This is a genomic window from Rhizobium leguminosarum (genome assembly GCF_010668065.1).
Taxonomy (GTDB): domain Bacteria; phylum Pseudomonadota; class Alphaproteobacteria; order Rhizobiales; family Rhizobiaceae; genus Rhizobium; species Rhizobium leguminosarum_S.
In genome coordinates, this window is the sequence record NZ_WUEN01000011.1 from 171,556 (window position 1) to 258,061 (window position 86,506).

The following is an 86,506-nucleotide window of genomic DNA, read 5'->3' on the forward strand; positions in this document are numbered from 1 at the left end:
CGCGCTTGATCCAAAAACCGCGTCTTCGATCGGAAACTTCCGAAGCCCCAGTCTCTGGAATGCCGTCAGTGAGATGAAGGTCGGTACGACGACCGCATAGCGCCGCCACAGCCGCCGCGGCTCGCATAAAAGACGAAACGCCCATTCGAAGCCGCTTCTTTGAATGATCCTTGGAGCCTGCCGCTTGAGACCGGCGTGGAAATCGAATGCAGCTCCGACACCGATGAGCATCGATGCTTCCAGACGATCGCGCATGTGCGCCATCCAGAGTTCCTGCTTGGGACTGCTCAGCCCGACCCAGATGATATCGGCGCCCGATCGATTGAGCTGGTCAGCAATCTCCGTTTCCTCCCGCGTCGACAGTTTGCGGAAAGGTGGCGCATAGGAGCCGACGATCTGTGCTTGCGGAAATTTCGCGAGAAGGCGCGCCTGCAGTTGTTCGAGCGTTTCGGCCGTTGCGCCATAAAGGAAGTGGCGCAAGCCCTTGGAGCGGCCGGCATCGAAAACGGATAACATCAGGTCAGGTCCATAGACCCTGTCGCTTTCGGCATGACCGGCACGTTTCAATGCCCATACCAACGGCATGCCATCGGGTGTTACGAGGAAAGCCCGGTTATGTATCGACCGGAGCTCGGGATCATCTTGACACCGGACCACGCCGTGCGCGTCGCGAACGCACACATATTCCTTCCTGCCGTCTTCGATCGCTTTTTGAATAAATCCAGTCGCGCTTTTGAGATTAACTGCCGAAATGCGAACACCAAGGACATTAATACATTCCAAAGAACTCGTTTGATTGAGAACTGAATCTTGGCTTCTGTCTGCTGATTGCTTTCTCATGACCTACGCTTTCGCGATCTAAACTGTCATCAGAATATGCTGCCAAGACGATTGCCTCCATACTTGCATCTCTAACTATTGGACGTAGAAGAGACTTCATGTTTCTACGTCTTACGCCGAGATCGGTTACATATTCGAAGTAAGGCGATGTACCCCCACTGCTTGCCAGGCTGCTCTTTTTGATGAGCGCTGTCCCGTAAGGGCGGTTTGACCTCGGCAAAGCCGAACGCAGCTCGTCATCGCGCCAAAGCGCAACCGAAAGTGCAGCGCGCCCACGACGCAGACCTTTACAAGGAGCGACGCGGCGAGAAAAACCAGGGACCCTGCGGGGCGGCCCGCTTATGAGATGAATATGGTGCATGCATCTTGCACACCGGATCGATGCAAGCCAAGTCAGCCGACGGAGCAAGCCGGATTCCATAGAGAGGGACTTCCCCGGCTACTGATCTAAGCGCCACCGATCCGAGGTCTCGCACCAGCGGTCGAACTTGGTCGCCCGCTCAGACACGGTCTGGAACGAGACATCGATACCACACTCGGCAAGCAGATTGTCGACATAAGGCAGGCCCAGCGGAAACGGAAAGTGTAGTCACACCCCATGCCCGATGATCTCGGCGGGAAAGCGGTGGCGCTTGAAATGCTGGGCAATGGGTTGGTCGAATCGATACCGTCGACCTCCCATTACCATCTCGATCAGCACCAATCGTAAGGCGATACTGCCCAAAATTGCCGAATTCAGAAAAAAATGTCGATTCCGCATTTGGCGGGAGCAATCCAGCCACGCCCATCAGGTTTTTCTAAAGTTTTCAATGGATGGGTGTCGCTCTGGTTGTAGAAAGAATAACTCGCGGCAAGCGAGATATTAATACTGCCACATTTTAGGCGACTCGAAATTCACCAAATATTTCAAAACGTAACTTTGGATCGATTGGGATATTGTGGCAGCAATAAGGCTATGCTTCTCAAGCACTTACTGTTGCGTTGCTGTTGCGCCCTCCAGAATGTCGCCCTATAACCTGCCGCCGTGATGCAGGATTAACCACAAATATTAACGGGCGGGGGTTGAGGAACAAGACCATGACAACATACTACGTAGCAACGACTGGCAGCAACGGCGGTAACGGCAGTACCTCCTCTCCCTTCCGCACGATCGGCGAGGCGATGTCGGCGAACCTTAGACCCGGCGACGAGGTCGTGGTGAAGGCGGGGACCTACAACGAAGCTATTAACATCGACAAAGACGGCTCGGCGGCAGCTGACATCACGCTGCGCTCGGAAGTGCCCGGCGGGGCGCTGATCCGGCCGCCCGCGGGCTCGTGGAACGCGATCAGTGTCAACGCTAACTACGTGACAATCGACGGCTTTGACATCGGCGGCGCCAAAGGCGACGGCATCGAAGCGAACAACGTCCACCACATCTCAGTTCTCAACAACAAGGTCCACGGCAGCGGGGAGTCGGGCATTCAGTTCAACTGGTCGGACTTCATCAGAATCGAAGGGAATGAGACCTACAATAACGCGTCGACGGGCTGGTTCTCGGGCATCTCGATCTACCAGAACCGGAACATCACCGGCGATACCTCGACCGACGGCTACCGGACGATCGTGCGGGACAACATCTCGCACGACAACGTCACCAAGTCGGGTGCGCACACCGACGGCAACGGCATCATCATCGACGATTTCCAGAGCACGCAGACGAGCGGTCATCCGAACTACACGTTCAAGACCCTGGTCGACAATAACCTCGTCTACGAGAACGGCGGCAAAGGCATCCAGGTTACCTGGAGCGACTCCGTCACGGTGAAAAACAACACCGCATACCACAACAATCAGGACCCACAGAACAGCGGCACCTGGCGCGGTGAGCTCAGCAACTCGGCGTCGAGCAACAACACCTGGGTCAACAACGTCGCCGTAGCGGACCCATCGCTGAACAAGAACAACACTGCGATCGATAACACGTCGACCGACGGCTACACCAACAACAACGTCGTCTGGGCCAACAACATCACCTACAACGGCACGGCCGGCCAGGCATCGGTCAAGACCGACGGCGGCAACGCGATGCCGAGCGCGGCGAACGGCAACAAGCTCGGCATTGACCCGAAATTCGCGGGGGCAGCGAGCGACAACTTCCACCTCGGCTCCGGCTCGGCGGCGATCGACAGCGGAACCGCCAAGTACGGCGTCGGGTCGGTCGATCTGGACGGCCACGCTCGCGTCGTTGGAACTGTCGACATGGGTGCCTACGAATCGGGCTCCAGCTCGACACCGGGAACGCCAACCACGCCGACGCAACCGGGAACGCCAACCACGCCAACCGCGCCGACGCAACCGGGGACGCCAACTGCGCCGACGAAGGTATTCACCGGCACTAACGGCAACGACATCCTGCCACACACCGGTCAGTCCAACGGCGGCAACGAAACCTTCAAGGGTCTCGGCGGTAGTGACGTGTTGAAGGGCGGCGCCGGCGCGGACGTGCTCGACGGCGGTAATGGTACCGACACGGCCAGCTATGCGGGCTCCGGGGCGGTCAGCGTCAATTTGGCGACCAAGGCCGCATCGGGCGGGCAAGCCACCGGTGACAAGATCGCCAGCATCGAAAACTTGACTGGCTCCAGCTACAACGACGTGCTGACCGGCGGGAATGGCGGCAGCAACGTTCTCAATGGCGGGGCTGGCGCGGACAAACTCAGCGGCGGCGCCGGCGGGGACGTCATCAATGGTGGTGCCGACAACGACACGGCCGGCTATGCGGGCTCCGGGGGGGTCAACGTCAACTTGGCGACTGGGGCCGCAACGGGCGGGCATGCCGCCGGTGACAAGTTAGTCAGCATCGAAAACTTGACTGGCTCCAGCTACAACGACGTGCTGACCGGAAATAGCGGCAGCAACGTTCTCGATGGCGGGGCCGGCGCGGACAAGCTGAATGGCGGACTCGGCAATGACAAGCTGTTCGGAAAAGCCGGCGCGGACATTCTGACCGGCGGCGGCGGCGGCGATACCTTCGTCTTCAATGTGAAGCCCGACAATATCAGCGTCGACCACATCCGGGATTTTTCCTCCGCGGCGGGCGACAAGCTGATGCTCGATCATTCGATTTTCACCACGCTCAGCCTATCCAAATTTTCGGACGAGAATTTCGTTCTGGGAACGAAGGCGCTCGAGGCCGATGACAAGCTGATCTACGATAAGGCCAGCGGCTATCTATCCTATGACGCGGATGGAAGCGCAGCGGGCGCGGCCGTCCATGTCGCGGATCTCGATAATTCCGCAGCACTTCACTTCAAAGATTTGCTGCTTGTCTAACCGGCTCGGCCCGTCGCCTTTCAGGCGGCGGGCCTACAGCGTCACGGGCAGTCGTGTCTCTCCTCTTACCGGCACGAAAACCCGGCCACATTCTCCGTTGACGCCACTCAGGCCGCAACGGAGAAGCCTTTACCCTCGATCGCCTAGATTGCCCATTTCATCGCCGCGGCATTTCTGACCAACGGCATTCCACATTTCGTCACCGGCGTCAGCGGCAGGAGTTCCGCATCCGCTTCGCGCAAGGGGCAAAGGTCGGCTCGCCGACGGCGACTGTCGTCTGAGCCTGGGCGAATTTTCATCACCTTCCCAAGCCGCTCGGGCAGATCTCGCCGGTGACCACCGGAACGCCGCGGGAACATCGCTCGTCGCGGCGCATGTTTGTTACTCGGGCCGCGCGACTACGCTTTCGGTGTCCGCCCCAGCCTTCTGAAGATCCTGTAAACTGCCAAATTCTCCCGAAGGCATGATCTCCGGATGTATTCGGAAGCTCTTGTCGTTCAAATTGCCGGTGTAGCGGTTATTCGCGAACTGCACATATCCAGGCCCATGGTCAGGAGCGTAGACATAGGCTGCAAGCCCGTTGTTACTGTCGATCGACACGATATTGCTCTCGATACGATTGGGACGTGCCCATGGCGGACGCCAACCCCTGCCCGTACCGTCATCAACGCGAAAAGCCGCACCCGATCCGTGCGTGATGACGTTTCCCGTCACCAAGTTGCTCCAGCCGCCGTTGATGCCGATCGCCGATATATTGTCCGACAGCGTATTTCCTTCGATGCGCACACCACTGGCCTTGCCATCGGTGTAGATCGCCCAACTGATAGGAGTCGGCCATTCGTTGATATTTTCATATCCGGGAGGCCAAAACGTCCCATCGGCCCTGTTCATGAGTTGACCTGTCCCGGTGACCAGATTGTAGCGGATGCTGCTGTTCAGGAGGTCTGCCTGCTCGCCCATCAGCTTGATGGCACCGCCATCTGCCGTCTGCTGATTGGCATTGCGGATTTCGTTATGTTCGATGACTGCGTCGTGGACGGCGTCTTGTGCTCCCCACAGTGAGCCGCCGGCGATACCGAACTGCGCAGTATTTTCGACCAGGTTATGAGCGATCCTGATACTGTCGGTCGCCTGGAACCATATCCCCGCGGTTTCAAAGTAGACGCTTCCGATGTCATGAATATGGTTCGACAGGATTCTGGCACCGTCGGATTTGCCGAAGCTGCCATAGGTCGTGCCAACGTAAATCCCGTTGCCAGCCACATCTCCAATCACGTTGCCGGCAATCAAGACATCTTTGCTCTCGGAAACATGGATGCCGACGCCGACATTGTCGATGGAGTTGCCGAGCAGCCGAACACCGTCCGAGTGATCGAGCCGTATGGCCCCAAAGCTTCTGGTGTCGGTACCGAACTTGCCGCTGCCCTGCGGATCCCCATCCCGAAACTGGAGCCCCGATACAACCATCCCGTCGGCCCCATCCAGCCTGAAGAAGGTCGGCAGGATGCCGGCGACAGCCGTAGAACTGGTTGGTAGTCCATCGGTCGGGATATAATCGAGTTGACTCTTGGCGCGGTCATACCACCACTCCCCGGGCGCATCGAGCAGCGCCGCCGCCCCGGTCAAAAAGTAGCGGCTGCCTTCTGCGGTGAAGAAATAGCCGGTGCCTTGGGTATTTATCGCCCGGTTCGCGGTGTCGATTGAAACCACTGGGAGGGTGTCACTGCCCCACTGGCTGCCGGGGTGAAAACCACCGACGATGTGGGCGACAAGGCCAGCTGCATTTTTTGAGATCGGAAGATCGCCGGCATGGAAACAAAAGCGCGTGTTACCATGCCATAGATCGTCGTCCTGCGTGCACTTAGCCGCGAAAAGCCATCCTTTGCGCGGGTCTCCATCGAGTGGAGCGTTGGGAAAGCGAGCCTGCGTCTGGCGCGCGCCGCTGACGAAAAGATCGCCCACATCCCGGCCCGCAGGCAGCTTCAGTGACGCCTTCCAGCGACCATCGGCCTGCGCCGTCCAATTGCGCACAATCGGGCCGCCGTGCAGAACTGGCGCCTCGTTGCATCTCGCCGCGATGATCAGGCCCGCATCGCGAGCATCGAAGACTATCGGTTCAGCGAGATAATAATCCCCATTGCCCATTGCGATCGTATTCTGGCCGCCCTTCTGGCGCGCAGCATCCCGCGCTCTTTCAATACTAGCAAAAGGACCGTCTGTACGCCGAGAATTTGCTTTAGGAAGGTGCCCGCTCCAGGTGTCTTTGCCATCGGGAGAGACATAGAATACTGCCCGGGCCGCGGGTGCTCCGGTCAATATGTTGCTCAGTGAAGTCCCCTTCAGCTTGTCCGAAAAGGTCGCCGGCGAGGCTTCCGCGCAGGTTGCCTCCCGGACCGCCGTCCGGAGCCTGTCGGGCGCATCTGCGTCCGGGCTCACCGAGGCCAGCTTGCCCGGCTGCGGAAAGAGCATCGCAAGCAAAATGCTCAAGATCGGTGCGAAGCGCAGCCTCATGAGATTTGCAGCTCCGCCGTTCTGCTGCGGGCCCGTACTCGCAATTGCCGGCCGGGGGCCGTCGAAGTAACAACAGGCTCATATAGAGAGAACATGATGATGGCTGTTGTGAACAGAATGAAAATCGCGTCATTCTGGATCAGGAATATTGTCTCGGTCAGGTTCATCACCAAAATCACAACCGTGAAGACGTTCAGCCAGAGCCAGCCATAATGCGGGTCCCCGCATTGGAGGGCCGCCCCTTGGCGGAGTGCCTGCAAAAGCATCAGAGCGAACAAAGTCATTCCGCTTATTCCGAAGCTCAGCAGCGTATCGCGGAATCCATTATGGGCGTGAGGAGCCATCCATTGGATCTTTGACCAGATAATCCAGGCTTCGGGATTCGCTTCTGTCCAAAACGCTTGGTAGCCGAAGCCGAGCAGCAGATGATCGGCGATCTGGCCATCGACCAGCTCCCACAAGGGCACTCGGCCCGTCAAAGTGGCATCCTTGCCAAGCGCCTCAAGGAATGGGACCAGGAATTCGTGAAGCAAAAGGAGGATCCCGACGAACATTTGAAAGAAAAACAGGATGAAGACGATGCGACCGATGCCACGGATTCGCTGCAACATGGAGTAGAACCCGATCAGGCAATATGCCGATACCGTCGCAATTGTCGCGGTCATCGATCCGGAAAGGAAGAGACAAGCCCCGCCCGCCGCCAACAAGATCAAAGCGGTTCGCCGCAATCCTAGGTCGCCGTCCATCGCGACGGCGGTCGACACCAGTATCATCATGCCGGCGTACCAACCAAGGCTGTTCTTGTGGATGAATATGCCGCGCATCGCGCTGTCCGTGGGCATGCGAGCGAGCCCCGGTGATACTAGAAAAATCAACAGGCTGAGGACGATACATGCTCCGAAGGTCGCAAATGCAATGAGAAGTAACTGCCTCGGTGTAAAGCGTATCGCCAACACATAAGCCAGAAGTACGGTGAAGAGCAGGCCGATGGCACGCCTGAGAGTCGTCGACGGGCCAACCGACCAGAAGACGGACACGAAGGGCATGGCGACCATCAGCGGGACAAGCCAATTTCGCTTGAGCGCGGTGAGAAATTGCGGAAAATTTCGTGCCAGCATCAGCAATGTAAACCCGTATACGGGTATACAAAGCAGACGCAACATAGACTTGGCATGATCGCTAAGGCCTCCGTCGGCATCCGCCAGCATGAGCGGGAAAAGCGCGCCTGTCTGAAGAAAAAGGCATAGGCCGGCGCCCCAGCACTCTATCGCTCGCCAACTGACAGTCGGCCCATTCGCTGTTCTAAGCGTATACGCTCTCATTACCGGTCCCGACCTGCTTGTACAGATGAGAGGCTGTTGATCGCGGCAATTTGGAAAGACATGGGTCCCCTTTCATAGCTGCGCTGCTTACCAACGAACAATCATCCCGCCACATCCCCGGTCAACCAACGCAAACGAAGGCGGGGCTAAGCCTAACGTCCATACCCACCATCCAAAGACGTTGTTTGGATTAAGCTTACGGTCTACCCCTCCCCCAAAAGTTGGTGCTGGGGCCTACGACATTGCCCATAAGAGGAGATGTCACCCGTGACCAATCACCGGTAGCTTGACGATCAAAGCATACCGCGAAGCACGTCGCGCTGAGCCGCAGTTTCCGGTGAAGTGAGGCAATAATTCTGGCGCAGCCGGCTGTTGGCAGGTGACGCTTAGAAGGGTTGGGATTGCAATGGTTCTGCGTCATGGTCCTGGTTTTGTACGTTATATAAAGGGAGCGTCACACGTTGCGGCGTTGTCGGCGGTGACCCTACCGGCTCAAGGCGAAATCCTGATCGAGCAGAACTCCTTCCATCAATTCGCGCTGCCAAACGCGCGAGCGTTCGCAACTCTGGCGCACCGACGTGTCGCCCAGCGACGCGCTTGAGGAGTGTCATGGAGCGGCCGACAATCAGCGTCCTTATCAATAACTACAACTACGGTCGCTTCGTTGCCCGGGCAATTGACAGCGCCTTGAGCCAACAGGCGTCCAATGTCGAGATAATCGTCGTCGACGACGGCTCGAGCGACCAGTCGCGCTCCGTTCTCGACGGCTATGACAAGCGGGTGAAGGTGCTCTTCCAGGAGAACCAGGGACAGGCCGCCGCCATAAATGCTGCTGTGAAGTTAAGCAGTGGCGACATCCTCTGTTTTCTCGATGCCGATGACTGGTGGGCGCCAGGCAAGCTGTCGGCAACCGCCGCTGCTTTCCACTCCAATCCTCAGGCATCGCTTGTTTATCACCGACTTCAGCCAACGCAGACCGATGGCTCACCAGCCTTCAAGCCAATTCCTCGGACCCTGTGTTCAGGAAATTTGCCGCCACGGCTCGCCAGATCGGCTGGTTGGTGGCCCTTCCCGATGACATCAGCCGTCGCTGTAAGACGTAGCGCGTGGGATGCTGCAGGGCATATTCCCGAGCAGTTCCGCATGTCTGCCGATGCCTGGCTCACAGGCATCTATCCATTTCTGGGGAGCGTTGTCGCCTTGTCGGATCCACTCGGGTTCTATCGGATTCACAACAATAATTGGTATCGGCCAGTCGATGACGCCGCCATGCTGCGAAAGCGGATGGCCCATTGGCAGGCTACCGTTGAAGCGACGAACCGGTTTCTTTCCGCACACGATCTGGCGGGAAGGCTGCGTCTGACTGATCACTATCCGTACCGGGTCGCCTCAGCCAAGCTGCAGGGCGCCGATACACGCACCCGGTTCAGCCTTGCTGTGGAAGGGCTCTTTTTCGTCGGCGAACCAAACTTGCTGAGGCGGACGCGTGATGCATTGCGCACAGCCTACGACTTGCCTCGACTTGGTCAGGATGTCGGCGTGTCGGAGTCAGCGGGATGAAGGCACTGCTGCTGGTTTCCGAACTGGAAGACTACACCATCTCCTTCGCTAGCGGCGTTGCGCGACATGCGCACGTCGTCCTAGCGGTTCCGCGCAGGCGCTACGCACACCTTGCTTCATGGATCGATCCGGCTGTCGATCTGCACCTCATGGACTGGCCAAGGCACCGCTCGCTCTCCAATCCCTGGTTCCTGCACCAACTCACACGTCTTATCCGGCAGGAGCGGCCGAACGTCATTCACCTTCTGAGCAACTCGACGCTCTGGTTGAACTTCGCCGCGCCGTTCTGGCGTCCGATCCCGATCGTGACCACCGTCCATGACGTGGAAGTGCATCCCGGCGATTCCGACACCCGCACGCTGCCCGCCTGGGCTCCCCAATTGATGGTGCGGCAATCGGGTCATGTCGTCGTCCATGGCGAAGGGCTGAAACAAATGGTCCTCGAGCGATATTCAAAATCGCCTGATTGTGTCCATGTCCTGTCGCATCCCGCCATTCATCGCTACGCGGAGCTCGCTCGGCGGCACAAGATGGCGCGGCGCGGCGCAGATGGAACTTTGCGCGTTCTGCTTTTCGGACGGATTTTTGCTTACAAGGGATTGGAGCATCTGATCCGTGCCGAGGCGATGCTCAAGGACCTGCTCCCCAATCTACGCATCACGGTGGCAGGCCGCGGCGATGATCCGTGGATCTTCCAGCCCCTTATGGGGGACGCCGTCCGCTATGATATTCGCAACCGCTTTATCGAGGATATGGAGGTCGCCCAGCTCTTTCTGGATGCCGACATCGTTGTCCTTCCCTATACGGAAGCCTCTCAAAGCGGCGTCCTCAATCTTGCCGCGGCATTTGGCAAACCGGTTATCGTGACTGATGTCGGCGAATTGCGAGCCACCGTTCTGCCAAACGGACTGGGAATGGTGGTTCCACCCGGGGATGTGGAACAGCTCGCGATAGCCATACGGACACTGGCGGAAAACAGCGAGCTCAGAAGCAGCTTCGGGATCAACGCGCTCGCATGGGCTACAGGTCCGAATTCGCCTCAACAGGTCGGAGCACAGGCTGCGGCCGTTTATCGTAAGGTGATCGGGGCATGCTGATGAACGCGCTCACGGATGGGAATCGGGTAGCGACGCGCAACGCAGCAGCAACCGTCCGCCACTACGTCCCGGGTGGTTGCGAAAACGGTGGCGGAATTGGCAGGCTCGTCGGATATATATCGAACACGGCGAAGGAGGCCGGCGAAACACACCTCGTCACCGACACCAGAGGGCCTCGGTGGTCCTCAGTTGCGTCGCCTGTGCGCCTGCTCGGCGCCGTCTTGATGATGGCAAAGGACCGGATAGTTGCTCCGGCACGCATTCACCATATTCATGTTGCGGGTCGCGGCAGCACCGCAAGAAAACTGATCCTGACCGAGGCTGCCCGTCTCCTCGGATGCTCTCACATATTGCACCTGCACGACTACGACTACGCGACCGACTTTGCCGCACGCTCGCCAAGTCAACAAATGCTTATACGCCGGATGTTCCAACATGCCGACCAGGTCGTGGCACTGGGCCAGCGCGACCGCATGACGCTAACGACGCTTCTCGGCGTGGAAGAGCGCCGCGTAGTCGTCATCGGCAATTGTGTTCCCGACCCCGGGCCGCGCAATGTTCATGTCGGCGAGATGCCGTTGATCATATTTCTCGGCCGGCTGAGCGAGCGCAAAGGCGTTCAGGAGCTTCTGCTTGCCCTCAGTCATCCGATCATGAAAGAGCTCCGGTGGCGAGCCGTGCTAGCAGGCGACGGACCTGTGGAAGACTACCGGCGCCAGGCTGCCGCCATGGGGCTTTCAGATCTGGTGAAAATGCCGGGCTGGCTTGGTGCCGACGAGGCCCAAGCGCTGTGTACACGGGCAGATATCCTGGTCTTACCTTCGCATGCCGAGGGCTTGGCAATGGCTGTGGTCGAAGGGCTTGCCCATGGGCTCGCCGTCGTCACCACGCGCGTCGGCGCGCATGGCGAAGTCATCTCCGACGGTGAAACAGGCGTCTTCGTACCTGTCGGAGACAAGGATGCCCTGGCTGCGGCGCTGGCTAAGCTCGTCACCGACCCGGAAGTCCGCAACTATCTGTCGGCCAAGGCCCGTGCTCATTATCTCAACAATTTCAGTATGAAGGCTTACATGCGATCGCTGGACAAACTCTACGACGCTATCTCCGCGCAACCTCAAACAACGGCTGGTGAACGATGACTATTTCGACTGTGCCGCCAGACCGCAACCCCTCGCTCTCGTCGATGCGCTACGATCCCCGGCTTCAGGTAGAGACTCGTTCGGACGAAATTGATCTGACTTCAGGCCTGCGCCTTATCCGGCGACGGATGGTCATGATAATGGCCATCATCATGGTATTTATGGCGGTTGCCGCAACCGTGATTTCTGGATTGAAGCCGACTTATCATGCCGAGTCCCGGCTGATCATCCACACGCCTCTGGCGACAAAGCTCGGCACCGACGAGTCCGGCCGCAACGATCCGCTGGACGCGACATCTGAGACCGAACGGCTTCTTTCCAGAAGCATCGCAGAGCGGGTAATCCGCGACCTGCGGCTCAATGAATGGCCGGAATTCAATCCGGCGCTGCAAGAAATCTCGCCTATCGACAAGATCCGATCAATGCTGCGCGGTTGGGTCGATAGTGAAAAACCGTCCTTGCCGATACGCGACAGCATCGAGCCGATAATCCCGAAGTACTACAAGGCCCTCCGCGTTTGGCGCGATGGCCAGGGTGACGTCATTCAGATCGGTTTCGATGCGAGCGACCCCGAACGGGCCGCTTCGGTCCCGAACCGGCTCATCAGCATCTACCTCGAAGAGCGCAAGGACAGCCTGCGTGGTCGAGTGGACGCAGCAGAAGAATGGCTTCTGCTGCGCATCGACGAACAGATGGGGCGCGCCAAGGCAGCACGCGATGCCGCCGACGTGTACCAGAAAACTACCGACGTTGCCTCAAATGACGACGATCAGGTTGAACAGATCAAGTCGATCATGGAGCTGGGCGATCGGCGGACAAAAATCGAACAAGGCCGCGCTGAAGCGAGAGCAACGATATCCGCACTCGAAGCGGCCGACGACCCCTCGCTCGTCCTGCAGAATATGGTCATTCCCGACAGCATTGTTGCAATGCAACGCGAGCTTCGTGCGAAGGAGCAAGATCTCGAGCGCCTTCTTGAGACATATGGCAACACCGCCGAAGCCGTGGTCGACGCGCGCGCCAAGATCCTCAAAACTCGCACCGATCTCAGCCTTGCAACCGATCGATATCTCCAATCGATACACGCCAAGCTTGCGGCGCTCGATCATGAGGACGACGCAATCCGGTCGGCATTGGCGACTGCTCATGAGAAACGCACTCGCTCTGCCTTGGAGCAAACCGAGTTGGCCCGACTCCAGCGCATGGCTGACAAAGAGCAAACGGCGCTGGACAAGCTCGAGGAGCAGCGCCGTGGCCTGGCTGCGCAAGCCATGTTGCCGGGCGCGGAACTGGAAGTCTTGTCACCGGCCGCGGTGCCGCTGGCGCCGCAGGGACGCGGGCGGCTTTTCTATTTGATCGGCGCCCTTTTGGCTTCGATATCGATCGCGGTGACGGCCGCTTTCGTGGTCGAGATGTTGGACAATTCAGTCCGCAGCTTCGACCAGATGGCCGGAATGTCGCGCATCGTACCCGCCGGATTCATCCCGCACCTAAAACGGAAAGACCGGAGAGATCCGTCGATGCTCTTCGGGAGCATGCAAGACGGGATGTTTGACGAAGCAATTCGCTCCGTCATGACTTCGCTCAAACAATCCAACGGCGGAAAGTTGCCCAACAGTATCGTTGTGACGTCGGCTCACAGCGGAGAGGGCAAGTCGCTTGTCGCCAGATCCCTGGCAATCGATCTCGCCGCCAACGGAATTCCGGTGCTGCTTGTCGATGGCGACCTCAGACTCGGAAATCTCGACTCGTTTTTCAATTCAGAGCTAAAGCAGGGGTTGAACGAATTCCTGTGTGGACAGGCCGGAATGCGGGACATCATACATCACCATCCAAGCGGCATCGACTTCATCCCGGCTGGCAATGCCGGTCTCCATCGGCGCGTTCGTTTGACTGATGCGGCTGACATCGTCGCGATGGCCGCCTCACTCGGCCAAGTCGTCATCTTCGACAGCGCGCCGGTGCTCGCCTCGGCTGATACGATGCATCTGACAGCGTTAGCAGAACGAACGCTGGTGGTCGTAAAATGGGGAAAGACGAGCCGTCGCGCCGTAGAGTTTTGCCTACATCAGCTGAAGACCGCGCGCAACGCAGACATTGCCGTTGCCATAAATAACGTCAATCCGAAACAACACGCCATGTACAACTTCAGCGATTCAGAACTGTTTGTGAGCTCACTGAGGAAGTACCACGAGTACACATGAGTTCGAACAGCATGTCCGCCTGATTCTCCGAAATCAATTATGGAGACCGCATTGAAAAACGAAAATAAGGTTGCGCTGGTTACGGGTATAACTGGCCAGGACGGTGCGTATTTGGCCGAATTGCTCCTGGAGAAGGGCTATATTGTTCACGGACTCAAGCGACGCTCATCGTCGTTCAACACCAGTCGCATCGAGCATCTATACGAGGATCCCCATGTCGAAAATCCTCGCTTTATTCTGCATTACGGGGACATGACCGATTCAACGAACCTCATCCGCGTCGTTCAGGAAACGCAGCCGGACGAAATCTATAATCTCGCCGCACAGAGCCACGTTCAAGTCTCTTTCGAGACGCCGGAATATACGGCTAACGCCGATGGAACCGGCACCCTTCGGCTCCTTGAAGCAATTCGCCTCCTGGGACTGACCAAGAAGACCCGCTTCTATCAAGCGTCCACTTCAGAGCTCTACGGCAAAGTTCAGGAAGTTCCGCAGAGCGAAACGACACCTTTCTACCCTCGATCACCTTACGCTGCGGCCAAGCTCTACGCCTATTGGATTGTGGTCAATTATCGCGAGGCATATGGCATGCACGCCTCGAACGGCATTTTGTTCAATCACGAAAGCCCGATCCGCGGCGAAACATTCGTGACGCGCAAAATCACCCGGGCGGCGGCGGCGATCCATCTTGGACTGCAGGAAAGGCTCTATCTCGGCAACTTGGACGCCAAGCGCGACTGGGGACATGCACGAGAATATGTCCGTGGCATGTGGCTGATGCTGCAACAAGACGAACCGGAGGACTATGTCCTTGCGACCGGCGAAACGCACTCGGTTCGTTCCTTTGTCGACAAAGCCTTTGCCCAGGTGGGCATGCCGATTGATTGGCGTGGGAACGGGGTTGAGGAAAAGGGATACGATAAGACATCCGGCAAGTGTGTGGTGGAGATCGATCCGGCTTATTTCCGTCCGACTGAAGTTGATCTTCTGATCGGCGATCCAACGAAGGCGCACACGAAGCTTGGCTGGAAACATGAGACCAATCTTGATCAGCTGGTTGCGGAGATGGTTCGCGAGGATCTGAAAATCATGGCACGCAATGTTCCGTCGGTCGATGTAACCAAAGGTTTTGCCTATGCCTGAGGTGATTTACAGCCTTGCCGGAAAAAGGGTCTATGTCGCCGGCCACCGCGGCATGGTGGGCTCTGCGATCGTGCGGCGTCTCGCTTCCGAGGGTTGCGAGATTTTGACGGCCACCCGCGCCGAGGTCGATCTCAGACGGCAGGAGCAGGTGGAGGCCTGGATGAGTAAGCATCGTCCCGATGCTGTCTTCCTGGCTGCTGCCAGGGTCGGCGGTATTCTCGCGAACGCTACCTATCCGGCCGACTTCCTTTACGACAACTTGATTCTCCAGGCGAACGTCATCCACGCCGCCCATAGAACTCACGTCGAAAAACTGATGTTTCTGGGCTCGTCCTGCATCTATCCGAAATTCGCCGATCAGCCGATCGTTGAGGACTCACTTCTGACCGGATCGCTTGAGCCCACGAATGAATGGTATGCGATCGCCAAAATTGCCGGATTAAAGCTCTGCCAAGCCTATCGCAAACAGCATGGTAGAGATTTCATCTCGGCCATGCCTACCAATCTTTACGGTCCAGGCGACAATTTTGACCTCGGGTCAAGCCATGTCATGCCGGCGCTCATACGCAAGACACATGAGGCCAAGGTCAACCAGCAACAAGACATATGCGTCTGGGGTACCGGCACGCCGCGGCGCGAATTCCTGCATGTTGACGATTGCGCCGACGCCTGCGTCCATCTCATGAAGACCTATTCCGCCGAAAGTCATGTGAACGTAGGTTGTGGCGAAGACATTACCATTCTCGAATTGGCATACCTCGTCGCCAAGATCGTTGGTTTCGAAGGCAAGATCACCCGCGACCTCACCAAGCCAGATGGCACGCCACGTAAACTCCTGAGCGTCGACAAGCTTCGCACTCTCGGCTGGTCTCCTAAGATAGGTCTGAAGGAGGGCATCTCCGATGCCTACCGCTCCTTCCTCGATGGCCATCATCTCGAACGCAGCGACAGAGCTACGTCCGGCGACTTGATCGGTCAAAGCGACATCAGTTTCGAGAAAGCCAAGAGTTCGGCGCCGCATGCGCCCACGCTCCCGACCGTTGCGCATCATCCCTCGCCATAGGGAATTTGCACGAGGGATAACAGGGTTTTGTCTCGGGGGGACGCATATGCTGGGACGGCGCAAATAATGCAGCCTGTAGAAATCAGGATTGCAGCTCTCATTTTCCTGATAGTCGTGTGGGTGATGATTATCGGTGCGGCAATGGATTTTTTCGCGGTCGAAATGCCGATATCGCTTGTCGCGCTATTGGGCAGATAGTCCACATCGGCTGGCTCCACGGGGCCTTACCTTCGGCTGGACTTTCGGACGACAATCGCTGCAGTAAAGTCGACAGGCGAAGAGAGGAGCCGGACGGAACCCGCCTCAGTTGATTGGCGATTCCGCCTCGATGTGACCGGGCGGCAAACTTGGCTGGCCGAGCCCGAAGAACGCGCGCGCGGTCAAGCAAGCGTCGTCCCCTGGGACGCAGGCGCGGCAGACGTCAGGCCGAAGATCGTACACTTGACAGGATGTCTCTGAACCGACGCGACCGACCAATGCGGAGCAGCGCGCACCGTCGCAACGCATTCCTTGCTCGTTTGCGGCGACGAATTGCGCCGGCAGCAAATCGAGAGCAGCGTCTGTTTCGGTGGAAAATCTGGGCCAGGTCGACGAAAAGGAGCAGCAGGCTCCGCAGCTTCGGCAATCGAAATCGATCAGTGATGTCATGACCCGCTCCTACCACACAGCCTGCCAAGAGCAAAGCCGTCGGCTATGCGCTTAACCTTGAGCGAGCGCATCCAACTTCATCAGGCTCCTACTGGCGTGCTCCTGCAAGCCAGCCGCCGCACTCGTCGACTTTCCTGACGAGACCGGGAATGCGGCGTGGCCATTTCCCACGCGAGGCTGCGACACTCTCAGGTTGCCTCGAGAACCATGTTGAGGGGCGTCTGGGCTGCACGCCGGATATGAGTGAAACCGCCTGAGCGGATCACCTCGGCCAACCGCCGCTCTCCCGCTTGCGCACCGAGTGCCAGCCCTGTCTCCTGCGCAAGCGAGGTCGGAACGCAGATCATCGTCGAGGCTGAGTAGTAGAGCCGCCCAACCGGATTGATGTTCTCCTCCAGCGTATCTCCGGCCATTGGTTCGACCACCATCCAGACGCCGCCCTCTTTTAACGCCTTTCGGATATGAGCCGCAGCGGCTTTCGGGTCGCCCATGTCGTGCAAGCAGTCGAAGCAGGTGATCAAATCGAAATCTCGGCCGTCGAAATCCTGCGCCCGGCCGACCTCGAAGCGCAGGTTCGTCAACCCATGTGCCTGGGCATGCGCGGACGCAGCGGCAATCGAGCCTGGATGGAAGTCGTAGCCCACAAAGCGGGAATTGGGAAACGCCTGCGCCATCAGGATCGTCGATAGCCCGTGCCCACATCCGACGTCAGCTACCTTCGCACCCGTTTTCAACCTATCGGTGACACCGTCGAGCGCCGGCAGCCAGTCCTGCACAAGGGCATTGACGTAACCTGGGCGGAATAGGCGTGCGACGGCGCAGAACATGCAGCCAGCCTGATCGCCCCAGGCAACGCCTCGGCCGGTTTTGAAGGCGGACTGCACCTTCGGCTGGTTTTCGACCATCGCAGCAGCGGTATCGAACGCGCCGATCAGATTGACCGGGCTGTCCGGCTCGGCAAATACGAAGGCCTGTTCGGGCGTCAGCGAGAACAATCCTCGCTCATGGTGCACATAACCTGAGGCAGCCTGTGCCGCCAGCCACTCGCGCACATAGCGAGGTGCGCATCCCGAAGCATCGGCAAGTTCGTCGGCCTTCACCGGCCCAACCTCCTTCAGCGTCCTGTATAGCCCGAGAGCATCTCCGATCCGGACCAGCGGTACGCTAACCGCTCCGCCAAGGTCGCCAAGGACGCGGCCCACGAGTTCATTGAGCGTTGTTTCGTTGATTTCCGTCATGTGAATTCCTCCCGGTCCTCGGACGGCGTCCTGCCATCCGTGACGCCAAGGATGAAGCTTGCCGCCTCGGCGGGCATGAGGCGGTTGTCCCGCGTCTGCGAAGAAATCCGCTCCTTGGAGGGACACATGTCCCTTCGGCATCGGAGGAGGTGTCTATCTACCTGTAGAAGCCGGACTATCGGGAGAGCGCGACGACGATCGCTTGCGAGCGGCTATGCACGCCGAGTTTGCTGAATATCACCGACAGCTGGTTTCGCACGGTCTTTGAACTCTTGCCAAGCCGTTCTGCGATCGCGCGGTTGTCCAGCCCCTCCGCGACGAGGTCGAGAAGGGCGGCCTCGGCGGGTGTCAGACCGGCCTCACTGACCGCACGCGGCCGCACCGACCGATCCTGCCCGAGAAAGGCAGCAAGTTCCGTTTGAAACACATTCCAAGCGGGCTCGTCCGGCAAGAGCACATGGTTCTTGCTCTCAAGCGGAAGGAAGCGCGCGCCCGGAATCGCGGCGGCGAGCTTGCAACCCTGGTCAAACGGCACGCGCATGTCACCGCGGCTGTGTGCGATCAGCGTCGGGACGCGCAGCATCGCCGCAAGGTCCAGCACGTCGATCCCCTGCATCTGCCAAAGCAGTTGTGCGGCGACGTCGGCCGTTGCCGTTTGCCGCTCGAGATCGCCCCACCAGCGATGCTGTTCAGGCGTGCCGTCGGGGATAAAGAGATTGGTGAAGAACCGGCAAAACGCCGGATTATCGCGTCCCCAGCCGACGCGGACGAAATTGACAAGGGTCTCGGCTTCCAGCCGCTCCGCCTCGGTCTGCGCTCTGGCACGGGCACCCTGACCGTAGGCGTTCAAAAGCACCAGATGCGATACTCGCTCGGGATACTTGAGGGCATATGCGATAGCGAGTGCGCCGCCCTGCGAAAGACCGAGGAGGACAAAGCGCGGCTCCTCGATCGACGCCGCCACGGCAGCAAGGTCGGCGTGCCACGCTTCGACCGAGAGGTCAAAGACATGCCGGTCCGACAGGCCGCAGCCGCGCGGATCGTAGCGCACAAACCGGTTGTGGGCGGACAGCGCCTGCAGCCACGGCCGCCACACCGGGCTTTCGAGATCGTAATCGACATGGCTCAGCCAGTGCGCCGCCCGCAGGATCACCTGACCCTGCCCGCAAGACGCCATGGCGATACGGGTGCCGTCCTCGGCTGTAGCGAACCGTATGGTCTGACTGAGTTTCATCGGTCGAGAATATCGCAGCCGAAGATCGCATAACAGACCTATCTCCTACAGGTTGATTCTCCTGGAACAGTTCAGCCTGGGATGCTCGCTACGAAGCCTTTCGATCAGTTTCGCCCGCTTCGAGCCATATACCCGGCCTGCGACCTGAGCCCTCCCGCTAGCGCTTGAGCACGAAGCGAAATCGCCGCAACTTGGACGCTGTACCTCCGTTGACTGCCGCTGAGCTCACGGTCTTGTGGCAAGAGCGAGGAGGCCATCGTAAAGCGCGGTGGCAAGCGGGTCGACATCCGGTGCCTCCTGGTGGAGGCGGAAGGTCGTCGCAACAAGCTTACCGCGGCCGAGCCGCTTTTCGATGATGAAGGCAGCGGGTTTGTGAACCCAGCCGATGACGACGCCGGCGTGCACGCGACCTTGGAATTCCCAAGGACGGAGGCCGGCCATCACCTGGAGCGGTGCGATAGCTTTTCAAGATCCTGCGGCGAGCAGTCATAGTGCCGCCACAGAATTCAGCCCAATCAAGCTTGTTCAACAAGCGGATGGCGACAAGATGAGATTGCTGGCTCTCGTGGCTGCGGCCTTTTTGCTGACGGTCTCTCAGACTCAAGCCCAGATCTATGAGCCGTATAATGGATATGACGACTTTGATGGATACGGTTACGACGATCCCTACAGCCCCTATCCGCCGCCACTCGATTACGATCCAGCGCCTCCCTATCAAGAGCCCCTGCATGATCGCAGGCAACCGCCGACAGGGCGTGCAAAAGGAACCATCGAAATCGTGACGAGCGAGCATACGCTCATTTACACCACCCCTTGGGGCGAGCAATTCGCTTACCCCATCGCGGTCGGCCGTGAGGGCAAGCAATGGTATGGATCTACGCGGGTCGTATCGAAGCGAGCGCATCCTGAATGGCGACCCACGGCCGGCATGCGGCAGAAGAACCCTCGGCTGCCAGCGGTCGTGAAGCCCGGTCCCGCCAATCCGCTTGGAACCCGCGCGATCTATCTCGCCGATGGCCTGCTGCGCATCCACGGCACCAACGACCCCTCGTCCATCGGCACCAACGCGTCGAGCGGGTGCTTTCGAATGTACCGTCAAGATGTCGAAGAGCTCTACGAGATCGTCCAGCCGGGAACGAAGGTCATCGTTCGGCGCTAGCTGTCAGCCGATCGATCGTTGATGGACATCGGCGGATTGTGTCGAGATATCTAACCGTCGATACGCAGCTTGCGCGCCAGAGCCTGAAGCTCCTTGAACCCTTCATAGCGCTTGTCATGAATATCAGGGATCGCCCCTTCTGATGGCAGGAATGTCGTTTCGACCGCCGAGAGTGTCGTCATCGCTTCGCGCACATCCACAAACAGCCCGCCGGCGACCGCGCCCAGGATGGCGGCCCCCAGGAGTACCGGTTCCTCAGCCTTTGTCGCGATGACCGGCTTGCCGCTCGCATCGGCGAGCAGTTGGCGAACGAAATCGTGCTGGCCGGCGCCACCGCTGATGACGATATTTTCGATGGTAACGCCCGCATCGGCCTGCGTCTCGATGATCTGCCTGAGGCCGTAGCCGATACCGCAAAGCCCTGCGACATAAAGAGAGGCCAGGCTGCCGATATCGTCCTCCATCCCGAGACCGGCAATGATTGCGCGGGCATGCGGATCGGCAAAGGGCGCCCGGTTGCCGAGGAACTCAGGAACGACGTGCAATCCGGTCGCAAGCGTCACGGCGTCGGAAGAACGGCCCGCCTTTCGGGCGGCCATATCTGCGAGCAGAACCGGCAGCGGAACACCCGCCCTCTTCGAAAGCTCCCTCGCTTCCGCGGCAGCCGGATGGAAGGAGAGCAACTGGTCGATCGCCGCGCCGGCGGCACTCTGGCCACCCTCGTTCAGCCATAGTCCCGGCACCATGGCCGAATAATAAGGCCCCCAGACGCCGGGCACGAACGACGGTTCAGCTGTCGATGTCATCGTGCAGGAGGAAGTGCCGAAAACATAAGCCAGATTGGCTTGTGGATCGGTACCGATGCCAACGGTTCCGATTCCCCCCGCATGGGCGTCGATCAGTCCGGCAGCGACGGGCGTTTCCGGCTTCAGGCCGAGCTCGCCGGCTGCAGCTGCGGTCAGTCCTCGACCAAGGGCCGAGCCGGGCTCGACGATAGCCTGACCGATGCGGGCAAACTCTTCTTCGGCGAGCGTGCCGAGGCCGATCTGGTGAAAATAATCGCCATCCCAGCGCTTTTCATGGGCGAGATAGGTCCACTTGCAGGTGACCGTGCAGGTCGAACGCGACAGATCGCCGGTCGCCCGCCAGGTCAGGAAATCTGCAAGGTCGAAGAATTGCCACGCGGCATCAAAAACCTCAGGGCGATTTTCCTTCAGCCAGAGAAGCTTGGGCGTTTCCATCTCAGGCGAGATACGGCCGCCGACGTAACGCAGGACGTCATGGCCGAGCGCATTGATGCGCTCCGCCTGCGGGACGGCGCGGTGGTCCATCCAGACGATGATGTCGCGGTTCGGATCTTCCGAAGGCCCGACGGGAAGCGGCTTGCCGCCTTCGCCGAGGACGACGAGCGAACAGGTGGCATCGAACCCAAGCCCCATGACGGACGCCGGATCGACCCCGGCCGAGGAAACCGCTTCGCGCACCGCCGCGCAAACGGCCGCCCAGATCTCGGTGCTCGATTGCTCAACCATGGAACCCGGTTCGTGAAACAGGGTGATATTCCGCTTGGCGGACGCAAGCATCCGGCCGGTCAGGTCGAACAGGCCGGCGCGGGCGCTGCCGGTGCCGACGTCGACGCCGATGACATGTTTGGCGTCCGCTTCTGGCATGCGAGATGTGTCGCTCATGGTCTCTCCTTTGAAATCGGCAAGGATCAGGCTAACTGCAGTCTGGGCCGGTTTACAGATCCACGTTATTTGGCAGAATCACCAGATCGGACGATCACATTACGCGGCCGCGACAGCATGAAAAGGACGGCGTCGGCCACTTCGGCTGCATCAGGCTGCCATTGACCAGCGCCTCCTCCATTTTCGCCTTTGGTCAGTCGTCTAGCAAGCTGCTCCGTTCCGCTGCCTGCGCATCTCAGGAACTCTCCGGTCGCCCATTTGTTTTACATTCTGCACCGCCCAGAAGTTTGCCGCAGATGCAAACGGCGATAGTGGAGCTGATCCATGGATATGACGCGCATCCGAGATCGCATGGTGGAGCACCACGTGACGCGTCGCGGCATTCGCGATCAAAAGGTCATCGGGGCGATGCGCATGGTGGCGCGCGAAAAATTCGTTCCACCAGACTCCGAAGAATTCGCCTATGAGGATGCGCCGCTGTCGATCGGCGAGGGCCAGACAATTTCGCAGCCGTTCATCGTGGCTCTGATGCTCGAAAAGGCCAATCTGAATGCCGGTGACAAAGTGCTCGAGGTCGGAACGGGCTCCGGCTATGCTTCGGCCCTCATCAGCCGGATAGCAAGGCATGTCCACTCCATCGAGCGCCATGAAAAGCTGGCGCTTCAGGCCAGGGAACGGTTCGAGAAGCTGGGATACCGCAACATTGACGTTCGCGTCGGCGATGGCAGCAAGGGCTTGGCAAATGCCGCTCCGTTCGATGCCATTATCGTTTCCGCGGGCGCACCCGAGGTGCCAACCGCCTTGAAAGAACAGCTGCACCTCGGAGGGCGGCTCATCATCCCGGTCGGCGGCGGTGAAGGGCAGCGCCTGAAACGGTTCACGCGCACCAGCGCCGCCGCATTCGAGGAAGAAGATCTCGGCGGGGTGCGCTTCGTTCCCTTGATCGGCGAAGACGCCTGGACAGCTACCCATCCGATGTATACGGCCACGGCCCCCTCATTGCCGAAAACGGTTGCCTCCGAGCCAAGCTCTCCGCAAGACGCACAGGGAGGGGGCATGGGAAAGATAGACAAATTGCCCGCGCTGCCGCATCAGCATCATCAAGAAGCAGAAATCCGGCTGACAATTGACGACGAAGGAGACACCTCGAGGGCATGAACTCGCTGCCATTTTTGAGTTGATAGCCGCCTGGGAATGGGCATCAGAAGGACAGATCGAGCACCCTGCCCTCGAACAGGCGGTCCCGGGAACCTTCGAGATGCGCCTTCATCAGTCTTTGTGCATCGTCAGGCCGGCCATCGGCGATCGCTTTGTAGATGGCGTTATGCTCTTCATAGACCTGTTCCAACCCTTGGCGAGGGCCGAGCAAAGAGAGGCCGTGGAGATGCATGCCAACGGCGATATGGGCCTTCAGCGCATCGATCGAGGCCGTGTAATAATGATTGTTGGCAGCCTCCGTCACCGCGCGGTGGAAGAGAAAATCAGCGTCGGTGCGGTGAAGCTGGTGGCTGGTCGCCTCGCGCAGATCCGCAAGCGCGCTGGCGATCTTCTGAATCGCCGATTCATTACGGCGTTTGGCGGCGAAATAGGCGGCCGCCGGCTCGATCGTCAGGCGGAATTCGTAGCAGCGCTGAATGTCGGCGATCGTCTTGACCGGCGAATAGGCAAGCTGCGTCGTCGGCGACCCATGCGCGCTGACGAAGGTGCCGGCGCCCTGCCGGGCATAGACCATGCCCTGATCGCGCAGGCGCGCCAGCGCATCGCGGACGATCGGCCGCGACACACCCAGCATCGAGGCAAGCTCGTGCTCGCCGGGAAGACGTGAATCCGGCGGATAGTTTCCGCCGCGGATACGCTCGAGCAACTGGTCGAAGACGCGATCAACCAGCTTGACGGCCTTGCCGCGTTCGGGCTTGCCCGGCGGGCCGGCTTCCGCGTTCAAAGATTCGCCATTCACTTCAGCCACGTCATTCTCCCCGGCGGTATCTTACTATGCCGCCCGATTCCAAAGAACCAGTCTTAACAAACTATCGGGCTTGCCGAAGCCCCCCGACTTCACGGCGCACCGAAAATGCCGTCCATCGGCTGCCGTGACATCGAACCACGGCACGCCGGCCTCGATTTCGCCCTGTGGCGCCAGCACTCTGACCCCGAGCGCCTGGAAAACGGCAAGCGCCGTATCGCCGCCGCCGACCATCAGCATGTCAGGCCTGGTATCGTCGATGACCGATCTGACGCCTGCCGCAAAACGGCGGGCGACCAATGCTGCATCGGCTGTCATATCGCCGGTGCAACGCAGCAGCGCCGGCAGCGCCATGCCCTCCCCGCCTTCAATTTCTCCGCTCGGCGCATCCATCACCATGCGCAGAACGCCCGAGGCTTCGAGCCGGTCCATCTGGGTAGCGGTAATCGGGTCGCGCGAGCCAAAGGCGAACAAGGTACGCCGGGTCGCCGCAAACTCCGGCACCGATTGCCGCCCCGTCTCGCCGAGCTGGCGGGCAAGTGCTGCACCCAGACCCCGTGCGCCAACCGCAAGTGCCAGCTGCCAGTCCTGATCGGCAACGATCTGGTCGAGATCACTGTCATTCTCCGCATCGGCAATGGTGACGCTGCCTGCGCGGCTCTCGAACAGATCGGCGATCGGCAGCGGTTTGTCGACGCCGCGGCCAACGACACAGCCTCGATAGGTCACGCGCTCCTGATCGGGAACAGCGGGCGCCACGAGGATAGTCTCCAGGCCGAGCGCATCTGCCAGCGCCAGGCTTTCCACTGCTACATTGCCCTTCAGCCGGGAGTCGATCTTCTTCATCACGACTGCGGGCTTCACGCCGCGAAGCGTCTCGGTCGCCAAGCGAACCCTTTCGGCAGCTTCGCGCTCGCCAAGCGCGCGCGAGGCGGTATTGATAACGACAACGTCACAGCCGGTGGCGATCGCATCCTCTGCGGCCTCGACATCGATGGCGACCGAAACCGAAAGGCCGGCTTCGACGAAGGGCGTGCCGGTATCGAGCGCGCCCGTCAGATCATCGGCAATGATGGCGGCCTTCAGCGTCATGCAGTCTGTCCAGTGTTGACGGCATGGCAGGCGACGAGATGGCCGGGTTTTGCTTCCTGCCACGCGGGGATGACCTTGCTGCAGACATCCATGGCAATCGGGCAGCGCGTGTGAAAGCGGCAGCCGGTCGGCGGGTTCAGCGGGCTCGGCACGTCACCCTGAAGAATCTGGCGCTGGCGGGTGCGCTCATGCTCCGGATCGGTCTCCGGAACGGCAGATAGCAGTGCCCTGGTATAGGGATGCAGCGGATTGTCGAAGAGTTCCTCGCGGGTGGCAAGTTCGGCGAGCCGCCCGAGATACATGACGCCGACGCGGGTGCTGATATGGCGCACGACCGCGAGATCATGGGCGATGAACAGATAGGTCAGCCCGTATTTTTCCTGCAGATCGAGCAGCAAGTTGATGATCTGTGCCTGGATCGACACGTCCAGCGCCGAAATCGCCTCGTCGCAAACAATGAATTTCGGCTGGCAGGCGAGCGCGCGGGCAATGACGACGCGCTGGCGCTGGCCGCCGGAAAGCTCATGCGGGTAACGCTGGGCAAACCGCGTGGGCAGGCCGACATCGGTGAGCAGCGTCGCGACCCTGTCCTTCAGTTCGGCCTTGGTGCAGAGCTTGTGGAAGAGGATCGGCTCGCCGATCGCCTCGCCCACCGTCATGCGCGGATTGAGTGTCGAATACGGATCCTGGAAGACGATCTGCAGGTCGCGGCGGAAGGGCCGCATCTGTTTTTCATCGAGCGTCGCGAGATCCTGGCCCTTGTAAACGACCTTGCCGCTGGTCGCCTTGTAGAGGTTGAGGATAGTGAAACCGGTCGTCGACTTGCCGCAGCCGGATTCGCCGACCAGGCTCAGCGTCTCGCCTTCCATGATGTCGAGATTGACATTGTCGAGTGCGTAGACGGTTGCCGAGCGTTCGCCGAAGGCGCCGAGCTTGACGTGGAAATGCTTGACCAGGTTTTCGATCTTGAGCAGCGGTTGAGCACCCATCACGCGGCCTCCTGCATTCTCTGGACGACGAAACAGGCGGCGCGGTGATTGGCGCTGCCGCTCAGCGGTTCGAGTTGCGGCACCTTCTCGTGGCAGATGTTTTCGGCAAGCGGGCAGCGCGGCGCAAACGGGCAACCCTTCGGCCGACGGCCAGGCTCCGGCGGCGTGCCGCCGATCGAGCTCAGCCGGCTTGCCGGCGGGTCCGAGAGCTTCGGGATCGAAGACAGCAGGCCGCACGTATAGGGATGGCTCGGGCGGGCATAGAGCTCGTCGACCGGCGCATCTTCGACCACCGTGCCGGCATAAAGCACGGCGACGCGATCGACGAGGCCGGCGATCAGCGCCAGATCATGGGTGATCCAGACGACCGACATGCCGAGCTTGGTCCTGAGATCCTTCACCAGATCGACGATCTGGGCCTGGATGGTGACGTCGAGCGCGGTCGTCGGCTCGTCGGCAATCAAAAGCTTCGGATTGCAGGCAAGGCCGATCGCGATCATCACGCGCTGGCGCATGCCGCCGGAAAGCTCGTGCGGATAGGCCTGCAGGCGTTCCTCCGGACCGGGAATGCCGACGAGACGCAAGAGTTCGACAGCACGGGCGCGAGCTTCGGCCTTGCGCATCTTCCGGTGATAGATCAACGGCTCGCATATCTGGTCGCCGACGCGCATGACCGGATTGAGCGAGGTCATCGGATCCTGGAAGACGAAGCCGATATCGCCGCCGCGCACCTTGCGCAGCTCCCTGTTCGACATCGTCTGCAGGTCGCGGCCGTCGAATGTGGCCGATCCCCTGGTGACCTTGATCTTGTTCGGCAGCAGCCGCATCAGGCTCAGCATGGTCAGGCTCTTGCCGCAGCCGGATTCACCGACCACACCAAGGGTCTCGCCCCTGTCGACATGAAGATCGATGCCGTCGACGACGATGGCGGGGCCGTTGCGGCCATCGATTTCGACGGTGAGGCCCCTGACATCGAGCAGGCGATCGGTGCTTTTCGTGTCCATCATTTGCTGCCCCGCGGATTGAGCGCGTCATTGAGACCGTCGCCAAGGAAGCTGAAGGCAACCGAGGCAAGGCCGAGCACGGCCGCCGGAGCGGCGAGAAGGTGCGGATAATGCTGCCAGACACGCAGGCCGTCCGAGATCATGTTGCCCCAGCTCGGCGTCGGCGGATTGACCCCGACGCCAAGGAAGCTGAAAGCACTTTCCAGCACCATCGCCGTGCCGAGACCGGCGCTGACCGAGACGATCAAAGGCCCCAGCGCATTCGGAATGACATAACGCTTGATGATGATCCAGTTCGACAGGCCGAGCGCCTGCGCCGCAGTGATATAGGGCCGGCTGCGGATCGACAGCACCTGGGCGCGGACGAGACGGGCGTAAGGCGGCCAGGAGATCAGCGCCATCGACCCGAAGACGAGAATGAAATCCACCCACATGGTTTGGCGATAGAAGGGATTGAGGGTCTCGAGGTAACGCGCCTCCATCCATTTGCTGATCGGCGATTTCAGCGAAGCGTTGATGACGACGACGAGCAGCAGGTTGGGAACCGACATCGTCACGTCGGTCAGCCACATGATGGCACGATCGAACGGATTGCCGAAGAAGCCGGCGACGGCGCCGAGCACGAGACCGATCAGCACGGCGAAGACGGTGACGATGACGGCGACGAGGAAGGCGGTGCGCGTGCCGAAGACCACGCGGCTGAAGACGTCGCGGCCGAGATCGTCGGTTCCGAAGAGGTGGCTCATCGACGGCAGGACGTTGCGGGCGTTGAGATCCTGGCTCAGATAATCATAGGGCGTGAGGTACGGCCCGAAGATCGCCGTGAAGGCAAGGATCAGGACGATGACGAGGCCGAAGATGGCGAGCCTGTTGCGCTTCAGCCGATACCAGGCGTCGCGCCACAGGCTGACCGGCTCTTCGACGGTTTCGACGGTGGAAAGAGGGATGGCGGACATGGTCAGCGGCTCCTTCTTGAATCATTGGCGCGCGGATCGAGCAGCGGATAGAGCACATCGACCAGGAGGTTCGACACCATCACCAGGAACGATCCGATCAGCGTGATCGCCAGAATGACGGGATAATCGGAATTGATCAGCGCCTGCACCGTCAACCGGCCGAGACCCGGCAGGCCGAAGACGAGTTCGACGAAGATCGCGCCGTTGACGATGGTGATCATGATCAGGCCGAGCTGCGTGACGACGGGCGTCAGCACCGGTCGCAGGATATGGCGCAGTGCCACGATGATCTCCGGCACGCCCTTGGCGCGGGCGGTTCGGACGAAATCCTCCGACAGGACCTCGATGACGGCGGCACGCGTCTGACGCACGATCAGCGCGATCGGCTGGAAGGAAAGGACGAGCAGCGGCAGCAGGATACGGACATCGAAGATGCCGCCCCAGCCATAGGGCACGCTCGCACCCGGCAGCAGCACGATGAGGCCGACCATCAGCAGCGGACCGGCGACATAGGCCGGGATCGCCCAGAGGAAGAGCGCGGAGCCCAGAATGGCATAGTCGATGCGCGAATTCTGGTTGAGCGCGGCGATCATGCCGAGCGGGATCGCGACGACGGCGGTCAGGATGATGGAACAGAGGGCAAGCTGGAAGGAGACGGGTGCGGCGGCCGAGACCATCGCCCAGACGGAGCGGCCCGATGTCAGCGAATTGCCGAACTGGCCGTGCAGCAGGTTCCAGATGTAAAGGCCGAACTGGACGATGAAGGGTTTGTTGAGGCCGGCACTTTCGCGAATGGCTTCGATACGCTGCGGATTATAGGCGACGTCGCCTGGCGCGCGCAGGAAGATCAGCTTGATCGGATCGCCGGCGCCATAGAAGGCCAGCGCGTAGACCGCCAGCATCACCACCAGAACGGACGGAATCCAGATGGCAAATCGGGTTAGCACGTAGCGCAGCATGGCCACCTCCCACCTGTTGTTCGATGCGTTCCCGCTTTTGGCTGCGATCGCATCTCTTCTTCTTGAAACTCGCGCGAAGACCTTGCGGCCTTCGCGCGTTTATTGCCAGGAACTATTGTTCCGGATCAACCGATGGAAATGTTCCACGGTTCGACGACTTGCCAGTCAAGGTTCTTTTCCAGGCCCTTGACCTCCTTGGTGGCCCAGCGCGACATCGCCTGAGAATACCATGGAATGAAGGCCCAATCCTCGCGGAACGCCTTCTGGGCTTCCTGCGCGAGAGCGATGCGCTGCGGATCATCTGCAGCCTTGGTCGTGGCCTCGGCAAGGGCACTGTCGACCTTGTCGTTCTTGTATCCGCCAAGCTTGTTTTGCGCGTTCGACGAGGTCGAGGCGATGCTGCCTGCCAGATAGGAGACGGCATCCGGCACGCGGGTGCCGACGTCGTCGCGGAAGATCTGGACCGAGTTCTGATCCGGACCCGCATAGGAATCCTGCTGCGGCTTCATGTCGACGGCAGTGATGCCGAGATTCTGGCGCCACTGCTCGGCGATGAACTGGGCGGCAGCCTGAATGGCTGGCCCCGAGATGCCGACGAAGAGGATCTTCGGCAGGCGCTCCGGACCGCCGTAGGTCGATTCCGCAAGCAACTTCTTGGCAGCCTCCGGATCATAGGGATAGGGCTCGAATCCGGAATTCTCCGCACCCGGGACCGCATTGAGGATCTGGTCCGCCTTCTTATGCGGCCCGTCGGGATAGGAAGCCTTGAACAGGCCATCGCGATCGACGGCCATGATCAGTGCCTGACGAACCTTGGGATCGTCCATCGGCGCACGGGAGATGTTGAACCAGAAGTGCTGGCTGGTCGGGATCAGCGGGCCGGCGGAAAATTCCGGGCCGAGATCCTGGATGATGGTCGAGGTGATCAGCTCGGTATGGGCGTTGAACTCGCCCGACTTGATCAGCGACGTCGCGGTGACATTGTCCTCGATCGAGGTGATGTCGATACGGGCAAGCTTCGGCTTCGGCCCGAAGAAGTTCTCATTCGGCTCGAAAGACAGTTTGCCGGCGTCGATGTCAATGCTCGTGAGTTTGAACGGACCGGAGAAGACCGGCTTGCTCTCGGGCTTATACCAATCGATGATCTCCTCACCGTCGCTGCCGCGCGACTGCGATGCCTTGGTGATCGGCGCGATGTGGTTTGCCAGGCGCATGAAGAAGATCGGGTCTGCGGCAGCCAGCGTCACGACGACCGTTCCCTCGTCGGGTGTAGCGACACCGGTCAACTCGTTGCCGGAGCCGGCGGCGATTTCGGCATAACCCTTGACCCTGCTCAGCACCTGATCGGCGCGCTGGTTCTTGGTGTTCGGCATCGAGGAGACTTCCCATGATCCCTTGACATCCGCCGAGGTGATCTTGCTGCCGTCGGAAAAGACCGCCTTCGGGTCGATCTTGAAGGTCCAGACTGTGTTGTCTGCCGATTCCCAGCTGGTGAAGACGTAGGGCTTGATATTGCCTTGGCTGTCGAAATACATCGGCGATGCCCACCAGATCGAATTCCAGCGGAACGTCCTGCCGCCGCCGCGTAGCGGCGACCAGTCCTGGTCGAAGGCCGGATTTGCGACCTTCAGGACTTGGCCTTCATCGGCCATCACAATGCGGGCATTCATTCCGAATACGGTGAGGCCGACGCCGGCTGCAAGGCCGAGCTTCAGCGCGTTACGACGTGATATATTGGTTTTATCCGATTGATCAGACATGGCATTCCTCCCAGAGTGAATTCGGCAGCGCTCTCCCTGCACCTGCCAGGCGCAGCACAATCCGTTCCGTATCGTTCTCTCGTTATTGTAAATATGTCAACAAAAAATCGCAATTTCCATTCGAACAAAATTTTCTACTGAAAATATATAAGCTATAACAAATAGATAACTTTTCGCGGCGACGTCACGGCATTTTGTCTTCTTGACAAAAGCGCGGCAATATAAAAGTTCTTTGCACTCCATCGCGACAGACGGATGACAAATTGCAATGCGCAGCGCCCCGGTTCGAATACGGATCGGCAAGACAGGACGCGCCGAGGAGGGCGGAATGAGCCATCACAGGATTACAGGCGTTTTCAGCGCCTCCGCAACGCCGCTGACGGCAGACAACAGGCCGGATTTCGCCCTTTTCACCGACCATTGCCGGCAGTTGTTGGCCGAGGGGTGCCATGGCGTGGCGCTGCTCGGCACCACAGGCGAGGCCAATTCCTTTTCCGGCGCCGAGCGCCGTGCCATTCTGGAAGCAGCCCTGAAGGCCGGCATTCCCGCCGACAGGCTTTTGCCGGGCACCGGCGTCGTCGCCATTCCCGAGACCGTGGAACTCACCCGGCACGCACTGTCGCTTGGCGTCACCAAGGTGGTGATGCTGCCGCCTTTCTACTACAAAGGCGTCTCCGACGATGGCCTCTTCGCCGCCTATTCGCAGGTGCTGGAGAAGGTCGCCGACACCCGCTTGCAGGTCATCCTCTATCATATTCCGCAGGTCTCGGGCGTTCCGCTATCCATTCCGCTGATCGGGCGGCTGATTGCGGCCTTCCCGGAAACGGTCGTCGGCATCAAGGAATCCGCCGGCGATTTCAACAACATGCAGGCGATCATCGCCGCCTATCCCGGCTTCTCGGTGCTCGCAGGCGCCGATCCGCTGTTGTTGCCGCTGCTGAAGGTGGGCGGCGCCGGCTGCATCACCGCCACCTCCAATCTCGTGGCGAATTCGCTGCGCACAGTCTACGACCATGTCCATGACGAGGCGCGCGCCGCCGATGTCGAGGCGGCGCAGGCCCGCATCAACGCCTATCGCACGCTTTCCAATTCCTATGTCCAGATCCCGACCATCAAGGCGATGGTGGGACTGAAGACCGGCAATCCCGCCTGGAAGCGCGCACGTGCGCCGCTGATGCCGCTCGGCGATGCCGACTATGCCGCACTCGCCGAAAGCTACGCCAAGCTGCCTTGAGGAGATCCGTCATGAGTTTTACCGGCCTGCCTCCGGAAGCCGTTCCGGCCCTGATGACCGGGGCCATCACCCCTCACCCCGCCCTCGAGGGTCGTGCGGATGCCTATCTGCCCTCCCCCTGCATCCAGAACCATGCCGCAAACCTCGCCTTTCTGCCCGACGGCACGCTGACCTGCGTCTGGTTCGGCGGCACGATGGAGGGCATGGGTGATATTTCGATTTACATGTCGCGGCTGACACCTGGCTCCGATCGCTGGTCCGTGCCGGAAAAGATGAGCGACGACCCGGAGAAATCCGAACAGAACCCGTTGATTTTCAAGGCTCCAAACGGAAAAGTATGGCTGCTCTATACCTCGCAGACTTCCGGAAATCAGGACGGTTCTGTTGTCAAATGCAGAATTTCAGGTGATGGCGGCCAAACCTTCGGCCCGGTCCAAATCCTCTGCGACAGTCCCGGCACCTTCGTTCGCCAGCAGATCGTCGTGAACGGCAGGGGCGACTGGCTGCTTCCGGTGTTCCGCTGCGTCGGCCTGAACGGCCAACGCTGGAGCGGCGATGCCGATACGGCTGCCGTGCTGGTGTCGCGTGACGGCGGCGCGAGATGGCAGATGCGCGATATTCCAGACAGTATCGGCGCGGTGCACATGAACGTCCTGCCGCTCGGCGGCGACGAGATGATCGCCTTCTACCGCAACCGTTTCGCCGAAGAGATCCTGTCCAGCCGATCATCCGACGGCGGCGAGACATGGAGCCCGCCCGAGCCCGCAGAATTGCCGAACAACAACTCCTCGATCCAGGCCACGATCCTCAATGATCGAGCAATCGCAATGGTTTACAACCATTCGAGTGCCGCCATGTCGGATGCACGGCGCCAATCTCTCTATGACGAAATAGAGGGTGGCGAGGCTGAAGAGACCGCCGTCATTGCCGATACCAGCGCACGCAAGGCCGTCTGGGGTGTTCCGCGTGCGCCGCTGAGCCTGGCGATATCACGAGATGGCGGCAAGAGCTTTCCGCATCGCATCGATCTCGATACCGGCGACGGCTTCTGTCTCAGCAACAATTCGAAGGAGTCGCTGAACCGCGAATTCTCCTATCCCTCGATCGTCCAGGGCGACGACGGCAGGCTCCATATCGCCTACACCTACTACCGGCGCGCCATCAAATATGTGCGCCTCGCCCCGCAATCCCTGCCGTGAGCAAAGCGGTAGCCGGAAAATCGTAAACCTGCATCCGACCGCATGCGGAAAGATGCAGAATAACAACGGCTGTGGGTTTACTGACGGGAGAAATTGACAACAGGGTCGGATTATTCGCCGCCGTGGCAAAGATCATGGCTAGCTGTGCCTGAAATGCCGTTTTCATCGATACAGTTCTTATAAAGTGTTGATATTATAATTGATATTTGTGCGTCAACGCCAACTATGAAGCGCGACAGATCGCACATCGAAAGATAAAAAATTCCGCCCTTTGGAATGCTGGCTTGACATTGATCTTACAACTTTACATTAAGGAGGGCGACTATAGTGCCGCAGGATCTTGCAGGGAGGACTGGTTCATGGCCAGCTTGGATTCGCCGATCACGATAGTTCGGCCGCATCTGATCGAATTCGGCGTCGGCACGGCGGGAAAGCTCGGCAAATGGGCGGCTGAAAAGGGCTATCGGCGCACGCTCGTCATCTCCGATGCCTTCAACGCCTCGCGCATCGACGTGCTGGAGCTGAAGGGCGAGGTTACCGTCTTTGCCGAAGTGACGCCTGAACCGGATACGGCCAATCTCGAAAAGGTGCTGGCGGCGGCAAATGCCGCCGATGCCGAGCTGATTGTCGGCTTCGGCGGCGGCAGCGCCATGGATCTGGCAAAACTTGCCGCCGTGCTTGCCGGCTCCGCGCAGACGCTGCAGGAGGTCGTCGGTCCGAACAAGGTGCATGGGCCGCGCAAGGTGGCGCTCGCCCAGGTGCCGACGACATCGGGCACCGGTAGCGAGGCCGGCATTCGCGCGCTGGTCACCGATCCGGCGACGATGGCAAAGCTCGCCGTCGAAAGCCTGCATATGCTGGCCGATATCGCCGTCATCGATCCTGCTTTGACCTTCAGTGTCCCGGCCCGCACGACGGCCGCCACCGGCGTCGATGCGATGGCCCATTGCGTCGAGGCCTTCACCAACCGCAAGGCCCATCCGATGGTCGACATCTATGCGATCGAGGGAACGCGCCTCGTCGGCAAATATCTCGCCCGCGCGGTCAAGGACGGCAATGACGCCGAGGCGCGCGCCGGCCTCTCACTCGCCTCGCTCTACGGCGGCTTTTGCCTCGGCCCGGTCAACACCGCCGGCGGCCATGCGCTCGCCTATCCCCTCGGCACGCGCTGGCATGTCGCCCATGGCGCGGCAAATGCGTTGATTTTTCCGCATGTTCTCGCCTTCAATACACCGTCTGCGCCTGAGAAAACCAAGGCGGTGATGGAAGCGCTTGGGCGTGAAACCTCCGGAAACGTCACCTCCGTCTTCGATGCGGCTTACGCTTTCTGCGCCGAACTCGGTATCGAGATGAAACTTTCCGGCCTCGGCGTGCCGGAAAGCGATCTCGACGCCATGGCCGACGACGCCTTTGCCATTCGCCGTCTGCTCGATAACAATCCGCGAGATCTCTCTCGGGCCGACATTCGCGCGATTTACGCGGCTGCCTTTTAAGCGGTAAGGTTTTTTAGAAGGAATTCGATCGATGGACAGGAATGCGAAAGTCGCGGTAACGCTCGGCGATCCGGCCGGCGTCGGCCCCGAGGTGATCGTCAAGGCGCTCGCAGCCCTTCCGAGGGAGGAGCGCCGCGATTTCGTCATCGTCGGCAATGTTGAAGCGCTGGAGCGCGCCGACCGCGTCACCGGCACCGGACTGCGGTTCGGGCCTGCCGATGCAGCCGGTGACGACAGGATCGCCGTCGACGAAGTCGCGCTCAGCGCAGCCCTACCCGAAATCGGCAAGGTCAGCCCCGTCGCCGGCGATGCCTCGGTGCGCTATATCACCCGCGCCGTCGATCTCGCCATGTCGGGACAAGCCGATGTCATCGTCACCGCGCCGATCAACAAGGAAGCGATGAACCTTGCTGGCCATCACCATGACGGGCACACCGGGCTTCTCGCGCATCTCACCGGCTCGAAGAGTTCCTTCATGCTGCTTGCCTCCGAGCGGCTGAACACCATCCACGTCTCCACCCATATCTCGCTGAAGGGCGCGATCGAGCGCGCCAAGACCGAGCGGGTGCTCGCCACCATCGAAGCCGGCCACAGGCACTTCCTGCGGCTCGGCAAAACGGCGCGCATCGCCGTTGCCGGCCTCAATCCGCATTGCGGCGAAAACGGCCTGTTCGGCACCGAGGACATGGAGTTTCTCGCTCCCGCCGTCGAGCAGGCGCAGGCAAAGGGCATCGACGTCGTCGGCCCGATCTCGGCCGATACGGTTTTTGCCCGCGCCTATAATGGCGCTTTCGATCTCGTCATCGCCCAGTATCACGACCAGGGCCATATCCCGATCAAGCTCGTCGCCTTCGACACGGCGGTCAACGTCTCGCTCGGCCTGCCGATCGACCGCGTCTCGGTCGATCACGGCACCGCCTTCGACATTGCCGGCACCGGCAAGGCCAACCACGTCAACATGCTCTCGGCCATCGCCTATGCCAGGCTGATGGCCCGCTCGCCGCGGCGGGAGGTGTGAACCCCTGCTCTATCATATGCCAAATAAGCGGCGATCCCAGAAGACGGGTTGGTGGAGGCTGGTGGTGATCGACGGGAATTCCGGGTGGGCCGGATTGATCAGCACGTTGCGGTCGACGCGGGCGACGACGCTTGGGACCAGCAGGATGGCGCTGCGTTTTTCCTGGCACCATTTTTCGCCGAAAGCCTTGCTGGCGTTTGCCGGCATGCTGTCCCAGCCGGGCAGCGCGGGCTCGGAGAATATCTCGTAACTTAGCCCCCGCGGTAGGGTGATCGTGACATAGTGCTGATTGGGCGGCAGCCGCCCGCTGCCGTGGACGAGCTTTTCGAGCAGTGCGGTCGAATAGTGCTCGCTCGTATAGATGATCGGGCTGCCCGATGTGTTCCACCGTCCCGGCGCGATGGTCGAGCCGGTGGCATCGAAGATCGGATAGGTTCCATGCGGATCTCCGATGCGAACGGATGTCAGTGTGCGGTCAAGATGCTGTGCGCTCACGCAGCGCTGCCGTATTTCAGGCTTCCGAGAATATCGAGCACGAGCTCGCCGCCGATCTCGCTCTGGATGACCACGTCGATCGGTCGCCTGTCTTCCAGCATTGCATGCGGGCGAAACAGGAAATCGCGGGCCTCGATCTCAGTCTGCCAAACATCGAGCGCCTGGCCCCAGACACGCGCCAGACGGGCAAGCTTTATGCCTTCATCTGAGGAGAGCCGATGCTTGGACTTGCGCCGTTCATAGGTGGCCTTCGGAACCAGCCGGTATTTGAACTGGGCGTCATCAGGCGCCAGAAGCAGCGCCATGCGGTCAAGCGCCTTGACCGGCAATCCTTCCTCGATGCTGGAGAGCAGGCCGAAGGCCGAACGCGATACCGGCTCCCTGGCGGGCAGCCCGAGAACATCGGCGATACCGGCAAATCCCATCATGGCAACGGCTCCTTTTCACTTGAGGCTATATTTAGTCTCAAGTGAGCCTGTTATCAAGTGCATCGTTCCGGTTTTTGATCCTCGCCAGCCAAGCAGCGGATTGCCGCAGGCGCACTAGATCGCTATCTTCCCCGAGGGCACACGAACAATGAAGGAGGTTGCCTATGTCACCGCGGGACGCCTGATCCAGCAATATCAAGACTTCTGCCTTTCCAAGGGCATCGATTTCATACGCATCGAATCCGTACGGCCGCATGATGATACCACGCTCTTCTGCAGCGCTGGAATGCAGCAGTACAAGCCCCTCTTCTCCGATCCCTCCCATAGTGGAACCGTCGCAAACAGCCAGGCTTGCCTGCGCATGGGCGACCTCGACGAGATCGGCGACGGAACTCACCTTCTCCACTTCACCATGATCGGTCTTTTCTCGTTTAGGGAAATGACCGTCGGCAACGCCATCGATTTCTGGCTCGAGTTTCTGGGAACGCTGGGGCTCGTGCTGGATCATGTGACGATCCATCCCGACCGCCTGGTGGAATGGACGCCGCTCTATGGTGGGCGCGTGCCCATCGTGCCGGATCCCGAATGCATATGGAGCGATGGCAGCATCAGCGGATACTGCACCGAGTTCTATAAGGATGGCGTCGAGATCGGAAACATCGTCAATCCGCTCGGAACCTGCATCGATGTCGGTTTTGGTTTGGAACGCCTCGACATGATCGTCAACGGCACGCCGCAAGACGATGCGCTCGGGACACTGTGCGAGACGGTCATGACAATCGTGGAAAGCGGCTACCGGCCGGGCAACAAGGAGCAGGGATACGTCTTGCGAAAACTGCTCCGTCGCATCCACAAGATGGGCGGCACGCTCGATCACCCCTTCTTCGCGGAAGAGGTCGAACGCCAGAAGCGGCTGCGCGCCAAATATCTGCGTCTGCGTGACCGCCATTCCGAGATGAGTCCTGACTGGTGGTTCGACACGCACGGCATCGATCTCTCCGACATCCGTGAGAGCATGGAGGAGTAGCAACGAGCAAGGCCTCCCGCAGAAAACATCGGGAGGCCTTGTCATATCCTGGAAAGCGTCAGCGTTGCGGTGCTCGCATTGAACGCTTTCAGCTCTGCCCCGGCTGCAGCCGGCGGAAAGTCCGCTCGATCTGGGCAATAGCGGCAAAAAAGACGATGCCGGAGAAAGAGGCGAGCACGACGGCGGCAAAAAGCCTTTCCGCCTGATAGTTGAATGTCGACTGGATGATGACAGCGCCCAGCCCCTGGTTCGAGCCGATCCACTCCCCGACGATCGCACCGATCACACAGGTGGTTGCCGAAATGCGCAGCGAAGCAAAGAGCAAGGGGGCGGAGCGTGGGGCGCGCAGGCGCCAGAACGTCTCCCACCCGCTCGCCGAAAGCACATGCATCAGGTCAAGCTCGCTCGCAGTCGCCAGATTGAGGCCCCGGGCGGTATTCACCAGGGTTGGGAAGAAGCAAATGAGAGCAGCGATGATGACCTTTGGCAGCATGCCGAGGCCGAAGATGAGGATGATGATCGGCGCAAGCGCCAGCACCGGGATGGTGTTGAAGAGCAGGACAACGGGAAAATAGGCGGCCTGGAGGCGCGGATTATAGACAAAGGCAATTGCCATGATCACGCCGAGACTGTTGCCCAGGAGGAAGCCGAGGCCCGCCTCACCCCATGTCGGGATCGCATTCGACAGAAGGAAGCGCCATTCCGTTCCGAGCGTGCGCAGGATCGCCAGCGGTGTTGGAACGATATAGGCCGGAATACCGAGCGCCGGCACCAGCCATTGCCAGGCGAAAAGCAGCGAGAGGGCGCCGATAACTGGAAGGCCGATTGCCTCGGTGAGGGATAGCCGACGATGCGTCATGCAGCCGAATTCCCCTCCTGCAGCAATCCGCGCAGACGGGCAGCGGTCTCCTGGACATCGAGGCTCTCGCGCCGACAGAGCCCACGCTCGTCTTTCAGCGGTGCAAGGTCGATCAGCGCCTGGACGCGGCCCGGATTGGCCGCCAGGACCAGCACGCGTCCGCCGAGATAGATCGCCTCGACGACGCTGTGGGTCACGAACAGGATGGTCGTGCCGGTCCGGCGCCAGACGTCCAGAAGCTCGTCGTTCAGTCGTTCGCGGGTGATCTCGTCGAGCGCACCGAAGGGCTCGTCCATGAGCAGGATATTCGGCTCGCATTGAAGCGCGCGCGCTATGGCGACGCGTTGGCGCTGGCCCCCGGACAGTTGATGTGGATAGCGGTCGGCCAAATGCGACAGGCCGACCAGTTCAATCCAATGGTCGGGCCGCGGATCGACCGATCGCGAGACGCTGTTCTTCCCCACCTGCAGCGGCAGCGCGACATTCTCCCTCACAGTCCGCCACGGCAGCAGCGTTGCGTCCTGAAAGACGAAGGCGACCTCGCGCCGCCGGCGCGCCTCCGACGCTGTCCTGCCGAGCACCGACAGCCGCCCGTCAAGCGGCGGGAGAAGATCCGCCACCGCACGCAGCAAGGTCGACTTGCCGCAGCCGGAAGGACCGAGAATGGTCAGAAACTCGCCCCTGCCGACGCTGAGATCGACGCCGGACAGAATGCGGGTCGTCTCGACAGCGCCGGCATAACCGACAGCCAGATCCTTGGTTTCGATGGCCGCTGCTTCAGGCAAATCCGCTCTCACGCAATCTTCGGACGGTCACCCGCCGTCATGTCCAAGATCTTGGTCGTATAGCAGTCCTCCAGCTTCGGCGCGCCGCTCTTGAACTGACCGATCTTGTCGTAGACGGAAATCTGCTCGGCAAGAGCGGCCGGATCGAAGCTGCCCCAGCCATCCTTGCCTGTCGTCGCGTCGAAGCTCAGTGACAATATACGCGGCACCGTCTTCAGCTCCACGGCAAGATCGAGCTGCGGATAGGCCTCCACCGCCAGTTTGACCGCCTCTTCAGGATGTTCATGCGTCCAGGCCCAGCCTTTGGCGACGGCGCGCAGCACCTTTGCCAATGTCTCGGCATGGCCGCTCACGGCATCGTCGGTGGCGAAATAGACGTTGGCATAGGAGGGCAGGCCCGTATCCTTCATCATCAGATCGATGCGGTCGGGGCCGATGATGGAAAGGGCCTGCGTATTGGTGATCCATCCGGTCACTGCATCGACCTGACCGGTCATCAGCGGCGTCATGTCGAAGCCGATATTGGTGATGGTCAGGCTCGAGGGATCGATATTGTTCTTCAGCAAAATGGCATCGAGCACATAACGGGCCGTCGGCTGGATGCCGATGCGCTTTCCGACCATGTCCTTGACGGTGCGGATCGGCGCCTTGGGCAGCGAATAGAAGGCGAAAGGCGCCATGCGGAAACCGCAGGCGAAGATCCGGATCGGCACCCCGGATGACCGGGCAAGAAGAAGCTGTGCCGAATCCGAAAATTGGCCGAGCTGCGCATCACCTGTGATCACGGGCGGCACCGTCGCCGAATTGGGACCGCCAGGGGAAAACTCGACGTCGAGACCCTCGGCCTGGAACAGGCCTTGCTTGACTGCGACGATATCGCCGATCTGTCCGTTGCTCATCAGCCAGTCATATTTGATGACGACCTTGGATGCTGCGGCTTTCGAGTGACGCGGCACGAACACGCTGATGCCTGCCGTCGCTGCAGCAAGGGCAAAGGCTCCGCCCTTCAGGACGGTACGCCTGCCGACCACGATGTGTTTGTCATCCCCGCTCATTTTGCTTGCCTTTCCCCTTGTTGGATTGTTGTACGACCGGCCGATTGCGCTCGCTATTGCGGGTCGATGTCGCCGGTCGGGCCGCCTGCGGACCACGCATAAATCTCCCAGAGATTGTCGTCAGGATCGGCGAAATAGACGCATCGCGCGTTCCAGACATAGTCCTGCGGCGGCGCGTGGAAGAGCACGCCCGCAGCTTTCAGCTCCGCATAGGCAGCATCGACCTGCTCTGGCGAGGCGAGCTCGATGGCCGCGCAGGCCTTGTGCGCACCTGGAGGGGCACGGCGGCTTGAGACACCGGTATTCTCGGCAATATGCTCGATCTCCCAGAGCGCCAGCGTCACGCCCGCCCCTTTGAAATCGGCAAAGCCGGGAGCCCGGCGGCGAGGTTTGAAGCCAAGACGCTCGACATAGAAAGCCGATGCTTTGTCGATATCCTCGACCAGGAAGCAAATGTCGGTAATCGGATTGGTTTGGGCAAAAGCGGTCATATGGGCCTCCTGATGGGAAAAGCCTCGCAGACCGCAGCCTCAAGAGATTTCAAATTCGTGCGGTTGTCTTTCGCAAAGCTGCTGATCTGTCATCGGCAAGAGCCTGCTCAAAGACGGACCGAACGCTGGTATTCCTTCGGGGTCGCCCCCACTAGACGGCGAAAGACGCTGGAGAAATGCGCCTGGCTGGAAAAGCCTGTGGCATAAGCGATGTTTGCGAGCGTCTCCTTGCCATCGGCGAGGTAAAGTCGCGCCCGCTCGATCCTGCGTTCGAGAACGAAGCGATGCGGCGCCAAGCCGGCCGCCCGTTTGAATTCCCGGCTGAAGTGAAAGGGGCTCATATGGGCCACCCCGGCCAGCTCCTCGACACTCAGATCGGATTTGCCAAGCAGGTTCTCGATGTAATCGATCACACGCCGGAGATTGTCCGATGTCAGCGGACGATCGCCGGCTTCAGGTTTGGCGCCCAGCAGTTTTACGACGCAGCAGGCGAGCGCCATCCCCAGATGCTGCATCAAAAGCAGGTCGTCGCACCCGGTCTTCTCGGCGGCAAATGCGAGGGAGAGCGCGACCTGCAGCGTTGTCGGATCAGTCGTCGCGCTGAGCGCGTCACTATCCCAATGCTCGGGATCGAAGCGAGAGCCGCCGATGCCGCTGTAAAGCGCAGGTGACTGGAAGATCGAGATATAATCCGCCGCATCGCCATCGACTTCAAGGACGGTGGCGGCCGGTTGAAATCCGAGGGTGAACGGCGGCCTCTCAACTTTGCGGAATGCCCCGCTTCCAAGCCGATAGGCATATTTGCCGTGCGCCGTGCGGTTGATCGAAATTCTATGAAGGGAGCCCCTCGAAACCATTTGCCCCGCGGCGCTGCGATAGGTCTCGACGATCATGTCGCGTTGAACAAAGGCCTTGTAGCCTCCGAGGGATGGTCGGCTTATTGAGAAAATCTGCGGGTCGATGTCGGGCATTGTTTCATTCTCCCTGGCAGGAGAGAGGCAAGTTGCGCGCCAAGTGGAGCGAAGCTTCGCGCTAGATATCAACCTCGCAGCATAAAACCCGACGGTGCCCATGAAATCGTGATTTTACGCCTGCTGTCGCGCCACACGGCACCGCGGCCCAGCAGGAGTTCGCCTTCGGCAAATTTGGTCGCATGCGCAAGAATTATGCAGTGCATGTTCTTCTTGATCGGTGAATGCAGACTCATCTGACCGCTCTGAAAATCGCCAGGCCTCCGAAATCATTCCCGGTCGCGGGAAACCGCGGCCAGGGATGAGCTTTCGTTCCGTCCACTCTTTCCCCCGGAGATCGTTCTTTTGGAAATTCGTTCCTATCCATCTGCATTAATCCATTTAATCTATAGACATAATTAATTGGAGAGAAATTGCGATGAGTATCGAAAAGTCCGAAAACGGTCTCGGAAGACGAGATCTGCTGAAACTGTCTGCCGCGGCCGGGGTCGCCGTCGCCGGTGCTTCGCTCATCGGGCAGAAGCCGGCTTTTGCCGCCGGCGAAGAACTGTCGCTGAAAGGCAAGCGCATCGCCATCAGCGCAACCGGCACCGATCACTTCTTCGATCTGCAGGCCTATAATGCCCAGATCGAAGAGGTAAAACGCCTCGGCGGCGAGCCGATCGCTGTCGATGCCGGACGCAACGACGGCAAGCTGGTCTCGCAGCTGCAGACGCTGATTGCCCAGAAGCCGGATGCGATCGTTCAAATCCTCGGCACGCTCAGCGTCATCGATCCCTGGCTGAAGAAGGCGCGCGATGCCGGGATCCCGGTTCTGACCGTCGACGTCGGCTCGACCAATTCGATCAACAACACCACGTCCGATAACTGGGGCATCGGCAAGGATCTGGCGCTGCAGCTCGTCTCCGATATCGGCGGCGAAGGCAATATCGTCGTCTTCAACGGCTTCTACGGCGTAACCCCCTGCGCGATCCGCTACGACCAGCTGGTCAATGTCGTCAAATATTTCCCGAAGGTCAAAATCCTCCAGCCGGAACTGCGCGACGTCATCCCGAATACCGTGCAGGACGCCTTCACGCAGATTACGGCGATCCTCAACAAATATCCGGAAAAGGGTTCGATCAAGGCGATCTGGTCGGCCTGGGACATTCCGCAGCTTGGCGCGACCCAGGCCCTGGCAGCCGCCGGACGGACCGAGATCCGCACCTACGGTGTCGACGGCAGCCCGGAAGTGCTGCAGCTTATCGCCGATCCGAATTCGCCGGCCGGCGCCGATGTCGCCCAGCAGCCGGCGGAAATTGGCCGCACCGCCATCCGCAACGTCGCCAAGCTGCTCGCCGGCCAGACCCTGCCGCGCGAAACCTATGTTCCGGCACTGCTCGCCAACAAGACCAATGTCGGCGAAGTCACCAAGAAACTCGGCATCGGCTGACACTGAATACGAGCGATCCGGCCATGCCGGATCGCTCGGAATCTCTGTGCCTGGAGAAATCGATATGACGGCCATTTCGTTGAAGCAGCCGGTGACGGCACGCGACGACATCATTCGCTTTGAAGGCATCGTCAAGCATTTCGGCGGCGCGCAGGCGCTTGCCGGTGCGTCGCTGATCGTCAGGCGCGGCACCATCCACGGTCTCGTCGGTCAGAACGGCGCCGGCAAGTCGACGCTGATCAAGCTGCTTGCCGGTCTTCACCAGCCGGATGGCGGCCGGATCGAGATCGAAGGGCAAACATTCGACAGGCTGACACCGCATCTTGCCGAAGAGCTCGGTATCCACTTCATTCACCAAGATCGGCTGCTGGTGCCGACCTTCACCGTCGGCGAAGCCCTGTTCCTCGGCCGGGAACCACGCATCGCGGGCACGCCGTTCCTCGACCGGCGACTGATGCAGCGCCGCGCATCTGACATTCTCAACGACTATTTCGGTATCCGGCTGCCGAACGCCGCCTTGATCGGCGAATTGTCGACTGCCGAAAAGCAGATCGTGCAAATCACCCGCGCCCTCCTCAATCAGCCGAAGGTGCTCGTCTTCGACGAGCCGACGGCCGCATTGGTGCGCCGCGAGGCCGATATCCTCTTCCGGTTGATCCGCCGTCTGCGCAACGAAGGCGTCACCATCATCTATATCTCGCATTACCTGAACGAAATCGAAGAGCTCTGCGACCACGTCACCGTGCTGCGCAATGGGCTCGACGTCGCCTCCCTGCCGATCGGGGAGACTTCGGCCGGTGCAATTGCGCGGCTGATGGTCGAACGTGATATCAAGGAGATGTTTCCAAAGCCGCAAGTGACGCCGGGCGAAGAAATCCTCAAGGTCGAGCAGCTGTCGGCGCCGGGGAAATATAGCGACGTGAGTTTCACACTTCGCCGCGGCGAGGTGCTGGGCCTCACCGGCCTGCTCGGCTCCGGCGCAAAGGAACTGGTCCGCACTCTCTTCGGTCTGGAGACCCCGGCTTCCGGCCATATCGAGATCAGCGGCAAGGCTGCCCGTTTCAGCAATCCCACCCAGGCGACCGGTCGCGAGATCGCGCTGGTGCCGGAAGATCGGCGTCGCCACGGCGTCGCGCTCGACCTCAGCGTTGCGGAAAATATCAGTCTTTCGAGCCTTGGCCGCTTCACCCGTTTCGGCTTTCTCGATCGCAGACGCGAACAGAGAGAAGTGGACGCCCTGATTACGCGGCTGCAGGTGAAGACCAATGGGCGCAATGCCCTGCTGCGCACGCTTTCGGGCGGCAACCAGCAGAAGATCGCCATCGCCAAGTGGCTGAGCCGCCGCTCCGAGGTCTATCTCCTCGACGAGCCGACGGTTGGAGTCGATATCGGCTCCAAGGTCGAGATCTATACGCTGATCGGCGAACTCGCGTCGCGCGGCGCCGGCGTCATCGTGCTGTCTTCGGATCTGCCCGAACTGATCGGCATCACCGATCGCATCCTGGTGCTCTTCCGCGGCCGCGTCGTGCGGGAATTCATCTCGTCGGAGACCACGGCGGATGCCGTGCTCGCTCAATCGACCGGATCATCCGAGGGACAACGCCATGTCGGCTGAAGTAGAATTCGCGCCTTCCGGTTTTTCCGCTGCGGAGCCGCCTCCCCGGCCGGCCGGCAATATTGCGGCTGCGGCATTGCGCTTCGGATCGCTGATCGCTTTCGCCGCCATCCTGATCATCTTCTCGCTGTCCGCACCCTATTTCCTCAGCATCGGCAATATCGGCAATGTGCTTGGTCAATCGGCCATCTCAGGCGTGCTTGCCATCGGTCTAACGATCGTGCTGATCGCCGGCGGCTCCAATGTCGTCACCGGCGGCATCGACCTGTCGCTCGCGGCCAATATGGGCCTCAGCGCCGCCGTCTATGCGAGCCTGACACAGCTCGGCTACGGCGATGCGATGGCGATCGCGGCGGCGATCCTCACCGGCGCCCTGATCGGCACGGTCAATGCCATTGCCGTCGTCTATGCCGGCATCGTGCCGCTGCTGGCTACGCTGGCCGTCATGAACGTCGTCGCCGGCCTGGAATTGGTGCTGACCGGCAATACCGTCCTGCCGGCCTCGACGCCATTCCTGTCGGCGCTTTCGGCCTCGGATGTTTTCGGCATACCGGTTCTTGCCTATGTGCTCCTTGGCTTCACGGCCATCACCACGGCGATCGTGCAATATACCCCGCTCGGCCTGCGTCTCTATGCCGTCGGTGAGTTTCCGGATGCGGCGCGTGCCGCCGGTCTGCCGCTTCGCCGGCTGCTTGCCGGCGCCTTCGTCGCCAGCGGCGTCTCCGGTGGCATCGCTGGTATCCTGTCGGTTTCCTATCTGAGCGGCAGCACGACCGGCGCCGGCGAGATGCTGTTGCCCGTCGTCGTGACGGCCCTGCTCGGCTCGGTCTTTTCGCGCCGGCTGGTTCCGACGATCACCGGGACGCTGCTTTCGGCCCTTTTGGTCGGCTTCCTGGTCAACGGCTTCCAGCTGCTGAACATTTCGAGCACGCTGGTCAGCGGCGTCCAGGGTGTGCTCATTCTCATCGTCGTTTCCGCGACCACGCTGCTGCGCCGGCAGGAGGCCTGACATGTCGCTCCAGACCCCCACCCCCGCCGCCATCAGCTTGCCGCGTCTTATCACCGGCGGCCTGGTGCGTTATGGGCTGATCCTCGCCCTTGTTGCGGTGTTCGCCGCCTTTTCCGTGGCAACGCCGACATTCCTGACGCCTGCCAATCTGCAGAGCATCCTGGTCAATAATTTCACGCTGCTTGCCATCGTCTCCGTCGCCATGACCTTCGCCGTCGCGTCGGGCGGCATCGATCTTTCGGTGGGAACGGCGATGGATTTCGCCAGCTTTGCCTTCGTCTCGCTCGTCCTCGCAGGGCAGCCGGTGGCAGTCGCCGCACTCGCGGGACTGGCCGCCGGGGCGTTCGTCGGCGCCTTCAACGCGCTCTTGATTTCAGGGATCGGCGTGTCGCCGTTCCTCGCCACGCTCGGCACGCTGTTCATCGGCCGCAGCGTTCAGCAACTGCTGACCAATGGCGGCAATCCGGTCTATCTGCCGCCGAACGGCGTGCCGGAAGCCTTCCGTTTCCTCGGCCACGGCACGGTCGCCGGCTTTCCGGTGCCGCTTGCCGCTGCCATAGTCGTCATCGCCGCTGCTGCCGTTGTTTTTGCCCGCACGCGTTTCGGCCGCGTCATCCTGTCGATCGGCATCCAACCGGGCGTCGTGCGCTATTCCGGCATCGCCGCGCCGGCCCATGTCGCGGTGACTTTCATCCTGGTCGGGTTGATCGCGGCAATCGCTGGCCTGATCCTGACCGCAACCGTCACCACCTACATCCCCTCCTCGGGCAATGCCTTCCTGCTGAATGCGATTGGCGCGACCTTCATCGGCACCACGCTCAGCCCGCTCGGGCGGCCGAATGTCAGCGGAACCGTTCTCGGCGCGCTGCTGCTCAGCATCGTCGCCAATGGCTTGCTGCTGACCGATCTGAACTTCTACTGGCAGCAGGTCGGCACGGGAACGCTGATCTTCGCCGTGCTCGCCCTGAGCTTCATCAACAGAAAGGCCGCCGGCGCCGCTTAAGAGAAGTCGCCACTACAGTGGTATCCTCGGAAGCGGTTCTATCCCGCTGAGGCGTCCGAAATCATTCTTGAGACGGCATTCTTCCAGCCGATGATCTTGCCCTGCCGCTCGGTCTCATCCATCGAAGGGCTGAAGCGGCGGTCGCAGGCCCAGGCCTGCGCAAAATCCCGCTTGCCGGGCCAGATGCCGGCTTTCGAGCCGGCAAGCCAGGCTGCGCCCAGCGCCGTCGTCTCGCGGATCGCCGAGCGATCGACAGGGTTTCCGGTCATGTCGGCCAGGCACTGCATTGTCCAATCCGAATCCGCCATGCCGCCATCGACGCGCAACACGGTTTCCAGCTGGTTGGCGCCCCAGTCCTTCTTCATCGCCACCAGCAGGTCGAGCGTCTGGTAGGCGACGGATTCAAGCACGGCGCGGGCAAATTCCGCCGGCCCGCTGTTTCGCGTCAGACCGAAGATCGCGCCGCGCGCCGCCGGATCCCAGTAGGGCGCACCGAGGCCGGTGAAGGCCGGAACGATATAGACCTGCTGTCCGGGATCGGCTTTGGCGGCAAGCACTCCTGCCTCGGATGCCTGGCCGATGATGCCGAGGCCGTCGCGCAGCCATTGCACGGCAGCGCCGGCGATGAAGATCGAGCCTTCGAGCGCATAGGTCGTCTCGCCGTCGAGCCGGCAGGCGATCGTCGTCAGCATGCGGTTAGAGGAGGAAACACGATCCCGGCCGGTGTTCAACAGAGCAAAGCAGCCGGTGCCGTAGGTGGACTTCATCATGCCGGGCTCGAAGCAGGCATTGCCCATCGCCGCTGCCTGCTGGTCGCCGGCGACCCCGAGGATCGGAAGTTCCGCGCCGAACAGCGTCTTGTCGACGCGGCCGAAATCATCGGCGCATTCCCTGACGTCAGGAAGAATGGCAGCCGGAATGCGGAGAATGCCGAGAAGCTCCTCGTCCCAGGCACCGTCGCCGATATTATAGAGCAGCGTTCTCGATGCATTGGTCGCATCGGTGGCATGCACGCGTCCATCAGTCAGATTGTAGATCAGCCAGCTGTCGATCGTGCCGAAGCAGACATCGCCGGCCTCGGCCTTCTCACGCAGGCCATCGACATTGTCGAGCAGCCAGCGCAGCTTCGTTCCGGAGAAATAGGGGTCGAGCAGCAGCCCCGTCTTGGCGCTGAACAGTTTCTCGTAGCCGTCTGCCTTCAGGCTTTCGCACATTTCTGCAGTGCGCCTGTCTTGCCAGACGATTGCGCGGTGAAGCGGCTTTCCCGACCCGCGGTCCCAGACGACCGCCGTCTCGCGCTGGTTGGTGATGCCGATCGCGGTGATATCGGCGGCGTCAATACCGGCGTCAGCGATCGCCTTGCGCACTGTGTCGACGACGGATCGCCAGATTTCGGCGGCGTCGTGCTCGACCCATCCGGGCTGCGGATAATATTGGGTGATCTCCGCCTGCGCCGAGCCGGCCATTTTCATGTCGCCATCGAAGATGATGGCGCGCGACGATGTCGTGCCCTGGTCGATTGAAAGAACATAGCCGCTCATATCCGTCTCCGGCTCGCACGAAACCGCTCCGCCTGCAGAGGACAGCAGGACGCGGACGGTTCATGAGAGAAAGATTGTGGGTGCCACCGGCTTTGCTGCCGGTGGCAGGAAGTGATGGCCGGAAGCCTCGTCGCCTCCGGCCGGGTCCGCCTTACTTCTTCTGCCAGCTCTTGACGAGTTCGTCGTAGTTGACAGTGACCGGCTTGTCCTTCTCGTTCTCGATCTTCAGCTGCGGGGCAAGGTTGCCGTTCTTCACCGCATCCGCGTTCCAATAGGCGAGATCATGCTCCTCGGCGAGTTTCGGGCCGATGTCGCCCTGGACCTTGGCGCGTTCCAGGCGCTGCAGCACCTTTTCCTGCTCGGAGCAAAGCGAGTCCATCGCTTCCTGTGCCGTCTTGGCGCCGGAAGAAGCGTCACCAATCGCCTGCCACCAAAGCTGAGCGAGCTTCGGATAGTCAGGAACGTTCGTACCGGTCGGCGACCACTGCAGGCGGGCCGGCGAACGATAGAATTCGATCAGGCCGCCGAGTTTCGGCGCACGATCGGTGAAGGACTTGTGATCCAGCGTCGACTGGCGAATGAAGGTCAGACCCATATGGCTCTTCTTCACGTCGACAGTCTTCGAGGTGACGAACTGGGCATAGAGCCAGGCCGCCTTGGCGCGGTCGTCAGGCGTGGACTTCATCAGCGTCCACGAACCGGCGTCCTGATAGCCGAGCTTCATGCCGTCCTTCCAGTAGACGCCATGCGGGCTCGGTGCGAAACGCCATTTCGGCGTGCCGTCCGCATTGACGACCGGCAGGCCTTCCTTGACGAAGTCGGCGGTGAAGGCCGTGTAGGTGAACATCTGCTGGGCGACTTCGCCCTGCGACGGGACCGGGCCGGATTCGGAGAAAGTCATGCCCTGGGCGGCAGCCGGTGCATAGGCCTTCATCCAGTCCAGATATTTCTGGATGGAATAGACCGCAGCAGGGCCGTTGGTATCGCCGCCGCGCGCGACGCAGGAGCCGACCGGACGGGAGTTCTCGTCGACCTTGATGCCCCATTCATCGACAGGCTTGCCGTTCGGGATGCCCTTGTCGCCGTTGCCGGCCATCGACAGCCAGGCATCGGTGAAGCGCCATCCGAGCGATGGGTCCTTCTTGCCGTAGTCCATATGACCGAAGACCTTCTTGCCGTCGATCTCGCGGCCGGTGAAGAACTCGGCAATATCCTCATAGGCCGACCAGTTGACCGGCACGCCGAGATCGTAGCCGTACTTCGCCTTGAAGTCCGCCTTGTTCTTCTCGTCGTTGAACCAGTCGTAACGGAACCAGTAGAGGTTCGCGAACTGTTGGTCAGGCAGCTGGTAGAGCTTTCCGTCAGGCGCCGTAGTGAAGGACTTGCCGATGAAGTCGTCGATGTCGAGGCCGGGATTGGTGACATCCTTGCCTTCGTTGGCCATCCAGTCGGTCAGCGAGCGGGCCTGCTGATAGCGCCAATGGGTGCCGATCAGGTCGCTATCGTTGATATAGGCGTCATAGATGTTTTCGCCGGACTGCATCTGCGTCTGCAGCTTCTCGACCACGTCGCCTTCGCCGATGAGGTCGTGAGTGATTTTGATGCCGGTGATCGCCGTGAAGGCGGGCGCCAGCACCTTCGATTCGTATTCATGGGTCGTGATCGTTTCGGACACGACCTTGATGTCCATGCCGGCGAAAGGCTTCGCAGCATCAACGAACCACTGCATTTCCTTTTCCTGGTCGGCGCGCGGAAGCGTCGAGAGGTCGCCGACTTCCTTGTCGAGGAACGTCTTGGCCTCGTCCATGCCGGCATAGGCCGAAGCTGTCATTGCCAGCAGCAAGCCTGCTGTCGTCGTCAATAAGTGCCTTCGCATAATATCCTCCCAAGGGTTTGCGATTGCAGTTACGTCTCAGGCGGCCAGTACCCCCGGCCATCTGTCTTCTCCTTGCCGTCACACGTAGCGGAAGACGCCGATGGCGTAGACCACGGAGATGGCAAGAGCCCACCACAGGTTGGGCCCACCGAGCCCAAGCCATGCAAGATGAATGAAAGCGCTACCCAGCAGCGAAATGAAGAGCCGGTCGCCGCGCGTCGTCTCGAAACGCAGCACGCCCGTGCGCGGCGAGCCGCCCGGCGAAAAAAATTCCCAGACACTCATGGCGATCAGAAGCGCCAGGATCGTCAGGAAGAACAGCGTCGTCGGCAGCGTCCAGGCCATCCAGGAAAAATTCATGACCGTCTCCTCCTCAAACGCGCCCGAGCGCGAAGCCCTTGGCGATGTAGTTGCGGACGAAATAGATGACGAGTGCGCCCGGAATGATGGTGAGCACGCCGGCAGCCGCCAGCACGCCCCAGTCCATGCCCGAGGCGGAGACCGTTCGCGTCATGATCGCCGAGATCGGCTTTGCCGCCGTCGTCGTCAGCGTGCGGGCCAGCAGCAGCTCGACCCACGAAAACATGAAGCAGAAGAAGCCCGCGACACCGACGCCGCTGGCAATCAGCGGAATGAAGATCTTGATGAAGAAACGCGGGAAGGAATAACCGTCGATATAGGCGGTTTCGTCGATTTCCTTCGGCACACCGGACATGAAGCCTTCGAGGATCCAGACGGCGAGCGGCACGTTGAACAGGCAGTGGGCAAGCGCCACGGCGATATGCGTGTCGATCAGGCCGAAGGCCGAATAGAGCTGGAAGAACGGCAGCGCGAAGACCGCCGGCGGCGCCATCCGGTTGGTCAGCAGCCAGAAGAACAGGTGCTTATCGCCGAGGAAGCGGTAGCGCGAGAAGGCGTAGGCTGCCGGCAGCGCCGCAGCCACCGAGATTACCGTGTTCATCACCACATAGATGATCGAGTTGATATAGCCATTATACCAGGACGGATCGGTGAAGATGACCGTGTAGTTGCGCAGCGTCGGGTTCGTCGGCCAGAGCGAGAAGGCGCCGGTGATCTCGGAATTTTCCTTGAAGCTCATATTGATGAGCCAGTAGATCGGCAGGATCAGGAAGACGATATAGATCGTCGGAACGAGCCAGGAAAGGCTGCCTGCAGGCTTGTATTTGTTGCTCATATCTCGCCCTCCCTTTCAGCTCGCGTCGTCGCTGCTGGTCATCACGGTGTAGAACACCCATGAGAGCAGCAGGATGATGAGGAAGTAGATGATCGACATTGCCGCCGCCGGGCCGAGATCGAACTGGCCGACCGCCATCTTCACGAGGTCGATGGAGAGGAAGGTCGTTGAGTTGCCGGGGCCGCCGCCGGTGACGACGAAGGGTTCGGTATAGATCATGAAGCTATCCATGAAGCGCAGCAGCACTGCGATCAGAAGCACCCGCTTCATCTTCGGCAGCTGGATGTAGCGGAAGACGGACCAGCGCGAGGCACCGTCGATCTTGGCGGCCTGATAATAGGCGTCGGGGATCGAGACGAGGCCGGCATAGCAGAGCAGCACGACGAGGCTCGTCCAATGCCAGACGTCCATGACGATGACGGTCACCCAGGCATCGATCGGATCGCGGACATAATTGTAGTCGAGGCCAATCGCTTCGAGCGTGTGGCCGAGCAGGCCGATATCGACGCGTCCGAAGACTTGCCAGATGGTGCCGACGACGTTCCACGGAATGAGCAGCGGCAGCGCCATCAACACCAGGCAGACGGGAACGCCCGGTCCTGATTTCGGCATGTTGAGGGCGATGAAGATGCCGAGCGGAATCTCCAGCGCCAGGATGATGAAGGAGAACAGCAGATTGCGCTGTAGCGATTCCCAGAAGCGGTCGGAATGCAGGGTCTGGACGAACCAGTCGGTACCTGCCCAGAAGAACTCGTTGTTGCCGAACGTATCCTGCACCGAATAGTTGACGACGGTCATCAGCGGGATGACGGCCGAAAACGCCACGAGCAGCAGCACCGGCAGGACCAGAAACCAGGCTTTGTTATTCCACGTCTTCTGCATGGCTCAGGCCTCCCTGCCGACACGCCAACTGTCGGCGTAGATGCTGATGGCGGACGGATCGAAGGTGACGCAGGCGTCCGCGGGAATGTCGGCGTCTTCAGGCACGACGATGGCGATCGGCTGGCCGGCAAAGCGGGCGCGCACGATCTTCTGCCGGCCGATATCTTCGACCTTGCTGATCGTGACCGGCATGCCCTCCCGTCCGAGGCGAATGAATTCGGGACGGATTCCGAGCTCGGTTTTGGCCGTGCCTGCCGTCTTCGGCGCGTAATCCAGCGTCAGGGTTTCGTCTCCAACCGCCACAGTGCTGCCCTCGATCCTGGCCGGCATGAAATTCATGCCCGGCGAACCGATGAAATAGCCGACGAAGGTATGGCTCGGCCGCTCGAAAAGCTCGGCCGGCGTGCCGATCTGGACGATCTGGCCGTCATACATGACGACGACCTTCTCGGCGAAGGTCAACGCCTCGGTCTGGTCGTGGGTGACATAGACCATGGTGAAGCCGAACTGCTTGTGCAGCCGCTTCAGCTGCGAACGCAGCACCCATTTCATATGCGGATCGATGACGGTCAGCGGCTCGTCGAACAGGATGGCGTTGACGTCGTTGCGCACCAGTCCGCGGCCGAGCGAGATCTTCTGCTTCTGGTCGGCGGTCAGGCCCTGCGCCTTGCGCCTGGCCCAGCCGGCGAGATCGATCATTTCGAGGATATCGCGGACGCGCCGATCGACATCCGCCTCGGCCACGCCGCGGTTGCGCAGCGGAAAGGCGAGATTGTCGTAAACGGTCATCGTGTCGTAGATGACGGGAAACTGGAACACCTGGGCGATGTTGCGGCTCTGCGTCGAAAGGTTCGTGACATCGTTGCCGTCGAACAGGATGCGGCCATGCGAGGGCTGCAGCAGGCCGGAGATGATGTTGAGCAGCGTGGTCTTGCCGCAGCCGGAGGGGCCGAGCAGCGCATAGGCGCCGCCATCGTTCCATTCGTGGTCGACTTCCTTCAGCGAATAGTCCTTGTCGGACTTCGGATTGGCGCCGTAGGCGTGGCGGATATGGTCGAGCGTGATGCGTGCCATTGTGCTCTCCTATACCTTTCCGGCCGCGGCGATGGCGCGGCCGTCGCTGCCGAAGGCCATCAGGTGGCGGGTGTCGAGAAAGGCTTCGACCTCCATGTCGGGATCGATGTCGTGAATGCCATGCGCCAGCATCACCCAGCGCACACCGTCATATTCCAGGTGAACGAAGCTCTCCGAGCCGGTGATCTCGGATACCAGCGTGCGCGCCTGCAGGCGGGCCGCATCGCCGGTCTGCGGCGCAAGGCCGAGATGATGCGGGTGAAAGGCGATACTGACGGGACCATCCGGCACGACGGCCAGATGCGAGGGAACCGAGATCGTGACCCCGCTCGGACGCGTGAAGACATTGCCTGACTTCGTGACGTCGAGGGTGTTCAGCGGCGGATCGGCAAAAATGCCGGCGGTAGCGAGATTGACGGGTCGGCGATAGACCTCGATCGTCGGCCCGAACTGGGTCACCCTGCCCTGGTTCAGGGTTGCCGTGTTGCCGCCAAGCAGAAGCGCCTCGGAAGGCTCGGTCGTCGCATAGACGAAGATCGCGCCGGATTGGGCAAAGATCTTCGGCAGTTCCTCGCGCAGTTCCTCGCGCAGCTTGTAATCGAGATTGGCGAGCGGCTCGTCCATCAGCACGAGACTGGCATTCTTGACGAGCGCGCGCGCAAGCGCCGTGCGCTGCTGCTGGCCGCCGGACAGATTGAGCGGGGTGCGATCGAGATAGGGCGTGAGCTTCAGCAGCTCGGCCGCCTTGCGCACCTCACGGTCGATCGTGGCGGCATCCTTGCCCGATATGCGCATCGGCGAGGCGATGTTGTCGTAGACGGTCAGCGCCGGATAGTTGATGAACTGCTGGTAGACCATGGCAACGTTGCGCTTCTGCACCGGCATGCCGGTGACGTCAGTGCCGTCGAAATGGATCGAGCCACCGGTCGGCCGGTCAAGCCCCGCCATCAGCCGCATTAGTGACGTTTTACCCGCGAGCGTCGGCCCGAGCAGGACGTTCAGCGTGCCTCGCTCGAGAACCAGATCGGTCGGATAGATATGATAGTCCGCGCCCACCATCTTGGCGGCGTTTCGCAGTTCCAGCATTCCGATTCCCGTGCCTCCACGCATCGGGGACCACATGGTTCCTACCCGGCCATCGCCGGCATGGCAGCCATGTACTCCTCCAGTGACTGGGCCTGCTCCTTCGAAAGGCGCAGACCATCCTTTGTTCTCCTCCACAGCACGTCTTCGGCGTGCCGGGCCCATTCCTGTTCGACGAGGTAGGTAACCTCTGCCTCGTAGAGATCGCCGCCGAACAGCCGTCCGAGATCGTCGATGCCGCTGGCATCGCCAAGCAGCGCCTCGGCCCTGGTGCCATAGCGGCGCACCAGCCGGCGGGCATGCCGATCGGCGAGGAACGAATAACGCCGCTTCAGCTTGGCGACCTCCGCCTCGTAACCCTTGACCGCGAAGTCGCCACCCGGCAGATGGCTTTTGGCCGTCCACGGGGCGCCTTTGGCGCCGATCGCAGCGCCGATCTTCTCCAGCGCATGTTCGGAAAGCCGGCGATAGGTGGTGAGCTTGCCGCCGAAGACGTTGAGCAGCGGCGCCGCGGCACCTTCGCCTTCCAGCTTCAGCACATAGTCGCGCGTCGCCTCCTGCGCCTTCGAGGCGCCGTCATCATAAAGTGGCCTGACCGCAGAATAGGTCCAGACGATATCCTCCGGCCTGACCGGCTCCTTGAAATATTCCGACGCCGCATTGCAAAGGTAGACGGTCTCCTCCTCGGAGATCCGGACATCCCGGGGATCGGCGGTGTAGTCGCGATCCGTGGTGCCGATCAGGGTGAAGTCGCCCTCGTAGGGGATGGCGAAGATGATCCGGTTGTCGGGGTTCTGGAAGAAATAGGCTCTCACATCGTCGAACTTCTTCTTCACGACGATATGGCTGCCCTGGACGAGGCGGACATGGTGGGCTTCGTTCTGGCCGAAGGCGGAACGAATGACATGGTCGACCCAGGGACCGGCGGCATTGACCAGCATCCGAGCCTGATGGCTGTCATTGCGACCGGTGATGGTATCGGTGGTCTCGATATGCCATAGGCCATTCTCGCGCTTTGCCGACACCACCTTGGTGCGCGGCATGATCAGCGCCCCCTTGTCGGCGGCATCGCGGGCGTTCAACACCACCATGCGGGCATCGTCGACCCAGCCGTCGGAATATTCGAAAGCCTTGGAAAACAGCGCCTTCAGCGGCTTGCCGGCCGGATCGCGGCGCATGTCGAGAACGGATGTCGGCGGTAGCAGCTTGCGGCCGCCAAGATGGTCGTAGAGGAAGAGGCCGAGCCGGATCAGCCAGGCTGGACGGATGCCGCCCTTGTGGTAGGGCAATACGAAACGCAGCGGCCAGATGATGTGCGGCGCCATCGCCCAGAGGATCTCGCGCTCCATCAGCGATTCCCGCACCAGGCGGAATTCATAATGCTCGAGGTAACGCAGGCCGCCATGGATCAGCTTGGTGGCGCCCGACGAGGTACCCGAGGCGAAATCGTTCATCTCCGCCAGCGCCACCGAATAACCGCGCCCGACGGCATCGCGCGCAATGCCGCAGCCGTTGATGCCGCCACCGATGACGAATATGTCGTGAATATTTCGGCCCAATTCCCCCTCCGAGCCCGCCGTCGATTTCGCATCGCACAAAACTTGCGCAATTGCGAAAGTAACAACAGTTAAAACGAAAGGAATACGAATGTCAAACGAATGTTTGCGAGGGTCGTTGTCTAGCGAAATCTGCCGTTCGTTTCGATCAGTTTCACATTGTTTTCGAGGCAGAGATTGCGGATCGACGGCACCGGACAGTGATCGGTGATGAAGGTATGAACCTGGGAAAGCTGGCCGATCCTGACCGGTGCGGTGCGTTCGAACTTCGTCGAATCGGCAACGAGAATGACATGTCTGGCATTGGCGATGATGGCCTGGGCGACCTTCACTTCGCGAAAATCATAGTCGAGAAGCGCGCCGTCGATATCGATCGCCGACGCGCCGATCACGGCGTAATCGACCTTGAACTGGCGGATGAAATCGACGGCCGCCTCGCCGACGATCCCGCCATCCGAACCGCGCACAACCCCGCCGGCAATGACGACTTCGATCGCCGGGAAAAGACGCAACCTATTGGCAACATTGATATTGTTGGTGATCACCATCAGCTCGTGATGGTCGGCGAGCGCCTCGCCCACCGCCTCGGTCGTCGTTCCGATATTGATGAAGAGCGAGGCCCCGCTCGGGATCAGCTCGACCGCGGCAATGCCGATCGCCTGCTTCTCGGAAGCGGCGATCTGGCGGCGCGCTTCGTATTTGACGTTCTCCGTCCCGCTCGGGAATGTGGCGCCGCCATGGATGCGCGTCAGCACCTGCGCATCGCAGAGATCGTTCAGGTCCTTGCGGATCGTCTGCGGCGTCACCGAAAAGCGGGAGGCGAGCTCCTCGACCAGCACCCTGCCGCTCGATTTCGCAATCGCCACGATTTCAGTTTGCCGGTCGGTCAAGAACATGAGCGTGCGCCTTTCGATCTGCTTTCGTTTTAAAGAAAGCGAACGGCGGCGCAATGCCTAACTGTTACCAGGCCGCCTTCACGGCCTGAATTCGACGCTACCGCTTCCGCATCACGTTGACGACGAGCACGCCGAGGATTGCCATGACGCCACCGACCGCGCCGAGCACCGTCGGCGTTTCGCCCAGCCAGACGAACCCGATCAGCGTGGCGACCGGAGGAACGCCGTAGAGGAAATTCGAGGCACGGGCGGCCGTCAGCCGCTTCAGGGCGATTGCCCAGGTAAGGTAGCCGATCGCGGTCGGGAAGATAACGAGATAGGCAACGCCCCAGTTGACCTCCGCCGGTGCGGCGGCCAGCGCCTGAATCGTCGCCGGGACGGCCGGAAGCAGTGGCACGGAACCGATGAGCAGTATCCAGGCAGTGACGGCAAGCGCCGGCAGCCGCCCGAGCAGCGGCTTCTGCAGCACGCTGGCGATCGCCGAGCAGAGCGCTGCGCCAAGGATGAGGACGGCATTCGGATCGAGCTTGAAGCCGCTGTCGGAGGCGACCGCAATCAGCGCCACGCCGCCGAAGGAAACCGCGGTGCCCGCCCAGCCCCAGCGGCCGAAGCGCTCGCCAAGCGCGAATGTGGCTATGAGGGCGGTGAAGACGGGCATGGTGTTGATGATGAAGCTCGCCGGCCCTGCCGCAACGGTCTGCTCGCCGGTGTTCAGCAGAACCGCATAGGCGGCGATGAAGAGCACGGCGGCAACGGAGAGGCGGAAAAAATCGCGTTTTTCCGGCATCGGCCGATAGATGACGAGATAGACGAGGGCGATGACGCCGGCTGCCACATAGCGCGCCGTCGCCAGTTCGATCGGCGTCAGCGGTCCGAGACAGATGCGGATCACCACGAAGGAGGAAGCCCAGGAGAGGATGGTGACGACGATCGCCGCAAAGGCCACCAAATCGAACCCGCCTTGCTGTTTCGTCGAAGCCGATACACTTGCCGCCATGCTCATTTTCGCCTCCATATGTTCCTGCGACAGTGATTAGGCCTTCGATGCGTGCTTGAAAAGCATCGCAATCGATGATCAAATGTGCGTATGGTTCACAGCTCGCTAGTGCTTCCGCCGCTCGATACGCTCGAGACCTTTGCCCGCGCCGCCCGGCTCGGATCGTTTTCGGCTGCAGCCGAGGAAAGCGGCATCACCCACGGCGCAGTGTCGCGCCAGGTCTCGCGCCTGGAGCGCTGGATGGGCGTTCGCCTGTTTGCGCGCGAAGCCCGAGGCGTGCGCCTGACGCCGGAAGGCATGCGGTTTTTCGCCCGGGCGGAAGAAGCACTTACGCTGCTCGGCAATAGCGGCGAACGCTGGCTGCCTCGCCGCAACAAGGCGGTGGTGCGCCTTTCGGTGACGCCCTCTGTCGCCTCTCTATGGCTGTTTCAACGCCTGCCGAAGCTCGAAGGAAACGAGCTGCATGTCGAGCTGACGCTCGAACACCGGCTGGCGGATTTCGGCGAAGGCACGGATCTTGCCATTCGCTGCGGCAAGGGACCATGGGCCGGCGTGCGCGCCCTGCCGCTCTGGCAGGAGAAATCGTTTCCGATCGCCGCCCCGGCGCTGGCGGACCGGCTCGGGCAGCGCTCCGATGCCTCGGCGCTGCTCGATCTGCCGATCCTGCACGATTCGAATATTGAAGGCTGGCGGCGCTGGCTCTCTCGTGAGGGCGTCGACTATATACCGCGCGGCCATGATCGGCGCTTCGAGGACTATAATCTGGTGATCGATGCCTGCGCGCAGGGCCTCGGGATCGCGCTCGCGCGGCCGCCGCTGTCGGATGCCGCGCTGGCCACCGGGCGCGTCGTCACTGTCTCCGAGCGGACGCTCGATTACCATGTGGCCTTTCACCTGATTAGACCGGACGAGGCCCTTAGAAGCCCGGCCATCGAATTCGCCAGCCGCTTCCTGCGCGAGGCCGGCCATGACGAGGCGACGATCGCCGCGTTCACCGCGCCAGGCCGGGCCAAAACGTAGGCGGATCGGACGGCCGGCGCTAGATCGAGCCAGTTGATCATAGAGCAGACAAACGACGACATTACCGCTGCGCGGGCCAGGGGGAAAGAAACCGCGGCGCCAGCCACTCGATGGCAAGAAAGTCGAGGCCGCTCAACTGTTTATCGCGAATGCACCAGCTAGGTGTCAGACGCTCCGAGCAACAGGATTTCTTATGATACGCAACCCCTCGCGAAGCAATATCCTGAAACACACGGTACGATCCGATGCAGAAAAAGCGCGCATTTGTGCCGCTAACAATGCAGACCTGTATCAGGCGATGTTCCGTGCCCATGGACTGCCCGATCAGCGAACCAGTGCGTTTTGGTCAAGCGATGCAATCGCACCGCCCTACTATTCCAACATGACGACACTCGACCCGGATGCAACAGAGGAACAGCTGATTGAAATCGGTCGACTGACAGATCGGCTAGGACGGCGACCTGGTTTCAAAGACGGGTTTTCCAGGCTCGATCTCGTCAACAAAGGGTTCCAGTTGTTGTTTTCCGCATCATGGATTTGGGCTGAACCTCACAGAATTTCAGCGCGTGCGCCTCAAGATTGGGCACGCATTCGCGATGCGGCGGCACTGGATCGCTGGGAACATTCCTGGAAAGAGTCTGGTAGCCAGACCGATGCCAACGTCTTCACACCGGCCCTGCTTTCCGATCCCAACATACATATCTATGGCCGATGGGCCGGCGATAGTTTTGATGCGGGCTGCATCGTAAATCGATCAACCGAGGCTGTAGGGATCTCCAATATCTTTAACTTAACTGGTACGCTGCAGGCCTTCCGGGATGCCATGTCGTTGGCCACTATCGCCTTTTCACCCGATGTGCCGCTAGTCGGGTATGACAGTGGCGCAACGCTAAACGAAATGACAAAGCTGGGCTTCAGGTCAGTCGGCAAACTGAGGATTTGGCTAACTGACGACGCTTCCTAAGCGTCTTTCTCTATTTGTTCTCCAATAGCGTAGTTTGATGGGAAACCAACGCTACGCCCTCTATAGTGCTCCGGCGGCGTGCCGTAGCTGTCCCAGATCTTCAGATAGTGCTCAGCCAGGATCTCGTCCTCGCCGGGCGTTGCCATTCGAATATCCATCATGTCGTGATCCGGCTTGGGCATGCGAGGGTGCGGAATCGCGCCTCAGATGAGATGACGTCCCTGCCGCGATGCGGCAGGGACGTCAAAAAGGCCATATCAATTCGCTGATGTGAGCGTCATCGAGGCGCTGCCGGCCGCAACGTTGAGGCCGAGCTGACCGGTCAGGCTGACCGTCTGCAGATGGATCGAGCCGGAAGTGCCGCCAACCAGGAGATTGGCGCCGACACCGGCGCCGAGCGTGGCTTCAGCGGTAGCACCGACATAGAGGCCGGCGAGCGATCCGCGGTGATAGCCGGCGGTCGGCGCAAACACGGCCCAGATCAGGCGGCTGCGCGTGGTGAAGCCAAGGTCGATGCCGAGCTTTCTCATTTCACCCGTATAACGATCCGAAAGTTCGTTGCCGACGGTCGATTGGAAGATGCAGTCGGCCTCTTTGGAGGAACCGAGCACGTAACCCGTGCCGCCGCCGATATCGCAGGTGAGGTAACCGATCTTCACGCCATTGCGCAGGTCCGGCTCTTCATATGTCCTGGTGCCGAGATCGGCGGCATTGACCGCCCCAGCGCCGACAAACGTCAACGATACCGCGGCAAACGCCGTCGCAAGAATTTTGTTCATAAGTCTCTCCTTCTCAAATCGTGACGGGAGCATACCCGGCTACTCGCCACCAGATTCGGCAACAGATAACGGACGGAACCGCAAAACGATCCCGAACCGGCATCATTTACGCATCGCATGTCAGAGCGCCTGGGAGGGCGCAAGCGACAAACACGCTTACGGTTCAGCTCCCATTGGGACATTTCGAAGGCACCTTTTCGCGTCATCCGGTTATTTCACGATCTTGTCAGGGATGGTTGCCGGAAAGGCACGATCCTGATCGCCGTCAACTCTGAACGAACGTATCTATTTGGATAGGCGATCGATAATCGCGCAGGTTGCCATGCCGTATAGATAGCTGTACTATTTGAAGATACTCTTCATGCAGCACTGCAACTGGAGAGGAAACGGCATGATTGCTTGGCATTGCCGCAGAATTTTCGCTTGTTTTCCGGAACTCTGCTTCTGTTCGAACAGAAACTAAGTCTGAATTTGAGAAATATAATCAGGCGATATTTTCGCGGGGGCCGGACAATCGTACGCCCGCTGATCTCTATTGGAGATAACGGGTAATTTATCGGGAGGGAAAGATGCGCATACGCAGGACAAACATCATACTGGCGGGATGCCTTGCCATCTCCGCCTGCCAGTCCGGCCCGACGTCGCAGGCCGTCTCGGATCGTAATTCCGAATTCGGCTGCATCGCGGGAACCGTCGGCGGCGCGATTGTCGGTGGCTTGATCGGCAGCACAATCGGCGCCGGGACCGGGCAGGTGCTTGCAGTCGGCGCCGGCATCGGCGGCGGCGGTTACGTCGGCAACCGTCTGGCTTGCCGCTAATTGGGGAGGGATATCAAGCGATGAAGACCTTGGCTTTGGTGACCACATTCATACTGTGCCAATGCGTCGGGGCAGTGGCGCAACAACAGCAACAGCCCGGATCGATGTATCAGGGCCAGATGGATCGGCTTGACACAAATACCAGCAAGACCGTCGACCGATCGGAATACGAGACCTTCATGGGCACGGCTTTCGGAAGTCTCGACAAGAACAAGGACGGCAGCCTGCAGTCCGACGAGACGGTGCAGACCCTGACGGTCGAGCAATTCACTTTGACCGACGCGAACCACAATGGCCGCATCAGCCGAAGCGAATTCATGGAGCGGGTGATGGCGGATTTTGCGACAGCCGACCACGACCGGGACGGAAACCTTCAGTGACGGAGACGTCAAACCGAATGTGGCAATAAAGAAAAACCCGGCGAGATGTTTCGCCGGGTTTTTATACTTTAATCTGTCCGCGTTATACTTTTCGCATCAGTCGCATGACGAGCGATACGACGAACAGCACCAGGAAAATGAAGAACAGAACCTGGGCAATGGAAGCTGACGCCCCTGCGATGCCGCCAAATCCGAGGACGCCGGCAATCAAGGCCACGACGAGAAACACCAGAGCGTAGTAAAGCATCGCAATCTCCTTGTACGTTGCTGCGGAGATAACGGAGACGGCCGCATTTGGTTCCCGTCCGTCTGATGGCCGGGACATGCATCGGCTCCCTTCAGCCGAAATGAAAGGCGCCGCTGTACGTCCGGTCGCCTTCATTCGGCTCGGGAGGTTCGGCCGCATCGAGATAGGCCTTGAGCGGCCCGGTCAGGACGAACCAGATGCTGGCTCCCAACATGAAACAGGCTCCCACCGGATCGTCGATGCGGGCGATGAACGGAAGGCAGGCCGATGCAAAGAGGACGATGATCCGCACCGACCACTCCGCCTCACGTTTGGCGATGGCGCGCGCTCTCAGCGACTTGTATTCCCGAGCGCCGTAACCGCCTTGCCCTGCCTTCACAGCCGAAAGCAGCTTTCGCGCAGACGGCAGCGCCAGCATGACCAGTGCGGCGACACTGAGCGTGAAAGTCTCGCCGGCCATGACCTGCCCGCTCGCGATCAGGAGAAAGGAGAGCACGACGAGATTCCACGTCGGCTCCAGCAGCTCCGGCGGTTGCCGCGTGCGGAGATGCCAACTCCGCAGCAAACCCGCCGCGCCGTGCAGTAGCGGCTGATCGATATAACGATTGATCCAGTCCATGCCGATGCGCCCGTCCCCGATTGCATGAAGAGGCCTCCGAACACCACGGAATTTGGTCATCATCGTGGCAATAACCGCCGAATCCATTCCTCGCGTGGAAGAAGCGGCATGTCCCTACGGCCAATGACGGCAAGCAACAGCCGTCTAGCGCAATTCCTGCGCGACCTCCCAGACATGGCCCGACGGATCGGCAAAGGCTGCAGTGCGGCGGCCCCATGGACGATCGATCGGAGCGTTGAGCAGTGTGACCCCGAGTTTGCGCAGTTCTGCACAAACCGCATCGACGTCATCGGCCTTGATCGTCAGCAGCACGCGTGCGCCAGAACCGGGCGCTGACACTGCGACCGGCTCGATCAGTTGGGGCGCCTGCGCTGCATCGAGCAGGTTGATCATCGTTCCCGAGAATTTCAGGACCGCCGTTACCGAGTCTTGATAGACGACGTCGGGCGCAAAGACCTTTTGGTAGAACGCTTTGGCCGCGTCGATATCATCGACGAACAGGGTGACCACCTCGATCCGATCCAACAGCATGGGCATTTTCTCCTCCGTTGCTTCGACCAGCCAACCGAAATCGCTGGCCGGCTCTCCGCTGGTCGCTTCGACGCTGACGGTTTCGACATGCCGCACAAAGATAATCGTCAGCTTCTCAGGCCAGGCGCCTCCTGGCCGGTGCGCGCCACATATTCGGTATAGCCGCCGCCATATTGATGAATGCCGTCGGGCGTCAGCTCCAGCACCCGGTTGGAGAGTGCGGCCAGGAAATGCCGATCGTGCGAAACGAACAGCATGGTGCCCTCATATTGCGACAGCGCCTTGATCAGCATTTCCTTGGTGTCGAGGTCGAGATGGTTCGTCGGCTCGTCGAGCACGAGCAGGTTCGGCGGGTCGAACAGCATCATTGCCATGACCAGCCGCGCCTTCTCACCGCCTGACAGCACCCGGCACCGCTTCTCGATATCGTCGCCGGAGAAGCCGAAACATCCGGCCAACGCACGCAAAGGCCCCTGCCCTGCCTGGGGAAAACGGTGTTCCAACGATTGGAAGACGGTGTGCTCGCCGTCGAGAATATCCATGGCGTGCTGGGCGAAATAGCCCATCTTGACGCTGGCGCCGAGAGCGACGCTGCCTTCGTCAGGCTCGGCAGTGCCCGTCACCAATTTCAACAGCGTCGATTTGCCGGCGCCGTTGATGCCCATGATGCACCAGCGTTCCCGGCGCCGCACCATGAAATCCAGCCCGTCATAGATGCTTCGACTGCCGTATTTCTTGTGAACGTTCTTCAGGCTGACTACGTCCTCGCCGGAACGCGGCGCCGGCTGAAAGTCGAAGGAGACTGCCTGACGGCGCTTGGGCGGCTCCACCCGGTCGATCTTCTCCAGCTTCTTCACCCGGCTCTGCACCTGCGAAGCATGCGAGGCGCGCGCCTTGAAGCGCTCGATGAACTTGATCTCCTTGGCGAGCATCGCCTGCTGGCGTTCGAACTGGGCCTGCTGCTGCTTCTCGTTCTGCGCCCGCTGCTGCTCGTAGAATTCATAGTCGCCGGAATAGGCCGTCAAGGTGCCGCCGTCGATCTCGATGATCTTGGTGACGATGCGGTTCATGAACTCGCGGTCGTGCGAGGTCATCAGCAGCGCGCCCTCGTAACCTTTCAGGAATTCCTCCAGCCAGATCAGGCTTTCGAGATCCAGATGGTTGCTCGGTTCGTCGAGCAGCATGACATCGGGGCGCATCAGCAGAATGCGGGCGAGCGCCACGCGCATCTTCCAGCCGCCCGACAGTGCGCCGACATCGCCGTCCATCATCTCCTGGCTGAAGCTTAAGCCCGCGAGCACTTCGCGCGCCCGTCCTTCGAGCGCATAGCCGTCCAGCTCCTCGTAACGCGCCTGCACCTCGCCGTAACGCTCGATGATTTCCTCCATATTGTCGGCTTGTTCGGGATCAGCCATGGCCGCTTCGAGATCGCGCAATTCGCCGGCAACGATGCTGACCGGGCCGGCGCCATTCATCACCTCGGCGACGGCGCTGTGGCCCGCCATCTCGCCGACGTCCTGATTGAAGTAGCCGATGGTGACGCCCTTCTCGCAGGAGACCTGGCCTTCATCGGGCTGCTCCTCGCCATTGATCATCCGGAAGACCGTCGTCTTGCCGGCGCCGTTCGGGCCGACGAGACCGATCTTCTCGCCTCTGTTAAGAGCCGCGGACGCCTCGATGAAGAGGATGCGGTGGCTGAGCTGCTTGCTGATGTTTTCGATACGGATCATGATGTGCGCGGGAGCCTGGAAAGAGATTTTGGCGCCCTTATGCCATGCGTCGACACGGCAGGATAGGCCTGTTTCCCTCTCTTCTCGATCTCCGGAGAATGATGCCGAAAGCGCGAGCGGTTTTCGGACGGCATCATCCTCACCTTCTTTAACTTTGGGCCGGATTGGCTAATATTGTGGCTCGCGCCAACGGGAACCTGTGCCAATGAGCGTTCGTCCGCCACAGTCCTTCAGACAATCCGAGCAGGATAGAAACGGCTTCAACGTCCTCGAATACGAGCTGATGTCGGAACGCGCGGATTCTCTCGGACGTCACGGGCTGAAGGTGGAGGCGGCCCTTGCCGCCTTGAAGGCATGGACTCCCGACCGCCAAAGCGCCGAAGACCGCGAAAGGCTTCTCAACGAAGCGTCCGATGCTGTCTGGGCGTTCTTCATCCAGCGTGAGATATGCGGGTTGCGGAACAACCGCGACGCCATTCAGCGCTACGGCATCCCGAACGAAGTGATCGCGAGATTGGGCGCAATGCGGAAATAACGAGGGCGGTGGCGCCCTCTATTGGGTGGAAATCCCCGGTTCGGAACGGTATTGCTGGCTGCCGAACCAATGCGAAAGGAAACGCGATGCCAATCTCCATCCGGATCGGGAATCAGGATCTCACCGTCGATGTCTCCTCCCTCGGCGCCGAGATGCAGGCGCTCACGTCAAGCGACGGGCGCTCCTGGTTATGGACCGGCGATGCAGCCTTCTGGACCGGGCGGTCGCCGATCCTGTTTCCGATTGTCGGCAAGGCGCCGGACGACAAGGTAACGATCGACGGCACGGTCTATTCGATGGCCCAGCATGGCTTTGCCCGCCGCGGCGAATTCGTGCTTGCGGCCTCCACTGAGACGATGTGCCGGTTCGAACTGGCCGCCTCGGATGCGACGCGGGCGGTCTATCCCTTCGAATTTCAGCTGGCCGTGGTGCATGCGGTCGAGGGCCGCGCGTTGACTGTCACGGCGGAGGTCACCAATCGCGACCGGAAGCCGATGCCCTTCGGTCTGGGCTTCCATTCGGCCTTCGCCTGGCCATTGCCAGATGCTTCCGGGCGCGACCATATCGTCACGCTCGACAATAAAGGCGAGCCGGGTCTTGTGCGGCTGGAAGGCGGCCTCATCAACCCCGCGGCCCTGCCCTCCCCATTCAAAGCCGGCCGGCTGGTGCTCGATCATTCGATGTTCGAACAGGATGCAATGATTTTCCCTGATGGTGCGGGCGAAGGCCTGACTTATGGCGCCGAAGGCGGGCCGGTCATGCAGTTCCATTTCGAAAACCTGCCCAATCTTGCGCTGTGGACCAAGCCGGGTGCGCCCTTCCTTTGCGTCGAGCCCTGGCATGGAACGGCTGCGGAAGCCGGAGGCTCGAGCGAGCTGTCGGCGAGGCCGTCCACCACGATCCTGGCGCCGGGCGCTGTGGCCCGCTTCGCCTTTACGGTCGAAATTCCGCAATAGGCTTTTCGCATTTAGGCCCTCCTTCCCGAGAAAGAGGGCTTTTCGTTAGCCGGGTCTTTTAGATAGCGCCGTTTCAATGGGCGCCGGCACCGCCGCCGGCCTGCGGCCTCTTGGTGAAAAGCAGAGCAATCGCCGCCAGCACCAGCACGACGCCGATCACTGCAAATGTATCGCTGAAGCCCATGATCAGGGCCTGGCGCTTGACGATCTGGCCAAGGGCAACGGCCGCCTTCTGGGAGGCGACGGCCGGATCGGTCACTCCATGCTGGGTAAAGTAGCCGGTTAGCTGGGTCAGGCGGTCACGGACCTCGTCACGGGTCAGCGTGATCGACTGGCCGATGATATTAGAATGGAACTGCTCGCGCTTGGTCAGGATCGTGCCGAGCGAAGCCGTGCCAACCGCGCCGCCGAGATTGCGCAGCATGTTGGTCAGGCCCGAGGCAGCGGCGGCATCTGATGGAGCGATGCCGGCAGTTGTGATGGCGGTGATCGGTGTCAGCACCAGGGCTTGGCCGATGGCGCGCACGATATTCGGGATCAGGAACTGGTCGCCGGCATTATTGGCCGAGAGCGTGATGTTCATGAAACAGCTGATCGCGAAGATCGATATGCCGAGGAAGCCGATGTAACGCGCATCGAAGCGCTTCATCATCATCGGCACGAGCGGAATCAAAAGCAGCTGCGGCAGGCCGGTCCAGGCCAGCACGTTGCCGATCTGCTCGGCATTATATCGCTGCACCTGGCCGAGATATTGCGGCAGGATGTAGACGGTGCCGAAGAGCGCCACGCCGACCAGAACATTGACCAGCACGCCGATGCCGAAATTGCGCTGGGTCAGCAGCCGCAGTTTGACGAGCGGCTTCTTGACCGTCAGCTCGATCCAGATGAAGGCCGCCAGGAAGACGAAGGCGAGGATGCTCAGCTTGACGATGAAGGGCGAGGAGAACCAGTCCTCCTTGTTGCCTTCTTCGAGCACCGTCTGCAGCGCCGAGAGGCCGATCGCCATGCTAATGATCCCCGCCCAGTCACCTTCCCTCAGCAGGCCGAGCTGCATCGGCTGCTTGTCGAGCGTCAGGGCAAGGGCGACCGCCATGATGGCGCTCGGGATGGCGTTGATGAAGAAGATCGTCTGCCAGCCATAGTTTTCGGTGAGATAACCGCCGATGGTCGGGCCGATCGCCGGCGCGAAGGTGACCGAGAGCGCGAAGGCCGCAAGGCCGAGCGGCTGCTGGTGCTTCGGCAGCTTGGTCAGCACCATGGTGAAGGCCATGGGGATCAGCACGCCGCCGGCAAAACCCTGCAGGCCGCGCAGCACGATCATCGTGCCGAGGTCATGGGCGAAGGCGCAGGCGATCGAAAACAGCGGAAAGAGGACGGAATTGACGAGGATATAGCGGCGGAACGAGAAGACGTTGCTGAAATAGGCAGTCAGCGGAATGACGACGATCTCGCCGATCAGGTAGGAGGTAGAGATCCAGGCGCCGTTGTCGACGCCTGTTCCGATGCCGCCCTCGATGTCGAGAAGCGAGGCATTGGTGATCTGGATGTTGAGGATCGCCATGAAGGCGCCGATCATGCCGGCGAGAACGGCGATCCATTCCCTGGTGCTGGCGCCGGTCTTCGGCTGCGGAACGGCGATTGATGTTGCTGTGATGGTGGACATGACACGAACTCCTTGTCCCCCCGGCCCTAGCTGCGGTCGTTCTTGGTATTGATATCAGGCTGGACGGACATGCCGGGGCGAAGGTCGCCGTTTGCGGCGGCGTCACCGTCGAGCACGATCTTCACAGGAATGCGCTGGACGACCTTGGTGAAGTTGCCGGTGGCGTTGTCAGGCGGCAGCAGCGCGAATTCCTGGCCGCTTGCCGGAGCGAGGCTGTCGACATGGCCGTGATAGGTGCGGCCAGGGAACATATCGACCTCGATATCGACAGGCTGGCCGGCCTTGACGTCGGTGAGCTGGGTTTCCTTGTAGTTGGCGATGACATAGGCAGCTGTTGTCGGCACGACCGACATCAGCTGGGTGCCGGCCTGGACATATTGGCCGACGCGCAGCGTCCGGTTGCCGACGGTGCCGTCGACGGGGGCTGTGATCGTTGCATAGGAAAGGTTGAGCTCCGCCTGGTGCTGGACAGCTTGGCTGCGGGCAAGGGCGGCCTTTGCCTGGGCCAGCTCGGCGTTCAGCAGATCGACCTGCTTGACGGCGGCATCGAGCGAGGCGCTGTCGCGGACGATCGAGGCCTGGGCGGCAGCGATCTGCGAGGCGGCCTGCTGTGCCGTCTGGACCGGGGCATAACCGCTGGTGGCGAGGTTCGAATAACGCTTGTTGTTCTGCTCGGCAAAGGTCTCATTGGCGCGGTCGACATCGACGGTCGCGCGGGCGGCGGCAATCGTCGACTGCTGGATATCGAGAGAAGCCTGCTTGGCGTTGACGGTGGCTTCGGCGGCAGCGACATCGGCGCTGGCCTGATCGAGGGCTGCCTTGAAGTCGCGATCGTCGATACGGGCGAGCGGCTGACCGGCCTTGACGGTCTCGTTATCCATGACGAGGACCTCGGAGAGATAGCCTGATACCTTGGGGGCGATGGTACTGTTGTCGGCCTTCACATAGGCATCGTCGGTCGAGATATGGAAGCGACCGACCGTCCAGTAATCATGGCCGTAATAGGCGCCGGCGGCGATCAGCACCAGCGCGGTGGCGCCGAGAAGCAGGGATCGGCCGCCGCGCCTGCGGGCGGGCTTTTCCTCGGCAACGGTGGCGGCAGCTTCTGCGACGCGCGGCGGCTGGCCGGCGTCCAGGCTTGCCGGTGCGGCTTCGGCGGTGTTTTCAACGGCAGTATTGTTGTTCAAGGCATGCAGCTTCTTGATGGTCATTGTCTCTCTCCTGATGACGGTCGCTGTCACGAGGGCTGCGGCCTCTAATGGGGTGAATTCGATTTAGGAAACTTGCTATTTTCTAAAATATGCACTATAAAATGGATGTCAACATGAATTTGGAAAATCGTTATGGTCCAAAATCAACAAATTGAGAAGAGGCCGAGAGGCCGGCCGCAGATACGCTGTGACGACGACACCAGAAACCTGATCGTCGAAGCGGCAGACACCCAGTTTCACGATAACGGCTACGCGGCGGCAAGCATCGCCACGATCGCCCAGGAGGCTGGTGTTTCCACAAAGACCCTCTACCGGCTGTTTCCGACCAAGGCCGATCTCTTCGCCAGCGTGGTCTCCGAGCGTATCAGCCGCTTCCTGCTGGCGCTCGATCCCCCGATGCTTGCCGCCGCCGATCTGAGAGACGGGCTGGAGCGTATGCTGATGGCCTACGGCATGCTGACGCTTTCTGAAGATACGGTCACCATCATGCGCCTCGTCATCGCCGAGTCGGACCGTTTTCCGGAGATCGCCACATCCTTCTACGAACAGGCGATCCTGCGCACCAACGCGCTGATGGAAAACTGGCTGCGCCTACAGGTCGACCGCGGCCTCATTGCACTCGACGATCCGCATCTGGCCTGCGGCATGCTGCGTGGCATGATGGCCATGGAGCCGCAGCGCGCGGCGATCCTGCGCCAGGAGCCGCCGCCGAAGATCGAGGCGATCCAGGCGCGGGCGAAGATGTGCGCCGATCTTTTCCTGAAAGGTTGCGCGCTCTGAAGCATCGCTCGGGCTTCAGAGCGCAATGATTTTTGTTTACGGGCGAGCACTTGCTCTCCCTTCTCCCCAGCGGTGAGAAGATGCCCGAAGGGCAGATGAGGGGGCGAGCGACGATAGGAGCGAGTGCACTGAGCGCAAGCGAAGGGCAATATTGAGCGGTGTGCCGTGAAGCCCCCTCATCGCCTCGCTATCGCTCGGGCACTTCTCCCCGCTGGGGAGAAGAGACAAGTGGCAACGTCTTGCCCCTCCTCGGCCAGAGACAACGCCTCAGCTCGGCGGCGCGCCCAGCGCATGCAGAATACCGCGCAGTTCGGCGAGGCCGCGCATGCGGCCGATCGCCGGGTAGCCTGGTGTGACGACCTTGTCGAGGTCGTCGAGCATGCGATGGCCATGGTCCGATCGGAAGACGATGGTGTCTTCGGGACTGCGGCGGCGGTCTTCCGCGACCAATTCGCTGAGAACGGCGACCATATCGACGTCGCCTTCCAGATGCGCGCTTTCATGGAATGTCCGGCCGTCACCCTCGCGTGTCGTGGCGCGCAGATGGGCGAAATGGATGCGCGAGGCAAAGCGCCGGGCGATCGCCGGCAGATCGTTTTCGGCGCGCACGCCGAGGCTGCCGGTGCAATAACACATGCCGTTCGCCGCCGACGGCACTGCATCGAAGAGAGCGGCATAGTCGTCCGCCGTCGAGGCGATGCGCGGCAGGCCGAACAGCGAACGCGGCGGATCATCGGGATGCAGCGTCAGCTTGACACCCCGGGCTTCGGCAGCCGGCGTCACCGCCTCCAGGAATTCAATCAGGTGCCGGCGCAGTCTTGCGGCATCGATGCCACTATAGGCGACGAGCTTTTCGCGGAAAGCCGGAATGGTCAGAGGTTCGGTGGTCGACCCCGGCAGAGCCGAGGTGATGATGCGGGTGATATCGGCGATCTCGTCGTCCGTCATCGCTTCGAAGACGATACGCGCCCGTTCGCGGTCTTCGCTGGAATAGTGCTGCGCCGCATCCGGCCGTTCCAGGATGAAGAGATCGAAAGCTGCAAAACGCTCGTGGTCGAAGCGCATGGCGGTGGCGCCGGTCGGCGTCACGAAATCGAGTTCGGTGCGGGTCCAGTCCACCACCGGCATGAAATTATAGCAGACGATCGGAATACCGCAGGCGGCGACCGCTTCGAGGCTGGCGATCCACGCCTCGATTTCGGCCTTCGCCTCCCCGCCCTTGCGCTTGACGGCATCGGGAATCGGGATGCTCTCGACGACCGACCAGACGAGCGGCGACCGGTCGCCGGGCGTCTTCTCGATCAGAGCCTGGCGTTCGCGCACTTCCTTCTCCGTCCAGGCCCTGCCGATCGGCACCTGATGCAGCGAAGAGACGATATTCGTCGCGCCCGTCTGGCGGACATCATCCAGCGTCACCGGCGCTTCCGGTCCGAACCATCTCCAACCCTGTCGCATCCTTCTTCCTTCCCTTTCGCTTTTCGTTTCGTGTTGGCGTGCCGTCAGCAGAAATAATCGGGGTAACGCGCGCGCAACTCGTCGACATCGGGAATGACGGCACTCAGATGATGGGTCATGGCGCTGCGCGCCGCCGCTGCATCATGGGCGGCGAGCGCATCGCGAATGATCATGTGTTCCTGCACCACATTATCCATGCGCCCAAGCACCGGCAACGTCAGGCGCCGTGCCCGGTCGATCTGCACCTTGACCGTTTTCAGGATTGCCCAGATGCCGGGATAACCCGACATCTGCGTGATCGCCTCATGGAAGGCCTCGTCCTCCTCATGGAAGCTCGAGGCATTGCCGGTCGCGGCATAGGCCTGCTGGCGGGCAATGATGGCGTCGAGACGGGCGATATCGGTGGCCGTCGCGGTCAGAGCCGCAGCCTCGACGGTCGCGCCTTCGAGCGCCTTGCGCACGACGACCGCCTCAGGGATCGCCGAGACCGGCACCCGCGACACGACGGTGCCCGACTGCGGGTAGATATCGACCAGTCCGCCTTCGGAAAGCCGGAGCAGCGCCTCGCGCACCGGCGTGCGGCTGACGCCGAAATCATCGGCGATCCGTTTTTCCTGCAGTAGCATGCCGGGCGGCATCCGCAGCGACACGATGTCTGCATAGAGGCGATCGTAGATGGCGCCGGCCGTGGTGATACGGCGCAGCCTGCCCCCGGCCTCCCGCGATGCCGGGACGACCAAACCTTCAGTTTCTGATGCTTGCCGCATGGATATACCGGAACGCTGAAACTCTGTGGCATACTAGTATATCAGTTTTATCGCCGTGCCAAGATATGCTGCTCAAGGTTCGACGCTTCGTGAAGCAAGTCGGCCCGCGGACCACGGGCTCGAGGCAAAAACATGAAACGGCAATTACGGTGCGAAAGCGCGGGTGAACGGCATAGACCTCGCCGAAATGGAAAGCCGATCTCTGCGCCGAGACACTCTTTGTTTGGAACTTAGATCGGCCAAGTTGGTTGAGATCCGCAAGGAGACCTTCATGAAAAAGCCAGCACCACGCAAGACAAGCGAAAATACGACTGACGGCGGCCGGCCGAAAACTCCACCTGCCGCGGACGCAGGCAGACGGAAGATGGTTCGGCAAGCCGCAAACCAAATCGACAGGCTTAGCAGCGGATCGGCGGCAGCCAGCCGCGAGGAGGAGATCCGAAGAAGGGCATATTCCCTGTGGGAGAAAGAAGGGAGGCCGGAAGGCAAGCACGGGCATCACTGGACCCTGGCCGAACATGAACTCGATGCGCAGCAGGGCGAAGCCGACAATCCTCCAAACCTCGCAGCATTGCGAGAGGCCTCGCGCGAACATACCGATGCATTCCTCGTCAAGACCGATCTCGAGGACGCCGATCAACGCGAAGCCTCCCCCGGCACACGCGAGCAGGATTGAACTTTCCGCCTCGCGCCAATCTCAGACCTCTTGCCATTCAGAAAGGTCCCCGACATGACCGACAAACAGAACTTGAACGCCGGATTCACCGGAACGCCCACTGAGCAGCCGGAGGGATTGACCAAGGTCGCGAAGTCGGCAGCCAAAGAGATGAAACGTGAGGCTTATGCCGTCGCCTTCGGTGCCAGACAGCACCCGCGCACAGCAAGCGCATTGCTGCTCACCACCGGCATCGTCGCATTCGGGCTTGGCTATCTCCTTGGTCGATCATCGGCGGAAGATTCGACACGCCCATATTGGCGATAGCGGCGGCCGCTTCACTTCAACGGGGCGCATGCATCGGTTCTTCGCCGATCCCGATGATGCCGCCTTCTTTCCCTCGGTACGCTCGTCGGCGGCTGGCTATCAAACCTTCACATCACGCCCGCACCTCAGACGTGTTTTCTGTTGAAGTCGGCCTTGCCGTCGCACCCATTTGCCCCCCATCATCGAATAGAACCAGGTCTGTCCGGACGCCTGTTGCCGGAATACCACGTCGAATAAAGCCATAGATTGCACCGTGATCACAGCTTGACAGCTGTGATGACGATCCTTAGCGAGGCAGCATCGACACGGTCAGGACCGGCAAAGTGAATTATTTTAGACAACTCAAGATGGCAGTGCTTTATCCGGGGGACGAGGCCGGAAGCGCGCTCGACCGAAACAACCGCATTGCCGTCTTTCTCTTTGCAATCCTTCCAGGGCTTTCGCCGAACTTTAACTCCTTCATCCTCCTCGCATCGATGGTATGGGGCGTCTACTGTCTGGCGACGGGCCGCCTCGTCTTGAACCTGTCGAAATCCGACCGGCTGGTTGCCATTTTCATGTCGATCTACCCGCTGGTGATGATCGCCAGCATCTTCATCAATCCGCCCTACTCCGAAGTACCGGACTGGATATTCCGGCTGCTGCCTTTCTTTTCCATCTGGCTGATATTGCCGCGGATGCGCCAATCTCCCGATGGCCGTCTCGTGCCGCTCTTTATCCTCGGCGCAGGCATCGGCATGATCGTCACCTTTCTTTTCAGTCTTTTGCAGATCATGTTTTTGATGGACAGAGCAGAGGCTGGAACGTCAAACGCTGCACTCCTCGGCGTGATAGGTATTCTGTTCGGCGGCATTGCGCTTCTCAACATTCAATCTCCCAGAAGCGTGGAGCAAAGAATTGCAATATTGGGATATGCCGCGGGTCTAGGCTGTGTTCTGCTTTCCGGAACGCGCTCGGCTTGGCTGGTCATTCCCATCCATATCGTCATCTTCCTCTGGTATTTTCGCAAACACAGCTTCCATCTGAGTTTGCGCAGCCTGGCTATTACCAGTTCCTTGCTGTTGGCGGGACTTATCACCCTGGGCAGCGGCCAGATCCTCCATCGCATCCAGGCGCTTCAGGAAAATCTGACATCGCTCGAACGCACCGACGGCGAGATCACGTCGCTGAGTGCCCGGTTCGCCTTGTACAAAGGCGCACTATCAGCAATCAGTAAGGACCCGTTGACGGGTTATGGCCCGCAGAACCGGATGGCTTCGGTTTTGGCAGAGCTGCCCGATAATATAAGGCCGCAGCTGCCCTACTCGCATGTCCACAACGGCTTTCTGACCGCGGGAATCGACGCCGGTGTTTTCGGTATTGCGGCACTTTCGCTGATGCTGCTGACGCCCGTGATAGGCGCGTGGAGAAAAGAAGCGGGACCGGGTCGGGATTTAGCGATTGCGCTCGCTCTTCTGCTCGTCAGCAGCTACGTCATAACGGGCAGCTTTGGCATCATGTTCAATCAGAAAGCTTTGGATCCGATCTTCGCCTACATGGTCGCCCTTATTTGTGCGGATCGCGGCGGCACGGGCTTTGCGCCCGTCGTTCGGAGCTGACGTCCGGCACCCCTTGAGCCTGCAAGACCCTACAGCGTGCCTTGAATTGTCTGAGGTAGACGCATTGGCTCGGCGCCGGTGAAAGCCAGATCCGAGACCTCACCCGTTGACGAATAGCCGGAAACAAGCTCCGCCAATGTCGCACGTGCAGCGATCATATCGTTCCGGTCCAACACCGCGTTGAGCGCGTTGAGCCTTCGCGACAGCTCGGGCCAGGACAGGAAATCCTCGCGCGCCTTCATAATCCGAGGATGTTCGGTTGTTTCAGGATTATCCCCGATCAACAGTTCTTCGAAGAGCTTCTCGCCGGGCCGAAGACCGGTAACGGACAACTCGATATCGCCTTCGGGATTGTCTTCGTCGCGGACCGCCAGCCCGGAAAGCTCCACCATCTTGCGGGCGAGATCGGCGATGCGAACCGGCTCTCCCATGTCGAGCAGGAAGACATCTCCGCCCTCCGCCATCGCGCCGGCCTGTATGACGAGTTGGGAAGCCTCGGAAATGGTCATGAAATAGCGGGTTATATCAGGATGTGTCAGCGTCACCGGGCCGCCTTCCTTGATCTGCTGCCGGAAAAGCGGCACGACGGATCCGGAGGAGCCGAGGACGTTTCCGAAACGGACCATGGAGAAATTCGTTCGCATTCCGTCGGTCGCCGCTTCCGCCGCAAGCGCCTGCAGAACCATCTCCGCCAGCCTCTTGCTGGCGCCCATCACATTTGTCGGACGCACGGCTTTGTCTGTGCTGATCAGCACGAAATTCGAGACGCCGCATTTATTGGCCGCACGTGCCGCGACCAGCGTACCCATCACATTGTTCTTGATACCTTCCACGGCATTATGTTCGACAAGGGGAACATGCTTGTAAGCGGCTGCATGATAGAGCGTCTGAGGTCGCCAGCTCTGCATGACATGTTCCATGCGATCCTGGTCGCGAACAGAACAGAGGATCGGGACGATCTGCATGTTTTCGTGTTTGTACAGTTCGGCCAGCTTCTGCAATTCGGCATGAATATTATAAAGCGCAAACTCGTTTTGATCGATGAGGATGAGGCTGGAAGGCCCGGTGCGCAGAATCTGACGGCATAACTCGCCGCCGATCGAGCCGCCAGCACCGGTGACCATCACCACCTTGTTGCGCATCGACTTGTCGAGTAGCTCCTGGCGCGGCGCGACCGCTTCTCTTCCCAGCAGATCTTCGATCTCCAGCTCTCGGATGTCGGAGACGGCGATGCGTCCCTGAGCCAGGGCAGTGAGATCCGGCAACGTGCGAACATTGACCCTTGCTTTACGGATGTGCTCCAGGATTTCGTTGCGACGCTGCCGCGATGCGGAGGGAAGAGCAAGAAGCACGTTGTGCACGCCGAGAGATTCGGCAAGCACCGGAAGATCCGAGGGGTCGTAGATCGGCAAACCACCCATGACACCGCCCTTGAGACGCGGATCATCATCCAGATAGCCGACGACATTGAGTTCGGCACTGTTGATCAAGGCACCGGCCAGTTGCCGCCCGGCCGTCCCTGCCCCATAGATCAGCACCTTGGCGAGCATATTCTTGTGAAGGATGCGCTGGTAGGCATCCCCGAGCCAGTAGCGGATACTCAACCTCGACAGCCCGATCGCAATCAACAGAAGGAAGGGCTGGAGGATGCCGACGGTTCTCGGAACACCGGGGACGCTGAGTGCTGTAAATATCGTCATGAAGGCGACGCCGTAGATCGCAATCGCCTTCAGAACAGTAATGAAAGCAGCCATATTGGCATAACGGAAGATCGCCCGATACATGCCCATGACGATGAAGATGGGAAGGGCCATGCACAGTGAAACGAAGACCGGCAGCCACTGCACACCTGTCAGCACCGTCCATTCGTTCAGGCGGAAGCAATAGGCCAGCCAAATCGTCAGAACACAAAAGCTGGAGTCCAGCAGCAAGGCCAGAGCGCGTTTGGCAACCCGCGGCATCGCCAGCAGAGGGGCGACGAGCGCTTGCATCGGCATTAAGAACCATCCTGAGCGCGGCGTCTCAGTGGGGGTATTTTCGGGCATTGCTTACCAGCGTCTCGCGGATCAATCAGACAACCACCTTCTTGTCATTTTCTGCAACGAGCGCAACTGAAATAATCGGAAAGTAAGGTCCCCCGCCCCGCTTATCTATCAGAAGTAGGTAGCTTAATGCCTTATTCCCTTACGGCGGATGACCTTCTCGGCCGTCATAAACAGGATGCTTATGTCGAAGCCGAACGAGCGGCGTTCGAGATATTCGACATCGAATTTTACCTTCTCCGGAATCGGCAATTCGTCCCGGCCATTGATCTGCGCCCATCCCGTCAGTCCGGGCAGGAGCTTGTCGACACCATGGGCCGTCCGCAACTCTATCAGATCATATTGATTGTAGAGTGCCGGCCGCGGGCCGACAAAACTCATCTTCCCCTCGAGAATGCACCAGAGCTGCGGCAGCTCGTCGAGGCTGGATTTGCGCAGAAACGAACCGATCGGTGTCAGAAAGCGATCCGGATCTTCGAGAAGATGCGTGGCAACCGTCGGTGTGTCGACGCGCATGCTGCGAAATTTCGGCATCAGGAAGATCTGATTGAAACGGCCGACACGTTTTGACCAATAGAGGATTGGTCCCGGCGAGGTAAGGCGAACACAAAGAGCGACGACAAGGCTTGGAACGAGCAGGATCGCCGCCGCAATCAAAGCCAAGAAAAAATCCACCGCCCGTTTCAAACCCATGCTCCGCAGTTCTTCCGGCTTACCGACCGTCCGCCATTCGCGCTATCGCGCTGCCGTATCGTCAAAAAGCGTTTCGCGTCAACTGCTGGGATGTGGTGTTCTCCATCGACCGACGTGCCCGCCCACCCACTTGCAGGTGACGCATCGCCTCGTAGGTTTTCGTCAAGAGCCCTAACCATCTGATCCAAAAGCAAGAAGACACCAGTCAGAAGTTATCTCGGCCTTCATTTCCGTTACACTCCGTTAACCATAATAGCTCGCGTCAGGCAGACCACGAAGTGAATTTCATCCTGTCTTCGCTCTCATCGGCGAATTGCTGCGGGCAAGGGCCATCAACATCGGTCCGATGGCGAATTCCCCTTTCTCGGCGCGTCGTGTCAGGTCGCGCAGGTAACCGCCGGCGGAGTTGATGTGCCCTGCCCTTTCGAGAACGCAGGCCATAACGGTGGCCGCATTTTCAGGTCCCATGATTTCGCAGGCCTGCTCATAGGCCGATGGGCTGACGCCGAGCATCGAGCGAACGACCACAGCCGCGGCCATCAGCTCGCGCCATGTACCGACCGAGCCCTGCGGTCCATAGGCTGCGATTTCCGGGCAGGCCTGCAGCACCAGCCCTAGTGGGAAGGATTTGAGCGCGGCGTTGGCAGCGGGGGCAGAACTTGTGGCCGGCACACGCCCGTTCTTCTCTTCATCTTTCTGTATTCGGACTGTCGGTTCGGCCCGACCCGCCGATCGATCCTCCGCCGTTGCGCCCTGCTTCATTTCGGAAGCTGGTTCAAGTTCAGTAGTGGATTGTGGATTTGAATTCTGTATGTGCCGCTCATAATGTTGGGCATTGCCGCTATGATTTTGAGTTTTAATCTGCATTTCCAACTGATTGGTGATTTCTTCACGCAGCAGTTCCAATTCGTCGAGTGCGGTGGCGACCTGCTCGGCGGAAGGCGACCGTGGCAGCCGCTCGACGACATCGCGAAAATGCAGGTGAATCCGGCTCCAATCGCCGGCGGCGCCCTCCTCCAATGCCATCTCGATGAGCTTGGCGACGTCGCGCCGGCAAAGCGTCAGGCGTTCTCTCAGCCGCTGCAGGTGCAACCGTTCCGCAACCACCTCCGCCGCCAACCGCTCGATCTCCTCAGCACGCACCAGCAGCGGGGCCAGCGAAAACCCGAATGCCTCGCGGATCTCTCCACCCTGCTCCTTGCGGGCGTAGCGCTTGCCGTTCGGGCTGTCCTTGCGGATCAGCAGCCCGGCCTCGATCAGGCTCGCCAGGTGGCGACGGATCGTCTGCTCCGCCATTCCATGTGCGCGCAGCGAGAGCTGTGCATTGGAAGGGAACACCACGAGCCCGTTTTCCTCAGAGAGCTCCCCCTTGGGGTAAAAGCTCAGCAAGGCGTTCAGGATAGCGAGCGCCCGGTCAGTGATGCCGAGCAGCGGCTTGGCCTCGCACAGGGCACGATAGAGTTTCCACTTGTCGATAGATTGGCCGGGCTCGATTTCTCGAGCAGCCGCCTGGCTTGCTAACATGCCAAGCGTCATCGGCCGCCGCCCGAAGGGCGTCGTCACATGTCCGCTTTCCATTTTCTTCGCCTTCTTCAAGGCAAAAGATCGCGGCTCACCAAATTCGGTGCCAAAGACTCTTGACTATGATTCGCGGAAATGTGATTCTCTGGGTGTCTAGATCAGAGAGGGCTTCCGCGACGGCAACGTTCGGGGGCCTTTTCTTTTGCTTATTGATCTCCGTTCTTGGTCAAATCCTGTGTCTTCTCGAACGCCTCGTAGAGACGATCCAGATTGCTGGCGATGTAGGCTCCAAAGGCAGACGCCTTCTCCGCCTTCAACGCGATGGTGAACTGTTTCCCGTCATCCTTGATCTTCGCCTTGACCGCGCCGTCCTTGCGCTGCCAGGCGTGAGCGGCGGGCTGAAGCGCCGCTATGGATGAGGCCTGTTGTTGCCTCCTGCTGATGAAGGCAACCAGCATATCGAAGCGGGCATCCGGCTCCGCCGTCCCGAATTCCACCGATCTGGTGAACTCGATCGCTCGTGCTGCGATGTTTTCGGCCTCGAATTTCACGGACAGATCGTGCCACCGATCACGGCCGGTGGTCTTGGCCGCACCGATCGCGGCAAGGACTTCGGCTGGGATCCGCTTGGTGACGGACAGCATCTTGGAAACCGTCGTCTTATCGGCGCTGAGCGCGGACATGATCGTTTCCCTGTCGAAGCCCAACGTGTCGAGTTTGTCGGCAAACATCGTCCTCTCGATGAAGGAGAGATCGGCGCGTGCCGAATTCTCCTGGCCCTGCGCAATGACATGGTCGCGATCGTCGAGTTTCTTGACCACAGCGCGGACAGGTCGGCCGAGTTCCTTGGCGGCCCGGGCGCGGCGGTGGCCGAAGGCGATCTGATATCGGCCGTCCTTCTCAGGATGCGGGCGGACGAGGATCGGCGAATCCTGGCCACGCAGGCGGATCGCCTCGACCAATTCGCGAAACTGTTCGTCGGTATGCGCCAGCCGGTCGGTCACGAAGGAATCTTCGATCAGGGCAGGGTCGAGATCAATCACCGTCTCACCGGTCGCCAGCTTCTCCTCAATGACTTTGGCGGCATCGGCCTTGGCAGCCAGCGCATCGATACTGCGCGTCACGGCACCGAGAGCGCCGATCCCCTTATAGGTGAGCTGCTGCTTCTCGTCCCTGTGGAGCGGTTCGTCCTCATTGTTTACCGCAGTAAACTTCTTGGAATCGTCCATCAGACCGGAGAGGAGATTCTTACGCGCCATCAGCCAGCTCCTCGTCCCTGTTTACCGCAGTAAACTTCTGGATCATTTCCGCCCCCAAGCCTTGTGGATGAGATCGGCGATCTCGGTGTTGACGGAATCCATCGCCTCCATGGCGCGGTCATAGGTCGCGCGGGTAAACTGGTTCCGCTCGACTTCGTAAAGCGTCTGATTGGTCATCGCCGCATCGGAGATCGCGACGCTGCGCAACATCGGATTGGTAAGCACATGGTTCTTGAACATCGAACGCATGAAGGCGACCATTTGCGTCTGCGGCCCGTCCTGCGGATCGTAGCGAGTGACGAGATAACGCAGCCAGTCGAGGTTCATGTTGCCGCCGGCACCTTTCAGTGTGTTCAGCACCTCGCCGAGCATCTGCAGGAATTGGCACATCGACATCACGTCGAGCATCTGAGGATGAACGGTGATCAGAACTGCCGTTGCGCCGCAAATGGCGCTCATGGTCAAGAAGCCGAGCTGGGGAGGGCAGTCGATGATGACGACGTCGTAATCGTCGGCGACGGAGGACAGCGCCTCGTCCAGCCGCGCGAAGAAGACGCGTCCATAGTCCCCCGCCTTGCCCTGAGCAAGGACGCGCGGCGTATCGTGCTCGAATTCCATCAGTTCGAGATTGCCCGGCACCAGATGAAGGTTCGGGAAATTCGTCGGACGGATGATCTCTCTCAACGGACGCCGCTGATCGTCATAACGAATGGCGGCGTAGAGCGTCTCATTTTCGTTGACGTCGAACTCCGGCTGAAATCCGTGAATGGCGGAGAGAGAGGCCTGCGGATCGAGGTCGACGGCAAGGACACGGTGACCCGTCAGGGCAAGATGCTGGGCAAGGTGTGCCGCACTCGTCGTCTTGCCGCTGCCACCTTTGAAGTTGACGACGGCAACGACCTGCAGATGTTCGTTGCCGCGGCGATGACGCATATAATGCGTTCCGGCGCGGGCATTGTGCTCCAGGAAGCTGCGCATCTCTTCCATTTGCTCCGCCGTATAGGATCGACGTCCCGACGGCGTGACCTGGGGAAGGGCGCCTTTGCCTTCCAGCGACAGGTTGCGAAGATAGCCGCTGGTGACACCGAGGAAACGCGCGGCCTCGGCAAGCTGAAATTCCCTCAAACCCTTCAATGCACGCGGCGGAAACATCTCGAGCCGATGCTGCTTCAGCTTATCGGACAGTTCCTGCGCCTGACCAATTATCAGCTGGTCGACATCAGAAATTGCTTTTTCTATCTGCGGTGCCATATTCATGGAAATCTCGAAAATGCGATTTAAAAGCCCTAGGCGCTGTGAAACCGCATTTAGCGCCGATTCTGGAGGGGTGGCAAGGCAAATAGGGTTAACAAGACCCTACCGCGAGGTTGTCCAATCTTTTTCAAAGGCTTGAACATGCCGCCCGGTGCCGCTGTCCAGCGTGGCAATCGCGCATTCACTGACCGAATCGCAAGAGCAAGGCTGCACGACCGGCATCATAGCCGATCGGATACTTCGGAAGCGAGATATCGAGCGTGCACGGCTCTTTGAAGTATGTCTGCAATGGGCAAGCACCTGGACAATCAATGGCTGTTCAGTGCCGTGTGGCAGAGAACCGTCCTGATATCTGCTTGGGGGAGGGGACACGGCGATTCTGTCGAGGTCCCGCAGCAGAGTGCCCAGCGCAAGATCCCGGCGATAGGCGGAGAATTCAGCGCCCAGCTCGGCGCCGTCCCTCAGATAGCGATCCGGCAAATGCCAAATCGCAAGCAGGCCCTTTCGGGAAATGCCACTCATTGTCCGGTCGGCCCGCCAGGCGCAACGCTGCGATACCCGCCTATTCTCCCAGCGGAAGGGTGATATCCGCTACGGAAGCTCCCGATGTCAGACCGCGACTTTCCGCCTGCGCCATCGCCTTCACCAGCGCGATGACCGTTTCGCGGATATTGCTGTCGGCGATCTTTAGAAAGGCGCGATTGAGCACCAATCCCTCTTTCGTTCGCAGGAATTCGGCGACCGGGTCCATATTCGCGGATAGATCCAGCCCTTGCAGCGTCAACGGCTCGGAATTCTCCTGTTCGAAGAAGAAGCTCGGCGACGTGTGTAGCACCTCGGCGATCCGCTGCAGCCGGCTCGCGCCGATGCGGTTGATGCCCTTCTCGTATTTCTGAACCTGCTGAAAGGTCACGCCGATCTGCTCGGCAAGCCGTTCCTGGCTCATCCCGAGCAACTGCCGGCGCAATCTAATGCGCGCTCCGACATAGCTGTCTATCGCATTCGCTGTCTTGACATTCATCGTGTGTTTTCAGCCTCGATCGCATTTTCAATCGGTGCAGCTGTAGTATCCCCTGCATGGCTTTTCCATGGTTGTTTTCACATAGCCCACTGGATATGTGATCATCGCGGCTGACTGTGATATGAAAGCCCTCGCCCGGAAAGACGTGAAATCACGCAGAAATCACTCGGCGGAAGCGCAAATCGAACAAAAGCCGTACCAATACGGATAAAACTGGGCTGTAATTGCGTCCCGGCTTACGCTAAATGCAGTTCAGCGACCGTCGCACGAGAGTCTTCCCAGCCCCGATCGCCCGAAAATCCATCGAACAAAAGCGACGTGGCAATGGCACCGGCCGTGCCTGTGCAGGAGAAGTATTGATGGCAACAGTTGCCGAGAGCCCGCCTCGTTTCGAAAAGACGACGATGTCTATCCTCATGGCGGTCAGCTTCTGCCACATGCTGAACGACATCATGCAGTCGCTGCTCGCCTCACTTTATCCGCTGTTCAAGGCGAACTACGATCTCGATTTCGTGCAGATCGGTCTCCTCACTATGACTTTCCAGGTCACGGCTTCGCTGCTGCAGCCGCTCGTCGGCATCGTCACCGACCGCTGGCCGATGCCCTATTCGCTGCCGGTCGGCATGGCGAGCACCTTTTGCGGCCTCATTCTGCTCGGCAATGCCGGCAGTTTCACCCTGCTGCTGGTTGCCGCAAGCCTGATCGGCTTCGGCTCGGCGGTCTTCCACCCGGAATCTTCGCGCGTTGCCCGTCTTGCCTCCGGCGGTCGCCACGGTTTCGCGCAATCCTTCTTCCAGGTCGGTGGCAATGCCGGCCAGGCGATCGGTCCGCTGCTTGCCGCCTTCATCGTGCTGCCGCTCGGTCAGCACAGTGTCTCATGGTTCGCCGCCATCGCCATGGTCGGCATGGTCGTGCTGAGCTGGGTCGGCAACTGGTACATCAGCCACAGGCGCCAGAATGCCAGCAAGCCGGCGGTAAGCCGGACTCTGCCGCTGCCGCAGAACAGGGTCGTCTGGGCGCTGCTCATCCTCGTGCTGCTGACGGCAACGAAGAATGTCTACATGGCCAGCGTGTCGAGCTATTTCACTTTCTATGTCATCGACAAGTTCGAGCTCAGCGTGCAGCAGGCACAGCTGATGCTCTTCCTGTTCCTCGGTTCGGTCGCCGTCGGCACCTTCCTAGGCGGGCCGATCGGTGACCGCTTCGGTGCCCGTTTCGTCATCTGGTTCTCGATCCTCGGCGTGATTCCCTTCGCGCTCCTGCTTCCCTATGCCAACCTCTTCTGGACGGGTGTGCTCAGCGTCGTCATCGGCCTGATCTTCGCTTCAGCCTTCTCTGCAATCGTCGTCTTCGCGCAGGAACTGGTGCCCGGGCGCGTCGGGCTGATTGCCGGGGTCTTCTTCGGCTTCGCATTCGGGGCAGGGGGGCTTGGTGCAGCCCTGCTCGGCAGTTTCGCCGACACCCATGGCATCGATTTCGTCTACCGCATCTGCTCCTACCTGCCGCTGCTCGGTCTTCTCACAGTCTTCCTGCCGCGTATTCCCAAGCAGAAACCAGCCTGAGGCGACATCGCTTACGGACAATCGATCGAGCCGGAATGTCACCACACTCCGGCTCGATTTCGTACATCGCCTTCGCCCATAGGCCCGAACGTATTTTTCTCCTCCTATGGGGAAGAGGGATCACCATTCCTTTAATCCACTATTTTTATAGATAATATTCGTCCAATAATGACGTCGGTCTCGGCACGATATTGGAAGGAAATGGCATGTCTGCTCACAAACTGGTCGGCCTTGCGGGTAGCTTCAACCGCCCCTCGAAGACCTTTGCGCTTGTCGAAAACATTGCCGGTCTCGCCGGCGAGAAATACGGCTTCGACAACACCATCTACGATCTGACCGATGTCGGCCCCTCGCTTGGCCAGGCGCTGCGCCGTGACGATCTCGACAGTCGCGCCAGGGAAGTCATCGACGACATCGTCAATGCCGATGTGCTGATCATCGGAGCGCCGACTTACAAGGGCAGCTATCCTGGCCTCTTCAAGCATCTGATCGACCTGATCGACCCGCATGAGCTGCGCGCCAAGCCGATCATCATCACGGCGACCGGCGGCGGCGACCGCCATGCGCTGATGGTCGAGCACCAGCTCCGCCCGCTCTTCGGTTTTTTCATGTCTTACACGCTGCCGACCGCGGTTTACGCGTCCGACCGCGACTTCACCGATTACCGCGTCTCATCCGATCCACTTTCCAAGCGGATCGGCGAAGTCATCGACGAGCTCGAGGCGTTCTTTCCTGCGCGAAATCAAGCGCTGATTGCTGCAGAATGAGCAATGCCGGAATGGGCTTGAGACGGCGCCGAAGAGGCGCCGTTTTCATTTTTGGAGCATGCTCTCAAGCCGCAATTAATCCATAAATTTGGTGGAAATTTATCCTGCCGATATCGACAGCAGGGCAAGAGTTTTTCAGGCCCTTCCTCCACATCAGACATTCGTGCTTCGCTCCCGATCCGCGCATTTGCCATGATCGGCCTGCTCGGGGCGTTCGGCCTCATTCAGTCAGACGGGATATAAAATGACCAAGAACAAAAATCTTCACGGCTTCCACCTTACGCGCCGCGCGGCTCTTGCCGCCATCGCCGTTTCCGCGGCCGCAGTCTTTTCCTTTGCAGCACCCGCTCCTTCCCACGCCGAGGACAAGTCCATCAAGGTCGGCATCATGGCCGGCGAGGAGGAGGATATCTGGCGCGTGGTCGCGAGCGAGGCGGGCAAGAAGGGTCTCAAGATCGAAACCGTCATCTTCAACGACTACACCCAGCCGAATGAAGCGCTGGAGCGCGGCGAAATCGATGCCAACGCCTTCCAGCACCAGCCCTATCTCGACAACCAGATCCAGCAGCACGGCTATCACATCGTTCGCGTCGGTTATACCGGGGTCTGGCCGATCGGCCTTTACACCAAGAAATACAAGTCCGTCGCAGAGATCCCGGAAGGTGCCGTCATCGGCGTGCCGAACGACCCCTCGAACGAAGGCCGTGCGCTGCGCGTTCTCCAGAGCGAAGGCCTGATCAAACTGAAGGAGGGCACCGGTATTCTCGCGACCGTCGCCGACGTCACCGACAATCCGAAGAAGATCGAGATCAAGGAACTCGACGCCGGCATCGTCGGCCGTTCGATCGACGATCTGGATGCCGGTATCGTCAACACCGACTGGGCGCTGAAAAGCGGTCTTTCGCCGGCCGAACGCATTGCCCAGGAGCCGATCGCTGATAATCCATACCGCAACTTCATCGCCGTCAAGGACGACAGCAAGGATGCCGAATGGGTCAAGACGCTTGTGTCTTCTTATCAGAACGACACCGTCAAGGCCGAATTCGAGAAGGTCTATAAGGGCACCGGTCTCAGCGCCTATTGATCAGAGGCTGGGCTGGGGTTAGAGCCTTTCCGGGTTAGATTGCAGCATTCTGTTGGCTCAAACGGAGTCGGATGGTCGACCGGCCGGCGCGCGTCGTAGCCCAGTTCTACGGCCAAGCCGGCCGGTCGATCAGCCGGCCCGTTTCAGCCAACCCGAAGGGCCGGGCATCT

General features: G+C 60.3%; 77 protein-coding genes and 4 pseudogenes (1 of these 81 cut by a window edge). 32 read left to right on the plus strand and 49 right to left on the minus strand.

Annotated elements, in window-relative coordinates; all coding sequences use genetic code 11:
- A protein-coding gene (locus GR198_RS26090) for a WecB/TagA/CpsF family glycosyltransferase (RefSeq protein WP_029875032.1) crosses the window boundary here: on the minus strand, window positions 1-840 show its 5' portion. The gene continues 27 nt to the left of window position 1, outside the view; 840 of the gene's 867 nt are visible here — the first part of the coding sequence; its start codon is at window positions 838-840; the stop codon falls past the left edge of the window.
- Window positions 841-1,917: 1,077 nt separating this feature from the next.
- Here GR198_RS26090 and GR198_RS26095 point away from each other — a divergent pair.
- On the plus strand, window positions 1,918-4,155 hold the full coding sequence (locus GR198_RS26095) for a choice-of-anchor Q domain-containing protein (protein ID WP_032984712.1): 2,238 nt from the start codon (window positions 1,918-1,920) through the stop codon (window positions 4,153-4,155).
- A 147-nt stretch (window positions 4,156-4,302) separates the two neighbouring features.
- A pseudogene (locus GR198_RS36380) lies at window positions 4,303-4,505 on the plus strand (hypothetical protein); the annotation flags it as partial.
- A 31-nt stretch (window positions 4,506-4,536) separates the two neighbouring features.
- Here the strand turns inward: GR198_RS36380 and GR198_RS26100 are convergent.
- Entirely contained in the window at window positions 4,537-6,666 is a 2,130-nt protein-coding gene (locus tag GR198_RS26100) for a right-handed parallel beta-helix repeat-containing protein (protein ID WP_029875030.1), read from the minus strand.
- A complete protein-coding gene (locus GR198_RS26105) occupies window positions 6,663-7,988 on the minus strand; it encodes an O-antigen ligase family protein (protein ID WP_029875029.1) in 1,326 nt (441 codons plus the stop codon). The genes GR198_RS26100 and GR198_RS26105 overlap by 4 nt, the downstream gene beginning before the upstream one ends.
- Before the next feature lie 609 nt (window positions 7,989-8,597).
- Here GR198_RS26105 and GR198_RS26110 point away from each other — a divergent pair.
- Genes GR198_RS26110 through fcl form a run of 6 tightly spaced genes read left to right on the plus strand, consistent with a single transcriptional unit; the run spans window position 8,598 to window position 16,194 of the window.
- Window positions 8,598-9,548, plus strand: a complete 951-nt coding sequence (locus tag GR198_RS26110) for a glycosyltransferase family 2 protein (protein WP_029875028.1) — start codon at window positions 8,598-8,600, stop codon at window positions 9,546-9,548.
- Window positions 9,545-10,645 (plus strand): glycosyltransferase family 4 protein, encoded by a 1,101-nt coding sequence (locus GR198_RS26115; protein ID WP_029875027.1) that lies wholly within the window; start codon window positions 9,545-9,547, stop codon window positions 10,643-10,645. Before GR198_RS26110 ends, GR198_RS26115 begins: the two co-directional genes overlap by 4 nt.
- Window positions 10,639-11,784 (plus strand): glycosyltransferase family 4 protein, encoded by a 1,146-nt coding sequence (locus tag GR198_RS26120; protein WP_164069761.1) that lies wholly within the window; start codon window positions 10,639-10,641, stop codon window positions 11,782-11,784. The genes GR198_RS26115 and GR198_RS26120 overlap by 7 nt, the downstream gene beginning before the upstream one ends.
- The gene (locus tag GR198_RS26125) at window positions 11,781-13,988 is read left to right on the plus strand and encodes a GumC family protein (protein ID WP_029875025.1); all 2,208 of its coding nucleotides are present in this window, start codon (window positions 11,781-11,783) and stop codon (window positions 13,986-13,988) included. The genes GR198_RS26120 and GR198_RS26125 overlap by 4 nt, the downstream gene beginning before the upstream one ends.
- Window positions 13,989-14,027: 39 nt before the next feature.
- Window positions 14,028-15,131, plus strand: a complete 1,104-nt coding sequence (gene gmd, locus GR198_RS26130; RefSeq protein WP_029875024.1) for a GDP-mannose 4,6-dehydratase — start codon at window positions 14,028-14,030, stop codon at window positions 15,129-15,131.
- A complete protein-coding gene (gene fcl, locus GR198_RS26135) occupies window positions 15,124-16,194 on the plus strand; it encodes a GDP-L-fucose synthase (RefSeq protein ID WP_029875023.1) in 1,071 nt (356 codons plus the stop codon). Before gmd ends, fcl begins: the two co-directional genes overlap by 8 nt.
- 303 nt (window positions 16,195-16,497) lie before the next feature.
- Here the strand turns inward: fcl and GR198_RS26140 are convergent, their stop codons facing one another.
- The 4 genes from GR198_RS26140 to GR198_RS26155 all read right to left on the minus strand — a co-directional run bounded on the left by GR198_RS26140 (window position 16,498) and on the right by GR198_RS26155 (window position 19,719).
- Complete coding sequence (locus tag GR198_RS26140; protein ID WP_029875022.1) at window positions 16,498-16,842, minus strand: YkgJ family cysteine cluster protein; 345 nt, start codon at window positions 16,840-16,842, stop codon at window positions 16,498-16,500.
- A 188-nt stretch (window positions 16,843-17,030) separates the two neighbouring features.
- Window positions 17,031-18,080 (minus strand): class I SAM-dependent methyltransferase, encoded by a 1,050-nt coding sequence (locus GR198_RS26145; protein ID WP_164054285.1) that lies wholly within the window; start codon window positions 18,078-18,080, stop codon window positions 17,031-17,033.
- Between the two features lie 175 nt (window positions 18,081-18,255).
- Entirely contained in the window at window positions 18,256-19,314 is a 1,059-nt protein-coding gene (locus GR198_RS26150) for an alpha/beta fold hydrolase (RefSeq protein WP_029875020.1), read from the minus strand.
- A gap of 225 nt (window positions 19,315-19,539) precedes the next feature.
- Window positions 19,540-19,719, minus strand: coding sequence for a hypothetical protein (locus GR198_RS26155; RefSeq protein ID WP_246705915.1), 180 nt, complete (start codon window positions 19,717-19,719; stop codon window positions 19,540-19,542).
- A gap of 142 nt (window positions 19,720-19,861) precedes the next feature.
- Here GR198_RS26155 and GR198_RS26160 point away from each other — a divergent pair, with 142 nt between their 5' ends.
- On the plus strand, window positions 19,862-20,473 hold the full coding sequence (locus tag GR198_RS26160; RefSeq protein ID WP_164069762.1) for a L,D-transpeptidase: 612 nt from the start codon (window positions 19,862-19,864) through the stop codon (window positions 20,471-20,473).
- A gap of 50 nt (window positions 20,474-20,523) precedes the next feature.
- Here GR198_RS26160 and GR198_RS26165 read toward each other — a convergent pair whose 3' ends face one another.
- Both GR198_RS26165 and GR198_RS36385 read right to left on the minus strand, forming a co-directional pair.
- Window positions 20,524-22,161: an FGGY-family carbohydrate kinase gene (locus GR198_RS26165; protein ID WP_029875017.1), complete on the minus strand. Its 1,638-nt coding sequence runs from the start codon at window positions 22,159-22,161 to the stop codon at window positions 20,524-20,526.
- Window positions 22,162-22,213: 52 nt separating this feature from the next.
- A pseudogene (locus GR198_RS36385) lies at window positions 22,214-22,354 on the minus strand (glucose dehydrogenase); the annotation flags it as partial.
- 131 nt (window positions 22,355-22,485) lie between these two features.
- Between GR198_RS36385 and GR198_RS26170 the strand changes: the two are divergent.
- Window positions 22,486-23,250 (plus strand): annotated as a pseudogene (locus tag GR198_RS26170) (protein-L-isoaspartate(D-aspartate) O-methyltransferase); the annotation flags it as partial.
- A 112-nt stretch (window positions 23,251-23,362) separates the two neighbouring features.
- Here the strand turns inward: GR198_RS26170 and GR198_RS26175 are convergent.
- The 7 genes from GR198_RS26175 to GR198_RS26205 all read right to left on the minus strand — a co-directional run bounded on the left by GR198_RS26175 (window position 23,363) and on the right by GR198_RS26205 (window position 30,884).
- Window positions 23,363-24,127 carry a FadR/GntR family transcriptional regulator gene (locus GR198_RS26175; RefSeq protein WP_027687225.1) on the minus strand — a complete coding sequence of 255 codons (765 nt, stop codon included), beginning with the start codon at window positions 24,125-24,127 and terminating at the stop codon, window positions 23,363-23,365.
- 24 nt (window positions 24,128-24,151) lie between these two features.
- Entirely contained in the window at window positions 24,152-25,216 is a 1,065-nt protein-coding gene (locus GR198_RS26180; RefSeq protein WP_029875015.1) for a four-carbon acid sugar kinase family protein, read from the minus strand.
- Complete coding sequence (locus GR198_RS26185) at window positions 25,213-26,205, minus strand: ABC transporter ATP-binding protein (protein WP_025398453.1); 993 nt, start codon at window positions 26,203-26,205, stop codon at window positions 25,213-25,215. Before GR198_RS26185 ends, GR198_RS26180 begins: the two co-directional genes overlap by 4 nt.
- Window positions 26,205-27,212 (minus strand): ABC transporter ATP-binding protein, encoded by a 1,008-nt coding sequence (locus GR198_RS26190; RefSeq protein ID WP_029875014.1) that lies wholly within the window; start codon window positions 27,210-27,212, stop codon window positions 26,205-26,207. The genes GR198_RS26185 and GR198_RS26190 overlap by 1 nt, the downstream gene beginning before the upstream one ends.
- Complete coding sequence (locus tag GR198_RS26195; protein ID WP_025398455.1) at window positions 27,209-28,165, minus strand: ABC transporter permease; 957 nt, start codon at window positions 28,163-28,165, stop codon at window positions 27,209-27,211. Before GR198_RS26195 ends, GR198_RS26190 begins: the two co-directional genes overlap by 4 nt.
- A gap of 2 nt (window positions 28,166-28,167) precedes the next feature.
- Window positions 28,168-29,124 carry an ABC transporter permease gene (locus GR198_RS26200; RefSeq protein WP_029875013.1) on the minus strand — a complete coding sequence of 319 codons (957 nt, stop codon included), beginning with the start codon at window positions 29,122-29,124 and terminating at the stop codon, window positions 28,168-28,170.
- 125 nt (window positions 29,125-29,249) lie between these two features.
- Entirely contained in the window at window positions 29,250-30,884 is a 1,635-nt protein-coding gene (locus GR198_RS26205) for an ABC transporter substrate-binding protein (protein WP_029875012.1), read from the minus strand.
- Window positions 30,885-31,212: 328 nt separating this feature from the next.
- Here GR198_RS26205 and GR198_RS26210 point away from each other — a divergent pair, with 328 nt between their 5' ends.
- The 4 genes from GR198_RS26210 to pdxA all read left to right on the plus strand — a co-directional run bounded on the left by GR198_RS26210 (window position 31,213) and on the right by pdxA (window position 35,828).
- Window positions 31,213-32,118, plus strand: coding sequence for a dihydrodipicolinate synthase family protein (locus GR198_RS26210; protein WP_164069764.1), 906 nt, complete (start codon window positions 31,213-31,215; stop codon window positions 32,116-32,118).
- Between the two features lie 11 nt (window positions 32,119-32,129).
- The gene (locus tag GR198_RS26215) at window positions 32,130-33,317 is read left to right on the plus strand and encodes a sialidase family protein (RefSeq protein WP_164069765.1); all 1,188 of its coding nucleotides are present in this window, start codon (window positions 32,130-32,132) and stop codon (window positions 33,315-33,317) included.
- A 359-nt stretch (window positions 33,318-33,676) separates the two neighbouring features.
- Window positions 33,677-34,810 carry an iron-containing alcohol dehydrogenase gene (locus GR198_RS26220; RefSeq protein WP_164069766.1) on the plus strand — a complete coding sequence of 378 codons (1,134 nt, stop codon included), beginning with the start codon at window positions 33,677-33,679 and terminating at the stop codon, window positions 34,808-34,810.
- Window positions 34,811-34,841: 31 nt separating this feature from the next.
- Complete coding sequence (gene pdxA / locus GR198_RS26225) at window positions 34,842-35,828, plus strand: 4-hydroxythreonine-4-phosphate dehydrogenase PdxA (protein ID WP_029875008.1); 987 nt, start codon at window positions 34,842-34,844, stop codon at window positions 35,826-35,828.
- A 12-nt stretch (window positions 35,829-35,840) separates the two neighbouring features.
- Here the strand turns inward: pdxA and GR198_RS26230 are convergent, their stop codons facing one another.
- Window positions 35,841-36,323 (minus strand): RES family NAD+ phosphorylase, encoded by a 483-nt coding sequence (locus GR198_RS26230; RefSeq protein ID WP_164069767.1) that lies wholly within the window; start codon window positions 36,321-36,323, stop codon window positions 35,841-35,843.
- A complete protein-coding gene (locus tag GR198_RS26235) occupies window positions 36,320-36,751 on the minus strand; it encodes an antitoxin Xre-like helix-turn-helix domain-containing protein (RefSeq protein ID WP_003552236.1) in 432 nt (143 codons plus the stop codon). The genes GR198_RS26230 and GR198_RS26235 overlap by 4 nt, the downstream gene beginning before the upstream one ends.
- Window positions 36,752-36,899: 148 nt before the next feature.
- Here GR198_RS26235 and GR198_RS26240 point away from each other — a divergent pair, with 148 nt between their 5' ends.
- The gene (locus GR198_RS26240) at window positions 36,900-37,778 is read left to right on the plus strand and encodes an alanine--tRNA ligase-related protein (RefSeq protein WP_029875006.1); all 879 of its coding nucleotides are present in this window, start codon (window positions 36,900-36,902) and stop codon (window positions 37,776-37,778) included.
- Between the two features lie 88 nt (window positions 37,779-37,866).
- Here GR198_RS26240 and GR198_RS26245 read toward each other — a convergent pair whose 3' ends face one another.
- The 5 genes from GR198_RS26245 to GR198_RS26265 form a co-directional block, all read right to left on the minus strand.
- Complete coding sequence (locus tag GR198_RS26245; protein ID WP_029875005.1) at window positions 37,867-38,637, minus strand: ABC transporter permease; 771 nt, start codon at window positions 38,635-38,637, stop codon at window positions 37,867-37,869.
- Complete coding sequence (locus GR198_RS26250; RefSeq protein WP_029875004.1) at window positions 38,634-39,422, minus strand: ABC transporter ATP-binding protein; 789 nt, start codon at window positions 39,420-39,422, stop codon at window positions 38,634-38,636. Before GR198_RS26250 ends, GR198_RS26245 begins: the two co-directional genes overlap by 4 nt.
- Window positions 39,423-39,430: 8 nt before the next feature.
- Complete coding sequence (locus GR198_RS26255; RefSeq protein ID WP_029875003.1) at window positions 39,431-40,477, minus strand: ABC transporter substrate-binding protein; 1,047 nt, start codon at window positions 40,475-40,477, stop codon at window positions 39,431-39,433.
- 53 nt (window positions 40,478-40,530) lie between these two features.
- Complete coding sequence (locus GR198_RS26260; protein ID WP_011649619.1) at window positions 40,531-40,968, minus strand: VOC family protein; 438 nt, start codon at window positions 40,966-40,968, stop codon at window positions 40,531-40,533.
- Between the two features lie 107 nt (window positions 40,969-41,075).
- Window positions 41,076-41,939, minus strand: coding sequence for an AraC family transcriptional regulator (locus GR198_RS26265; RefSeq protein ID WP_029875002.1), 864 nt, complete (start codon window positions 41,937-41,939; stop codon window positions 41,076-41,078).
- 418 nt (window positions 41,940-42,357) lie between these two features.
- On the opposite strand from GR198_RS26265, the gene GR198_RS26270 reads away from it, so the two are divergent.
- From GR198_RS26270 to GR198_RS26285, 4 genes are all read left to right on the plus strand, one after another.
- Window positions 42,358-43,371, plus strand: coding sequence for a sugar ABC transporter substrate-binding protein (locus GR198_RS26270; protein WP_027667038.1), 1,014 nt, complete (start codon window positions 42,358-42,360; stop codon window positions 43,369-43,371).
- Window positions 43,372-43,435: 64 nt separating this feature from the next.
- Window positions 43,436-44,986 carry a sugar ABC transporter ATP-binding protein gene (locus tag GR198_RS26275; RefSeq protein WP_029875001.1) on the plus strand — a complete coding sequence of 517 codons (1,551 nt, stop codon included), beginning with the start codon at window positions 43,436-43,438 and terminating at the stop codon, window positions 44,984-44,986.
- Complete coding sequence (locus GR198_RS26280; RefSeq protein ID WP_164069768.1) at window positions 44,976-45,995, plus strand: ABC transporter permease; 1,020 nt, start codon at window positions 44,976-44,978, stop codon at window positions 45,993-45,995. Before GR198_RS26275 ends, GR198_RS26280 begins: the two co-directional genes overlap by 11 nt.
- A gap of 1 nt (window position 45,996) precedes the next feature.
- Window positions 45,997-46,998: an ABC transporter permease gene (locus GR198_RS26285; protein ID WP_029874999.1), complete on the plus strand. Its 1,002-nt coding sequence runs from the start codon at window positions 45,997-45,999 to the stop codon at window positions 46,996-46,998.
- Between the two features lie 38 nt (window positions 46,999-47,036).
- On the opposite strand, the gene glpK is transcribed toward GR198_RS26285, so the two are convergent.
- The 10 genes from glpK to GR198_RS26335 form a co-directional block, all read right to left on the minus strand.
- Window positions 47,037-48,539, minus strand: a complete 1,503-nt coding sequence (gene glpK / locus GR198_RS26290; RefSeq protein WP_029874998.1) for a glycerol kinase GlpK — start codon at window positions 48,537-48,539, stop codon at window positions 47,037-47,039.
- Window positions 48,540-48,690: 151 nt separating this feature from the next.
- Window positions 48,691-50,415: an ABC transporter substrate-binding protein gene (locus tag GR198_RS26295; protein WP_011649612.1), complete on the minus strand. Its 1,725-nt coding sequence runs from the start codon at window positions 50,413-50,415 to the stop codon at window positions 48,691-48,693.
- Between the two features lie 78 nt (window positions 50,416-50,493).
- A complete protein-coding gene (locus tag GR198_RS26300) occupies window positions 50,494-50,775 on the minus strand; it encodes a DUF2160 domain-containing protein (protein WP_164069769.1) in 282 nt (93 codons plus the stop codon).
- Between the two features lie 13 nt (window positions 50,776-50,788).
- Complete coding sequence (locus tag GR198_RS26305) at window positions 50,789-51,610, minus strand: carbohydrate ABC transporter permease (protein WP_029874996.1); 822 nt, start codon at window positions 51,608-51,610, stop codon at window positions 50,789-50,791.
- 15 nt (window positions 51,611-51,625) lie between these two features.
- Window positions 51,626-52,492, minus strand: a complete 867-nt coding sequence (locus tag GR198_RS26310; protein WP_003549532.1) for a carbohydrate ABC transporter permease — start codon at window positions 52,490-52,492, stop codon at window positions 51,626-51,628.
- A 3-nt stretch (window positions 52,493-52,495) separates the two neighbouring features.
- Window positions 52,496-53,566, minus strand: coding sequence for an ABC transporter ATP-binding protein (locus tag GR198_RS26315; RefSeq protein WP_029874995.1), 1,071 nt, complete (start codon window positions 53,564-53,566; stop codon window positions 52,496-52,498).
- A 9-nt stretch (window positions 53,567-53,575) separates the two neighbouring features.
- Window positions 53,576-54,652, minus strand: a complete 1,077-nt coding sequence (locus tag GR198_RS26320) for an ABC transporter ATP-binding protein (protein ID WP_029874994.1) — start codon at window positions 54,650-54,652, stop codon at window positions 53,576-53,578.
- Window positions 54,653-54,693: 41 nt separating this feature from the next.
- Window positions 54,694-56,208, minus strand: coding sequence for a glycerol-3-phosphate dehydrogenase (gene glpD, locus GR198_RS26325; RefSeq protein ID WP_029874993.1), 1,515 nt, complete (start codon window positions 56,206-56,208; stop codon window positions 54,694-54,696).
- A gap of 119 nt (window positions 56,209-56,327) precedes the next feature.
- Window positions 56,328-57,101 carry a DeoR/GlpR family DNA-binding transcription regulator gene (locus GR198_RS26330; protein WP_003549541.1) on the minus strand — a complete coding sequence of 258 codons (774 nt, stop codon included), beginning with the start codon at window positions 57,099-57,101 and terminating at the stop codon, window positions 56,328-56,330.
- Between the two features lie 97 nt (window positions 57,102-57,198).
- Window positions 57,199-58,116 carry a DMT family transporter gene (locus GR198_RS26335; RefSeq protein ID WP_164069770.1) on the minus strand — a complete coding sequence of 306 codons (918 nt, stop codon included), beginning with the start codon at window positions 58,114-58,116 and terminating at the stop codon, window positions 57,199-57,201.
- Window positions 58,117-58,188: 72 nt separating this feature from the next.
- Here GR198_RS26335 and GR198_RS26340 point away from each other — a divergent pair, with 72 nt between their 5' ends.
- Window positions 58,189-59,118: a LysR substrate-binding domain-containing protein gene (locus GR198_RS26340; protein ID WP_029874991.1), complete on the plus strand. Its 930-nt coding sequence runs from the start codon at window positions 58,189-58,191 to the stop codon at window positions 59,116-59,118.
- A gap of 193 nt (window positions 59,119-59,311) precedes the next feature.
- Entirely contained in the window at window positions 59,312-60,082 is a 771-nt protein-coding gene (locus tag GR198_RS26345; RefSeq protein WP_029874990.1) for a hypothetical protein, read from the plus strand.
- A gap of 59 nt (window positions 60,083-60,141) precedes the next feature.
- Here the strand turns inward: GR198_RS26345 and GR198_RS26350 are convergent.
- Together GR198_RS26350 and GR198_RS26355 are read right to left on the minus strand one after the other, a co-directional pair.
- Window positions 60,142-60,264: pseudogene (locus GR198_RS26350) on the minus strand (GNAT family N-acetyltransferase); the annotation flags it as partial.
- A gap of 75 nt (window positions 60,265-60,339) precedes the next feature.
- A complete protein-coding gene (locus GR198_RS26355; RefSeq protein ID WP_029874988.1) occupies window positions 60,340-60,861 on the minus strand; it encodes a DUF992 domain-containing protein in 522 nt (173 codons plus the stop codon).
- 569 nt (window positions 60,862-61,430) lie between these two features.
- Here GR198_RS26355 and GR198_RS26360 point away from each other — a divergent pair.
- Both GR198_RS26360 and GR198_RS26365 read left to right on the plus strand, forming a co-directional pair.
- On the plus strand, window positions 61,431-61,679 hold the full coding sequence (locus GR198_RS26360) for a membrane protein (protein ID WP_017957595.1): 249 nt from the start codon (window positions 61,431-61,433) through the stop codon (window positions 61,677-61,679).
- Between the two features lie 20 nt (window positions 61,680-61,699).
- Entirely contained in the window at window positions 61,700-62,059 is a 360-nt protein-coding gene (locus tag GR198_RS26365) for a hypothetical protein (protein WP_029874987.1), read from the plus strand.
- A gap of 82 nt (window positions 62,060-62,141) precedes the next feature.
- Here GR198_RS26365 and GR198_RS26370 read toward each other — a convergent pair whose 3' ends face one another.
- From GR198_RS26370 to GR198_RS26385, 4 genes are all read right to left on the minus strand, one after another.
- Complete coding sequence (locus tag GR198_RS26370; RefSeq protein WP_003549551.1) at window positions 62,142-62,306, minus strand: DUF1328 domain-containing protein; 165 nt, start codon at window positions 62,304-62,306, stop codon at window positions 62,142-62,144.
- A 91-nt stretch (window positions 62,307-62,397) separates the two neighbouring features.
- Complete coding sequence (locus tag GR198_RS26375; RefSeq protein WP_029874986.1) at window positions 62,398-62,988, minus strand: hypothetical protein; 591 nt, start codon at window positions 62,986-62,988, stop codon at window positions 62,398-62,400.
- An 81-nt stretch (window positions 62,989-63,069) separates the two neighbouring features.
- Entirely contained in the window at window positions 63,070-63,462 is a 393-nt protein-coding gene (locus tag GR198_RS26380; RefSeq protein WP_029874985.1) for a VOC family protein, read from the minus strand.
- 101 nt (window positions 63,463-63,563) lie between these two features.
- On the minus strand, window positions 63,564-65,186 hold the full coding sequence (locus tag GR198_RS26385; protein ID WP_029874984.1) for an ABC-F family ATP-binding cassette domain-containing protein: 1,623 nt from the start codon (window positions 65,184-65,186) through the stop codon (window positions 63,564-63,566).
- A 205-nt stretch (window positions 65,187-65,391) separates the two neighbouring features.
- Here GR198_RS26385 and GR198_RS26390 point away from each other — a divergent pair, with 205 nt between their 5' ends.
- Window positions 65,392-65,721 (plus strand): DUF6665 family protein, encoded by a 330-nt coding sequence (locus GR198_RS26390; protein ID WP_029874983.1) that lies wholly within the window; start codon window positions 65,392-65,394, stop codon window positions 65,719-65,721.
- Window positions 65,722-65,807: 86 nt separating this feature from the next.
- Window positions 65,808-66,677, plus strand: coding sequence for an aldose 1-epimerase family protein (locus GR198_RS26395; RefSeq protein WP_029874982.1), 870 nt, complete (start codon window positions 65,808-65,810; stop codon window positions 66,675-66,677).
- Window positions 66,678-66,750: 73 nt separating this feature from the next.
- Here the strand turns inward: GR198_RS26395 and GR198_RS26400 are convergent, their stop codons facing one another.
- Together GR198_RS26400 and GR198_RS26405 are read right to left on the minus strand one after the other, a co-directional pair.
- Window positions 66,751-68,340, minus strand: coding sequence for an MDR family MFS transporter (locus tag GR198_RS26400; RefSeq protein ID WP_029874981.1), 1,590 nt, complete (start codon window positions 68,338-68,340; stop codon window positions 66,751-66,753).
- A 26-nt stretch (window positions 68,341-68,366) separates the two neighbouring features.
- Window positions 68,367-69,551, minus strand: coding sequence for an HlyD family secretion protein (locus GR198_RS26405; protein WP_029874980.1), 1,185 nt, complete (start codon window positions 69,549-69,551; stop codon window positions 68,367-68,369).
- Between the two features lie 132 nt (window positions 69,552-69,683).
- On the opposite strand from GR198_RS26405, the gene GR198_RS26410 reads away from it, so the two are divergent.
- Complete coding sequence (locus GR198_RS26410) at window positions 69,684-70,331, plus strand: TetR/AcrR family transcriptional regulator (RefSeq protein WP_029874979.1); 648 nt, start codon at window positions 69,684-69,686, stop codon at window positions 70,329-70,331.
- Between the two features lie 267 nt (window positions 70,332-70,598).
- Here the strand turns inward: GR198_RS26410 and uxuA are convergent, their stop codons facing one another.
- Together uxuA and GR198_RS26420 are read right to left on the minus strand one after the other, a co-directional pair.
- A complete protein-coding gene (uxuA, locus tag GR198_RS26415; RefSeq protein WP_029874978.1) occupies window positions 70,599-71,786 on the minus strand; it encodes a mannonate dehydratase in 1,188 nt (395 codons plus the stop codon).
- A 44-nt stretch (window positions 71,787-71,830) separates the two neighbouring features.
- The gene (locus GR198_RS26420; RefSeq protein WP_029874977.1) at window positions 71,831-72,553 is read right to left on the minus strand and encodes a GntR family transcriptional regulator; all 723 of its coding nucleotides are present in this window, start codon (window positions 72,551-72,553) and stop codon (window positions 71,831-71,833) included.
- Window positions 72,554-72,824: 271 nt separating this feature from the next.
- Here GR198_RS26420 and GR198_RS26425 point away from each other — a divergent pair, with 271 nt between their 5' ends.
- The 3 genes from GR198_RS26425 (at window position 72,825) to GR198_RS26435 (ending at window position 75,133) form a co-directional block, all read left to right on the plus strand.
- Complete coding sequence (locus GR198_RS26425) at window positions 72,825-73,229, plus strand: DUF2934 domain-containing protein (protein ID WP_029874976.1); 405 nt, start codon at window positions 72,825-72,827, stop codon at window positions 73,227-73,229.
- A gap of 54 nt (window positions 73,230-73,283) precedes the next feature.
- Window positions 73,284-73,535, plus strand: coding sequence for a hypothetical protein (locus GR198_RS26430; protein ID WP_029874975.1), 252 nt, complete (start codon window positions 73,284-73,286; stop codon window positions 73,533-73,535).
- 323 nt (window positions 73,536-73,858) lie between these two features.
- Window positions 73,859-75,133, plus strand: a complete 1,275-nt coding sequence (locus GR198_RS26435) for an O-antigen ligase family protein (protein WP_029874974.1) — start codon at window positions 73,859-73,861, stop codon at window positions 75,131-75,133.
- A gap of 29 nt (window positions 75,134-75,162) precedes the next feature.
- On the opposite strand, the gene GR198_RS26440 is transcribed toward GR198_RS26435, so the two are convergent.
- The 6 genes from GR198_RS26440 to GR198_RS26465 all read right to left on the minus strand — a co-directional run bounded on the left by GR198_RS26440 (window position 75,163) and on the right by GR198_RS26465 (window position 82,923).
- On the minus strand, window positions 75,163-77,178 hold the full coding sequence (locus GR198_RS26440; protein ID WP_029874973.1) for a polysaccharide biosynthesis protein: 2,016 nt from the start codon (window positions 77,176-77,178) through the stop codon (window positions 75,163-75,165).
- Window positions 77,179-77,301: 123 nt separating this feature from the next.
- Window positions 77,302-77,868: a sugar transferase gene (locus GR198_RS26445; RefSeq protein ID WP_029874972.1), complete on the minus strand. Its 567-nt coding sequence runs from the start codon at window positions 77,866-77,868 to the stop codon at window positions 77,302-77,304.
- Window positions 77,869-78,153: 285 nt separating this feature from the next.
- Window positions 78,154-79,446, minus strand: coding sequence for a plasmid replication protein RepC (repC, locus tag GR198_RS26450; RefSeq protein ID WP_164069773.1), 1,293 nt, complete (start codon window positions 79,444-79,446; stop codon window positions 78,154-78,156).
- A 149-nt stretch (window positions 79,447-79,595) separates the two neighbouring features.
- Window positions 79,596-80,648, minus strand: a complete 1,053-nt coding sequence (gene repB, locus GR198_RS26455) for a plasmid partitioning protein RepB (RefSeq protein WP_029874970.1) — start codon at window positions 80,646-80,648, stop codon at window positions 79,596-79,598.
- Window positions 80,649-80,690: 42 nt separating this feature from the next.
- Complete coding sequence (gene repA, locus GR198_RS26460) at window positions 80,691-81,905, minus strand: plasmid partitioning protein RepA (protein WP_017957621.1); 1,215 nt, start codon at window positions 81,903-81,905, stop codon at window positions 80,691-80,693.
- 559 nt (window positions 81,906-82,464) lie between these two features.
- On the minus strand, window positions 82,465-82,923 hold the full coding sequence (locus GR198_RS26465) for a helix-turn-helix domain-containing protein (protein ID WP_164024635.1): 459 nt from the start codon (window positions 82,921-82,923) through the stop codon (window positions 82,465-82,467).
- A 359-nt stretch (window positions 82,924-83,282) separates the two neighbouring features.
- Between GR198_RS26465 and GR198_RS26470 the strand changes: the two genes are divergently transcribed.
- The 3 genes from GR198_RS26470 (at window position 83,283) to GR198_RS26480 (ending at window position 86,336) form a co-directional block, all read left to right on the plus strand.
- Entirely contained in the window at window positions 83,283-84,485 is a 1,203-nt protein-coding gene (locus GR198_RS26470) for an MFS transporter (RefSeq protein ID WP_029874968.1), read from the plus strand.
- 206 nt (window positions 84,486-84,691) lie between these two features.
- Window positions 84,692-85,252 carry an FMN reductase gene (gene msuE, locus GR198_RS26475; protein ID WP_164024634.1) on the plus strand — a complete coding sequence of 187 codons (561 nt, stop codon included), beginning with the start codon at window positions 84,692-84,694 and terminating at the stop codon, window positions 85,250-85,252.
- Window positions 85,253-85,496: 244 nt separating this feature from the next.
- Window positions 85,497-86,336, plus strand: a complete 840-nt coding sequence (locus GR198_RS26480; protein ID WP_164069771.1) for a MetQ/NlpA family lipoprotein — start codon at window positions 85,497-85,499, stop codon at window positions 86,334-86,336.
- The last annotated feature ends 170 nt before the right edge of the window (window positions 86,337-86,506 follow it).

Bases quoted from the DNA above. Each gene is read 5' to 3' on its own strand.
- GR198_RS26255 (WP_029875003.1), bottom strand. From the start codon at position 40,477: ATGAGCGGGGATGACAAACACATCGTGGTCGGCAGGCGTACCGTCCTG.
- GR198_RS26150 (WP_029875020.1), bottom strand. From the start codon at position 19,314: ATGAAACTCAGTCAGACCATACGGTTCGCTACAGCCGAGGACGGCACC.
- GR198_RS26320 (WP_029874994.1), bottom strand. From the start codon at position 54,652: ATGCTGGAACTGCGAAACGCCGCCAAGATGGTGGGCGCGGACTATCAT.
- GR198_RS26440 (WP_029874973.1), bottom strand. From the start codon at position 77,178: ATGCCCGAAAATACCCCCACTGAGACGCCGCGCTCAGGATGGTTCTTA.
- GR198_RS26330 (WP_003549541.1), bottom strand. From the start codon at position 57,101: ATGTTCTTGACCGACCGGCAAACTGAAATCGTGGCGATTGCGAAATCG.
- GR198_RS26300 (WP_164069769.1), bottom strand. From the start codon at position 50,775: ATGAATTTTTCCTGGATGGCCTGGACGCTGCCGACGACGCTGTTCTTC.
- GR198_RS26205 (WP_029875012.1), bottom strand. From the start codon at position 30,884: ATGTCTGATCAATCGGATAAAACCAATATATCACGTCGTAACGCGCTG.
- GR198_RS26245 (WP_029875005.1), bottom strand. From the start codon at position 38,637: ATGACGCATCGTCGGCTATCCCTCACCGAGGCAATCGGCCTTCCAGTT.
- GR198_RS26430 (WP_029874975.1), top strand. From the start codon at position 73,284: ATGACCGACAAACAGAACTTGAACGCCGGATTCACCGGAACGCCCACT.
- GR198_RS26390 (WP_029874983.1), top strand. From the start codon at position 65,392: ATGAGCGTTCGTCCGCCACAGTCCTTCAGACAATCCGAGCAGGATAGA.
- GR198_RS26210 (WP_164069764.1), top strand. From the start codon at position 31,213: ATGAGCCATCACAGGATTACAGGCGTTTTCAGCGCCTCCGCAACGCCG.
- GR198_RS26125 (WP_029875025.1), top strand. From the start codon at position 11,781: ATGACTATTTCGACTGTGCCGCCAGACCGCAACCCCTCGCTCTCGTCG.
- GR198_RS26465 (WP_164024635.1), bottom strand. From the start codon at position 82,923: ATGAATGTCAAGACAGCGAATGCGATAGACAGCTATGTCGGAGCGCGC.
- GR198_RS26410 (WP_029874979.1), top strand. From the start codon at position 69,684: ATGGTCCAAAATCAACAAATTGAGAAGAGGCCGAGAGGCCGGCCGCAG.
- GR198_RS26200 (WP_029875013.1), bottom strand. From the start codon at position 29,124: ATGCTGCGCTACGTGCTAACCCGATTTGCCATCTGGATTCCGTCCGTT.
- GR198_RS26165 (WP_029875017.1), bottom strand. From the start codon at position 22,161: ATGAGCGACACATCTCGCATGCCAGAAGCGGACGCCAAACATGTCATC.
- GR198_RS26120 (WP_164069761.1), top strand. From the start codon at position 10,639: ATGCTGATGAACGCGCTCACGGATGGGAATCGGGTAGCGACGCGCAAC.
- GR198_RS26345 (WP_029874990.1), top strand. From the start codon at position 59,312: ATGATACGCAACCCCTCGCGAAGCAATATCCTGAAACACACGGTACGA.
- GR198_RS26340 (WP_029874991.1), top strand. From the start codon at position 58,189: ATGGTTCACAGCTCGCTAGTGCTTCCGCCGCTCGATACGCTCGAGACC.
- fcl (WP_029875023.1), top strand. From the start codon at position 15,124: ATGCCTGAGGTGATTTACAGCCTTGCCGGAAAAAGGGTCTATGTCGCC.
- GR198_RS26145 (WP_164054285.1), bottom strand. From the start codon at position 18,080: ATGACGGAAATCAACGAAACAACGCTCAATGAACTCGTGGGCCGCGTC.
- GR198_RS26215 (WP_164069765.1), top strand. From the start codon at position 32,130: ATGAGTTTTACCGGCCTGCCTCCGGAAGCCGTTCCGGCCCTGATGACC.
- GR198_RS26405 (WP_029874980.1), bottom strand. From the start codon at position 69,551: ATGACCATCAAGAAGCTGCATGCCTTGAACAACAATACTGCCGTTGAA.
- GR198_RS26380 (WP_029874985.1), bottom strand. From the start codon at position 63,462: ATGCCCATGCTGTTGGATCGGATCGAGGTGGTCACCCTGTTCGTCGAT.
- GR198_RS26190 (WP_029875014.1), bottom strand. From the start codon at position 27,212: ATGATGGACACGAAAAGCACCGATCGCCTGCTCGATGTCAGGGGCCTC.
- GR198_RS26265 (WP_029875002.1), bottom strand. From the start codon at position 41,939: ATGCCCGACATCGACCCGCAGATTTTCTCAATAAGCCGACCATCCCTC.
- GR198_RS26420 (WP_029874977.1), bottom strand. From the start codon at position 72,553: ATGCGGCAAGCATCAGAAACTGAAGGTTTGGTCGTCCCGGCATCGCGG.
- GR198_RS26185 (WP_025398453.1), bottom strand. From the start codon at position 26,205: ATGGGTGCTCAACCGCTGCTCAAGATCGAAAACCTGGTCAAGCATTTC.
- GR198_RS26100 (WP_029875030.1), bottom strand. From the start codon at position 6,666: ATGAGGCTGCGCTTCGCACCGATCTTGAGCATTTTGCTTGCGATGCTC.
- GR198_RS26305 (WP_029874996.1), bottom strand. From the start codon at position 51,610: ATGAGCAACAAATACAAGCCTGCAGGCAGCCTTTCCTGGCTCGTTCCG.
- GR198_RS26260 (WP_011649619.1), bottom strand. From the start codon at position 40,968: ATGACCGCTTTTGCCCAAACCAATCCGATTACCGACATTTGCTTCCTG.
- GR198_RS26295 (WP_011649612.1), bottom strand. From the start codon at position 50,415: ATGCGAAGGCACTTATTGACGACGACAGCAGGCTTGCTGCTGGCAATG.
- repC (WP_164069773.1), bottom strand. From the start codon at position 79,446: ATGGAAAGCGGACATGTGACGACGCCCTTCGGGCGGCGGCCGATGACG.
- GR198_RS26195 (WP_025398455.1), bottom strand. From the start codon at position 28,165: ATGTCCGCCATCCCTCTTTCCACCGTCGAAACCGTCGAAGAGCCGGTC.
- GR198_RS26310 (WP_003549532.1), bottom strand. From the start codon at position 52,492: ATGCAGAAGACGTGGAATAACAAAGCCTGGTTTCTGGTCCTGCCGGTG.
- GR198_RS26235 (WP_003552236.1), bottom strand. From the start codon at position 36,751: ATGATGGGATTTGCCGGTATCGCCGATGTTCTCGGGCTGCCCGCCAGG.
- pdxA (WP_029875008.1), top strand. From the start codon at position 34,842: ATGGACAGGAATGCGAAAGTCGCGGTAACGCTCGGCGATCCGGCCGGC.
- GR198_RS26400 (WP_029874981.1), bottom strand. From the start codon at position 68,340: ATGTCCACCATCACAGCAACATCAATCGCCGTTCCGCAGCCGAAGACC.
- GR198_RS26470 (WP_029874968.1), top strand. From the start codon at position 83,283: ATGGCAACAGTTGCCGAGAGCCCGCCTCGTTTCGAAAAGACGACGATG.
- GR198_RS26445 (WP_029874972.1), bottom strand. From the start codon at position 77,868: ATGGGTTTGAAACGGGCGGTGGATTTTTTCTTGGCTTTGATTGCGGCG.
- GR198_RS26160 (WP_164069762.1), top strand. From the start codon at position 19,862: ATGAGATTGCTGGCTCTCGTGGCTGCGGCCTTTTTGCTGACGGTCTCT.
- GR198_RS26240 (WP_029875006.1), top strand. From the start codon at position 36,900: ATGAAGGAGGTTGCCTATGTCACCGCGGGACGCCTGATCCAGCAATAT.
- GR198_RS26105 (WP_029875029.1), bottom strand. From the start codon at position 7,988: ATGAGAGCGTATACGCTTAGAACAGCGAATGGGCCGACTGTCAGTTGG.
- glpK (WP_029874998.1), bottom strand. From the start codon at position 48,539: ATGAGCGGCTATGTTCTTTCAATCGACCAGGGCACGACATCGTCGCGC.
- GR198_RS26115 (WP_029875027.1), top strand. From the start codon at position 9,545: ATGAAGGCACTGCTGCTGGTTTCCGAACTGGAAGACTACACCATCTCC.
- gmd (WP_029875024.1), top strand. From the start codon at position 14,028: ATGGAGACCGCATTGAAAAACGAAAATAAGGTTGCGCTGGTTACGGGT.
- GR198_RS26095 (WP_032984712.1), top strand. From the start codon at position 1,918: ATGACAACATACTACGTAGCAACGACTGGCAGCAACGGCGGTAACGGC.
- GR198_RS26280 (WP_164069768.1), top strand. From the start codon at position 44,976: ATGTCGGCTGAAGTAGAATTCGCGCCTTCCGGTTTTTCCGCTGCGGAG.
- GR198_RS26425 (WP_029874976.1), top strand. From the start codon at position 72,825: ATGAAAAAGCCAGCACCACGCAAGACAAGCGAAAATACGACTGACGGC.
- GR198_RS26365 (WP_029874987.1), top strand. From the start codon at position 61,700: ATGAAGACCTTGGCTTTGGTGACCACATTCATACTGTGCCAATGCGTC.
- GR198_RS26285 (WP_029874999.1), top strand. From the start codon at position 45,997: ATGTCGCTCCAGACCCCCACCCCCGCCGCCATCAGCTTGCCGCGTCTT.
- GR198_RS26370 (WP_003549551.1), bottom strand. From the start codon at position 62,306: ATGCTTTACTACGCTCTGGTGTTTCTCGTCGTGGCCTTGATTGCCGGC.
- GR198_RS26180 (WP_029875015.1), bottom strand. From the start codon at position 25,216: ATGACGCTGAAGGCCGCCATCATTGCCGATGATCTGACGGGCGCGCTC.
- repA (WP_017957621.1), bottom strand. From the start codon at position 81,905: ATGAATATGGCACCGCAGATAGAAAAAGCAATTTCTGATGTCGACCAG.
- GR198_RS26315 (WP_029874995.1), bottom strand. From the start codon at position 53,566: ATGGCACGCATCACGCTCGACCATATCCGCCACGCCTACGGCGCCAAT.
- GR198_RS26220 (WP_164069766.1), top strand. From the start codon at position 33,677: ATGGCCAGCTTGGATTCGCCGATCACGATAGTTCGGCCGCATCTGATC.
- GR198_RS26335 (WP_164069770.1), bottom strand. From the start codon at position 58,116: ATGGAGGCGAAAATGAGCATGGCGGCAAGTGTATCGGCTTCGACGAAA.
- uxuA (WP_029874978.1), bottom strand. From the start codon at position 71,786: ATGCGACAGGGTTGGAGATGGTTCGGACCGGAAGCGCCGGTGACGCTG.
- repB (WP_029874970.1), bottom strand. From the start codon at position 80,648: ATGGCGCGTAAGAATCTCCTCTCCGGTCTGATGGACGATTCCAAGAAG.
- GR198_RS26395 (WP_029874982.1), top strand. From the start codon at position 65,808: ATGCCAATCTCCATCCGGATCGGGAATCAGGATCTCACCGTCGATGTC.
- GR198_RS26385 (WP_029874984.1), bottom strand. From the start codon at position 65,186: ATGATCCGTATCGAAAACATCAGCAAGCAGCTCAGCCACCGCATCCTC.
- GR198_RS26270 (WP_027667038.1), top strand. From the start codon at position 42,358: ATGAGTATCGAAAAGTCCGAAAACGGTCTCGGAAGACGAGATCTGCTG.
- GR198_RS26360 (WP_017957595.1), top strand. From the start codon at position 61,431: ATGCGCATACGCAGGACAAACATCATACTGGCGGGATGCCTTGCCATC.
- GR198_RS26480 (WP_164069771.1), top strand. From the start codon at position 85,497: ATGACCAAGAACAAAAATCTTCACGGCTTCCACCTTACGCGCCGCGCG.
- GR198_RS26355 (WP_029874988.1), bottom strand. From the start codon at position 60,861: ATGAACAAAATTCTTGCGACGGCGTTTGCCGCGGTATCGTTGACGTTT.
- msuE (WP_164024634.1), top strand. From the start codon at position 84,692: ATGTCTGCTCACAAACTGGTCGGCCTTGCGGGTAGCTTCAACCGCCCC.
- GR198_RS26110 (WP_029875028.1), top strand. From the start codon at position 8,598: ATGGAGCGGCCGACAATCAGCGTCCTTATCAATAACTACAACTACGGT.
- GR198_RS26140 (WP_029875022.1), bottom strand. From the start codon at position 16,842: ATGACATCACTGATCGATTTCGATTGCCGAAGCTGCGGAGCCTGCTGC.
- GR198_RS26375 (WP_029874986.1), bottom strand. From the start codon at position 62,988: ATGATGACCAAATTCCGTGGTGTTCGGAGGCCTCTTCATGCAATCGGG.
- GR198_RS26275 (WP_029875001.1), top strand. From the start codon at position 43,436: ATGACGGCCATTTCGTTGAAGCAGCCGGTGACGGCACGCGACGACATC.